Origin of the sequence: Rathayibacter sp. AY1C4, from assembly GCF_002932195.1 — a bacterium.
In the GTDB taxonomy this organism is placed as follows: Bacteria; Actinomycetota; Actinomycetes; order Actinomycetales; family Microbacteriaceae; genus Rathayibacter.
This window is the reverse complement of sequence record NZ_PSWE01000005.1, coordinates 44,266-153,875: the sequence shown is the minus strand read 5'-3', so window position 1 is coordinate 153,875 and position 109,610 is coordinate 44,266. Positions and strand designations below refer to the sequence as shown.

Genomic DNA, 109,610 nt, shown 5'->3' with positions numbered 1-109,610 from the left:
CCCGGAGGGCTTCCGGCGCCTCACCGGCAACGAGGTCGGAGCGCTGCTCGGCTGGCGCGCCGCCGAGCAGGCCCGCCGCGAGGGCCGCGCGGGAGACCGCGATGCCGTCGAGGACTGCGAGGAGAAGCGCCGCGTCGTCGGCGCCGAGCGACGCCGCGGGATGCGCGGCGCGCAGCAGCTCCAGGACGACGTCCTCCGTTCGCGACCAGCCGGCGGTGTGGATCGCGCGGATCTCCGGATCGGTGCCGGCGCGGGAGGCGAAGGCGGTCCACACGATCGCGTCGGGCACGTCCTCGTCCGCGACGCACGCGATCTCGTCGCAGAAGACGCGCAGCCGCACCTCGGCCGAGGGTTCGGCCTCCAGGCGGCTCCGCATCCGCTCGCGGAAGCGCTCCTCGACCCGGGCCATCGCGCCGGCCAGCAGCGCCTGCTTCGTCGGGAAGTGGTGCTGGACGGCCCCCACCGAGACGCCGGCCTCGGCCGCGACGGTGCGGATGCTGAGGTGCTCCGCCCCGCGGGTCGAGAGGACGGCGACGACCGCCGAGAGGATGTCGCTCCTGCTCTCGCGCCGATCCGGCATGGCGTCCCTCTCGTTCGACTGCTCGAGCAGGCTACGCTCTCGGACATGACCAATACGACCGTATTGCCGCCCCGTGCCGGAGCCGGCCGCCGCATCGCGACCTTGGACGTCGTCCGCGGTGTCGCGATCATCGGGACCCTCGGCACGAACATCTGGATCTTCTCCCACCCCTGGGGGATGCTCGGACTGCTCTCCGTCCCGGTGACGCCGGAGACCTCCTCCTCCGCCGGGACTGCGCAGCTCCTGCTGATGGCGCTGGCGCAGGGCAAGTTCCTCGCCCTCCTCTCCCTCGCCTTCGGGGTGGGCCTCGCGATCCAGCACGCGTCCGCGGTCCGGCGCGGGACGCGCTGGCCGGGCCGCTACCTCTGGCGCGCGACGCTCCTCCTCCTGGACGGCGCGGTCAACTACGTGCTGATCGCGGAGTTCGACGTCCTCATGGGATACGCCGTCACCGGAGCGGTCGTCGCCTGGCTGCTGCTCACCCGGCCGACGACGCAGCGCCGCGTGATCCTCGTCTGCGGCGCTCTGCACGTCGTCCTGATCTCGGCGCTCGTGGCGCTCGTGGCGGCGAGCCCGGACGGTGCCGGACAGGGGCCGACCGGCCGGAGCCCCTACGCGGACGCGTCGTTCCTCGGTCTCGCCGCCTTCCGGTTGCAGAACGCGGGCGTCTTCCGTGCGGAGCCGGTGCTCATCGGGCTCCTCAGCCTCGCGATGTTCCTCCTCGGCGCGCGCCTCCATCGGGCGGGGGTCCTCGCCGCCGAGGGCGCGTCACTCCGCCGTCGCCTGATGGTCCTCGGCGCCCTCGCCCTCCCCGTCGACCTCGCGCTGGGCGTCGGGGGGAGCGCCGCCGGTCTGCTCGCCGAGCGCTACCTCGTCGCGCCCCTGGTCGGGCTCGGCCTGCTCGCGGCCCTCGCCGAGGCATGCCTCCGCCGGGGCGGCGAGGGCTGGGCGGCACGCCGGGCGCGGGAGGTCGGCCGGGTCGCCCTGAGCGCCTACCTCCTGCAGAACCTGCTCGGCGGCGCCCTCTTCTACGGCTGGGGACTCGGGCTGGCGGTGACCGCCGCGCAGTGGCGCGTCCCGGCGACCGTCGGAGCGTTCCTGCTCATCGCGGCGGTCGTCGTGCTCGCGGCGCACCTGTGGCTGCGCCGGTTCGAGCTCGGTCCGGTGGAGTGGCTCTGGAAGCGGGGCGAGCGGATCGGTGTCCGCGCGCCCCGCTGACCGGAGGGGGACCTACGCGAGGAGCTCCGCGGCGCCGGTGCGCAGGGCGGCGAGGCGGGACGAGACGGCCGACCGGCGGGCGTCGGCGTCGGAGTCGTGCGACCAGGCGTCGAGGTAGAGCTTGACCTTCGGCTCCGTGCCGCTCGGGCGCGCGATGAGACGGGCACCGTCCAGGGAGAAGCGGAGCGCGTCGGTCGGGGGCAGCGCGCCGCCCTCGGCGAGCAGGTCCTCGCTCCGCTCGACGGCGAGCCCGCCGATCGCGGTCGGAGGCGTCGCGCGCAGTCCGGCCATGATCCGGCCGATCTCGGAGAGGTCGGTGACGCGGAGCGAGATCTGCTCCGATCCGAAGAGCCCGAACCGCTCGGCGAACGACTCCAGCTCGTCGTCGATCGTGCGCTCCTCGGCGGCGAGCGCGCTCGCGAGGGAGAGGAAGGCGAGCGCGGCCGAGACGCCGTCCTTGTCGCGGACCGTCCCGGGGTTCACCAGGTAGCCGAGTGCCTCCTCGTAGCCGAAAACGAGGTCGGGGACGCGCGAGATCCACTTGAAGCCCGTGAGCGTCTCGGCGAAGTCGAGGCCGTAGTCGGCCGCCACGGCACCGAGGGCGGGGGAGGACACGATCGAGCAGGCGAGCGCTCCTCCGGTGCGGCCCTCGCGGCGGGCCTGCTCGGCGGCGCGCCAGCCGAGCAGCGCTCCGACCTCGTTGCCGGTGAGGCGCCGGAAGCCCTCCGGGGCGGAGGCGTCGGGCACGGCGGCGGCGAAGCGGTCGGCGTCCGGGTCGTTGGCCACGATCAGCTGCGCGCGACCGGAGCGCGCGGTCGAGAAAGCGAGGTCGAGGGCGCCCGCCTCCTCCGGGTTGGGGAACGCGACGGTGGGGAACGCCGCGTCGGGCTCGATCTGCTCGACCACGACGGCAGGCTCGTCGAATCCCGCCGCGGAGAGCACCCGGTGCGCCGTCTCCCAGCCGACCCCGTGCATCGCCGTGTAGACGACGCGCAGCGGAGCGGACTGGCGGCCGACGGCGGCCGTCGCCTCGATGTAGGCGGCGACCACGGACTCGTCCGCGAGCCGGTACTCGCCGCGCGGCAGCTCCGGAACGCGCCGGTCCCGCGCGACCGCGAGGATCCGCTCGGCGATCTCGGAGTCGACCGGCGGCACGATCTGCGAGCCCTCGTCGGCGCCGCCGAGGTACACCTTGTAGCCGTTGTCCTGCGGCGGGTTGTGGCTCGCCGTGACCATCACTCCGGCGTCGGCGCCGAGGTGGCGCACGGCGAAGGCCAGCACGGGGGTGGGCAGGAGCCGGGGCAGCAGCACCGCGTCCACGCCGGCGCCCGCCATCAGCGCGGCGGAGTCCTCGGCGAAGACGCGCGAGTTCTTCCGGCCGTCGTAGCCGATCACGACCACGGGCCGCTGGACGCCCTGAGCCAGCAGGAAGTCGGCCAGGCCGACGGCGGCCTGCGAGACCAGCACGCGGTTCATCCGGTTGGATCCCGCCGCGATGGCGCCGCGCAGGCCCGCGGTGCCGAACGCCAGGCGGGCGCCGAAGCGGTCCTCGAGCTCGGCGCGGGCGGAAGCGTCCCCCGAGTCGGAGGCGGTCAGCAGGCCGACCAGCTCCTCCCGCGTCTCCGGGTCGGGGTCCTGGGCGAGCCAGGCCTCGGCGAGCTCCCGGACGTCGGCGCTCACAGGGCGCCCGTGATCCCGGCGAGCAGGCGGGCGAGGTCGTCCTCGGCGTCGCGGCCGGCCTCGAGCACCTCCTCGTGGCTGAGGGGGGTCTTCTGGATGCCGGCGGCGAGGTTCGTGATGAGCGACATGCCCAGCACCTCCATGCCCGCCTCGCGCGCGGCGATGGCCTCGAGGGCGGTCGACATGCCGACGATGTGGCCGCCGATGATCCTCGCCATCTGCACCTCGGCCGGGCTCTCGTAGTGCGGCCCGCGGAACTGCACGTACACGCCCTCGTCCAGCTCAGGACGCGTCCCCCGGGCGAGGTCGCGCAGGCGCGAGGAGTAGAGGTCGGTGAGGTCGACGAAGGTCGCGCCCTCGAGCGGCGAGTCGGCGGTGAGGTTGATGTGGTCGCTGATCAGCACGGGGGTCCCGGGCGTCCAGTGCTCCTTGATGCCGCCCGCGCCGTTGGTGAGGATCATCACCGTCGCGCCCGTCGCGGCGGCGGTGCGGACGCTGTGCGCGACGCGGCGCACGCCGTAGCCCTCGTAGTAGTGGGTGCGGGCGCCGATGATCAGCGCGCGCCTGCCGGTGGGGAGCAGGACGGAGCGCAGGGTGCCGCCGTGCCCGTGCACGGCCGGCTTGGAGAAGCCGAGGATCTCGGTGGCCTCCACCGTCGCGGTCGTCTCGCCGATCGCGTCGGCGGCCTTGCCCCAGCCGCTGCCGAGGGTGAGGGCGATGTCGTGCTTCTCGACCCCTGTCGCCTCGGCGATCTGAGCGGCCGCGCGGGCCGCGATCTCGAAGGGATCGGCGTCGGGGGCGTCGAGCGGGTGCAGGGTCTGGTCGGACATCCTCCCACCCTACCGACGGGCTGCGCGGCGGCGGAGGGCGACTCCCGCGGCCGATCCGACACCCCGCGATTGGGCGAACACTCAGTGAGAGAGGACAATGGGAAGCATGGCTTACGAGTTCGAGCGCGCGCAGAGGATCGCTGTACTCGGAGGGGGGCCGGGCGGCTACGAAGCCGCCATCGCGGGAGCGCAGCTCGGCGCCGAGGTCACCCTGGTCGAGCGGGTCGGAGTGGGCGGCTCGGCCGTCATCACCGACGTCGTCCCGTCGAAGTCGCTCATCGCGACGGCGGAGGCCACCAACGCCATCGGCGAGGCCGCCGACCTGGGCGTGCAGTTCTTCACCCGCTCGGAGCAGAACAAGCCGGTGCGCCCGGACGTGGCGGTCAACCTGACGACGGTGAACAAGCGCCTGCTCGGGCTCGCGCGCCAGCAGTCCGAGGACATGCGCGCGAACCTGGTGCACCACGGCGTGCGCATCGTCCAGGGGGACGGGCGCCTGGACGGCTCGAACGCCTTGATCGTCTCCACGGCGGCCGGCGGCGAGGGCATGGACTTCGACCGCATCGAGGCGGACACGATCGTGGTCTCGGTGGGCGCCAGCCCCCGTGTGCTCCCGACCGCGGCTCCCGACGGCGAGCGCATCCTCAGCTGGACCCAGCTCTACAACCTCAAGTCCGTCCCCGAGCACCTGATCGTGGTGGGCTCCGGCGTGACCGGCGCGGAGTTCGCCTCCGCCTACCGTGCGCTCGGCGCCCGCGTGACCCTCATCTCCTCCCGCGACCAGGTGCTGCCCGGCGAGGACGCCGACGCGGCCGCCGTGATCGAGAACGTCTTCAAGCGCAACGGCATGGTCGTGCTCTCGAAGTCGCGCGCCGACCGCGTCGAGCGGACCGAGAAGGGCGTGCAGGCCGTGCTCTCGGACGGACGCGTCGTCGAGGGCTCGCACTGCCTGATGGCCGTCGGCTCCGTGCCGAACACGGCGGGCATCGGCCTCGAGGACGCGGGGGTGCAGCTGACGGAGTCGGGGCACATCCGCGTCAACCGCGTCGCCCGCACCAGCGTCCCCTCGATCTACGCGGCCGGGGACTGCACCACGTTCCTCCCGCTCGCCTCCGTCGCCGCCATGCAGGGCCGCACCGGCGTGTTCCACGCCATGGGCGACGCCGTGAACCCGACCGAGGTGCGCAACGTCGCGGCGAACATCTTCACGCAGCCCGAGATCGCGACCGTCGGGTGGAGCCAGCGCGAGATCGAGGAGGGCATCGCGCAGGGCGAGATCTACAAGCTCCCGCTCGCCGCGAACCCGCGGGCGAAGATGATGGGCATCCGCGACGGCTTCGTCAAGCTGTTCGCGCGCACCGGCTCCGGCACCGTCATCGGAGGCGTCATCGTCGCTCCGAAGGCGAGCGAGCTGATCTTCCCGCTCGCCCTCGCCGTGGAGCACCGCCTGACCGTCGACCAGGTCGCGCGGGCCTTCACCGTCTACCCGAGCCTCACCGGCTCGATCTCGGACGCCGCGCGCGCCATGCACATCGTCACCTGACGCGCCACTCCGCCGGGCCGCGCGGGGTGCGGCCCTTCATCGGCAGAGCGCACGACCGGGAATCGCGTGCGAAGCGATTGACGGCAGCGCGACGCGACCCGCTCGGCGGTACCCCTCACGTCGAGGAGCCGACCGCGCCGGGCCGCGCGGGGAGCGGCCCGGAACGGGCTCAGACGATCTGGAGGAGCACGTGTCCCGCGGGGACGGTCGCTCCGGCCGTCGCGTCGAGGCCCTTCACGACGCCGTCCTTGTGGGCGGTGAGCGGCTGCTCCATCTTCATCGCCTCGAGGACGACGACCAGGTCGCCGGTGACGACCGTGTCGCCCTCGGCGACGGCGACCTTGACGATGGTGGCCTGCATGGGCGAGGCGACGGAGTCGCCCGTGACGGTGCTGACGGAGGAGGAGCCGCGGCGCTTCGGGGAGGCGGCAGCGGCCCCGCGGGCGGGTCCCGAGCCGACCAGATCGCCGGGGAGAGTGACCTCGACGCGGCGCCCGTCGACCTCGACGACCACGTTCCGGCGGGCCGCCGGCTCGTCGGTCGCTCCGGGCTCGCCGCTCCAGGCCGGGATCGTGTTCTCGAACTCGGTCTCGATCCAGCGGGTGTAGATCGTGAAGGGCGCGCCACCCTCGGGGGCGAAGGCCGGGTCCTCGACGATCGCGCGGTGGAAGGGGAGGACGGTCGGCAGTCCGGTGACCTCGAACTCGGCGAGGGCGCGGCGCGAGCGCTCCAGCGCCTGCTCGCGGCTGTCGCCGGTGACGATCAGCTTCGCGAGGAGCGAGTCGAAGGAGCCGGAGATCACGTCGCCGGCGACGACGCCGGAGTCGACGCGGACGCCGGGTCCGCCGGGGGCCTTGAAGACGTGCACCGGGCCCGGAGCGGGGAGGAAGCCGCGGCCCGCGTCCTCGCCGTTGATGCGGAACTCGAAGGAGTGGCCGCGGGGCTCCGGGTCGTCGTAGTCGAGCACGCCGCCCTCGGCGAGGCGGAACTGCTCGCGCACGAGGTCGATGCCGGTGATCTCCTCCGACACGGGGTGCTCGACCTGGAGGCGGGTGTTCACCTCGAGGAAGGACACCGTGCCGTCCTTGCCGATCAGGAACTCGCAGGTCCCGGCGCCGAGGTAGCCGACCTCCTGCAGGATCGCCTTCGAGGCGCGGTAGAGCTCGGTGTTCTGCGCGTCCGTCAGGAACGGCGCGGGCGCCTCCTCGACGAGCTTCTGGTGGCGGCGCTGGAGGGAGCAGTCGCGGGTGGAGACCACGACGACGTTGCCGTGCGCGTCGGCCAGGCACTGGGTCTCGACGTGGCGCGGCTGGTCGAGGTACTTCTCGACGAAGCACTCGCCGCGGCCGAAGGCGGCGACGGCCTCGCGCGTGGCGGAGGCGAACAGCTCCTCGACCTCGTCGCGCTCGCGGGCGACCTTGAGGCCGCGACCGCCGCCGCCGAAGGCCGCCTTGATCGCGACGGGGAGGCCGTACTGGTCCACGAACTCGAGCACCTCGGCGGCACCGGAGACGGGGTTGAGGGTTCCCGGGGCCAGCGGCGCGCCGACCTTCTCGGCGACGTGGCGGGCCGAGACCTTGTCGCCGAGGCGCTCGATGGCCTCGGGGCCGGGGCCGATCCAGATCAGGCCGGCGTCGATGACGGCGCGGGCGAAGTCGGCGTTCTCGGCGAGGAAGCCGTAGCCGGGGTGCACGGCGTCGGCACCGGAGCGGCGCGCCACCGAGAGCAGCTTGTCGATGACGAGGTAGGTCTCGGCGCTGGTCGTCCCGCCGAGGGCGTAGGCCTCGTCGGCGAGGCGGCTGTGCACGGCGTCGCGGTCCTGGTCGGCGTAGACGGCCACGGAGGCGATCCCGCTGTCGCGGGCGGCGCGGATGACTCGGACGGCGATCTCGCCCCGGTTGGCGACGAGCACCTTCGTAATCTTCGGCATGGTCCTCAACCCTAGGGGGCGGCTCCGCCCGGCCCGGCGCGGCTCACCACAAAGAAGCGGAGGGCCTTCGTCGGTTCCTCACAAGGGCGGGACGGGCCTCAGCGGTTCCAGAGCGCGGTCCAGTCGACCCCGAGGCTCCGCACCAGAGTGCGGAGGGTCGGCACCGACATCCCGATCACCGTCGAGGGGTCGCCCTCGATCGCGGTGATGAAGCCGGCGCCGCGGCCGTCGATGGTGAAGGCGCCGGCCACCTCGAGGGGCTCGCCGGTGGCGACGTAGGCGTCGATCTCGGCGTCGTCGATGTCGTCGGCGAACGTGACGGCGGCGGAGGTGACCGCTCCGGCCTCGGCGACGATCCTCCCGCCGCGGTGGTCGACGAGCCAGTGGCCGGAGTGGAGGCGGCCGGTGCGTCCGCGCTGGGCGCGCCAGCGCTCCCGGGCCCGCTCGGGCTCGTGCGGCTTGCCGTGGACGACGCCGTCGAGGACGAACGCGGAGTCGCCGCCGAGCACCAGACCGTCGATGTCCGGGCGCAGGACGGCGTGCGCCTTGGCGCGGGCGAGCAGCGAGACGGTGGCGTCCGCGTCCAGCGCCGCGCCCCGCTCCTGCTCGGCCCGGGCGACGGCCGCGGGCTCGTCCACCTCGGAGGGGACGACGACGGGCTCGATCCCGGAGGCCCGCAGCAGCGCGAGGCGCGCGGGGGAGGTGGAGGCGAGGTAGAGGCGCACGAGGGCTCCCTGCGGCCGGGCCCACGCTGTGGGATGCTCGACGGATGGCACAGACCCCGTCCCGAGCATCCGCCCGCCCCGACGGGGCCGACGACGCACTCGGGACCGAGATCGAGCTCGACATTAGCAACGTCGCCCACGGCGGCGTGTTCGTCGCCCGGCACGAGGGCCGCGTCGTCTTCGTCCCGGACGTCCTCCCCGGCGAGCGCGTGCGGGCGCGGATCAGCGAGGTCCGGCACGACAGCTTCTGGCGTGCCGAGGCGCTCGAGGTGCTCGAGGCGTCCGAGCACCGGGTGGAGCACGTCTGGCCCGAGGCCGCCCTCGACCGCCGCCCGGAGGAGCGCGTCGGCGGCGCCGAGCTCGGCCACGCCGACCTGGCCTACCAGCGCGAGCTGAAGCGCCTCGTGCTCGTCGACTCCTTCTCCCGCTTCGCCCGTCGCGAGATCGAGGTGGAGGTCGCGCCGATCGGCGGGGACGACGCGTCCGGCGGCCTCGGCTGGCGCACGCGGAACCGCCTCCACGTCGACGACGACGGACGGGTCGGCCCCTACGCGGCACGCAGCCACCACGTCGTCACCGTGGAGTCGCTGCCCCTCGCGACCGCCGATTCCTCCCTGGCCGCACCGCTCGGCGAGCGCCTCGCTCCCGGCTCGGTGGTCGACCTCGTCGACGCGGCCGGGTCCGAGGGGGCCGCGGTGCTCGTGCACGACCCCTCCGACAAGCGCGCCCGCCGCGACCGCACGGTGGTGAGCGAGTTCGTCGCCGACCGCACCTTCCGGGTCGACCGCACCGGCTTCTGGCAGGTGCACCGCGGAGCCGCCGCCGCGCTCTTCGAGGCCGTGCAGGCCGCCGTCGACGCGGACGCGGCGGACCCGTCGGCCGCCAACCACGACCTCTACGGCGGGGTGGGCCTGCTCGCCGCGGCGCTGGCCGACCGCCTCGGCGCCGGAGTGCGCGTGACCAGCGTCGAGAGCGACTCCCGCGCCACCGAGCACGCGCTCGAGAACCTGGCCGACCAGGTCGGCGCCCGCGCGGTGACCGCCCGCGTCGACCGCTACCTCCGCGACGTCGTCGCCCAGGCCGATATGCGCGAGCGGGCGCGGTGGCGCGCGGCGACCGTGGTCCTCGACCCGCCGCGCTCGGGCGCCGGCCGAGCGGTCACCGACGCTCTGGCGGAGCTGCGGCCGGCGCAGCTCGTCTACGTCGCCTGCGACCCGGTCGCGCTCGCCCGCGACGTGGGCGCCCTGACCGGGGCGGGCTACGAGCTGGAGCGCCTCGAGGGCTTCGACCTCTTCCCGCACACCTCCCACGTGGAGGCCGTTGCGCGACTGGTCCGCCGAGAGGACTGACCGCGGGCCCGCGTCTGCGTACCATGGGCGGGATGGAGCCCCACGTCGACGCAGCCGAGGCCCCGCGCGTGCGCGTGGCGATCGTGGACGACCACGAGTCGGTGCGCCTGGGCGTGGCCGCCGCCGTCGAGAGCGCGGGAATGCAGGTGGTCGCCGCCGCCGAGACCGTCCAGGCCCTCGAGAGCACGATCGGCGGCGCCGAGATCGAGGTGCTCGTCCTCGACCTGTCCCTGAACGACGGCTCGAGCATCACCAGCAACGTCAAGTGGGGGCAGGTGCGCGGCTCCGCCGTCCTCGTCCACAGCATCGCGGACCGCGTCGTGGCCGTGCGGGAGGCGCTCGCCGCGGGAGCGGCCGGCGTCATCCCGAAGTCCTCGCCTATGTCGACGGTCGTCGCCGCCATCCGCACGGTCGCCCGCGGCGAGGTCCTCAACAATCTGGAGTGGGCCTCGGCCATCGACGCCGACGACGACTTCGCGCGGGCCGTGCTCGGCCGTCGCGAGCGCGACGTCCTGCACCTCTACGCCTCGGGGCTGCCGCTGAAGCTGGTGGCCGAGCGGCTGCAGATCTCGGTGTCGACGGCGAAGGAGTACCTCGACCGGATCCGCGACAAGTACGTCGAGATCGGCCGTCCCGCCCCGACGAAGGTCGATCTGCTGCGGCGCGCGGTGGAGGACGGCATCCTGCCGGGCATCGACCCGGACGACGGCGATGGCGGGCGCTGAGGCGCCGATCGCCCGCCGCAACGCCGGGCGCGAGCGCATCGACCGGATCATCAGCACGGTCGTGTCGTTCTTCGGCTTCGGCTTCGGCGTGCAGACCGTCCCGCCGATCCTCGCGCAGCTGCCCCTCCTGCGCCCCGAGGTGGCCTGGCCGGTGCTGGTGCTGGTCTTCGGATCGCTCACCGCCGCCGTGGTCACCGCCGTGCTGCGGCGGGGCACGCGGATCACGGCGGTCCTGGTCGCCGTCGGTGTCCTCATCGCCCTCCTGACCTGGCCGGCCGCCGTCTCCACCGGGGGCGCGGACCGCGAGACCCCGTGGATCTGGTACCTGCTGACCATCGGCACCGCCTTCTGCACGATCGCGGCTCCCCTCCGGATCGCGATCGCGTACGTGTCGGTGACGACCGTGCTGTTCGGGCTGCTGCGCGTCCTCCCCTCCGGCGGCGGGGCGGAGCCGACCCGCGCGATCCTCGACGCCGCCTACGTGGGCATCGTCGGCTTCGTGATGCTGGTGCTGATCACCGTGCTCCGGCAGTCGGCCGACGAGATCGACCGTGCGCAGACGACGGCCATGGAGCAGTACGAGGCGGCGATGCGCCAGCACGCCGGCGAGGTGGAGCGGGTCGAGGTCGACGCCCTGGTGCACGACAACGTGCTCGCGACGCTGCTCTCCGCCGCCTCCGCCGAGTCGCCGGCCGAGCGCGCGCTGGTCTCCTCGATGGCGCAGCGCACCCTCGCCGTGCTGTTGCCCGACCACGAGCCGGAGCCGCCCGAGGGGCTGGTCCCGCTCGAGCTCCTGCAGCGCCAGCTCGCCCACGCGGCGTCCACCTTCGGGACCGAGATCGCGGTCGCGACGGCCGACGGAGTGGATCCGCGCGCGACGACGCTGCCGCGCCCGGTGGCCGAGGCGCTGCTCGGGGCGGTCTGGCAGGCGCTCGCCAACAGCGTCCAGCACGCGGGTCCGAGCGGCAGCGTCCACCGCGCCGTGCACGGGCTGCTGGGCGACGGCGCGGTGGAGGTCGTGGTGGAGGACGACGGCCGCGGCTTCCGGCTCGCCGACGTCCCGCGCGAGCGGCTGGGCATCCGGCTCTCCATCCTCGAGCGGGTGCACAACGCGCGGGGATCGGCGCGGGTCGACTCGACTCCGGGCGAGGGCACCCGAGTCGTCCTCTCCTGGCGGGCGGACGCGGGAGGAGGGCCGTGATCGCCTACCCGCGCCCCCTGCTCCAGGCGCTCGGCGCCGGCTTCTCGCTCTACCACGTGGTACTCGCCTTCTTCTCCTTCCGCATCTCCCCGGCCACGCCGGCCGACCTCGTCGCGGTCGCGCTGTACGTCGCGGCGACCGTCGTCGCCCTCTGGCCCGGAGCGACGACCCGGCTCGCCCTGCCCGTCGCGGTCGGGATGACCGCGGTCGCCGTCGCTCTGCCGCTGCTGGTCGCGCCGTCGCTCGATCCGGGCGCCTCCAACGGCTACTCCACCTGGTACATCGCCGCGGTCGGCACCCTCATGACGATCGTGTGCGCCCGCCGGCGCGCGGCCTGCGCCTGGGTCGGCGTCGGCTTCCTGATCGTGCACACCGTGTTCTGGGCCGGCCCGGCCGCGCTGGCCACTCTCGGCGTCGTCGGGGGGATCGCCTGGGTCGCGATCGCGCAGCTGCTCATCGTCGAGCTCGGGCGCGCGGGCTCCGAGGCGCGCGTGCTCGAGGCGGCCGAGCGCGCGGCCGCGTCGTGGCGGGCCGCGGAGGAGGCGCACCTCACGGAGCGCGAGGTCCGGCTGGAGCAGACCCGTGCCCTCGCCGCCGACATGCTGCTGCGCATCGCCGAGCCGGGACCGGGCCTCACCGACGAGGAGCGGCGCGAGTGCCGGCTGCTCGAGGCGGCCGTGCGCGACGAGATCCGCGGCCGGCGGCTGCTGGACGACGAGGTGCGGCGTCTCGTGCTCGACGCGCGGCGGCGGGGGGTGACCGTCTCGGTGCTCGACGACGGCGGCCTCGACCGCACCTCCGAGGGCGAGAGCCGACGGGTGCTGGGGGAGCTCGCCCAGGCTCTGAGCGGGATCCGCGAGGAGGTCGACCGCGTGGTGGTGCGCACCGCGTCGGCCGACTCGGCGTCAGCCGTCACGGTCGTGGGCCTGCGGACGGCCGGCGACGGCAGCGCGGGCGCCCTCGGCTCCGACGACGCGGGGGACGAGGTCGACGCCTGGGTCGAAATCCGGCGCGACGGCGTCGGCGGACGGGACGTCTGAGCGGCGGAGAGCGCGCGGGACGGCGCGGCCGTCCGCATGCGCAGCGACCGGCGGCGACCCGCCCCGGAGGGCGTGCGTATCTCGGATCGGTGCCGCGGGCGGTACGCTCCGGCTCTCAGCACAGCTCAGGTCTCGGCGCGCCCGGTCTCTCGGAGCGGACCGATCGTCGGCGCGGCGCGGCACGGCGCGGCACGAGCGTGAGCAGAGCCGTCATGGGCAGAGCCCGTTGAGCGCAGAGCGCGTCAGGACGAAAGCCCGTTAACGGAGTGCGGCGGGCCGTCCACTCCTCCGAAGAGGGGGCCCGGCCCGCCGTCAAACCCCGAGTGAGGGTAACAACCCGAATATTACCCTCACTCGCCCCCAACACACCCGCCTGCTTACCCTGGTCGGCGAGTGATTGGCGGTGCCCCTTCCGAAGGAGGAGCACCGTACGTCCACTAGTGTGCTCGCTCCGCCAGGAGGCGCATAGTCAGCACTTTAGGGGACTAATCGGGGGACAAATTTCACGTTCCGCGTCGCGGATCGCTCGTTCCCCGACGGGCTGCGTCTGCGAGTCCGCTCAGCCGGAGAAGGAGCGCCACGCTCCGGGTGCCGGCCGGAGCGGCCTGCGGACCGCCGCGGCGCGGTCGTTCCAGCCCCCGCTGAGCTCCTGCGGGGTCTCCGGCTCGGCCTCGGTGCGCGAGGTCAGTGCGGTGACGACGGCCGTGACGGCGGCGATCTCGGCGGCGTCGAGGCCGGGGGTGGAGATGACGACGGCGGGTGCGGAGTCGGAGGCGGTCATCCCGTGACGCTATCGCATGCCGTTCACGGCGCCGGTCGGCGGGGCATGGCTATGCTGACGCCGGATGCCGCCGGAGCGTCGTCCGTCCGTTGCGAACAGGAGCGTCCCCGCATGCCGACGTGGTTCCCGAGGAGCGGTGCCGCGGCGCTGCGCCCCCTGCGTCTGCTGGTCCGGAGGTCGCCCGCGGCCGTCTCGGTCGTCCTGGTCCTCCTGGCCGCGAGCGCGATCACGGGGACGCTCGTCGCCCCCGCGGGAGCCGAGACGACGTCCTGGTGGGCGGCGGGCCCGATGACGACTCTCGACGGCCGTCCGTGGACAGCGGTGACCGCCCTCCTGATCGCGGCGGACCCGCTGCAGCTGCTCCTGGACGTCGTGCTGGTGCTCCCGATGCTCCTCGCCGCGGAGCGCCGCCTCGGCTCGGCCCGCACCCTCCTCGCCTTCCTCGTGACCGGCGCCGCCGGGATCGTCGTCGGGTCCTCCGTGCAGTCGATCGGCGCTCTCGCCGGCGAGTGGTGGGCGGGCGACACCGTCGGCGACCACACCTTCGACCCGCTGATCGGCGCGGTCGGCGCCCTCATCGCCTCGACCGCCTTCATGGGCGCTCTGTGGCGTCGCCGGCTCCGGGTGACCGTCTTCGCCGTCGTGCTGATGTTCGTTCTCTACGCGGGCGACTCCGCCGACGCGTACCGGCTCCTCGCGGGCGGCGCGGGGCTCGTGCTCGGCGCGGTGCTCGCGCGGGGAGCGTCGGGACTGCGTCCGCAGCGTCCGGCCCCGAGCTCGCACCGCGAGTCCCGGGGGCTGCTGGCGGCGGTCGTCGTCGTCACCGCCATCGGTCCGCTCGTCGCCGTCCTCTCGGACTCGGGCTACGGTCCGTTCTCGTTCCTCGGCCGACTGCTGCAGAGTGCCTTCACGGGGACGACGGACCTCGAGGACCCGTGCAGCCGCGCCCTCCGGCACTGCGCGCACCACGTGAAGCTGAGCCTGGTCGCCCCCGGGCCGATCCTGCTGACGTTCGTCCCGCTCCTCCTCCTGCTCGTCGCCGCCTACGGCCTGCGCTCCGGGCGCCGCCTGGGCCTGCTGCTGGCGGTCGGGGTGAACATCGCGATCGCGATCCTGGAGGTCTTCTCCCTCCAGCGCGCCGCCCGTCACCCCGAGTTCCTGTACTACGCCGAGTACCTGCTCTGGGTGGCGACGACGGTGCTGGTGCCGCTGGCCGTCGTGGCGATGCTCGTGATCGGGAGGAGGCACTTCCGCATCCGCGCGCCCCGTGCCGCTGCGAGACTCTGGACGCGGGTCGTCGCCATCGCCTTCGTCGTGTCCCTCGGCGGCTACCTGGCGCTCTCGGCCGGCGTGCGCACGAGCTTCGAGCCGCTCCTGGGCCTCGGGAGACTCCTCCTGGACGGGCTGCTGCGCTTCGTCCCGGTGAGCTTCCTCGGCGGCGCCGGACTGCTCGCCGTGCCGCGGGAGCCCGTCGCGCGGATCGTCTTCGAGTGGGTCGGCCCGGTGTTCTGGCTCGTGGTCGTCGTCGCGGTGGTCGCCCTGCTCCGGGCCACCGACGTGCAGCGGAACCGCGGCGACGAGGCGCGGTACCGCGCGCTCCTGTCCCTGCACGGCGCCGGCAGCCTCGGCCATCAGGGGACCTGGGAGGGCAACGCGCACTGGATCTCGGCCGACGGGACCGGCGGAGTCGCCTACCGGGTGATCGGCGGCGTGGCGATCACCCTCTCCGACCCGGCCTGCGCTCCCGAGCGGCGGGAGGACGTCGTGGCCGAGTTCGTGCGTTTCTGCGACGAGCGCAGCTGGACGCCCGTCTTCTACAGCATCCACGACGAGCTGCTCCCCGTCTTCGACCGGCTCGGCTGGTCGCGCCTCTCGGTCGGCGAGGAGACGATCATCGAGCTCTCCTCCTTCGAGCTCACCGGCAAGCGGTGGCAGAAGGTGCGCTACCCGCTCACGCGCGGCATCAAGCTGGGCATCGAGGCGCAGTGGACCAGCTGGCCCGAGCTCTCCCTCGGCATGGCCAACCAGATCGTCGACCTGTCGGAGCGCTGGGTCGCCGAGAAGGCGCTGCCCGAGATGGGCTTCACCCTCGGCGGCATCGACGAGGTCCGCGATCCCGACGTCGCCCTCCTGCTCGCGGTCGGACCGGACGGCGTGCTGCAGGGAGTGACGAGCTGGCTGCGCGTGCACAGGGAGGGTCGCGTGGTCGGCTGGACCCTCGACTTCATGCGCCGCTCCGACGACTCGATGCCCGGCATCATGGAGTTCCTCATCGCCTCCGCGGCGCTGCGCGTCAAGGAGGAGGGTGCCGAGTTCCTCTCGCTCTCGGGCGCACCGCTCGCCACCGCACCGGTCGAGGAGGGGGAGGAGCCTCCGGAGCCGACGGTCCTCTCGCGCCTGCTCGAGTTCCTCTCGCGGACGCTCGAGCCGGCCTACGGCTTCACGTCGCTGTTCCGCTTCAAGGCCAAGTTCCACCCGCGCTACGCGGGCCTCTGGATGACCTACCCCGACGCGCTGCAGCTGCCCCGGATCGGAGCCGCGCTGGGTCGCGCCTATCTGCCCGACCTCTCCGCCGCGCAGGCGCTGGCGTTCGCGCGGGTGGTCGGGGCGAAGCCGGAGGAGAAGCCGTCCGAGGCGTCCGCGGCGAAGCCGGATGCTCCGGCCGCCAGGGCAGGCGCTCCTGCGGCGAAGGCGGGTGCTCCGACAGCCGAGCCGGACGGTCCTGGGGTGAAGGCGGGTGGTCCTGCGGTGAAGGCGGGTGCTCCGGCTGCGAGGGCGGATGCCCGGGAAGCGGAGGCCGATTCCGCGACAGGGGAGCCGGGTGCTCCGGCCGCGGAGCCGAGTGCTCCGGCCGCGGAGCCGGCCGCTCCCGTCGTGCGGCCCGATGCTCCCGCGGAGTCCGCTGCCCGACGGACCGGCCCCGGCTCCTCCGACTGATCGTTCCGCCCCTCCGCCCCGTGAGGAGGTGGGCGCAGCGGAACGCCGCGGCACGGACGGTCTCCCGTCTCCTGCCGCGTCGTCCGAGCGAGCCGGGTCAGAGCGGGATGTTGCCGTGCTTCTTCGCGGGCAGGTTGGCGCGCTTGGTGCGCAGCGCACGCAGCGCCTTGATGACGGAGACACGCGTCGCCGAGGGCTCGATCACGCCGTCGAGCTCGCCGCGCTCGGCCGCGAGGAACGGGCTCGCGACGTTGTAGGTGTACTCGTTCGCCAGGCGCGTCCGGACGGCTGCGACGTCCTCGCCGGCCTCCTCCGCCTTGCGGATCTCGTTGCGGTAGAGGATGTTCACCGCGCCCTGGCCGCCCATGACGGCGATCTCGGCGGTCGGCCACGCGAGGTTGATGTCGGCTCCCAGCTGCTTGGACCCCATCACGATGTACGCGCCGCCGTACGCCTTGCGCAGGATGATCGTGACCAGCGGCACGGTCGCCTCGGCGTAGGCGTAGAGCAGCTTCGCGCCGCGGCGGATGACGCCGGTCCACTCCTGGTCGGTGCCGGGCAGGTAGCCCGGGACGTCGACCAGGGTCAGGATCGGCAGCGAGAACGCGTCGCAGAAGCGGACGAAGCGGGACGCCTTCTCGCCCGCCTCGATGTTCAGCGTGCCCGCCATGGCGCTCGGCTGGTTCGCGATGATGCCGACGGAGCGGCCCTCGACGCGGCCGAAGCCGATCACGATGTTCGGCGCGAACAGCGGCTGCACCTCGAGGAAGTCGCCCTCGTCGACGATGTGCTCGATGACGGCGCGCATGTCGTACGGCTGGTTCGGGCTGTCCGGGATGACCGTGTCGAGGAAGCGGTCCGCGTCGGTCGTCTCGAGGTCGACCTCGGTCTCGAAGACGGGGACAGGCGACAGGTTGTTGTCCGGGAGGAAGGAGAGGAGCGTCCGCGCGTAGTCGAGAGCGTCGTTCTCGTCGCTCGCGAGGTAGTGCGAGACGCCCGAGATCTTGTTGTGGGTCAGCGCACCGCCGAGCTCCTCCATGCCGACGTCCTCGCCGGTGACGGTCTTGATCACGTCGGGCCCGGTGACGAACATCTGGCTGGTCTTGTCGACCATGATCACGAAGTCGGTCAGGGCGGGGGAGTAGACCGCGCCTCCCGCGGCCGGGCCGCAGATGATCGAGATCTGGGGGATCACGCCGCTCGCCGCGGTGTTGCGGCGGAAGATCTCGCCGTACTTGCCGAGGGCGACCACGCCCTCCTGGATCCGTGCTCCGCCGGAGTCGAGGATGCCGATGATCGGGACGCCGGTCTTCAGGGCGAGGTCCATCACCTTGATGATCTTCTCGCCGGCCACCTCGCCGAGCGAGCCGCCGAAGATCGTGAAGTCCTGCGAGTACACGGCGACCTGGCGGCCGTGGATGGTGCCGGTCCCGGTGACGACGGCGTCGCCGTAGGGGCGCTTCTTCTCCATGCCGAAGGCGTGGGTGCGGTGGCGCACGAACTCGTCCAGCTCGACGAACGAGCCCGGGTCGAGGAGGGTGTCGATCCGCTCCCGTGCGGTCATCTTGCCCTTGGCGTGCTGCTTCTCGATCGCCGCCTCGCCACTGGCCGTGACGGCCTCGTGGTAGCGGTTCCTGAGGTCCGCGATCTTCCCCGCGGTCGTGTACAGATCGGGCGCGGGACGTTCGGTGTTCGCGGTCACCCGCTCACCCTACCGGCGGGGCGGACGCCTCCTCTTGTCGCACTCGCACAGGGAGGGCCGCTCCGAACGGGAGGATCCGGACAAGGTCGGGCCGTCGCGAGCGGCGCTCGGAGCGGCCTCGCGGGAGCCGCCGCTACCGTGGCGGCATGCTCCTCCCGCTCGCCTCCGCCGTCTCCCCCCGCGTCCTCGCGCTCGAGTCGGCGGGGTCGACGAACGACGAGCTCCGCGAGCGGGCGGCCGCCGACCCCGCCGTGTGGCCGCACCTCTCCGTCGTCGCCACCGGCGACCAGCGCGCCGGGCGCGGCCGGCTGGGGCGCGTCTGGCAGGCGCCCGCGGGCCGCACGCTCGCGGCCTCGACTCTGGTCGACGCCTCCGCCCTCGGCGCCGAGGCCTCCGGCTGGCTGCCGCTCGTGGCCGGCGCCGCTCTCGCCCGGGCCCTCGCACCCCTCGTCGACGGGGACGTCGCCGTCAAGTGGCCCAACGACGTCCTGATCGACGGCCGGAAGGTCGCGGGGATCCTCGCCGAGCGCCTGCCGGACGGACGGGTCGTCGTCGGCACCGGTGTGAACCTGCTGCTGACGGAGGCGGAGCTGCCGGTCCCGACCGCCACCTCGCTCGCCCTCGCCGGAGCACGGACGACGAGCGCCGACGAGGTGCTCGCCGCGTTCCTGACCGGATTCCAGGGGCTGCTGGCTCCGCTGCTCGCCCAGGGCGACGCCGAGGCCTCCGGAGCGGCCGCCGCCGTCCGCGCCTCCTGCGGCACCCTCGGAACGCTCGTCCGGCTCGAGCTGCCCGACGGCACGCAGGAGGAGGGGACCGCCGCCGCACTCGCCCCGGACGGCTCGCTCCTGCTCGAGCAGGGCGGCGCGCTGCGCTCGTTCACGGCCGGCGACGTCACGCACCTGCGCTCCTGATGGCCAGGACCGACCCCGCCGACCGCGAGCTGGCGCGGCTGACCCCGCGCGCCCGCCGGGCGGTCGCACCGGTCGTCGGCCTCCTCCTGCTCACCTGGACGGGCTTCTACTTCGCCGCGCAGTTCGAGCTCGCCCTGCAGCGCTGGATCATCGGGCTCGGCACCGCACTTCTGGTGCTGCTCCTCTGCGCTCCCGGGATCGCGGGCTGGGCGAGCGTGCGCTACCGCGTCACCGCCTCCGGCCTCAGCGCGCGCCGGGGCGTGGCGTCGATCCGGCGGGCCGAGGTGGTCTTCGATCGGAGGATGGAGGTCGTGGTCGAGCGCTCCCTCGGCCAGCGCCTCGCCCGGTGCGGGGACGTCCGGATCCTGCAGGCGGGAGCCGAGGTGTTCGTGCTGCGGGACCTGCCGGATCCGGAGCTCACGGCCGACCTGCTGCGGGAGGCGATCGGCGCGGCTCCCGCTCTCGAGCAGGAGTGGCCGCCGCCCGCGTGAGCGCGTCGGGGCCTCGGTAGCATGGAGCCGCCCCGCGCCAGCGGGCGGAGACGGAGGAGCGCCATGCGCGTCGGCGTGATCGGGGGCGGCCAGCTCGCTCGGATGATGATCCCCGCGGCGGTGGAGCTCGGCATCGAGATCGCCGTGCTCGCCGAGAGCGAGGGCGCCCCGGCGGGGCTCGCCGCGACACGGGTCGGCGACCACCGCGACGAGGCGACCGTGCTCGCCTTCGCCGAGACCGTGGACGTGGTCACGTTCGACCACGAGCACGTTCCCCAGCCGATCCTCCGCGAGCTCGTCGCCCGCGGCGTCGCCGTGCACCCCGGCCCCGACGCCCTGCTGTTCGCCCAGGACAAGCTGATGATGCGGCGCCGCCTGACCGAGCTCGGCGTGCCCGTGCCCGAGTGGGCCGAGGTCTCCTCCGCCGAGGAGCTGGGGGAGTTCCTGGCCGAGCACGGCGGCAGCGCCGTGGTGAAGACCGCGCGCGGCGGCTACGACGGCAAGGGCGTGCGCGTGGTGCGCGGCGTCCACGAGGCGGACGACTGGTTCACCGCCCTCGCCGAGGACGGCCGGGGCGGCTCGCTCCTGGTCGAGGAGCTGGTGGGCTTCCGCCGCGAGCTCGCGCAGCTCGTCGCCCGGCGTCCCTCCGGCGAGAGCATCCTCTGGCCGGTGGTGGAGTCGGTGCAGCGCGACGGCGTCTGCGCCGAGGTGATCGCTCCGGCCCCCGCGTCCGCCGGCCGGCTCGCAGCCGCCGCGGCCGAGATCGCGCAGACGATCGCCGACAGCCTCGGGGTCACCGGCGTCCTGGCCGTCGAGCTGTTCGAGACGACGGACGACCGGATCCTGGTCAACGAGCTGGCCATGCGCCCGCACAACAGCGGCCACTGGACGATGGACGGATCGACCACGTCGCAGTTCGAGCAGCACCTGCGCGCGGTCCTCGACCTGCCGCTCGGCGCGACGGGCTGCCGCGATCCGTGGACCGTGATGGTCAACGTGCTCGGCGGCCCGGTGGGGGAGTCGCTGACCGACCGCTATCCGCGGATGCTCGCCGATCACCCGGGCGTGAAGGTGCACAACTACGGCAAGGAGCCGCGACCGGGCCGCAAGGTCGGGCACGTGAACGCCACCGGCGACGACCTCGACCTCGTGGTCTACGAGGCTCGCGCGGCGGCGGCCGTTCTCACGGACTGACCCGTACGATGGTCGCCGTGACGAGCCTGCCGACCTCCCCGACCCCTGCCGGAGCCCTCTCGTGAGCGCGGACGCGCTCGTGAACGGGCCCGCGCCGCTCGTCGGCGTCGTGATGGGCTCGGACTCGGACTGGTCCGTCATGCAGGCGGCGTCCGCCGTCCTCGCCGAGTTCGGCGTGGCGCACGAGGTCCGCGTCGTCTCCGCGCACCGCACCCCGGAGGCGATGATCGCGTACGGACGCGAGGCCCGCGGCCGCGGCCTGAAGGTCGTCATCGCCGGGGCGGGCGGAGCCGCCCACCTCCCCGGCATGCTCGCCGCCGTGACCTCGCTCCCCGTCGTCGGAGTGCCGGTCCCGCTCGCCCGACTCGACGGGCTCGACTCCCTCCTCTCGATCGTGCAGATGCCCGCGGGCGTCCCCGTCGCCACCGTCTCCATCGGCGGAGCGCGGAACGCCGGACTGCTCGCGGTGAAGATCCTCGCGACCGCGGACGACGCCCTCTCCGCAGCGCTCGACGCCTTCGCCGCTGACCTCGAGGTGCAGGTCGCCGCGAAGAACGACGCCCTGGTGGCGGGCCTGTGACGGCCGTCGCCCTGCCGCTGCGGCACCCGGACGTCGCCTCCCGCGCCTTCATGACGCGGCGGGCGTGGTGGCTGCTGATCGTCAACCTGCTGGTGCCCGGGTCCGCTCAGGTCCTCGCGGGCAACCGCCGGCTCGGGCGCCTGGGGCTCGGCTTCACCCTCGGGCTCTGGGTCGCCCTCCTGGTCGCGGTGCTCCTCTACTTCGTCTTCCCGACCGGCCTCTACACGCTCGCGACCTTCGACCTCTCGATGCTCGCGCTCCAGGCCGCGCTCGTCGTCTACGGGGTGGTCTGGGCCGTGCTGACGCTCGACACCCTCCGCCTGATCCGCGTCGTCCGGGTGCGCCCGCGGATGCGCGGCGTGCTCGCGTTCGCGACGATCGCGCTGATGGCGGTCTCGGTCGGCACCACCGCCTACGGCACCTACCTGCTCGGCGTGACCCGGGGGACGCTGTCGTCGATCTTCGGCGGCGGAGCGATCGAGCAGCCGATCGACGGCCGCTACAACGTGATGCTCCTCGGCGGCGACGCGGGGGAGGACCGCGACGGTCTGCGCCCCGACAGCATCTCGGTGGTCAGCATCGACGCGTCGAGCGGCAAGGCCTCGATCATCGGCGTCTCGCGCGAGTTCGTCGACTTCCCGTTCCCCGAGACCAGCCCGATGCACGAGCTCTACCCCGACGGCTACGACACCGACAACTGCGCCGTCGACGTCTGCAAGCTCAACTCGGTCTACACCGAGGTCGAGCTGAAGCACCCGGAGCTCTACCCCGACGCCGTCGACCACGGCAGCGAGCCCGGCATCGAGGCGATGCGCGACGCCGTCGAGGGCATCCTCGATCTGAGGATCCAGTACTACGCGCTGATCGACATGGAGGGCTTCGCCCAGCTGATCGACGCGCTCGGCGGCATCGACATCGACTACGTGGCCGACGAGCCGCTGCCCCTGGGCGGGCTGCCCGACTCCGACGGCGTGATGCAGGGCGTGAACCAGTGGATCGATCCCGGGCACTGGCACTTCAACGGAGAGCAGGCGCTCGCCTACGCCCGCTCGCGCTACACCACGAGCGACTACGACCGGATGGCGCGCCAGCGGCAGGTGCAGGAGGCGCTGCTCGCCCAGTTCGAGCCGGGCAACGTCCTCGCCAAGTTCCAGGACGTCGCGTCCGCCGGGTCCCAGGTCATCAAGACGGACGTCCCGCAGGGGATGCTCGGCTACTTCGTGCAGCTGGGGCTCAAGACGAAGTCGCAGCCAGTGGATCCGATCGAGCTGGTCCCGCCGGCCGTCGACCCGGAGGACCCGGACTACGACGTCGTGCACTCGCTGGTGAGCGCCGGACTGTCGGGCGACTCCGCGCCGTAGACGGCCGGGTGCCGCACGCCTCAGAGGTCGGCGTGCAGCGCCCAGACGCGCTCGGCGGAGTCGCGCCAGCTGAAGGCGCGGGAGCGGTCGCGGCCGGCCACCGACATCCGCTCGCGCAGCCCGGTGTCGGCGAGCACGCTGCTCATGGCGAGGGCGAGGCGGTCCGGGTAGTCCTTCGCGTCGCCGCGCTCGACGGCGACGCCGGCGTCCGCGGCGACCTCCATCAGCGCGGGGTCGTCGGAGTGCACCACCGGCACTCCGAAGTGCATCGCCTCGAGCACGGGCAGGCCGAAGCCCTCGGCGATGCTCGGGTAGACGAAGAGGGTGGCCCGGGAGAGGACGACGGCGAGGTCGGCGTCGCTGAGGACTCCCAGGGCGCGCACGCGCGTCTCGTCGAGGCCCTGCTCGTCGGCGACGGAGGCCACGTCGAGGTCGCCCCAGCCGGTCGGGCCGACCAGGAGCAGCGGGATCGCCGGCGCGGACGCTCCTCCGAAGGCCGCGATCAGCGAGACCAGGCCCTTGCGCGGCTCCAGCGTGCCGACGCTCAGCACGTACTCCGGGGGGAGGCCCAGCGCCGTGGCGCGCTCGTCGGCGTCCTCCGGGACGACCAGGCCGGAGCCGACGGCTCCGCCGATCACGCGCAGTCGATCGCCGAAGTCCATCAGCTGGGAGAGCTGGTGGGCGACCGCGTGAGTGGGGACGACGACGGCGTCCGCGTGCTTGCGGGCGCGCTTGGCCATCGCCCGGTGCCACTTCGCGCCGTGCGGGGTGAGGGTCTCGGGATGCGTCCACGGCACCGTGTCGTGGATCGTGACGGCGATCTGCTCGCCCTCGCTCCCGTCGTGGCTGCGCAGCGGGGCGAAGAGGCTCGGGGCGTGGATCATGCCGCCGCCGGCCGGGATGGCGATCCCGTACTGCCAGGCGCGCGAGAGCTCGCGGCGCCCGAGCGGCAGCCGGTGGATGCGCGCGAGGCCGGGCAGGCGCAGGCGCAGCTCCTCCTCCTTCTCGGGCGGGTGGGCGGAGACGACGGCCTCCACCTCGCAGTCGCGGGGAGCCGTCGCGATCAGCTCGCGGGTGAGCTCCTCGGTGTAGCGGCCGATGCCGCCGGGCACGCGGGCGAGCATCTGGTCGACGACGACGCGGAGAGTGGTGGTCACGGGGTCACCGCCTCGAGGGGTGCGGCGGCGAGCGCGTCCTGCCAGGAGCGCAGCGGCGGCAGGCCCGCCCGGCTCCAGCCGTCGTGTCCGAGGACCGAGTAGGCCGGACGCGGAGCGGGGCGGACGAACGAGCCGCTGTCGGTCGGGCGCAGGCGCTCGGGATCCAGGCCCGCCTTGGCGAAGACGGCACGGGCGAAGCCGAGCCAGGTCGTCTCGCCGGAGCTGGTGCCGTGGTAGACGCCGGCCGGGGCCTCCGCGTCGACCAGCTCGATCAGGCGCGCGGCGAGGTCGGCGGTCCAGGTGGGCTGGCCGTGCTGGTCGTCGACCACGGTCAGCGTCTCGTGCGCGCCCGCCAGTCGCACCATCGTCTTAGCGAAGTTGCCGCCGTGCTCGCCGTAGAGCCAGGCCGTGCGGACGACGTACCCGCGGTCCGGGTTGACCTCGAGCACCAGGCGCTCGCCCTCGGCCTTCGTGCGGCCGTAGGCCGAGATCGGGTTCCGGGGGTGGTCCTCGGAGTAGGGGGTCGTCGCGGAGCCGTCGAAGACGTAGTCGGTGGAGACCTGCACGAGTGCGGCTCCCGTCTCGGCGGTGGCGAGGGCGAGGTTGCGCGCTCCGACGGCGTTGACGCGGTGCGCCTCCTCCTCGTCGGTCTCGGCGTCGTCGACGCAGGTGTACGCGGCGCAGTTCACCACGGCGTCGTGTCCCGCGACGGCGGCGCGCACGGCGTCGAGGTCGGTCACGTCGAGGTCGGAGCGGCCGAGGGCGGTGCTGGGGCGGGAGCCGAGGGCCGCGCGCAGGTCGGTGCCGAGCATGCCGGAGGCGCCCGTGATGAGGAAGGTCACCTCCTCATCATGCCCGAGCGGTCCGTCGGCCGACGGTCGGCGCTCCGGCACGCCGCCGGGTGGCGCAGAGAGGCGTCGCGGGCCCGTGACACGCCGTCGTTAAACTGGCGACCGTGCAGATCCGAGAGCTCGACATCCCCGACGTCTACGAAGTGACTCCGCGCCAGTTCCCCGACGATCGCGGGGTCTTCTACGAGTTCTACCGCTTCGACCGCCTGGCCGAGAAGGTCGGGCACCCGCTCTCGCTGCGGCAGGGCAACACCTCCGTCTCGCGGCGCGGCACCGTCCGCGGCATCCACTTCGCGCAGATCCCGCCGTCGCAGGCCAAGTACGTCTCGTGCTTCTCCGGCGCGGTCCTCGACTACGTGATCGACGTGCGCGTCGGGTCGCCGACCTTCGGGCGCTGGGAGTCGATCCTGCTCGACGACGTCGACCGCCGCTCCGTCTACATCGCCGAGGGCGTCGCGCACGCCTTCGTGGCGTTGACCGAGGGCGCCGTGGTCTCGTACCTCGTGAACGCCACCTTCGACCCGGTGCGGGAGAAGGGGATCGACCCGCTCGACGAGCAGATCGGCCTGCGCTTCCCGGAGGAGGCCGGCGAGCTGCTCCTCTCACCGAAGGACACCGACGCACCGACGCTGGCCGAGGCCGAGGCGCAGGGCCTGCTGCCGACCTGGGACGAGGCGCGGGCCTTCTACGCGGAGCTCGACTCCGCGTCCTGACCGCCGATCCGGCGGACGGGCCGCCCGGCGCCGGCCAGGCGGCACGCCCGACCGGACCGGATCAGCTCTTCGAGCGCAGGCGCATCAGCGCGACCCGGGCGCCCAGCCCGGCGCGCACCGCCGCACGGATCGGCGCCTGGTACCAGGCCCCGTACTTCTGCGCGAGGTAGAGGTAGGCGCTGCGGTGGTGGACCGCGAGCATCCGCGCCGAGGCCAGGCGGGTGGAGTGCCCGCCGAGGTGGGAGACGACCGCGTCGGCGAGGTAGACGTTGGTCCACCCGCGCTGTCCGAGCGAGTCGCCCAGCTGGACGTCCTCGAAGTACATGAAGTAGCGGTCGTCGAACCCGCCGATCTCCTCGAAGGCCGTGCGGCGCACCATCACGCAGGCGCCGGAGAGCCAGCCCGCCTCCATCCGGCCGTGGCGGAGGGTCTCGACCGCGCGCGAGCGCCGGTAGGTCGCCGACCACGGGTTGCCGGGCCAGACGTGGGCGAAGACGGCGTGCCCGACGCCCGTGCCGAGCGAGGGCAGAGCGCGGGCGGAGGGGTAGATCGTGCCGTCGGAGTCGAGGATCCGCGGCCCGATCGAGCCGATCCGGTCGTCCGCCGTCGCGGCGTCGTAGAGGGCGTCGATCGAGCCGGGGAGGAAGACCGTGTCCGGGTTGGTCACCAGGATCCACTCCACTTCGGGCCCGAGGCGGTCGACCGCGTAGTTGACGGCCCGGCCGTAGCCGAGGTTCTGCCCGGTCTCGTGGAACTCGACGTGGGGCAGGCGCTCGACGACGCTGCGGACGGAGTCGTCCGTGGTCAGGTTGTCGACCACCACGATGCGCACGTCGTGCTCCGTCGCCTCCGGCACGGACTCGAGGCACGCGCGGAGGACCTCACCCGAGAAGTGGGTGACGACGACGACCGCGATGGGCAACGTCGAGCGGGCGATGGGAGCCTCCGGGTGGTGCGGCGTCGACGGGAGGAGTGCCCCGTCGGAAGAACTCGACGAGGCTAGCACGCGGCTCGAGCGGGGCCCGGGAGCCTACGGCCCTCAGCGGACGATGTCGACGGGCTCGGTGCTGACGGCCACGGCGGCGGGGGAGACCGTCTCGATCGCGGGCAGCGCATCGTGCGCCGGACGGCGGAAGACGACGAACTTGTACATGCAGAAGTTCCACACCAGTCCCACGAGGACGGCGACGGCCTTGGCGATGTTGATCGCGAGGAAGGCGTTCTCGCCGGAGCTGGGGAGGAAGAGCAGCGAGTTGCCGAAGCGGGTGTCGAAGAAGACCTCGAAGCCGTAGATGATCGCCGACTGCAGGACCAGCGAGCTGAACCCGGTGACGAGGAAGAACTTCGCGAACGTGGCGACCGAGACCCTGCCCGGGTGGCGGAAGACGAAGAAGTGGTTCAGCGCGTACGAGATCGTGATGCCGACCAGGACGGAGAAGACGTTGGCGACGAGGGTCGGCAGACCGAGCAGGAGCACGAGCGTGTTGAGGATGAGGAAGTCGATCGCCGTGTTGGTGCAGCCCGCGATGAGGAAGCGGACCTTCTGCGATTCGAGGAGTCTCTTCATCTGCGGTGCTCTTTCCCGTCCCCCTCTGGCGTCGATGCCCGACCGTCGGGCTCCGACGGGCGTCCATCGGGGCAGGCGAACAAGGGGTGAACCGCCGTGCACTGTCGTCCATCGTAACCGTGGACCCCTGCCGGGCGGTCGAACAGCCGGTGCCATGTTCCTGAGAGAGTGCGCGGACGGGGCGGCGGGCCGCGGGGCGCGCTCGGAGGCTCGCGAGCACCGCCTCGTTATACTCGCAGGGCTCTCACCGGTCAGCCGGTGCACCGGAAGAACGGATCCTCCCCGCCTCATGCGCTCCCTCGCCGTCGTCGTCCCCACCTACAACGAAGTCGCGAACATCGCGACGGCGCTGCCGCGGGTCGCGCTCGCGGCGTCCCGCAACCCCGACTTCCACGTGACCGTCGCCGTCATCGACGACAGCTCCCCCGACGGCACCGCGGACCGCGCGCGCGAGCTCGCGGCCGAGCTCGGGTCCGACACCTTCGAGGTCCTCGTGCTCTCGCGCGAGAAGAAGGAGGGGCTCGGCGCGGCGTACATCTGGGCCTTCCAGCACCTCCTCGCGGCCGAGCGCCGCTACGACTACCTGCTGCAGATGGACGCCGACCTCTCGCACGACCCGGACTACATCGACGCCTTCCTCCGCGAGGTGCGCGCGGGCGCCGACTTCGTGGTCGCCTCCCGCTACATCGCCGGCGGGGGCACTCCCGACTGGACGCTCGACCGCAAGCTGCTGAGCGGTGGCGGCAACCTCTACACGCGCCTCTTCCTCGGCTCGAAGATCACCGACTGGACCGGCGGCTTCAACCTCTTCAGCGCGGACCTCCTGCGCACCCTCCACCTCGAGACGATCCGCGCAGCCGGCTACGGCTTCCAGATCGTGCTCAAGTACCGGGCGCTGCGCCGGGCCCGCGGAGTGAAGGAGATCCCGATCGTCTTCCTCGACCGCACGGTCGGCAACTCCAAGATCCCGAGCGACACCCTCCTGAAGAACCTCCTGCTCGTCCTGGCCATCCGGTTCGGCGGGAAGCACCGGTGACGGCGGGTCCGACGGGATCCCCTCGGACCCGGAGGGCCCTCCTCGAGCTCGCCGCCCTCGCCGTCGTCGTCAGCGGGACCCTGCTCGTGCTCGGATTCATGGTCGGCAGGCCGTGGCGGCCGCTGCTCTTCCGCGACGGCGACTCGCTGGCGCTGCCGCTGATCCTGCAGTCCTTCGCCGAGGGCCGCCCCGCGGCGTGGGTGATGACGAGCCAGCTCTTCCTCTTCCCCGAGCTCCCCGTCTTCGGCGTCGCGTGGCTGCTGACCGGTGGCGATCCCGCGGCGGCGCTCGCGGTCAACGCCGTGCTCAACGTCGTCCTCCTCTACGGCGTGCTCCGGATGCTCGCGCGACGGCTCGTCGCGGACCGGCACCGCCGGCTGCGGCCCGCCGCCGCGCTCGCCGGCATCGCCGTGCTGCTGGTTCTCTGCCTGACGGAGGGCCGCGCGCTCAACAACGAGGGGGCCCTGGCGACCACCTTCCTCCTCACGACCTACTACTACGGCGCGGTGCTCACAGGCCTCGCCGGGCTCGCCGTCGCCCTGGGCGCGCTGCGCGAGCGCCGTCCGGCGGCGCGTCCGCTGCTCCTGGTCGGAGCGGCCGTCGCCGCGACGACCCTCTCCGATCCGCTCCTTCTCGTGCAGTTCGTCGGCCCCCTGCTGGTGGTCCTCGTCGTGCTGCTGGTGCTCGCTCTCGCTGCTCCCCGAGCGGTGCTGATCGTCGCGGGAACGGTCCTCGGGGCCGCCGCGCTCGGGGCCGCGCTGCGGATACCGCTCGGCTTCCTGATCGGGACCGACGCCGGCGGGTACCTCCGGCTGCCGCTCGCCGGGACGGCCCTGGACGACCTGATCGTGCAGTTCCTGGTGCTGAAGGCGCCGCTGATCGGCAAGCTCGAGGTGGCGCTGCTGGGTCTGCTGCTGCTGGCGGCCCTCGCCGTCGTCGTGGCCGGTGTCGCCCGACTGGCGCGGGGAGCCGCCCTCGACGAGGCGGCCCGTGCGCGCTTCGCGGTATGCGCGTTCCTGCCGGCGCAGACGGCGGTGCTCCTGGTGGTGCAGGTCTTCACCGGCAGCTCGGTCAGCCGCTACCTGATGCCGATCCCGGTGACCGCGACCGTGGTCGTGATCGCCCTGATCGGCCCCGCGGCGGCGCACCGGCGTGCTGCGGGCGCGCGGCTGGCACCGGTCGTCCGCGTCGTCGCTCCGCTGGCCGCCGCAGGCCTCGTCGTCGCCGCCGTGCCGGCCACAACGGCGGTCGCCTCCGCGGCGGCCGAGGCGCGATCGGACCCGGACGCCGACTGCCTGGAGCGCTGGATCGACGGCCGCGAGCTCGCGGGCGTCGGCTCGTTCTGGTCCACGCGGCCGCTGGACCTCTACGGGCCGGCCTCGCTGCACGTCCAGCAGGTCAACTTCGACTTCACGGTGCAGCTGTGGATGAACAACCTGAGCGACTACCGCGACCGGCAGTACAGCTTCGTCCTGGCCGACCGCTCGCCCGACTGGGCGGGGCTCGCGCGCGGGACGCTCGGCGCTCCCTCCGATATCGTCGCCTGCGGGGGGTTCGACATCTACGACTACGCGGGCACCGACGGCGAGACCGAGCTGAACCGGATCGTCCAGACCAGCGTGGAGGAGCAGCGCCGTGAGCGCGGCTACTGACGTGCGCGGCCCGCGGACGGCGAGTCGGCGGCGCCGGACGCTCGTCGAGCTCGGATGGGCCCTCGTCGCCGCCCTCGTCTCGGTCGTCGCCGCCGTGCTCGCGCTCGGGATCGGGCCGCAGGACCTGACGGCCCGCTGGACCGTGGGCGGCGACGACCAGATCCTGCACTACACGCTCTTCACCAGCGCCACGCAGGCGTTCCCGTTCGACGGCAACGCAGCGCTCGGCTTCCCCGACGGGTTCAACGCCTTCTTCAGCGCGCAGTTCGACGTCGCCTCCGCCCTCGCCGTGTCGGTCCTGGCCCTCGTGGTGCGCGACGGGACGACGCTCCTGAACGTCTTCTACCTGGGCACGTTCGCGACGGTCGCCGTCACCGGCTACGTGTTCTTCCGCGCCCTCCGCACGCGGCCCTGGGTCGCGGCGTTCTCCGCGGTCCTGCTGTCGCTGCTGCCGTACCACTTCCTCCGGATCGGATTCGGCCACGCGTTCCTCGCCAACTACTGGGCGATCCCGCTCCTGGGCGTGATGGTGCTGATGGTCGCCGGACCGCGCACCGATCCTCTCCGAGCCTGGGCCGAGCGGGGCGCGACGCGGAGGAGCCGCGTACTGCGCTCCGTCGTCCCGGGAGTCGTGCTCGGGCTCCTGGTGGCGAGCACGGGCGGCTACTACTACGTCTTCGCGGTCCTGGTCCTCGGAGCGACCTGGGCGGTGAGCACGGCCGCCGGGCTCCTCTCCCGCGAGCGGCTGCGCGTGCTCGCGGTCTCGTCGGTGCCGATCCTCGCGCTCGGCGTGTTCGTCGGGCTCTCGCTGCTGCTGCTCTCGCTCGACTTCGGGGAGCGCTACAGCCCGTACTTCACGTCGCGGACCGTGGGGGAGTCGGAGGCCTACGCCGGCAAGCTCGTGCTGCTGGGCCTGCCCTGGTCGGGGACCGGGCTGCCGCAGGGGTACGGCCTGCTCAACACCTACGCGGGCCAGTCCGGCGTGGCGCCGACGACGGAGCCGCCCGGGTTCTCGATCCTCGCCAGCGTCGCGCTCCTGATCACGCTCGTGGCGCTCCCGATCTCCGCGCTCGGCGGCGGACGGGCGCTCCGTGCGACCGCGGTCGGCCGGTTCTTCTCGGACGCCCGCGTGCGCGTCCTCGCCGTGGCGACACTGGCCGCGCTCCTCTTCTACACGGTGACGGGCCTGGGCGTCGTGGTCTCGCTGGTGGCGGGGCCGACGATCCGTGCGTGGGCGCGGATGTCGATCGTCATCGCGGTCCTCGTCCTCGGCGTGCTCGCGCTCCTGCTCGATCGGATCACGGCCCGTGGCGGTGTCCGGATCCTCGTGGCGGCGCTGCTCGCCGCCGTCGCCGTCATCGATCAGCTGGCCGGAGTATCGGCCGCGGTGCCGATCGCTCCGACCGACGACTCCGAGATGCGCTCGTTCGTGTCGGAGGCCGACGCGCAGCTGGACGACGGCTGCGGAGTAGTGGAGCTCCCCCTGAAGAGCTTCCCCGACAGCGGGCGGATCGGAGCGCTCTCCGACTACGACGAGGCGCTGCCCTACCTCGCGACCGAGGAGGGACGCCTCCGCTGGAGCTACGGGGCGGTGGAGGGCACCTACGGCTGGGACGTCTGGGGCGACGTCGACGACCCCGCGGAGTTCGCCGACGCCGTGGCGGGCAGCGGCGCCTGCGCCGTCTACGTGGACACCGCCGGCTACACCGACGACCCCGACGGCTGGCGGGCCTACGTCGAGGCGGCGACGGGGGACGTCGAGCCCGAGGTCGCCTCCGTCTCCGGGCGCTGGCTGCTGTTCACGACCCGGCGCTGATCAGCGGTCGTCGAAGGCCAGCTCGAGCAGGCGCCGGGCGGTGCGGTCCCACCCCGGGATGGGCTCCGGTGCGAGTCGCCGGGGACGGCGCAGCGCCTCTCCGATCGCGGCCGACCACCCGGTGCGGTCCGCCGGGTCGATGAAGACGGCGGTGGACTCCCGCCCGGCGAGCGCGTCGCGGAGGCCGGGGATGTCTGCCGCGAGCACCGGAGTGCCGCAGGCGACGGCCTCGAGGGCGGGCAGGCCAAAGCCCTCGTGCCAGGAGGGCATGGCGACGGCGTCGGCCCCCGTGAGCAGGGCCGGCAGATCCTCGTCGGCGACGTAGGAGGAGGCGAAGCGCACGTCGGCTCCTGCGGCCACCGCGCGGGCGACGGCGGAGTGGACGTCCTCGTTGTCCCAGCCGTCCCCGCCCACCAGGAGCAGGGTGTGGTTCTCCGGCCGCTCGGCCTGCCGGTACGCGTCCACCAGGGTGACGAGGTTCTTGCGGCGCTCGATCGATCCGACGAAGAGCAGGTAGGACCCGAGCCCGTGCTGCGCGCGGACCCGCGACACCTCCTCCTCCCCACGGGCATGGAAGAGGTCGGCGTCGATCGTGGTCGGCAGCACGCGGACGCGCGCCGGATCGACGCCCAGAGCGCTCTCGACCTCGGCCGCGGAGGACGGGGTGCCGGTCAGGACCAGGTCGCTGCGCCGGATCCACCGGGGCACGGACCGCGACAGCAGCTCTCGGCGCTCGCGCGGAACGAGCTCGGGCATCACAGCGAAGCAGACGTCGTGCACGAAGGTGAGCGAGCGGGAGCGGGCGAGCGGCCAGCTCCGGAAGTTCGGGAAGAAGTAGGCGCCGCGGCCGAGCAGGAGGTCGATCCCCGGCGCGGGCACTCGGGTCAGTGCGCTCCACACCGGCCGGGGCAGCGGCACCGGTCGGACGCGCAGCGTACGGAAGCCGAAGCGCTCGATCGAGCCCGCCTCGCTCGCCGGCACGACGAGGAGCACCTCGACCTCTGCGGCGGTCGCGTCGGTGTCCAGCGCGTGCAGCAGGCCGAGCAGGACGCGGCCGACCCCGGTCAGGCGCGGCGCCGCGAGGGCGGTCGCGTCGACCAGGAGGCGGCGGCGCCGCGCGGTCACGGCCTGCTGAGGCGGACGGTGGAGTCGATGTCGACGACGCCGTCGTGCACGGAGGCCCGCTCGACCGTGAAGGTCGCGGCGACCGGGATCCGCATGGTCTCGCCCTGCGAGAAGGTGGCCGAGGAGGCGTGCACGGCGTAGTTGCCGGCGCCGAGGTGCAGGTCGGGGAGGGTGAACGTGACCGTCATCTCTCCGTCGACCGCGCTCAGCGGCGTGCCGATGCGCTCGGTGTTCGTCCCGAAGACGCGCTGGCCGAGGGGGGTGTCGATGCCCATGCCGATGTTCCAGTCGTCGACCGGGCGGCTGGTGCGCACCGTGACGTCGAACTCGAGGGTCTCGCCGCTGCGGACGACCGTGCCGCCGTGCTCGATCGATCCGCCGCGCAGTCGGCAGCCCAGGATCTCGATGAGCTGGGGGGCGGGCTCGTCCGCGGCCTCGGCGGCCTCGGCCTCGCGCTCCTGGCGGGCGGCCCGACGGTCCTCGAAGCTCTCGCGGAGGACCTGGAGTCCCTCGGAGGTCTCGCCGTCGAAGACGACGGTGCCCTTCTCGAGGACGATGGTGCGGTCGCAGAGCTCGCCGACCTGCTCGAGCGAGTGGGTGACCAGCACGATGGTCTTCCCCGCGCGCTGGAAGGCGCGGATGCGGTCCATGCACTTGCGCTGGAACGGCTCGTCGCCGACGGCGAGCACCTCGTCGACCAGCAGCAGGTCGGGATCGGTGTGGATCGCGATAGCGAAGGCGAGCCGCACGTACATGCCCGACGAGTAGAACTTGACCTGGGTGTCGATGAACTCGGCGATCTCGGAGAAGTCGACGATCGAGTCGAACTTGCTGTCCAGCTCGCTGCGCGAGAGTCCGAGGATCGCGCCGTTGAGGTAGACGTTCTCGCGCCCGGTGAGGTCGGGGTGGAAGCCCGCTCCGAGCTCGAGGAGCGCGGCGAGGCGTCCGCGGCGCTCCACGGTGCCGGTCGTCGGCTGCACGATGCCGCCGATGAGCTTGAGGAGCGTGCTCTTGCCCGATCCGTTCGCGCCGATGAGGCCGACGGTCGAGCCCAGTGGGATCTCGAGGTCGACGTCGCGGAGTGCCCAGAACTCGTCGCGGTGCTTGCGCCCGCGGCCGAAGTTGACGATCCGCTCCTTGAACGACTTGTCCTTGCGGATGACGAAGCGCTTGGAGGCGTTGCGCACCCGGACGACGGTCGGGGTGCCGGAGGAGGCGGGCACGGACTCCTGCTTGCTGGTGAGGGTCACGATCAGATCTCCTGGGCGAAGTTGCCCTCGAGGCGGCGGAAGATCCGGTGGCCGATCCACACGAACACCAGCCCGACGACGAGGACGATGAGAAGGCGCAGCTCCATGTCCGGCGGCCACACCTGGGGGGCGATCTCCTTGCCGTCGATGATGCTGACGCGCGAGCCGTCTCCCCAGATCGCGCGCTGGAAGGCGAGGATCGCGTTAGAGATCGGGTTGATGAGGTAGAGCTGCTCGGCCCAGCCGTGGCCCGCTCCGGTCGAGGCGGCGACGACGAAGTTCCACGCGTAGACGATGGGGGAGAGCCAGAAGAAGATCTGCAGCCCGACCTCGACGAGGAACTGGACGTCGCGGAGGTAGACGTTGAGGGCCGAGAGGGCCAGGGCCAGCGCGAGGCCGTACACGAGCACGATCGCCAGCGCGGGCACGATGTAGAGGAGCTGGACGCCGAAGATCAGCGAGCCCGTGAGGACGGCTCCCGCGATCAGGACGACGAACTGCACACCGAAGTTGAAGAGGGCCGAGCCGATGGCCGCCACCGGGAAGATCTCCCGCGGCAGGTACACCTTCTTGATCAGTCCGCCGTTGCCGAGGATCGACGTGGTGCCCGCGGTCACGATCTCGCTGAACAGGCCCCAGAGGGTGAGCCCCGAGAAGACGAAGATCGCGAAGTTCGGGACGCCGCGAGAGGCCCCGAGGATCTGGCCGATCGCCACGTAGTAGATGAGGAGCATGATCAGCGGCCGGACGAGGCTCCAGACGAAGCCCAGGCTGCTGTCCTTGTAGCGCGACTTCAGCTCGCGCCCCACGAGCAGGCGGAGCAGCTCGCGGTGCCGCAGGATCTCGGCGAGGGAGGCGACGAAGCCGCCCGAGCCGCCGCCGACGGCCGACGTGGTGCCGGCGATCTGGAACGGCTCGTCGGCGATCGCGCGCGCGCGATCCACAGCTTTGCTGGGCATGGAACTCCAAGCTCTCGGCCTCCGCCGGGCGACGGACCGCATCATTATACGTGCGGCCCACCCTGGAGCCCCCTGGCTGGCGTGCCGGTGCGCGGCGCATGGCGGGTAGTCTTGCTCCCGCTCGCCGACTGAACGACACGAACGAGGTGTTCGCCATGCCCACGCAGCCTTCCGACGTCCCCCTGGACCCGGCGCCGCAGAGCGCTGGGGACCCCGCCCCCGTCCTCGGCGGCACGGGCGAGGACGCTCCTCCCGCTCCCGACCCGAGCCTCGAGTCGGCCGTCGGCGACGCCGCTCCCGCAGCCGTCCCGGCGGAGCCCGCGCGCACGTCCGGGGTTCCGGTGGAGCCCCGTCTCGCCGAGCCCGAGTCCCCGGACGAGGAGCTCGCCCGCCTGCGCGCGCAGGTCGACTCCCTCCTCAACGACCCCTTCGACGAGTGGGTCGAGCGGATCCAGGTGGGCGGAGTGACCGCCTCCGGCTTCGAGCGCACCCTCTCCTGGCGGGTGACGAAGCCGCTCCGCCTGGTGCGCACCTTCCAGATCCGCGTCGAGCAGCTCGGGCTGTCGGGCGCCGTCGGCCACAGCGCGCGCTTCGTGAAGCGGCGCCTGTCCGGTCGGGCGCGATGAGCGACCGGTCGCAGGTCTCGGCCGCCGGCGCGGCCGCCGCGCGCGCCCACCGCACGGAGGCGATGCTGCAGCGCCTGGAGCAGATCGGCGCGCTCCTCTTCGACGAGGAGCGCCGCGCCTCGCTGCGCACCCGCGGGCCCGGCCCGTACCTCGACGAGGTGGCCCGCGAGATCCGCTCGCGCCAGGACGACGAGCTGACCTGGGTCGCGCTGGTGTCGTTCACGGCCGCGTACCCGACGAGCGAGCTGTTCGACTGGTTCCGCCGCGCCCTCGAGCTCGCCCCCGAGGAGGCGGCGCTGCGCATCTTCCTCGAGGCCGGCTCCCGCACCGCGACCGGGTTCGCCGATCTGGACGCCCGCGTCGAGGTCGTCACCGGGGCCGTCCTGATCGACGTCGACTTCCCCGCCCGCCACGGGCACAACACCGGCGTCCAGCGGGTCGTGCGCCAGACCGTGTCCCGCTGGGACGCCGAGCACGAGATCGTCCCGATCGCCTGGGTTCACGGATCGATGTCCTTCCGGCGCCTGAGCGCGATCGAGCACGAGCGCGTCGTCGACTGGTCCTCCGCCGGGCGGCGCGACTGGGAGCACGGCGATCCGGAGCGCATCGAGTTCGTCGTGCCCTACCGCAGCGTCGTCGTCATCCCCTCGGTGCCCGACTACAACCAGTGCGGGCCGCTCGCGGCCCTCGCCGAGTACTCCGGCAACGAGGTCGTCGTCCTCGGCCACGACGCCATCCCCGTCGTCAGCGCCGACACGGTGCCGCCGGAGGAGACGGTGCGCTTCGTCAACTTCCTCTCCGTGGTCAAGCACGCCGAGCGCGTCGCCACGGTGAGCGCCGCGGCTGCGCTGGAGTTCGAGGGCTTCGTGCGAGCGCTCCCCGCTCAGGGCCTCACCGGCCCGACCGTCGTCCCGGTCCCGCTGCCCGTGGAGCTCCCGGACGGCCTGCGCTCCGAGGGCCGGAGCGCGTCCGGCCTGCCGCTCGTGCTCTGCGTCGGCAGCCAGGAGCCACGCAAGAACCATCTCGCGGTGCTGCACGCCGCCGAGGTCCTCTGGCGCGAGGGCCTGCGCTTCCGCGTCCGCTTCATCGGCGGGGCCAACCCCTGGGCGCACCAGGTCTTCGATCCCCGCGTGCGCGAGCTGGTCGCCGCCGGACGCCCGGTCGAGGTGCTCCGCGGAGCCGACGACGACGTCCTGATCGCGAGCTACCGGGAGGCGCTGTTCCTGGCGTTCCCGTCGCTGCACGAGGGGTACGGCCTGCCGGTCGCCGAGGCGCTGTCGATCGGGCTCCCCGTGCTGACCTCGCGCTACGGCAGTACGGCGCAGATCGCCGAGCACGGCGGATGCGTCCTGATCGACCCGGAGTCCGACGAGGAGATCACCGACGGCATGCGCCGCCTGCTGACGTCGCCGGAGCTCGTCGACGAGCTCCGCCTCGAGGCGGCAGAGCGGCCCGAGCGCACCTGGGACGACTACGCCCGGGAGCTGTGGGCCGCCCTGATCGGCCCCTCGGCCCTCATCGAGCACGAGGAGGCGCCCCGTGCGCTCTAAGCAGTACCTGGTCGACCGTCTCGCCACCCTGGTGCGCACCCTGGCCCCCACTGTGGAGCCGCTGGGCAGCGTCGACGCCCTCACCGGACAGCTGAGCGTTCTGCTGCCCGCCCCCACCGACCGCGAGGTCTGGCTGGTGCTCGCCGTCCTCCGCGGCACGCTCCCGCGCCGGGAGGACGTCGTCGACGGCCGCCGCCGGGCCCGGCTGGACGGCACCGCCGGTCTGCTCACCCACGCCGCGTCCACCATCGCCTCGAACCGGGTCTTCGCCCGCTTCCACCACCCCGAGGTCGAGGTGGTCGTCGGCGCGGTCGTCGTCGACGTTCACCACACCGCGCGCACGGGACTGGCCACGGGCATCCAGCGCGTGGTGCGCCAGAGCCTCGTCCGCTGGACGCGCGACCACGAGATCCTGCTCGCCGGCTGGGACTCGACCCACGAGTCGCTCGTCATGCTCACCCCGGAGCAGAGCCGGAACGCCGTCTCGGGCGACGTGCCCGACGCCGCGGAGGACCGCTCCCGCGTGATCGTCCCGTGGCAGGGCACCTACCTCCTGCCCGAGCTCGCCGTGGAGGACGAGCGGACGTCGCGCGTCTCCGCCCTCGCCGAGTTCAGCGGCAACCGCACGGGCACCATCGGCTTCGACTGCGTGCCGGTCACCACCGCCGAGACGGCGAGCACCGGCATCAGCGCCGCCTTCTCGCGCACGCTCGTCGCTGTGTCGCACATGGACCGCATCGCGACCATCTCCGAGGCGGCCGCTACCGAGTACTCCGGCTGGCGCCACATGCTCGGCAGCGTCGGGATGCAGGGGCCGGACATCCGGCCGATCCTGCTGCCCTCGCAGCCGGAGAGCGTCTCGGACGAGGAACTGGCCACCGCCGCGCGCTCGCTGGTGACCGGTGACCTCCCGCTCGTCGTCTGCGTCGGCAGCCACGAGCCGCGGAAGAACCACCTGGCGGTGCTCCAGGCCGCCGAGCTGCTCTGGCGCCGGGGCGTGCGCTTCAGCCTGGTCTTCATCGGCGGCAACGCCTGGAGCAGCGCCGAGTTCGAGTACCGACTCGAGGTCCTCGAGGGCCAGGGCCGTCCGGTCCGCTCGCTCTCCAAGATCACCGACGCGCTGCTCTGGAGCGCTTACCGCCTGGCCCGGTGCACCGTGTTCCCCTCGATCAACGAGGGCTACGGTCTCCCGATCGTGGAGTCGATCTCGGTCGGCACCCCGGTCGTGACCTCCGGATTCGGCAGCATGCACGAGGTCTCCGCCTCGGGCGGCGCACTGTTCGTCGATCCGCACGACGACCACGACATCGCCGCGGCCCTCGAGCGGCTGCTGACCGACGACGAGCTGCACGCGCGGCTCTCGGCGGAGGCGCTCGCGATCGACGGCGGCACCTGGGACGAGTACGCCGCCCGCGTCTGGTCGTACCTCGTCGAGGGCAAGGGCGTCGACGAGCGGGCCCGGGCCGAGCAGTCGGACGCGACCGCCTAGGCGTCCTCGATCCACCGCGTGCAGAAGGCCCCCGCTCCAGGAGCGGGGGCCTTCTGCACGCGGTGCGCGCGGCTCAGCGGGAGCGGCGCGCCAGCTCGAGGTCGTTCTCGACCATGCGGGCGACGATCTCCTCGAAGCCGACGGTCGGCGCCCAGCCGAGCACCTCGCGGGCCCGGGAGGCGTCCCCGCGCATCTCGGGGGCGTCCACGGGGCGCGCGAACCGCGGGTCGATCGTGACCCGCTGCTCCCAGTCGTCGATGCCGGCCGCGGTGAAGGCGGCACGGACGAAGTCGCGGACCGAGTGCGCGACTCCGGTCGCCACGACGTAGTCGCCCGCCTCCTCGGCACGCGAGGCGCGCACGAGGGCGTCCACGTAGTCGGGGGCCCAGCCCCAGTCGCGGCGCGCGTCGAGATTGCCGAGCGAGAGCTCCGACTCGGCGCCCGTCGCGATCGCCGCGACTCCGGCGGTGATCTTGCGGGTGACGAAGCCGAGCGGCCGACGCGGCGACTCGTGGTTGTAGAGGATGCCGGACGAGGCGTGGAGCCCTCGGCCGCGGTAGACCGCGACGAGGTGGTGCGCGAACGCCTTCGCGGCTCCGTAAGGGGAGACGGGGCGGATCGGGGTCCGCTCGGTCTGCGGGTTCTCGGTCGCGGCCCCGAAGATCTCGGAGGAGGAGGCCTGGACGAAGCGGACCTCCCGGCCCGCCGACTCCTGGAGCGCCAGCGAGGCCTCCAGGAGCGCGGCGACCGCGGTGCCGGTCACCTCGGCCGTGAGCACGGGCTCCTTCCACGAGAGCGCGACGGAGGAGAGGCCGGCGAGGTGGAAGACCGTGTCCGGCTGCGCCTCCGCGACGATACGGCCGAGGCCGGAGGCGTCGCGGAGATCGCCCTCGAAGGCGCGGACGGCGGCGGGAAGAGCGGCGTCGTCGGTCCCGCGCACGAGCGCGGAGACCTCCCAGCCGTCGGCGAGCAGGCGCTCGACGAGGTAGCCCCCGTCCTGACCGCTCGCTCCGGTGACGAGAGCGGCAGGCATGACTACTTGATCAGCGCGGACTGCTCGGCGAGGTCGTTCTCGACCATCATCGCCACGAGCTCGGGGAACGAGACCTTCGGCTCCCAGCCGAGGACGTCGCGCGCCTTCGCCGGGTCGCCGATCAGCAGGTCCACCTCGGCGGGACGCATGAACGCGGGGTTCTGGGTCACGTACGGGGTCCAGTCCTCGATGCCGACGTGGTTGAAGGCGATGTCGAGGTACTCGCGGATCTCGTGGGTCTCGCCGGTCGCGACCACGTAATCGTCGCCCTCGGGCTGCTGCAGCATGCGCCACATCGCGTCGACGTAGTCGCCGGCGAAGCCCCAGTCGCGCTTCGCGTCGAGGTTGCCGAGCTCCAGCGTCTCCTGGAGGCCAAGCTTGATGCGGGCGACCGCGAGGCTGATCTTGCGGGTGACGAACTCCGGGCCGCGGCGGGGCGACTCGTGGTTGAAGAGGATGCCGGAGGAGGCGTGCATGCCGTACGACTCGCGGTAGTTGATGGTCATGTAGTGGCCGAAGACCTTGGCCACTCCGTAGGGCGAGCGCGGCCAGAGCAGCGTCTCCTCGCTCTGCGGGACCTGCTGGACCTTGCCGAACATCTCGGAGGAGGAGGCCTGGTAGAACTTCACGCGCGACATGTCGGAGCCGGCGTAGAGGCGGGTCGCCTCGAGGATGTTGAGGACGCCCTTGCCGGTCACGTCGGTGGTGAGCGACGCGTTCTCCCACGAGTAGGCGACGAATGAGATCGCACCGAGGTTGTAGACCTCGTCGGGCTGGGCGGCGGCGAGCACGCGCACCAGGCTCGACACGTCGGTCAGGTCGCCGGTGAGCAGGGTCACCTCGGGCACGGTGCGGCGGACCAGCTCGTACTTGGGGTTGTTCTGCCCGCGGACGAGCCCGAAGACCTCGTAGCCCTTCGAGAGGAGGAGCTCGGCGAGGTAGAGGCCGTCCTGGCCGGTGATTCCGGTGATCAAAGCGCGGGGCACGTGGTGGTCCAATTCGTCGGGGTCGATGACAGCGGGACACATACTACCCACGGGCACGGCCGGGCGCCGGGAGCGGTGCGGCCCGCCGGTATCCTGGCCGGGCTTCGGACCGATTGGACGCCATGCCGGAACTCCGCCCCGTCACGCTCGCCGTGCTCACCGTCGACCCGGGCGGGATGGGCGGCGGCGAGACCTACGCGCGCGCGCTCACGCGCCTCCTGGCGCCGCGGCCGGGGGAGGAGGGACCCGCCGTGCAGGTGCTCGTCCCGGAGAACGCCCGCGGCTTCAGCGAGGGCGTGCCCGAGGTCGTGGCCGAGGGGGTCGTCAGCGGGGCGGGCCACCGCCGCCGGGCCGTGGGGATGCTCCAGGCGCTCCTGCGCACGCCGCGCCTGCGCCGGCGCCTCGGCCGGGACGCGGTGCTCTACTTCCCGTTCACGGTCCCGCTCCCGTGGCCGTCGCGGCGGCAGGGGCACGTGCAGATGCTGTTCGACCTGCAGCACCGCGACCTCCCGCACCTCTTCCCCCGCGTCGAGCGCGTCTTCCGCCGGCTCGCCTACGAGGCGACCGCTCGCCGCGCCGACGCGGTCATCACCATCAGCGCCTTCACCAAGGGGCGGATCGTCGAGCTGCTGGGCATCCCGGAGGAGCGGATCCACGTGTCGCATCTCGGCGTGGACACCCGGCGCTTCGTCGCGAATCTGGGCACACGCGAGGACTTCGTCTTCTACCCGGCGCGCGCCTGGCCGCACAAGAACCACGCCCGCCTGTTCGAGGCGGTGCGCCTCCTGCGGGAGCAGGGGCACGCCCTCCGGCTCGTGCTGACCGGAGGGGATCTGGACCGCCTCGGCCCGCTGCCGGACTTCGTCGAGTGGCGCGGCCACGTCACTCCGGAGGAGCTCGCCGACCTCTACCGCCGAGCCGCGGTGCTGGCGTTCCCGAGCCTCTACGAGGGCTTCGGCCTCCCTCCCATCGAGGCGATGGCGTCGGGATGCCCGGTCGCCGCGTCCGACGCGGGCTCGCTCCCGGAGATCTGCGGGGACGCCGCGGTCTACGTCGATCCGCTCGAGCCGCGCTCGATCGCGGACGGGATCCTCGAGGCGATCGAGCGGACCGGCGAGCTCGGCCCGCTCGGCGTCGAGCGTGCCCGGTCCTTCAGCTGGGAGCGCTGCCGGGAGGAGCACCTCGCCGTGCTCCGCCAGGTGGCGCGGCGGCGCGGGCGCTGAGGAGTCCGGTCAGTCCCGCGGGTGCAGGAGCCGACGCCAGCTCAGTCCCTGGGCCGCGCGCATCGCGCAGAGCACCACGAGCAGCCAGCCGGCGTCGAGCAGGATCGAGCTCTCGGCCAGCGCGGTGACCATCAGCACGGTCAGCACCAGCACCGGCCAGACGTGCACGACCGCCTTGCGCTCGGAGGCGATCAGCCAGGAGCGCCAGAGCGCGAGGCCGATCAGCACGACGAAGAGGACCACCCCGACCGCGCCGACCTGCAGGGCCACGTCGAAGAGCGCGTTGAGGCTCGACGAGTGCGGGCGGCCCGAGAGGTAGTCGATGGCGGTGAAGGGGTAGAGGTCGGGCCGCCAGTAGCCCACCCAGCCCCAGCCGACGATCGGAGCGAGGTCCGTGAAGCGCCAGACCTGCTGCCAGAGCCGCAGCCGGAACTCGAACTCGCTGCCCGCGTTCAGCAGCTCGATCACCCGGTAGCGCAGGAGCCACACGGTGAGGGAGGCCGCGGCGGCGACGCCGAGCACCGTGAGCTGCCGCCGACGGCGGTGGGTGCCGTCGCCGTGGCGCACCCAGCGCAGAGCGAGGGCGACGACGACGGCCACGGCGAGCACGCCCGCGCTCACGGCGGAGCGCGTGAAGAGGAGGGTGACCGCGGCGAGGGCGATCGAGGCGACGGCCGGCCCGCGGGCGACGGAGCGGGTCATCAGCTCCACCGAGAACGTCACGATCGCCAGCAGGCAGACCAGCCCGAGCTGGTTGCGCGTGCCGACGAGTCCCTGGATCGGCCCGCCGACCGCGAGCAGGCCCTCCACGCCGAGGAAGCGCAGCGGCTGGTCGATCAGCACCCCCGAGAGCACCTCCACGGCCAGCGAGGCGATCAGCACGACCCGCAGCACGTCGCCGACCGAGCGGATGATCTGGATGATGTCGCGCGTGAGGCCGATCGCGATCGCCAGGAACGCCAGGGCGAACTGGTAGACGACGCTCGAGACCGTGGCCCAGGTGTAGTCGCTCCACAGCACGCTGAGCGCGATCCAGCCGAGGAACACCAGGATGCTCGTGGGCAGCAGGCCCTCCCAGTCGAGCCGCCCGCGCCGCAGGACGAGCATGACCGCGGCGAGGGCGGTGAGCGTGGCGACGGCGGCGATGTAGCCGGGCCAGCCGAGGAGTCCGCGGACCGCCGGAGCGCAGAGGACGGTGACGAGAGTGGTCTGCGCGAGGGCCGCCGCGAACTGCGGGGACGCCGTCGCGTCGGCGACGGAGGCGGGGAGCGAGGGGCGGCGGGGCCTCATCGCCTCGGGGAGGCGTCGGCGAGGGGGAGCGGGGTCGCGGCGAGGACCTCGGGCGTCTCGCTCGCCGGCCGCTTGGTCTGCACCGCGAAGAGGACGAGGAGCAGCCAGCCTCCCTCGATCAGGATCCGGCTCTCGAACAGCGACTGCGCCAGGAGGGCGACCACGATCAGCAGCGGAGCGAGGCTGACGGCCGTGTAGGGGAGGGTCGAGGTCGCGTCGCGCCGCGGGCGGTCGACCGCGCGGAACCAGGAGCGCCACAGCGTCGAGACGGCGAGCGCCGCGAAGAGGACGAGGCCGACCGCTCCCAGCTGGAGGGCGACGTCGAGCCAGGCGTCGTGGGCCTGCAGGTAGAGCACGCCCTTGCGCTCGGCGAGGGTGTCGAACGGGGCGGCCCAGGGAGCCCAGTAGCTGACCCAGCCCCAGCCGAGGACCGGGCGCTGCAGCGTGAGCGCGATCACCGAGTCCCAGATGTCGAGGCGGCCCGTGGCGTCCTCGCTCTTGCCGAGCAGGCCGAGGAGGGCGCCCCAGCCCGCGGCGCCTCCGGCGACGGCCGCCACCGCCAGCCCCGCGGCGGTCAGGTAGACGGGACGCCGGCGGGACTCGCCCCTCCGGCGAGCCCAGAGCGCGAACGCGGCCGCGAGGACGACGGCGACGAGGCAGAGCAGGACGGTCGCCGAGCGGGTGAGCAGGAGGGTCGCGACGAACAGGGCGACCCAGACCGCTCCCCACCGGCGCCGGATCGAGTGGGCCGCCAGCTCGATCGCGATCACGATCAGGCCGAGCAGGGCGAGGAAGCCGAGGAGGTTGCGGTTGCCGACGATCCCCTGGACGGGCTCGCCGGTGAAGAGGGCGGCCTGCGACCAGTAGAAGGCGTCGGGCGTCGGTCCGTCGGCGGGAGGCTCGACGCCGAACGGCAGGACGGGCTGCCGCACGACGACCGCGACCACGAGCTCGAAGAGGAGCGACAGGCCGACGGAGAGGCGCAGGGCCCGTCCGAGAGCCGTGAGCAGCTCCCGGCTGCTCAGCGTGACGGCGAGGACGACGCCGCCGAGCGTCGTCGCGAGCTGCGCCGTGACTCCGATCGCGCTCGCTCCCGGATAGGCGGACCACAGCAGCGAGAGCACCGCGAGCCCGAGGAAGAGGACCAGCGACTTCGGCGTGCGGGCCCAGCGCAGGCGGGGGCGGGCGCGGACGAGCACGGCGATCGAGGCGCCCAGGAGCACCGCGACGACGACGCCCCAGCCCCACCATCCGGCGAGGTTCCGCAGCGACTGGCCGGCCAGCAGCACGGCCAGCACCGCCACCGCGAGCGCTCGGGGAGCGGCGGGGGCGGCGCGTCGGATCATGGCGACCAGTCTAGGGAGCGGGGGCGGCGCGGCGGCGTGCCGGGCGCGCCGCCGCACCCTCCCCGGCCGGGGAGGCTCAGACGAACGCAGCGGTGCCGGTGATCGAGCGGCCGACGATCAGCGTGTTCATCTCGCGGGTGCCCTCGTAGGAGTAGAGGGCCTCCGCGTCGGCGAAGAAGCGGGCGACGCCGTAGTCGAGGACGATGCCGTTGCCGCCCATCACCTCGCGGCACCAGGCGACGGTCTCGCGCATCCGGGCCGTCGCGTAGGCCTTCGCGAGGGCGGAGTGCTCGTCGCGCTGCTCGCCTGCGTCGAGCATCTCGGACACGCGGGTCGCCAGGGCGATGCTGGCCGTGATGTTGCCGATGCTCTTGACCAGGAGGTCCTGCACCAGCTGGTGCCCGACGAGCGGCTTGCCGAACTGCACGCGCTCCTTCGCGTAGCGCAGCGCCGCGTCGTAGGCGCCGATCGCGACGCCGATGGCCTGCCAGGCGACTTCGGCACGGGTGAGCCGGAGCACCTTCGCGGTGTCGCGGAACGAGTTCGCGCCCTGCAGGCGCAGCGACTCCGGGACGCGGACGCCCTCGAGCACGATGTCGGCGTTCTGCACCGTGCGCAGGCTCTGCTTGCGCGCGATGGCGGTGGCGCGGTAGCCCGGCGTCGAGGTGGGGACGAGGAAGCCCTTCACCTGGCCGTCCTCCGCGTCCTTCGCCCAGATCACGGTCACGTCGCTGAAGGTCGCGTTGCCGATCCAGCGCTTCTCGCCGTCGAGTATCCAGTCGTCGCCGTCCCGGCGGGCGGTGGTGCGCAGGCCCTGGGCGGAGTCGGAGCCGGAGTGCGGCTCGGTGAGGCCGAAGGCGCCGACGACCTCGCCCGAGGCGAGCTTCGGCAGCCACTCGGCGCGCTGCTCCTCGGAGCCGGCGACGCCGACCGTGCCCATCACCAGGCCGTTCTGCACGCCGACGTAGGTCGCGATGCCAGCGTCCACCCGGCCCAGCTCGAGCGCCACCCAGCCGCGGAACACGGCGGAGTTCTCGATCGCGCGGGTCTCGGGCCAGGAGAGGCCGATGACGCCGGTGGCGTGGATCCCGGGGATCAGCTGCCGCGGGAACTCCGCGCGCTCCCAGTACTCGTCGGCGATCGGCCGCACCTGCTCCTCGAGGAACGCGCGGACGCCGACCAGCAGCTCCTTCTCGGCGGGCGTGAGCGCCGCCTCGAACCCGTAGAAGTCGGCCCCCAGGGTCTCGAAGGTCGTGCTGTCCATGCTCTGTGCTCCCTCGCTCGTCGGATGCGGCACGGCGACCGCTCCGACGGCGACAGTGCTGCGACTCCCAGCGTACGAAGCGCGCCTGCGAGTGCCGCGTCCTCTGGCGGAGAGCACCAACAGGCGGGCCCTCCTCCCGGGCCCGCGTTGTGGATCCTGCTAGCGTCGCAGCGGAGCGGCCCCGGCGCGTCCGGCTGAGCGGCTCGGACCCACCCCTCGGACGGAAGGCCAGCGCTCCCGTGTTCATCCCGATCGGCAACACCCCCCGCGACTACGCCTGGGGCTCGCTCACCGGCATCTCGGAGGCCCTCGGCACCGCGCCCTCCGGCGCCCCCGAGGCCGAGCTCTGGCTCGGCGCGCACCCGGGCTCGCCCGCGCGCATCCTCGACCCCGCCTCGGTCGGCGCCGGCACGCTCGCCGAGTGGATCGCCGAGCACCCCGAGGCGGCGCTCGCCGGAGTGGAGGGGTCGGTCGATCCGGTCTCGGGCGCTCCCCGTCTGCCGTTCCTGCTCAAGATCCTCGCGGCGGGCGGGCCGCTGTCGCTCCAGGCCCACCCCTCGTCCGAGCGGGCCCGGCGCCGGTTCGTCGAGGAGGAGGAGGCCGGCATCCCCCGCGACGCCGCCGATCGCAACTACAAGGACCCGTTCCACAAGCCCGAGCTGATCTACGCGCTCAGCGAGAGCTTCGACGCGCTCTGCGGCTTCCGCGAGCCGGCGGACGCCCGGGCGCTGCTCGCCGAGCTGGCCGGGCGCGCCCCGGCGGAGGAGGCGGCCGCGATCGCGCGGTTCGCCCGGACGCTCGAGGGCGAGCCCTCGGAGGTCCTCCGCGGCGCCGTGTCGTGGCTGCTCGCCGACGGCGACCGCGCCGAGGTCGCCGCGCTGGTGTCCGCGGTCGTCGCGGCGTCCGCGGGCGACGACCGCCTCGAGACGACCACGGTCCGGGACCTGGCCGAGAGCTACCCGGGCGACCCCGGCATCGTGCTCTCGCTCCTGCTCAACCGCGTCCGCCTCGCCCGTGGCGAGGTGCTCTACCTCCCCGCCGGCAACATCCACGCCTACCTCGCGGGCACGGGCGTGGAGCTGATGGCCGCCTCCGACAACGTGCTGCGCGGGGGCCTCACGCCCAAGCACATCGACGTGCCCGAGCTGGTGAGCGTGCTCGAGTTCTCGCCGCTGCCCGTGCCCTACCTCCCGGCCGAGCAGGCCGGACCGGGCGTGCGCGTCTACCGTCCGGACGTCCCCGACTTCGTGCTCGCCGTCGTGGAGCCGGAGTCGGAGACGCCGGCCCGCGTCGCCCTGCACGGACCCGCCATCGCGATCGCGACCGAGGGCTCGTTCTCGCTCGAGGGCGCCGAGGGCTCGGTCCACGTCGAGCGCGGCGGCAGCGTGTTCGTGACCCCGTCGGAGGGCACTCTCGCCGTCACCGGACGGGGCACGCTCTTCGTCGCGACGGTCTGATCCCTCCAGCGATCCCGGTGCCGGCCGCTCAGGCGGCGAACGTGCGGCGGTAGGCCGCCGGCGTGGTCCGCAGGACGCGCGTGAAGTGGTGGCGCATCACCGCGGCCGTGCCGAAGCCGACCCGCGCGGCGACCGCCTCGAGGGTCAGCTCCGTCTCCTCCAGCAGCACCTGCGCCCGGAGGAGGCGCTGGCGGGTGAGCCAGGCGAGCGGAGTCGTGCCGAGGTCGGCCCGGAAGCGGCGCGCGAAGGTGCGGGGGGCCATCACGGCGCGACGGGCCAGCGCCTCGATCGAGAGGTCCTCGTCGAGGTGCTCCAGCATCCACTCGGTGACCTCGGCCAGCGAGTCCGCGCGCGCCTCGGGAACGGGGGTCCGCAGGTACTGCGCCTGCCCGCCGTGGCGCTGCGGGGGCACGACCATCCGCCGGGCGACGACGCTCGCCGCCGTCGCGCCCAGCTCCTCGCGCACCACGTGCAGCGCCGCGTCGATGCCGGCCGCGGTGCCCGCGCTCGTCACGATGCGCCCCTCCTGCACGTAGAGGACCTCGGGGTCCACCGTGACGGAGGGGAAGCGCCGGGCGAGCTCGGCGGCGTGCATCCAGTGGGTGGTCGCGCGCCGGCCGTCGAGTAGGCCCGCCTGCGCCAGGGTGAAGGCCCCGCTGCAGACGCTGAGGATCCACGCGCCGCGCTCGTGAGCCTCGCGTAGGAGGTCGAGCACCTGCTCGTCGGCGGGCCCGCGGCCGTGGGCGGGGACGGCGATCAGGTCCGCGTCCCGGGCCGCGTGGAGACCATCGGCGATCAGCAGGTCGAATCCGAGGCTCGTGCGGACGGGGCCCGGATCGGGAGTGGCGATCCGGAAGTCGAGGGCGGGACCTCCGTCGGCGCCGCGGTCGATCCCGAACACCTCGCAGACGACCCCGAACTCGAACGGCGCGAGGCCGGGCAGGGCGAGGAGGGCGACGGAGCGGAGCACGACGGCAGGATATCGCCACCCGTCGTCATCCGGCCGATCCGCGCCGTCGATCCCCGCCGCTAGGGTGTCTTCCGGCGCGCGGAGTCGCGGGCCCGCACCGAGGAGGATCCACATGGCATGGCTGGTCACCGGGGGAGCCGGGTACATCGGGGCGCACGTGGTGCGCGCGTTCTCGGAGCAGGGCATCGACCCCGTCGTCCTCGACGACCTCTCCTCGGGGCACGCGTCGTTCGTGCCCGAGGGCGTCCCGTTCCACCAGGGCTCGATCCTCGACGAGGCCCTGCTCGACCGCGTGCTCGCCGAGCACGACATCGAGGGCGTCGTCCACGTCGCCGGGTTCAAGTACGCCGGAGTCTCGGTGCAGCGCCCCCTGCACACGTACGAGCAGAACGTCACCGGCACCATGCGCGTGCTGGCGGCGATGGAGCGCGCCGGGGTCTCCTCGATCGTCTTCTCCTCGAGCGCTGCCGTCTACGGCGCGGTCGACGTCGAGATCGTCACCGAGGACACCCCCAAGAGCCCGGAGTCGCCCTACGGCGAGTCGAAGCTGATCGGCGAGTGGCTGCTCGCGGACGCGGGGCGGGCGCACGGCGTCCGGCACGCCTCCCTGCGCTACTTCAACGTCGTCGGGTCCGGCTACCCGGACGTCTACGACACCAGCCCCCACAACCTCTTCCCCCTCGTCTTCGAGGCTCTGTTGGACGGCCGCACGCCCCGGATCAACGGCGACGACTACCCGACGCCGGACGGCACCTGCGTCCGCGACTACATCCACGTCGCCGACCTGGCGCTCGCGCACGTCGCCGCGGCGCGCCGCCTGGCCACGAGCGAGCCGATCGACCCGGTCTACAACCTGGGCAGCGGATCCGGGGCCTCCGTCGGGGAGATCATGCGCGCGATCGCCGACAGCACCGGCATCGCCTTCACGCCCGAGGTCGCCCCGCGGCGGCCGGGCGATCCGCCCCGCATCGTCGCCTCCGGTGAGACGGCGGCCCGCGACCTGGGCTGGGAGATGCGGCACACCGTCGCCGAGATGGTGGAGAGCGCATGGCGCGCACGGAGCGCCGCGACGGCCTGATCGGATCTCACGTTCGCGACACGCCGGTGTGTCGTGAACCCTCCACGGCGGGTTGAGGGTTTATGGTCCGCGACTTGACCTGAGCGAATGACACCGCTGTAATTACCTAGGCAGCGGCTCCGGGAGGAGCGGCCGCCGATCATCGGTTCGCAGGCGGGGCAGGAGACGGCATGACGCTTCCGGAACAGCACTCCGGAGTCCCTGAGGACTGGTTCGTCGATCCGGTCCGTCTGGGCGTGCCCGGGGTCCGACCCGGTATCGACACCGCGACCGAGGCGCCGGGGGGCGCGCTCTCCTGGCAGGTCGACTCGCTGTGCGCGCAGACCGACCCCGAGGCCTTCTTCCCCGAGAAGGGCGGCTCGACCCGCGACGCCAAGAAGATCTGCACCTCGTGCGAGGTCCGGGCGCAGTGCCTCGAGTACGCGCTCGAGAACGACGAGCGCTTCGGCATCTGGGGCGGCCTCTCCGAGCGCGAGCGCCGGAAGCTGCGCCGCCGGGCCTAGTCCCCTCCTCGCCGCGACCCGACCGACGGGGCGGCGAGCCGCAGGCGGGCGGCGCGGCGGCATCGCTTAGGGTGGTCCGCGATGTATCCACGAGTCACCGCCGTCCTCGTCGCGCGCAACGGCGCGGCCTATCTGGAACGAACCCTCGCGGCACTGCGGGCGCAGACCCGTCAGCCCGACGCGACGGTGTTCGTCGACGGAGGCTCGAAGGACACGACCGACGAGCTCCTCGCGTCCTGGGGTCCGACGCAGCTCGTGCAGGTCGCCGAGCACCTCCCCTTCGGCCAGGCCGTGGCCCGCGCTGTCCGCGTGATGCAGCCGCCGGCCGGAGAGGACGAGTGGCTGTGGCTGCTCGCGCAGGACTCCGCCCCCGAGCCCGGCGCCCTCGCGGCGCTGCTGGGAGCCGTCGAGGTCGCCCCCTCCGTCGCGGTCGCCGGCCCCAAGATCATGGACTGGACGCGCTCCGGCTACATCCGCAGCTACGGCGAGTCGATCACCAAGCACGGCACGACCGTCCACCTCGTCGAGGACGAGCTCGACCAGGGCCAGCACGACTCCACGCCCGACGTCCTGGCCGTCGCCGCCGGCGGCATGCTCGTGCGCCACTCCCTCTGGGAGGAGCTCGGCGGATTCGACCCCGGCCTGCCGGTCGTCGACGACGCGCTCGACTTCTCGATCCGCACCCGGCTCGCCGGACACCGGGTCAGCCGCGTGCCGGACGCCCGCGTCACCACCGCCCGCATCGGGCTGCAGCGCCCCGACGGCCGCCGCATCGACAGCGGCGAGCGGCGCCGGGCGCGCCAGCACCGCACCGCGCAGCTGCACCGCCGGCTCGCCTACGCGCCCGTCGCGCTCCTCCTCCTGCACTGGCTCTCGCTCGTCCCCCTGGCGATCGGCCGCGCGGTCGTGCGCCTGCTGCGCAAGCAGCCCGGGCTGGTCGGAGGGGAGCTGCTGGCGGCCCTCGTCGTCGCCTTCGGGGGGACGAAGGTGCTGCGGGCCCGCACCGTTCTCCGCTCGTCGAAGAACGTGGGCTGGAAGGCGATCGCGCCGCTGCGCATCCCGCTGGACGTGGTGCGGCAGCTGCGCTCGGTGCGCCACGACGCCGTGCGCGTGCAGGCCGGGCGGGACCGCCATCCGCTGCACTTCTTCCAGGGCGGGGGAGTGTGGGTCGTCCTCGTCGCCGCGCTCGCCGGCCTGGTGATCTACACGCCGCTCCTCGCTGCTCCCGCGCTCAGCGGCGGTGGTCTGCTGACGCTCTCGCCGACCGTCGGCGAGCTGTGGCGCAACGCGGCCTACGGCTGGCGCGACCTCGGCTCGGGGTTCATCGGCGCGGCGGACCCGTTCGCCGCCGTCCTCGCCGTGCTCGGCTCGCTGACCTTCTGGTCGCCCAGCTACTCGATGGTGCTGCTCTACCTCGTCGCGCTCCCCGCTGCCGCCCTCGGCGCCTGGCTGATGATCGCCCGGCTCACCCCGCGCGCGACCGCCCGCGCCGCCGGAGCCCTCGTCTACATCCTCGCTCCCGCCTTCTTCGCCGCGCAGGCCGACGGGCGCCCCGCCCCGCTGCTGGTGCACGTGCTGCTTCCCTGGCTCTTCTTCGCCGGGTTCGGCGCGTACCGCTCCTGGTCCGCCTCCGCGAGCGCCTCGATCCTGGCTGCGGCCGTCGTCGCGTGCGCGCCGGTGCTGGCCGTGCCGCTCCTGGTGATCTGGCTCGTCGTCGTCGCCACCTCGGGGCGGCGGATCGGCCGCTTCCTCGGCCTGCCGATCCCCGCGGCCGTCCTCCTCTTCCCGCTGGTGGTCGCCCGCGCACCGCGGGGCGACTGGCTCGGCGTCCTCGCGGATCCGGGCGTCCCGCTGCCCTCCGCGCAGTCGGACCTCGTCGCGCTGCTCGCCGGCTTCCCGGCCGGTCTGCCCGACGGATGGCTCGCGTTCCTCGGCGGTCTGGGGATCGGCGCCTCCGCCGCCCCGCTGGTCACGGCCGTGCTCGTCGTGCCGCTGATCGTCGCGGCGCTGGCCGCCCTCCTCCTCCCGAACAACCTCTCGGCCCTCGGCGGAGTCGGCGTGGCGGCGGCGGGTCTCGTGACCGCCTCGCTCGCCCAGGGCGTGCAGGTCGCGACCACCGGCTCCGAGGCGGTCTCCGTCTGGAGCGGCACCGGTCTCAGCCTCTACTGGCTCGGCCTGGTGATCGGCGCGTCGCTCTCGCTCGCCGCCGTGCGCTCGGTGCGCGTGGTGCCGGCGCTCGTCGTCACGGCCGCGGCGGCAGCACTGGTCGGTCCGCTCGCGGTGGCCTTCCCGACCGGCGCCGGCACGTCCGTGTCGACCACGTCGGACCGCTCGCTCCCCGCCTACGTGGCGGCCGAGGCCCGGAACGACCCGCGGGTGGGCACGATCGTGCTCGTCCCGCAGGCGGACGGCGGCGTCCTCGCCCGACTGGAGCGCGGAGCGGGCGCGACCCTCGACCAGCAGTCGACCCTCGCGAACACCGGCGCCGAGAGCACGGACGCGATCGACGAGCTGGCGGGCAACCTCGTCTCGCGGACGGGCTACGACGTCCCCTCCGCGCTCGAGAGCCTCGGCGTGCGCTTCGTCGTGCTGACCGAGCCGGCCGGCACCCAGGTCGGCGACGCGGCCGCCGCCGTGCGCGCGCGGGCGGCCGTCTCCCTCGACGGCAACGCGGCGTTCTCGGCCGTCGGCGACACCCGCTACGGGCTCCTCTGGACGGCCGTCGACACCGAGGGGACCCGCACCGAGGCCGCTCCGTCCGGCGTGGTCGGGCCCTTCGGGATCGCCTACACGATCGCCCTCCTCCTCGTCTTCGTCGTCGCCCTCCTGCTGGCGGTGCCCACCGGGCTCTCGCTCGAGCGGGGCCGCTCCAGCGGCGCGGTCGCCGGGATCGACGACGAGCCGGGCGAGGCCACCGGCCAGTTCGACGACGGGAACGACGATGTCTGACCCCGCCGACCAGGAGAAGCAGATGCCCGAGTCCTCCGCCCGCCGCTCCCGCGCGGAGCGCCGCGCCGATCGCGCCGCGGCCTCGACGCCCGATCGCGCACCCTCGGCCGCCCGTCGGCGCCGGACGGCCCTGCGCGGTGCGGTGGGCGCGGCCGGAGTCGTGATCGCCGCGGCCGCCGTGGTCGTGCCCCAGCTCCTCCCGTCCCCCCTGGTCTCGAGCGCCGCGGAGGGCGTCGTCGTGACGCCCGTCGCGGCCGACAGCTCGCTGGTCTGCGGCGGCGATCTGATCGACGCCGGAGAGCCGGAGCAGCTGCGTGCCCTCGACGGCGCGGCGACCGCGGTCCGGCCCGAGGGCTCCACCTCGGACCCCACGGTCCTCGACGAGGACGACGTCGCCGCACCGGGCACCGGCATCACCGGCCTGAGCGTGCCCGCGGGCTCCGACCCCGCTCCCGGCGGAGCCACCGTCCAGGGCATCGGCACGGACACCCTCTCCGGACTGTCGGCCCGCGCCTGCGCCGAGCCCTCGGCCGACAGCTGGCTCGTGGCCGGCTCGACCGACGTCGGGCGCACCTCCGTGCTGATCCTGGCGAACCCGAGCGAGGTCGCCTCCACCGTCGACCTCACGCTCTTCTCCGAGACCGGCACCGTCCAGGCCACCGGCGCCACGGGCATCGTCGTTCCGGCCGGAGCGGTCCGCGCGCTCCCGCTCGCGGGGCTCGCCCCCGGGGTCGTCCAGCCCGTCGTGCACGTGACCGCCCGGGGCGGCGAGGTCGCCGCGAGCATGCAGAGCAGCGCCATCTCCGGCCTCACCCCGGAGGGCGTCGAGACCACCGGCCCCTCCGCCGGCCCGGACACGCTCGCCGTGATCGCCGGCTTCACCGTCACGTCGCCTCCGGCCGAGACCGCGAGCGACGACGGCAGCGGCGGCGCGGGCAGCCCCGTGCTGCGCATCCTCACCCCCGGCGACGCCGACAGCACGGTCTCGGTCGAGGTCACCAACGAGGATCCGAGCGGGTCGGGCGCCTCCAGCCAGGTCGTCGTCCCCGCCGGCCTCGTCGGCGAGGTCCCGCTCACGGGCCTGGCGGACGGCTCCTACCGCATCGTCCTGCGGGCCGATCAGCCGATCGTCGCGGCGGGGCGGACGACCTCGACCGGCTCGGCCGGCACGGACTTCGCCTGGTTCGCCTCCGGCACCGCGACCACGACGCCCTTCGGCGTCGCCGGCACGGGCGAGGGCGACGCGCGGCTGCACCTGGTCAACGGCAGCGACTCGACCGCCTCGGTCGAGATCGAGGCCCCGGGCGGCACCCGCACGCTCGAGCTCGGCCCGTTCGCGGCTCTCGCGACCCCGCTGGACGGCGACGGCGCGGTCGTCAGCAGCACCCAGCCCGTGCAGGCCTCGGTCTCGATCGCGCGCGACGGGCGGATCGCCTCGTACACGATCGTCCCGCCGGGACCGCTCTCCTCGCCGATCACGGTCTACTCGCACTGAGACGCGGGGCGGCGGCGCCTCGGCGGTGCCGGCGCCTCAGAGCTGCCGGCGCCTCAGAGCTGCCGGCGCCTCAGGGGTGCCGGTAGCGGTCCGGGGAGATGTCCCACGGGTCGCGGCCGAGCAGCTCCGCGACGGCGCGGAACACGTAGCTCTCGATCAGCATGCGCTGGTGCCACTCGTCGCGGCGGTGCAGCTTCGCCAGGCGCTCGATCGGCACACGGTAGAGCGTGATGCGGCGCGCGGCGTGGTCGACGCGCCACCGCGCGATGCCCGTGCCCTGCAGCCGGTCGGGGTCGACGTCGGGAGTCGCCGCGACGTCGACGCGGATGCCGGCGAGCTCCTCCGGCCAGGTGCCGCGGAGGTAGTCGAAGGCCGAGCCGATCGTCGCCTCGAAGAAGTCGGAGCGGGTCTGCAGCAGGGGGAGGTGCGGACCGGTGATCGGCCCTCGTGCGCCGCGGCCGTGCCGGTCGCGGGAGCCTCCGCGCGACCCGCTCGTCGGGCGAGCGGCGGAACGACGAGCACGGGGCATGGCTCCAGCCTATTGCTACTGTGGGCGGCGATGACCGGACGGCACTGCTCGCGGACGGGCTGCCGCGCGCAGGCCGTCGTCACGCTGACCTACGACTACCGCGACTCGCTGGTGGCGGTCGGGCCGCTGAGTCCTGCGCCGGATCCGCACGGTTACGACCTCTGCGCCGAGCACGACCGGCGGCTCCTCGTCCCGCGCGGCTGGGAGACCGTCCGCTACGGCGCGGGGCCCGCCTAGGCCGCTGCCGCGCGCGTCAGGGCCGCTCGGGGAAGCCGCGCGGCGTGCTCGAGAGCACCGGGGCCAGCCGCTCGAGGCGCTGGTCGGACAGGAGAAGGGCGCGCTCCTCCCGCGTCCGGCGGAGGGCCGCCACGGCGAGGAGGAAGTCCTCCGCGGGCGCGGCGGGCAGCGGGGAGACGTGGACCGCGGTCTCGTCGGCCAGCGCGGCGGCGAGCTGCGAGCGCGAGGGCTCCGTCATGCCGTGGCGCTGACGGAGGAACTGCGCCAGTCGGCGCGCCAGTGCGTCGGGGAGGCGCGCGGTGTCCGCCGTGACGGCCCAGCCCCGCAGCGGCTCCGGGATCTCGACGACCAGCGGCTCCGCGCGGGGAACGCGCTCGAGCTGGCTGTGCGTGCCCGCGAGGACGTCGCCGAGACGGCGCGATCGGCGCGAGAGGAGGCCGACGACCGCGGCGAGCCCGCCGAAGGTCATCAGGATCTCGAGGACGCCGGTGAGGCCGCGCACGAGGGCGTGCCGGAAGCCGATGGAACCGCCGTCGTCGCGGACGACGCGAGCGCCGACGGTGAGCTTCCCGAGCGAGCGGCCGCGACTGGCCGTCTCGACGGTGACCGGCACGATCACCACGGCGATGACGAGGGCCGCGATCGCCACGGCGGCCGAGGCGGCGGGGTCCAGGCCGCCGTCCCCGGAGAGGGAGGAGACCAGCAGGAACAGGCCCAGCGCGAGCAGGAGCTCCGCGATCAGGTCGATGATCGCGCCGACCGCGCGGAGCGCGAACGAGGTGACGGGCACCTCGAGCGCGATCGCCTCGCCGGTGATCAGGTCGGCGTCGTCGAACTCGGTGCGCTGCTCCTCCACGGTGCTCCTCCCGGATGCTCGGCCTCGGCGGCGTGCCTGGCTATCCTGTCAGGAGATGGACATCGACGCTCTCTCGGCCGCCCGCGCTGCGCAGTGGACCCGCCTCGACGAGCTCTCGCGCAGGCGCCGCCTGACCGGAGCCGAGGCGGACGAGCTGATCGAGCGCTACCAGGCGGCATCCGCGGACCTCGCCACGATCTCCTCCACCGCCGGATCGACAGCCGTCGGCACTCGGCTCGCCGTCTCGCTCTCGCGGGCTCGGGGACGCCTGACCGGCACGCGAGACGAGCCGCTCGCCGCGGTCTCCCGCTTCGTCGTCCTCTCGCTCCCGGCCGCTCTGCACCGGCTGCGCTGGCTGACGCTCGCCGTCGCCCTCGCGACCGCGGTGGTGGCGACGCTCTACGCGCTCTGGATCCTCGGCGACCCGCGCCTGCTCGCCGCGCTGGGCGACGACGAGGAGCTGCGGCGCTTCGCCCGAGGCGACTTCATCGACTACTACTCCGAGAACCCCGCCGCCTCGTTCGCCGGGCAGGTCTGGACCAACAACGCCTGGATCGCGGCGCAGTGCGTGGCCTTCGGGATCGTCGGCGTCTACGTGCCGTACATCCTGCTGCAGAACGCGCAGAACCTCGGCACGTCGATCGCGGTGATGTTCCATGTGGGGGAGGGCGACACGTTCTTCCTCTACATCGCGCCGCACGGACAGCTCGAGCTGACGGCCGTGTTCGTCGCCGCGGCCGCGGGCCTGCGGATCTTCTGGGCCTGGATCGCTCCCGGCGCGCGCACCCGCGGCCAGGCGCTCGCCGAGGACGCGCGGAGCCTGTTCACGGTGGCGATCGGCCTGGTCTTCGTGCTGCTCGTCTCGGGCGTGATCGAGGGGTTCGTCACTCCGGCACCCTGGCCCTGGTGGCTCAAGATCGGGATCGGGGCGCTCGCCCTCGGCGCGTTCCTCTTCTACATGATCGTCGTCGGCGGGCGCGCGGTGCGGGCGGGGGAGACGGGCGACCTCGACCGGTTCGAGGCCGGGTCGCGGAGCATCGCGGCCGGCTGAGCCGAGCCGGACGAGCACGGCCGTCGAGTCGCGCTCCCGGGAGCGGCGACGGCCCCTCTCGCAGGTCAGAGCCGTCCGGCCGCCTTGAGGGCGAGGTAGCGGTCCGCGAGCGCCGGCGGGAGAGCGGAGGGGCTGCCGAGCACGACGTCCCCGCCGAGACGGCGGACGGCGGCCGAGAGCCGGTCGACGTCCGCGAGCGAGCGCTCCGCGGCGGCGGCGGAGTAGACCGCGGCCCGGTCGCTCCGGTCCTCCGCCATCCGCTGCAGCTCGGGGTCGAGCGCGCAGGCGACCACGACCGTGTGCACGCGGGTGAGCTGCGGGAGCACCGCGAGGAGCCCCTCCGCCGAGCCGACCGAGTCGAGCGCGGTGAGGAGCACCACCAGCGAGCGCTGGGAGGCCAGGGTGCGCACCTGCGCGGGCACCGCCGCCCAGTCGGTCTCGATGAGCTGGGGCTGCACGGGGGCGAGGGCGTCCACGACGCGGGTCAGCACCTCCGTGCCGGTGGCGCCGTGCACGCGGGCTCGCCGGGTGCGGTCGAACGCGAGCACGTCGACCCGGTCGCCGGCCGAGGCCGCGAGGGCCGCCAGGAGGAGCGACGCCTCGATCGCCGTGTCCAGGCGCGGCTCGTCCTCGATCCGTGCGGCGGACGTGCGGCCCGTGTCGAGCACGACGATCACGCGCCGGTCGCGCTCCGGGCGCCAGGTGCGGACGACCGGCTCCCGGCGCCGCGCGGTCGCCCGCCAGTCGAGCGAGCGGACGTCGTCGCCGCGGACGTACTCGCGCAGGCTGTCGAACTCCGTTCCCTGCCCGCGGATCATCACGCTGGTCCGCCCCTCCAGCTCGCGTAGCCGCGCCAGGCGCGAGGGCAGGTGGCGACGGGAGCGGAAGGCGGGCAGCACCCGGACGACGGCCGGCGCGGCCCGCGTCGCCTGGCGGCCGGCCAGCCCGAGCGGCCCGCGGGAGCGGATGGTGACGTGGAGTGCCCGGCGCTCGCCGCGGCGGAGCGGCTCCAGGACCGTGGTCACCGCGCGGCGCTCGCCCGGCGGCAGACGCAGGGGCGACCGGGTCTCGAGGGCACCGGCCGAGGGCTCCCAGGCGTCGCGGAGGACCCCCGTGATCCTCCTGCGACCGGTGCTCGTGACCAGGAGGGTCGCCTCGGCCCTCTCGCCGAGCCGCACCCGGTCCGGCACCCGCCGCTCGAGCACCACGGCCCGGGGCGAGCCCGCGACCGCGACGTCGATCCCGACGAGGACCGCCCAGGCCAGGAGCCAGAGGCCGAGCACGGCGAAGGCGACCTCGGGGCGGCCGCCCAGGAGGACGACCGGCACCAGGCCGACGAGGAGGACAAGGACACTGCGTCCGGTGAGGTGCACGGCTCAGACCGGGACGCGGACCTGCTGCAGGATCCCGCCCAGGACGGCCTCGGTGCGGACGCCCTCGAGCTCCGCCTCCGGCTCCAGCTGGATGCGGTGGCGCAGCACGGGCAGGACCATCGCCTGCACGTGGTCGGGGGTGATCGAGCCGTAGCCGTTGAGCCAGGCCCAGGCGCGGGACGCCGCGAGCAGGGCGGTCGAGCCGCGGGGGCTGGTGCCGAGCTTGACGCTCGGGCTCTCGCGGGTGGCGCGGGCGAGGTCGACGATGTAGCCGAGGACGTCGGGACCGGCTCCGACTCGCCGGGCCGAGGCCTGGGCGGCGCGCAGACGGGCGGCGTCGAGCACGGGTCGCACGCCCGCGGCGTCGAGGTCGCGCGGGTCGAAGCCCGCGGCGTGGCGCGAGAGCACCTCCACCTCGACGTCGCGCGGCGGGATGTCGAGCACGAGCTTGAGCAGGAACCGGTCCAGCTGGGCCTCCGGGAGCACGTAGGTCCCCTCGTACTCGACCGGGTTCTGGGTGGCGGCGACGAGGAACGGGTCCGGCAGAGGCAGGGTGCGCCCGTCGACGCTGACCTGGCGCTCCTCCATCGCCTCGAGGAGCGCGGCCTGGGTCTTCGGCGGCGTGCGGTTGATCTCGTCCGCCAGCAGGAGGTTCGTGAAGACCGGGCCCTCGCGGAAGGCGAAGCCGGAGGTGGAGGCGTCGTAGACGAGGGAGCCGGTGATGTCGCCGGGCATCAGGTCCGGCGTGAACTGCACCCGGCGGGTGTCGAGGCCGAGCGAGACGGACAGGGCGCGCACGAGCAGCGTCTTCGCGACTCCGGGGACGCCCTCGAGCAGGACGTGGCCGCCCGCGAGGAGGGCGATCAGGAGCCCGGAGACGGCGCCGTCCTGGCCGACGACCGCGCGGCCGACCTCGGAGCGGACCCGGTCGAGCTCGGCGCGCAGGTCGTCGTCGGAGACCGGCGCTCCGTCGCGGGCGGAGGGGGTGGTGTCGCTCATCGGGAGGGGCCTTCCGGTCGTCGGGCGGTCGTCGGGGAGAGGGCGGCGCGGAGCGCGCTCTCGAAGCGGAGGAGCTCGTCGGAGGCGGCGACGAGGGCGGCGTCGTCGCCCGGCAGGTCGTCGACGAGCAGACGGCGCAGCGCGGCCTGATCGCGGCCGAGGCGCTCGGCGGCGACGGCGACGATCTCGTCGACCCCGGTCGCCGGAGCGAGTCCCAGGAGCGCGGCCGTCCGCCGGAGGGTGCCGATGCGCAGTGCGTCGAGGGCGCGGGGCCGGAGGGCTCCGCGCGCGTAGAGCCGCGCGCGGCCGCGGGCCGTCTCGCTCGCATGCACGACGACCGGCAGCGGCTCGACCGCGAGCGGGCCGAGCCGGCGGCCGCGCCAGACGGCGGAGGCGACGAACACGGCCACCAGCAGCAGGAGAGCCGGAGTCACCCAGCCGGGGGCGAGATCGGCGGGTGCAGGGGTGGTGCTCGCCGAGTCGGCGGCTCCGGCGCGGTACCAGACCAGCCGGTCCTCACCGCCGAGCAGTCCGAGTGCGAGAGCGGCGCGGCCGTCCTGGCCGATGGTGCCGTTGCGGAGGAGGTCGGCGTCGCCGATCGCGGTGACGTCGGCGCCCTGCGGGAACCCGGTGCTCACGAGCAGGAAGCCGTCGTCGCCTGAGGGGAAGCAGCCGACCGCGTCGCCGTCGTCGAGGATCCGGTACGTGCTCCCTCCCGCGGGGAGCGTCCCGGCGCGCTCGGCCGCCGGGAGCGGGCACTCGGCGCGGAAGGGGCCGTCGCCGGCCGGGGAGCCGGCGAAGCGGACGTCCGGCAGCAGGGCGTCGAGCGCGGCTCCTCCCGGGGTCACCAGGACGAGCGAGGCCGAGGCGCGGGCGAGCCGGCGGTACTGGGCCTCGTCGAGGGCCACGTCCGGGTCGTCGACGAGCAGTGTCGCGTCCGGGGAGGAGGCGGCGAGAGCGGAGTCCAGGTCGTCGGCGCGGACGACCTCGACGCCCTGATCGCGCAGCACCTGGGCGAGCGCGCGGGCGCCGTCCGGGGTCGCGCTGTCGACGTCGAGGTCCGGGGCGGCCACCCGGGTCCCGGTCGCGACGGTGAGCAGCAGAGTGCCGACCGCGACGATCACGAGCAGGAGCACCCACACCCGTCCGCGGCGCAGCAGCGCGCCGAGGGTCGGGCTGGAGACCGTGTCGGCGCTCACCGGGGCGCCGCCAGGGCGTCCAGGACCGGCGAGGCCGCGGCGAGCTCGCGGTCCAGAGCCGCGACCCGCTCGTACTCGGCCGGGCCGCAGGGCTGCCCGAGGTAGCGCACGCGGTCGAAGTCGTCGGCCGTGCGGCGCAGCGCGGCGGCGGAGGAGGGGAAGGCCGCAGAGGCGCGCGACGCCAGGCCGAGCGCGGTCGTGCCGGGCGAGACCCGCAGGACGGTCCGCTCGTCGAGGGAGCGCACCAGGGCGCGGAAGCGCTCGACGAGCGCCTCGTCCCAGTCCCCGCGGGCGGCCGCGGCCTCGGCGAGCGAGCGGAGGGTCGCGGCCGAGCGGGTGTCGTCGTCGGCGAGCACCGCTCCCGTGACGGTGCTGCGGCGACCGGCGCGGGGCCGTCCCGCGATGACGAGCGCGGCGACCACGAGCGCCACCAGCACCAGCACGCCGATCACGGCGGCGATCGGAACCGGCGGGCCGTCGCCCTGCAGCGTGAGGGAGGCGAACCAGTCGCGCACCGCCTGCACCACCCGGTCGAAGAGGGTCGGCTCGGCCGCCCGGTAGCGCGGGTCGGCGAGCTCCTCGAGGAGGAGTCGGCGCGCCTGCACCGCGTCGGGCTCGAGAGGGGCCGCGGCGAGGATCACGGGCGCTCCGGCACGGGGAAGGGATCGGGGGAGGGGCGGCCCGCCGCGCGCTCCTCGACGTGGCGCATCAGCACCAGGTCGAAGCCCTCGCGGCGCATCCGTCGGTCGAGGTAGACCAGGCCCGTCACGGCCGACTGGAGCACGGTGCCGACGGCGCCGATCACGAAGCCCACGGCGACGGAGGCGATCGTCACCACGAGCGAGGTGACGAGCTGCGCGTCCGGGTCGGTCGGGGCGATCAGGGCGCCGGCGATCGGGATGAGCAGGCTGAACGGCGTGGCCACGATCTGGCCGGCGACCTGGATGATCACGGTCATCAGCGCGAGCGCGCCGAAGGTGCGCCAGAAGCCGCCCGCCACCAGCCGCCAGGAGCGCGCCACCGCACGGCGCAGCGGCAGCCGCTCGACGACGATCAGGCTCGGAACCAGGGCGAGCTTCGTCGACAGCCAGACCCCCAGCGCGAGGGCGACCAGGCCGGAGCCGACGAGCACCAGGATCCCGCCGACGATCGCGCTCGACGTCCCGTCCATCGCTCCGATGACGAACAGCGGCACGGCGAGCGCCACGGCGAGGAGCACCAGGAGGAGGTAGCCGACGCCCTGCAGGACCGTCCAGCCGATCAGCGCCCAGAAGCGGCCCCGCAGCCGGGCGAGCAGCTGTCGGAAGGTCGCCCGCTCGCCGAGGACGCCGCGGGTGACCTCGAGCACGACCACGCCCTGCACGAGAGCGCCGCTGGCGAGCGAGACGGCGAGGGGGATGAGGGCGGCCAGGACCACGACCGCGAGGGAGCCCGCGCCGACGGCGTCGCGGTCGGCGGACTCCGCCTGTGCGATGCGCCCGACGGCGAGCACCGCGATCAGGCCGTAGACCGCCAGGGCGAGCACCGACCCGAGGCCCTGCACCAGCAGGGCGACGCCCAGGGTCGTGCGGGGGCTGCGGCGGAGGACCTGGAACGGGGCGCCGAGCAGGGTGCCGAAGCCGAGCGGGCGCAGCGGCACGAGACCGGGCTTGGGCGGGGGAGTCCAGCCGGGCGCGGGGCGACCGGGCGACCAGGGGCCGGCGCCGGAGGCGTGCGACCAGGAGCCCCCGGCGGGAGCGGGTGGTACGGGACCTGCGCTCGGCGGCGCGGGCGACCAGGAGCCCCCGGCGGGAGCGGGTGGTACGGGGCCTGCGCTCGGCGGCGCGGGCGACCAGGCCGGGGCGACGGGAGCGGGCAGCGGCCTGCGCCGGTCGCCGTCCTGCGCCGGGACGGCCGCGTCGTCCGGACGCCCTGCGGGCGGGGGCCACTGAGCTGCGTCGGTCATCCCCTCCATGCTGTCATAGGCGTGCGGGCGGGGTACTCCCCCGAGCGGACCCCCTTCGCCCGCAGAGCCCGCTCCCCGCCCACGGAGAGGTGCGTCGGTTAGCCTGGGTCGGGTCACCGTGCGCGCCGTGGGCGGGCGCGACCCGAGACGAGGAAGAGCAGACCGATGAGCGCGCGCATTCTGGTGGTCGACGACGACGCCGCCCTGGCCGAGATGATCGGCATCGTCCTGCGCGCCGACGGGTACGACGTCTCCTTCTGCGCGGACGGCTCCGGCGCCCTCGAGGCCTTCCGGCGGGCCCGGCCGGACCTGGTCCTGCTCGACCTGATGCTGCCCGGGATCGACGGGATCGAGGTGTGCCGCGCGATCCGCGCCGAGTCCGGAGTCCCCGTCATCATGCTGACGGCCAAGTCCGACACCTCCGACGTCGTGCAGGGCCTCGAGTCCGGCGCCGACGACTACATGGTCAAGCCGTTCGACCCCAAGGAGCTCGTCGCGCGGATCAGGACGCGCCTGCGTCCCGCCACCGCCGCCGCGAACGCGGTGCTGCAGGTCGGGGACCTGAGCCTCGACGTCGCCGGCCACGAGGTCCGCCGCGGCGAGACGCGCATCGGCCTGACCCCGCTCGAGTTCGACCTCCTCCTCGCCCTCGCCTCCAAGCCCCAGCAGGTCTTCACCCGCGAGATGCTGCTCGAGCAGGTCTGGGGCTACCACTACAAGGCCGACACCCGCCTCGTGAACGTGCACGTCCAGCGCCTGCGCGCCAAGGTCGAGAAGGACCCGGACGACCCCCGCATCGTGATGACCGTGCGCGGCGTCGGCTACCGCGCCGGCGCCGTCCTCCCGGGCTGACCGTGCCCCGCCTCGCCGCTCCCGACGTGCGCCGGTGGCCCCGCCGCGTGCTCGGGGTGTGGCGCACGTCGCTGCAGTTCCGCGCGGTCGCGATCACGGTCCTGCTCAGCGGCATCGCCATCGGCTCGACCGGCGTCTACCTCTCGTACAGCATCAGCGACAACCTGTTCCAGTCACGGCTGACGCAGGTCACGGGCGACACGTCGCGCGCGACCCGGGCCGCGCAGGGATACCTCGACGCCGCCACAGTCTCCACCCGCCAGGACATGGAGGAGGTGATGAGCTCGGTGCGCACCGCCGTCCGGGACGCCTCCTCCTCCGCGCTGATCGCCGTCGTGCGCTCGCCCGACCAGGAGGCGTCCTCGCTGGCGCCTCAGGACATCTACAACCGCGAGCTGCAGAACGGCGTGATCAGCGACGCGCTGCGCGAGCGGGTGCAGGCGGGCTCCGACGGGCAGTACTGGCAGTCGGTGACGCTCGACGCCTCCGGTCAGCAGCAGCCCGGCATCCTCGTCGGCTCGACCCTCGAGCTGCCGAGCTCGGCCGGGCGCTACGAGCTGTACATCGGCTACTCCCTCGCGGACGCGGAGCGCACGCTCCAGTTCGTGCAGCAGGTGCTCAACGTGGCGGGGATCCTGCTCATCCTGCTGATCGGAGCGGTCAGCTGGGTCGTCGTGCGGATCGTCGTCGCCCCGGTCCGGGTCGCGGCCGAGACGAGCCAGCGCCTCGCCGCCGGCGACTTCGACGTGCGGATCCCCGAGCGGGGCCAGGACGTGATCGCGACCCTCGCCCGGTCCTTCAACGGCATGGCCGACAGCCTGCAGGACCGGATCAGCGAGCTCGCGACGCTCAGCCAGGTCCAGCAGCGCTTCGTCTCGGACGTCTCGCACGAGCTCCGGACGCCGCTGACGACGATGAAGCTGGCCGGGGACGTGCTGTACGACCAGCGCGAGGACTTCGCCCCGGTCGCCGAGCGCACGGTCGAGCTGCTGCACAGCCAGATCGACCGCTTCGAGAGCCTCCTCGCCGACCTGCTCGAGATCTCCCGCCACGACGCGGGATCGGCCGAGCTCGAGCTCGAGCCGGTCAACCTGGTGAAGCTGGCCGGCGACGAGATCGAGGCGATGCGCGGGATCGCGGAGGCGAACGGCTCCCGGCTCACTCTCTCCGCCCCGGGCGGCTACTTCGACGCCGACCTCGATCCGCGCCGCATCCGCCGGATCGTCCGCAACCTGCTGGGCAACGCGATCGAGCACGGCGACGGCCGCGAGGTCGTCGTCACCGTCGACAGCAACGCCAGCGCGGTCGCCCTCGCGGTGCGCGACTACGGGCACGGCATGAGCAGCGAGGAGGTGGTGCGCGTCTTCGACCGCTTCTGGCGCGCCGACCCGTCCCGCCGCCGCACGCTCGGCGGCACCGGCCTCGGCCTCTCCATCGCGCAGGAGGACACCGCCCTGCACCACGGCTGGCTGCAGGTCTGGTCAGTGCCCGATCGCGGCGCCTGCTTCCGCCTGACCGTGCCCCGGCACCGCGGCGAGCGGATCGAGGCCTCGCCGCTCCCGCTGCCCCCGGTCGACGCGGGCGAGCAGGCCTACAGCGGCCCGATCGTCCTCCCGCCGCTGCAGGCTCCTCCGGTCGGGGCCGCGGGGGTGCTCCCGTGAGGCGCGGCGTCCTCCGCGCCGTCGCGGCCGCCGCGCTGCTCGCGCTCGGGCTGGCCGGGTGCGCCGGCATCCCGCGGGACGGCGACGTCGGAGTCGGACGGCCCGACACCGCGCCGCAGGACCTCCAGTACGACTTCCTCCCGTCGGGACCCGCCGTCGGTGCGTCGCAGCGCGACATCCTGACCGGCTTCATCGACGCCGCGTCGAGCCCGCAGAACAACTACAAGATCGCCCGCGAGTTCCTCTCCACCGGAGCCGACTGGACGCCGGGCGAGCACGTGACGGTCGACGAGGGCCAGCGCTCCGCCTCGCCGCAGTCGGGATCCACGCTCTCGCTGACGATCACGCCCGTCGCCGAGGTCGACGCGACCGGCGTCTACACCGACGTCGCCACCACGGCCGGCCTGACCCTCGACTACGGCTTCGTCCAGGAGAACGGCGAGTGGCGCATCAGCGCGCCGCCGAGCGGCGTGGTGATCGACCGCACCACCTTCGAGCAGGTCTTCTCGACGCACGCGCTCTACTTCTTCGACCCCGGATACCAGTACCTCGTGCCGGACCTGCGCTGGTTCGCCTCGCGCGCCGACAGCTCCACCAGCACCACGATCGTCACCGAGCTGTTGCGCGGCCCCACGCCGTGGCTGCGGGACTCCGCCGCCGTCGTGTCGGCCTTCCCGACCGGGACGACGCTGGCGGCCGAGACCGTGCCGGTCGAGTCGCAGCGCGCCGTGGTGGACCTGAACCCGGCCGCTCTCGAGGCCGATCCGGCGCAGTGGCGGCTGATGGCGCTGCAGCTGAACCGGAGCCTCGCGAACGTCTCGAACGTCACCGGAGTCGCGCTCTCCGTCGAGCAGAACCCGATCGACGTCCCCTCCGAGGTCACCGGGCTGCCGACCTCGCCCCGCGTCGACACCCGGCCGCTCGTGCTGACCGACGACGCTTTCGGATTCCTCGGCTCCTCCGGGCTGGCCGGCCTCGGGATCTCGGATCGGATCGAGGCGCTGCAGCCGCGGGCCGCGGTCCTCGGCGAGCAGCGCGGGGCCGACTCGGACGCGTCGGCCGCCGTGCTCACCGCCGCGGGCGTGAGCCTCGTGGAGCCCGACGGCGCCGACGTCCTCCTCGACGCGCGGTCGGGCCTCGTCGCGCCGACGATCGATCCGCTCGGGTACGTGTGGTCCGTGCCGTCGGCCTCGCCCGGGCAGCTGGTGGCGTACTCCGCGGACGGCTCGCGCTCGATGCAGGTCGCGACGGCCTGGAGCGAGGTCGAGTCGCTCGCCTCGATCGCCGTGTCGCGCGACGGCACCCGGATGCTGGCGCTCGCCCAGGACGGGCAGCAGGCGACGGTGCTGGTGGCCGGCATCACCCGCTCACGGGACGGCGACCCGGTGGCGGTCGGCGAGCCGGTCGTCCTCCGCTCGACTCCGGGGACCGCAGTCGCCGCGGCCTGGACGGACGAGCTCGACGTGGTGTCGGTCGTGCGCGGCTCGACGGGAGAGGACGCCGTCACGATGAACCTGCTCGGCGGAGGCGCCACGGCGCTCGGCACGACGACGGGCACGGTCCAGATCGCCGCGGGCAACACCTCGACCCAGGTCCGCATCCTCGCCGAGGGCGGGGAGCTCCGGCAGCAACGGGGCTCGGCCTGGCAGACGACCGCGACGGACATCCGGCTGCTCGCGACGCAGACCGGCATGGGGTCCTGACGGGTCCTGTCGGCGACGACGAGCCCTGTCGACGACGGCGCTCCCCGGATGCTCCTCCCCAGGCGCGTCGGGCGGGCGGATCGTCCCGATCCGACGGATCCACCCACCGCGCCGCGGCCCGGACGGCGAACGTGGAGGCATGCTCTCCGATCACCTGCTCGACGCCCTCGCCGTCCTCCTCCCGCTGGAGTGCCCCGCCTGCGGAGAGCCGACGAGCCGGGCGCCCTGTCCGGACTGCTCGGCCGACGCGGCCGCCTCGGCCTGCCTGCTGACCCGCGTCGTCGGACCGCCGGACGATCCGCTCCTCGTCGTCACCGGTGCCCCGTACGAGGGCACGGTGCGCCGCCTCGTCGTCGCGCTGAAGGAGGAGGGCCGCACGGCCTGCCTCGCCCCGCTCGGCGCGCTGCTGCGTCCGGCCCTCGGCGCGGCGCTCGCAGGCAGCCCCGCGATCCTGGTCGTCCCGCCCGGCTCCTGGCTCGGCCGCGTGCGGCGGGGCGCCGATCCCGTCGCGCAGCTGGTCGCCGCGGCGGGAGGGCGGGCGGCGCGTCCTCTCCGGCGGTCGCGGATGGTCCGCGACCAGGTCGGGCTCGGCCGCGTCGAGCGGCGCGGCAACCTCGACGGGGCGTTCCGCGCCCGCCGTCCGCTCTCGTCGTGGCCGCCGGTGGTCCTCGTCGACGACGTGGTCACCTCCGGCGCGACCCTGCTCGAGCTCCGGCGCGCCGTGCGTGCGGCCGGCGGGACGGTCCGGGCCGCGGCGGCCCTGGCCGGCACCGCGCAACGAGGAGGGAACGTAGCAGCAGAATCCGGACGAACTCCCGGTGACGATCCGGTGGCCGGGGTCTACGGTGGGGGCACGGCGTGAACGGTCCGCCCCGGAGAAAGGCGGCACGCCGTACTCGACTGGGAGGTTGTCATGGACATCGACATCACAGGACGCAACATCGACATCACCGATCGCTTCCGCGCGTACGCGACGGAGAAGTCGGACAAGGTGGCGCACCTCGCCGATCGTGCTCTCGCACTCGAGATCAAGGCGAGCAGGCACGCCGAGGGCAAGGGCTCGGCTGGCGGCGACCGCGTGGAGCTGACGCTGATCGGCAAGGGGCCCGTGGTCCGGGCCGAGGCGAGCGGAGCCGACAAGTACGCGGCGTTCGACGTCGCCATCGGCCGGCTGCTCGAACGGGTGAGACGCGCCAAGGACCGGAAGAAGGTCCATCGGGGCCAGCATCGGCCGACCTCGCTCCGCGACGCGGCCGCCGACGACTTCAGCGTCGTCGCCATCCAGCCGGCCGACGCGGCGGTGCTGGAGCAGCTGAGCACGGGCGTCATCCCCGTGCAGGAGGCGCCGGAGCCGGTGGAGGACGAGGTCGAGGAGCCGTACTGCCCCGTCGTCATCCGCAAGAAGGTCTTCGCCTCCGTCTCGATGACCGTCGACGACGCCGTCGACTACATGGAGCTGGTCGGACACGACTTCTACCTCTTCATCGACTCCGACACGAACCGCCCGAGCGTGGTCTACCGCCGCAAGGGCTGGGACTACGGCGTCATCGGCCTCGGCGACGAGGCCGACGAGCTCGCCGAGCAGGCCGCCGGCTGAGATCCGACCCCGGGCCCCGGAGCATCCGCTCCGGGGCCCTCCCCGTGCCCAGGCAGGGAGTCCGCCCAGGGCGGACGCGTCGCCCCGACCGCTCGCCGCCCGCCCCGGCTAGGCTGGTCGCGGTCCGCGCTCCGGCGCGCGACTCCTGTCTTCTACTTTTTTGGAGTACCCCGTGGCCTCTGTCCTCGAAAAGGTCCTTCGCGTCGGGGAGGGGCGGGTCATCCGCCGCCTCGAGAACTACGCGAAGGCCGTCAACGCCCTCGAAGAGGACTTCACGCACCTCAGCGACGAGGAGCTGAAGAACGAGACCGTCGAGCTGCGCGAGCGCTACTCGAACGGCGAGTCCCTCGACGACCTGCTGCCGGAGGCGTTCGCCGCCGTCCGCGAGGCCTCGCGCCGGACGCTCGGCCTCCGCCACTTCGACGTGCAGCTCATGGGCGGCGCCGCCCTGCACCTGGGCAACATCGCCGAGATGAAGACCGGAGAGGGCAAGACGCTGGTCGCGACCCTCCCGGCCTACCTCAACGCGATCGCCAGCCGCGGCGTGCACATCGTCACGGTCAACGACTTCCTCGCGTCGTACCAGTCCGAGCTGATGGGGCGCGTGTTCCGCGCCCTCGGCATGACGACCGGAGTGATCCTCTCGGGCCAGACCCCGGAGCAGCGCCGTGAGCAGTACTCGGCCGACATCACCTACGGCACGAACAACGAGTTCGGCTTCGACTACCTCCGCGACAACATGGCGTGGCAGGCGCAGGACATGGTCCAGCGCGGCCACTTCTACGCCATCGTCGACGAGGTCGACTCGATCCTCATCGACGAGGCCCGCACCCCGCTGATCATCTCCGGACCGGCGTCGGGCGAGGCGAACCGCTGGTTCGCGGAGTTCGCCAACCTCGCCAAGCGCCTCGACGAGGGCGAGGACTTCGAGGTCGACGAGAAGAAGCGCACCGTCGGCGTCCTCGAGCCCGGCATCGAGAAGGTCGAGGACTACCTCGGCATCGACAACCTCTACGAGTCGGCGAACACCCCGCTGATCTCGTTCCTCAACAACGCCATCAAGGCGCGCGCGCTGTTCAAGAAGGACAAGGACTACGTCGTGCTGAACGGCGAGGTCCTGATCGTCGACGAGCACACCGGCCGCATCCTGGCCGGACGCCGCTACAACGAGGGCATCCACCAGGCCATCGAGGCGAAGGAGGGCGTGCAGGTCAAGGCCGAGAACCAGACCCTGGCCACCGTCACGCTCCAGAACTACTTCCGCCTCTACGCGAAGCTCTCCGGCATGACCGGAACGGCCGAGACCGAGGCCGCCGAGTTCATGTCGACCTACAAGCTCGGCGTCGTCCCGATCCCGACGAACCGCAAGATGCAGCGGATCGACAACGCCGACCTCGTCTACAAGAACGAGCAGGTCAAGTTCGCCCAGGTCGTCGAGGACATCGCGGAGCGCCACGCGGCCGGGCAGCCGGTCCTCGTCGGCACGACCAGCGTCGAGAAGAGCGAGTACCTCTCGCGCCTGCTCGCCAAGAAGGGCGTGCGCCACGAGGTCCTGAACGCCAAGAACCACGCGCGGGAGGCGGCCATCGTCGCCCAGGCCGGCCGCCTCGGCGCCGTCACCGTCGCGACCAACATGGCCGGTCGAGGCACCGACATCATGCTCGGCGGCAACGCCGAGTTCCTCGCGGTCTCCGAGATGACGGCCAAGGGCCTGAACCCCTCCGAGACTCCGGAGGAGTACGAGGCCGCGTGGGACGAGGTCTTCGCCGCCGTCAAGGAGAAGGTGGGCGAGGAGGCCGAGAAGGTCCAGGCCGCCGGCGGCCTCTACGTGCTCGGCACCGAGCGCCACGAGTCGCGCCGCATCGACAACCAGCTCCGCGGACGCTCGGGGCGCCAGGGCGACCCGGGGGAGAGCCGCTTCTACCTCTCGCTCACCGACGACCTCATGCGCCTGTTCAACTCCGGCGCCGCCGAGGCGCTCATGGGCCGCGGCAACGTCCCGGACGACATCGCCATCGAGTCGAAGGTCGTCTCGCGCGCCATCCGCAGCGCCCAGTCGCAGGTCGAGGCCCGCAACGCCGAGATCCGCAAGAACGTCCTCAAGTACGACGACGTCCTCAACCGCCAGCGCGAGGCGATCTACTCGGACCGCCGCCACATCCTCGAGGGCGACGACCTGCACGAGCGCACCCAGAAGTTCCTCGTCGACGTGATCGACGAGATCCTCGAGGTGCACACCGGCGACGGCAACGGCGACGACTGGGACTTCGACGCCCTCTGGACCGAGCTGAAGACGCTGTACCCGATCAGCCTCACCATCGACGAGGTGGTGCAGGAGGCGGGCAGCCGCGGTCGCATCAACAAGGAGTTCATGCGCCGCGAGATCCTCTCGGACGCGCAGCTCGCCTACCAGCGCCGCGAGGAGCAGCTGGGCTCTCCCGCCATGCGCGAGCTCGAGCGCCGTGTCGTGCTCTCGGTGATCGACCGCCGCTGGCGCGACCACCTCTACGAGATGGACTACCTCAAGGACGGCATCGGCCTGCGCGCGATGGCCCAGCGCGACCCGCTGGTCGAGTACCAGCGCGAGGGCTTCGCCCTGTTCCAGCAGATGATGGGGCAGATCCGCGAGGAGACCGTCGGCTTCCTCTTCAACCTCGAGGTCGAGGTGACCCAGAAGCAGGGCGAGGTCGCCGGAGTCGCGGCCAAGGGCCTCGCTCAGCCGGTCGCTCCGGCCGAGAAGCTCAGCTACTCGGCCCCGAGCGACACCGGCGGCGTCGAGGTCCGCGACCAGCGCGGACAGGTGCAGCAGGCGGCCACCGCGAAGGCCCGCGCCGAGGAGGCCCGCAAGGCGCTTCCCGAGGGCGAGGCGGAGGAGACTCCGACGACCGGCGCCTTCGGCCAGAAGCCGGGCGGCTCGGACGCCCCCGCCAACCGCGAGGAGCGGCGCGCGCAGTCCAAGCGCCGCTGAGTCCTCCCCGGACGACGCCGACGGCCCCGGTCCCGCAGCAGCGGGTGTCCGGGGCCGTCGGCGTTCCTGCGGAGGCTCGGAGCCCGCCTCGCCCGCCGTCAGGACTCGCCGCGCGCGAGGGCCGAGACGAAGCCGCCGGCGAAGGTGTCGCCGAGGCCGATCGTCGTCGGCCGGTCCGTCTCGAGGACGAGCCCGGGGACGCAGCAGGCCTCGAGCGCCGACTCCACCGCTGCGCACACCGCTTGCGAGCCGGGCTGGGGAGGGAGTCCGCCGATGTGGTCGTAGTCGGCGGCGGTGAAGCCGTCCCCGAGGAGGTCGCGGAGCTCGATCGCGCGGATCATCTCGTCACCGCCGCCCCCGGAGTTCGAGGAGGCCCTGCGCGACAGGGGAGTGGAGATCGTGCTCCCGGCCGGTGCGGCCGTCCGGGAGCGCTGACCCGCTCCTCACAGCACGTTGATCGCGGTGGCACGCCAGCGCGCGTCCGTGCCCTCGAGCCGGATCGCGACGGCCCGGCTCCGTGCGCGGTGATGCACCAGGACCACTCCCTCGACGACGCCGTCCCGCGGCTCCGTGACGATCACCCGTCCGACCGTGAACGGGACGCGCTGCGCCGTCCGCTTCCGCAGGCTGCGGGCGCGGGCCGCGAGCACGACCCGCTTCTGCAGGTGGTGGTAGACCTCGTCGCTCAGCCACCGCGCGATCTGGTCGATCTCGCGCGAGCCCTCGAGGATCTCGATCACGAGGTGCGTGAGCCGGGCGAGCAGGGGCTCCGGTTCGGGCAGCTCCGCGCGGGTCGCAGGCTGCGGGGCGAAGAACTCCGCGAGGGTGAGCCGCTCCACGGCCGCCTCGGGGTCGAGGGGGAGGGTGCGGTAGTCGAAGGCGTGGAGGGGAAGGCTCATGCGGCGATCTCCTGGGGCAGGACGAGCTGTTCACGGGTCCGGGTCACCTCTCTGCTCGACGGGCGGGGCGCGCTGGGTCGGCACGCGAGGACGACCTCATCGAAGCAGTCGAGGGATGCTCATGGAAGGCAGAGGCGCAGACTGTGGATAATCGTCGGCCGTCCCGAGCTGTGGACAGCGAGCCCGGCGTGCACCGCCCGGCCGCGCCCTAGGCTTGTCGGGTGTCGACCCTCAGTGACCTCGTCCTCTCCCACGGCCGATCCGACGAAGCGGACGTCGAATGGCTGCACCTGCTCGTCGGCGACCTGCAGCTGCTCGCCGACCTGGCCTTCGCCGACATCGTGCTCTGGGTGCCCACGGCCGACGACAGCTTCGTCGCCGTCGCCCACGCGCGCCCCAGCAGCGCGGCGACGCTCTTCTACCGCGACTTCGTCGGGCAGAGGATCAAGTCGGAGTGGCGCGCCCAGGTCGTCGAGGCGTTCGAGACCGCGCGGATCGTCGACACCTCCGCCCCGGACTGGTTCGAGGAGACGCCCACCCGCGTGCGCGCGGTGCCCGTCCTGCGCCGCCTGGGGGCCTCCGACGGCGGCACGACGGACCGCCCCATCGCGGTCGTCACGCGCCACACCAACCTCAGCGAGACGCGCACGCCGAGCCGGCAGGAGCTGACGTTCAACGACTGCGCGAACGACCTCTTCTCGATGATCGCCTCGGGCGACTTCCCGGACCTGGGCGCGCCGACCGGTCCTCGTCGCGGGGCGCCGCGCGCGTCCGACGGACTGATCCGCCTGGACGTCGACGGCGTCACCACGTTCGCGAGCCCCAACGCCCTCTCGGCGTTCAACCGCATCGGCTTCGCCGACGAGCTCGAGGGGGAGTCGCTCGCCGAGGTCACCACGAAGCTGATCGCGGGGAAGGTCGTCATCGACGAGTCGCTCCCGCTGGTCGTGACCGGCCGGGCGCCGTGGCGCACCGACATCGAGGCCCGCGGAGTGACGGTGTCGCTGCGCGCGATCCCGATCCGCGACCGCGGCGAGCGGGTCGGCGCCGTCGTCCTGTGCCGCGACGTGACGGAGCTGCGCCACCAGGAGCGGGAGCTCATCACCAAGGACGCGACGATCCGCGAGATCCACCACCGCGTGAAGAACAACCTGCAGACCGTGGCCTCGCTGCTGCGGATCCAGGCCAGGCGCACCCACTCCGACCTCGCCCGGGAGGCGCTCACGCAGGCGATGCGCCGCGTCGCCGCCATCGCGGTCGTGCACGACACGCTCTCGGAGGGGCTGAACCAGAACGTCGACTTCGACGCGGTCTTCGACCGGGTGCTGCTGCTGATCGCCGAGGTCGCCTCGACCCACAACACCACGGTGCACCCGAAGCTGACGGGGAGCTTCGGCAACCTGCCCAGCGAGTACGCGACTCCGCTCGCGCTCGCCCTGACCGAGCTGGTCACCAACGCCGTCGAGCACGGCCTGGCCGGACGGGAGGGCGACGTGGAGATCGTCGCCTCGCGCAGCGACGACGAGCTCACGGTGAAGGTGCGCGACACGGGCGTCGGGCTGCCGGAGGGCAAGGTCGGATCGGGCCTGGGCACGCAGATCGTGCGCACGCTCATCCAGGGCGAGCTCGGCGGCACCATCGACTGGCACACGCTGGTCGGGCGCGGCACCGAGGTCACCATCGAGGTGCCGCTGCGGTGGCTGGAGCGCGCCCGCTCCTGAGCCCGGAGACGACGCGACCCCCGCTGCCGAGAGGCGACGGGGGTCGGGATCGTTCGTGCCGCCGAGCGGCTCGTGCGCCTAGGAGGCGCGGCGTGCGCGGGCGGCGCGGCGCTTCAGGGCGCGACGCTCGTCCTCGCTGAGGCCGCCCCACACGCCCGAGTCCTGGCCGGTCTCGAGGGCGTACTGGAGGCAGACCTCGGTGACGGTGCAGCGTGCGCACACCGACTTCGCCTTCTCGATCTGGTCTACGGCCGGGCCGGTGTTGCCGACCGGGAAGAAAAGCTCGGGGTCTGCGGTGAGGCAAGCGGCCTTGTCGCGCCAGTCCATGCGGGTGCTCCTTGTGTGAAGGCGTGCGTGGAGGAACCACGCAGTGTTCGGGTGGGATGATCGATCCACGCCGACGATCCCGACCAGTACTCGACCTCCGCGCCCTCACCGGCGCACGCCACGAGGCCCCGTGCTGGAGCGCGGGGTGGATCGGGGTGGTGGACGGGAGAACGCTCGGTTCTTGCCGGTGCACTCGACGCGATGCGCGAGCACTGCGTCGGCCACCCGGCTCCAGTGCTGGTCATCCGGCTCGCCCCCGTGCCTGACGGCGCGGCGGGATCGGATGTTCACATCGGCGGAAACCCACGACCCTGTGAGCGGTGAAACGAACTGGACTAGCCTGTCACGGGGATGAGCCCGAATCAAGAGTCCTGGATGGGATGTGCCTGTGACCGCTGACGCGAACGGGTCCCGCGGACCCCGCCCGATCGCCTCCCGGCCGCTCGGTCTGGTGGCGCTGATCGCGGTCCTGGCCCTCGAGACGCTCGCCGTCGCCGGGGTCGCGGCGTGGCTCGTGCTCGAGCTGCTGACGACCCGGGCCGACACGGTCGGCGGAGGGATCGCCATCGTCGTCCTCGCGCTGATCGCCGTGTGCTGGGCCGCCGCGACGACGCTCGGCGCCGTGCGACGGCGTGGCTGGATGCGCGCGTCGGCGCTGACGATCCAGCTGGTGATGATGGCCGTGGCGCTCGGCGCCTTCCAGGGCCAGTACGCCGTGCCCGACATCGGCTGGGCGCTGCTGGCGCCGGCCGTGGTGGCCGTCGTCGCGCTGTTCCTCCCGAGCGTGGTCGCCGCCACTCGTCGCGATCCGACCGTGTAGTCGGACGGCTGGCGCGCCGCCGCTCGCGGGTGCGACGCTGGAGGGACCCCCTCCTCGACACGGAAGCGACGCGCATGGACTCCACCCGACTCGGCTCCAGCGGCCTGCAGATCTCCTCGATCGTCCTCGGCTGCATGAGCTTCGGCGCTCCCGACCGCGGGGCCCACGGCTGGAGCATGGGTGAGGAGGAGTCGCGGACCTTCCTCCGGCGGGCGCTGGACCTGGGGATCACCACGTTCGACACGGCGGACGTCTACTCCGACGGCACGAGCGAGGAGTTCGTCGGCCGGGCGCTCGCGGACTTCGCGGTCCGCGAGGAGGTCGTGATCGCCACGAAGGTCCACGGGCGGATGCGCCCCGGCCCCAACGGCGGCGGCCTCTCGCGGCGGCACATCCTCAGCGCGATCGACGACAGCCTCCGGCGTCTCGGCACGGACTACGTCGACCTCTACCAGATCCACCGCTGGGACCCCGAGACGCCGATCGAGGAGACGATGGAGACGCTCCACGACGTCGTCCGCTCGGGCAGGGCGCGCTACATCGGCGCCTCGAGCATGTGGGCGTGGCAGTTCGCGAAGGCGCAGTACACCGCGGATCTGGGCGGCTGGACGCGGTTCGTCTCGATGCAGGACCAGTACAACCTGATCCAGCGCGAGGACGAGCGCGAGCTGCACCCCTTCTGCGTCGACCAGGGAGTCGGCGTGATCCCGTGGTCGCCGCTCGCCCGGGGCCGGCTCACCCGCGACTGGGACGAGACCACGGCGCGCACCGAGACCGACGTCTTCGGCGGCACCCTCTACCGCCAGCAGGAGGAGGCCGACCGGCGGACCGTCGCGACCGTCGCACGCATCGCCGAGCAGCGCGGCGTGCCCCGTGCGCAGGTGGCGCTCGCCTGGGTCCGGCAGCAGGAGGCGGTCACCGCTCCGATCGTCGGAGCCACGAAGCTCCACCACCTCGACGACGCGGTCGCGTCGCTGGACGTGGAGCTGACCGCCGACGAGCTGGAGGCGCTGGGCGCCGACTACGCTCCGCGCGCCAACGAGGGGTTCTGATCAGGCCGATGCGCCACCGCTGATCCGCCCGAGCGGTCTCCGCTATTCTTCCTCTCGAAGATGACGGAAGCTCGGATAAGGAGGCGGCGTGGCGAGGAGTGCCGGGGATCCGCTGGGGGCGCGCTACCGCCTGCTCGAGCGGATCGGCTCGGGCGCCGCGGGCGAGGTGTGGCGCGTCGCCGACGCGCAGGGGCCGGACCGCGCGGCGAAGCTCCTCCGCGGTGAGCACGTGCACGACGCGGGCCTGGTCGAGCGGTTCGTCCGTGAGAGGTCGGTGCTCACCCGTCTGCGACACCCGCACGTCGTGGAGGTGCTCGACCTCGTCGTGGAGGGGGAGATGCTCGGGATCGTGATGGAGCTCGTCGGCGGCGGATCGCTGCGGGAGCTGCTGCGGGACGAGGGCACGCTCCCGGCGGTCGATGCGCTGTCCGTGGCGGCCTCGATCCTCGACGCTCTCGCCGCCGCGCACGCGATCGGCACGGTCCACCGGGACGTGAAGCCCGACAACGTCCTGCTCGCGGAGGGTGCGGACGATGCGGGCTCCGCCGTCCGCGTCTCCGACTTCGGCATCGCTCACGTGGTCGCCGAGGGGCCGCGCGCGACGACGGGCGTCATCGGGACGCCGGAGTACCTCTCGCCCGAGATGCTCGCCACCGGAGCGGCCGGCCCGCCGAGCGACGTCTACTCGACGGGGATCCTGCTCTACGAGCTGCTGTGCGGCCGGACCCCGTTCGCGGGCCCCGGCGCCGACGTCGCGGTCGCCTACCGGCACGTCGCGATGCTCCCGCCGCCGCTGGAGCTGCCGCCGCGGCTCGCGTCGCTCCTGGACCGGATGCTCGCGAAGGATCCGGCGTCGCGGCCGACGGCTGCGGAGGCGGCGGGGATCCTGCGACGCCTCTCCCCGGCACTGGCCGGGCTGCCGGCGCTGCCGCTCGCGGCGGGCGTGGCAGAGTTCGAGGAGGCCGAGCGCCCGGGCACGGTCCTCCGCGGGATGGCGGTGGAGATGTCGTCGGAGCCGGTGGAGGAGGGGCCCGCTCCCGAGCTCGGCCCGTCATCGCAGGCGACCGTGCTCCGCCCGGTGCCGCGCCGGGAGCTGCGCCTGGCGGAACGGCCGTTCGAGGCTCCAGCTCGGCGGGGGCGCGGCGGACGTCTGCGGATGATCCTCGCCGCCCTCGGCGCCGGCGTCCTGCTCATCGGGGCGGTGCTCCTCGCCGTCCAGCCGCGCGGCGGCGGAGCACGGGCCTCGGCGCCGGATGCCGACCTGTCGGCCCGGCAGCAGGACCGGCCGCTGCCGACGGGCCTCGGAGTGACGCGATCGGCCACCTGGGACGCGGAGCGACGGGCCGTGGTCGTCGAGATCTCCTACTCCGCCCAGAGCGCGCCCCTCTCGGGGTCCTTCCTCGAGGTGCTGCCGGGCCCGGACGCCGCGGCGGCGTGCCCCGCGGCCAGCTGGTCCGGAGTGACGGCGGTGCGCAACCGGCCGAGCGTCACCGGAGTCGGGGTCGGCTGCGGTTGGAGCCTGACGGACCTGCACGTCCCGGCGCAGGGGATCGTCGACGTCACGGCGACCGTGCCGATCGCGGTGGCCGAGCAGAGCGCCCTGGACGGGTGGCTGGCGGCGGCAGCGTCTGCGACGGCACAGGCCGTGGCCGACCCTGCGGTCACCGGGACGGCGTATCCCGTGCAGCGGCTGCGGGATGTGCGGATCGAGACTCCCGCGCGGACGGTCGGCCGGACCCCGCTGCCGGTGACGCTGGTGCCGGTCTGGCCGAGCGGGGCCGACCCCGTGAACCCCCTGCTCGCGACGCCGTCGTCCGCGCCGGCGAGCAGCATGCTCGAGGCGACCGCGGGCGGAGTGGAGGGCGTTCGCTTCAGCGACGGCTGCAGCGGCGCGGTCGCCGTGTCGTCCGACGGGCTGACGGTGACCGCCCTCACGGTGACTCCGTCCTGCGAGCTGCGCGCCCGCGTGGGCGCGTTCTCGGACCTCTCGAGCAGTCCCTTCGCGATCACCACTCGCGAGTGAGTCGACCTCCCGCGCCAGTGTCGAGCCGTCGACGCCACGCGAGCCGTCTGTGCTGTCTTGCCTTCTACCATGACGAGACATCCTCATGAAACGTTGGTGGAGTGGGGAGCGGTCGGGACGGTCCCGTCCGCAGGGGTAGAAAGGTGTGATCCATGTCACGTGTTCTCTCGACCGACGAGGCGAAGTCCGCGATCCAGCAGATCCAGTCGATCGTCAACGGCGGCCTCGCCGATCAGATCAGCCGGCTCGACGCACAGGGGCGGACACTGTCCGATCCGAACGTCTGGGACGGTCCGCTGGCCTCGCAGTTCCGCTCGTCGACCTGGCCGGAGACGAAGTCGGCCCTCGAGAAGGCCAAGCAGGAGCTCGAGGAGCTGCGCGGCCAGCTGGCGACGATCTCGCAGAACATCTTCGCCGCCGGCGGAGGGAGCTGACCGGCCGTCCCGCCCCTGCGTGCTCCGGCGAGCGGGGGCGGGACGTGCTCGTCGTCTCCTCGCTCCTTCCTCCGCGCACCTCCATCGGTGCGTCTCGGAGTGATCGGAGCGCTCTCGAGGAGGACGCGCCGATCGACTCGGTGGCGGAGGCGCGATCACCCGCCCGAGGGCGCTGATCAGCCGCCGTCCGCCGGCGTCGGCGAGACCGACTGCACGAAGTGGATCTCGCCGTCGAGGCTGACGAAGCCCCGGCCCACCGTGGGCGGGACGGGGAAGCGCCGCGGGATCTGCGCGCCGAGGAGAGTGCCGTCGTTGTCGACGTCGGGCTGGAGCAGCAGCACGGAGCGGGAGGCCGCCGCCTTCTTCGTCCAGTTCCCGAAATGGCTGCGGAGCTCGCTCGACCGGCCGGCCAGCACGACGCAGAGTCCCGGGCGACCCGACGAGACCAGCCTCATCAGCGCCTGGTCGGTGTCGTCCCAGCGCTCGGCGTCGTCGAGGAGGAGCAGCACGGGGCCCTCCTCCGTCGACAGCGACGCGAGGAGGGTGCGGAGCTCCTCCGCGCCCACAGCGAGTCGGTCGAGGTCGGCGCGCCTCAGCGGGGAGCGTCGATCGCACACTCCCCAGACGGCGACCGAGCCGGCGGCCCGCGCCGCCTCGGCCAGGGCGAGCAGCACGGTCGACTTGCCCGATCGGGCGGGTCCGGCGATGACGACGTGCTCGCCCTCGAAGACCTGGAACGCCAGCGGGGCGAGGTCCGACTCGCCGAGGCCGATCGGGAGCAGCCACGGCTCGCGATCGAAGCGGGCCTCGATCCCGAGCGCGCTCACGGCGACCCTGTCGGGAAGCGTGCCGACCGTGCTCGTCCTGCCGCGCGCATCCGGCCAGGCGGCCGCGAGCTCGGCGATCGCGTCGTCGAGACCGGCCCTCGGAGTCGCGACCTGCGTCTGCAGGAGCGACGAGGTGAGAACGCAGCGCCCCGGCACCGCTGCCGGCGCCTGCACCGGCTTCACCCCGGCGGCGGCGTAGTCCTGCGGGTCGGCGAGGCGGAACAGCCACTTCTGCGTCGTGACCTCCTCCATCACCGAGGGGATCGCCCTCGCCCGGGTGCTCGTCACCGCGAAGTGCAGGCCGAGCTCCGGTCCGTCGGCGTAGGCGCGGGTGAACGCCTCCATCAGAGCCAGGCCCTCCCAGTCCTGGAACTCGTCCTTCAGAGTCGCGAGTCCGTCGATGAGCACCAGCGCACGCCGGTGGCCCCCGGGCGATGCTCGGCGCCGGCGCACCTCGTCGCCCAGGTGACGGAGGAACCGGGTCTGCTTCTCGTGGGATCCGCCACCTGCTCCGGCGTAGGAGACGGTGTGCGGGAGTCGCGCGAGCGGGGCGGAGTCGCGGGAACCGGCATCGAGGACGTAGAGGTCGAGCTCGTCCGGAGGGAAGTGGCGGGCGGCCGTCAGTGCGATCGACGCGAGCACCGTGCTGGTGCCGCTGCCGGGGATGCCGATGAGGAGCAGGTTCCCCTCGCCCAGATCCCAGCCGGTCGGCGTCCGGCGCTGCCGGTCGGGGTCGTCCGAGAGTGCGACGTGCAGGACGTCGCCGACGACGCGACCGAGGTCGGACTCCTCCGCGCCGAACCCGCTGAGGGCCACGGTGTCCTCGAGCGGCTCCGGCCAGATCGGGCGGGGAGGGCCGAAGCCTGAAGCGGCGTCCGCCTCGACCACCGCGTCGATCAGGAGGTCGAGATCGGTCGGGGCCGTCTCGTCGGCGGCGACAGGGGAGGGGCCCTCGACGGGGACGCCCGTGGGTCCGACCGGGCGGACCTCGATCGCCTCGACGGCCGCCGCCTCCGCTCGACCGGTGACCAGCGCCGTCTGGACGGGCGAGATGTCGTTCTGGCCACGCTTCACATACGCCCGGCCGGTCTGGGAGCGGGAGATCCCGGCCGCGCTCGCGACTCCGATCACGTCGGCGGAGTCGTCCCGGCTCTGCACCCGGAGGGCGACGCGGAGGTTGGTGTTGGCGAGGATGTCGTCGTTCACCACTCCGGCCGGACGCTGGGTGGCGAGGATCATGTGCACGCCGAGCGTCCGGCCGACCGCGGCGACGCTCACGAGGGACGTCAGGACGTCGGGATGCTCCTTCGCGAGAACGGCGAACTCGTCGACGACGAGCAGGAGCCGCGGCATCGGCTCCGGCGGCGAGGTGGCCCAGTACGCGTCGAGGTCGTCGACACCCTCGCCGGCGGCGGCGAAGAGCCGCTGACGACGCCGCATCTCGGCCTCGAGCGAGCGCAGCGCGCGGTCGGCGAGCTGGGCGTCGAGGTTGCTGATGGTGCCGATCGTGTGCGGGAGCCGCTCGCAGGACGCGAACGCTGCACCCCCCTTGAAGTCGATGAGCACGAAGGTGAGGCGCGTCGGATCGTTCCAGGCCGCGAGGCCGGCCACGAAGGAGCGCAGGAACTCGCTCTTGCCCGAGCCCGTGGTGCCGCCGACCAGGCCGTGCGGGCCGTCGGCGACGAGATCGAGCACGAGCGGACCGTGCTCGGACGAGCCGACGGGCGCGCGCACGCCCCGGGCGCTCGACCACCACCCCCGGACGTCCGCGGCGGTCGGACGATCGGCGCCCAGGAGCGGCGGCAGCCGCACGAGCGCGGGGAGAGCCGCCCCCGCGGTGACGAGCTCCGGGTCCTCGAAGCGCGCCAGGTCGCGCGCACAGCGCTCGGCCGTGGAGGAGGCGAGACCGGCGAGCACCACGTCCTCGACGGTGATCCGCTCGTCGGGCCGGGAGAGGACCGCTGAGGCGTCAGCTCCGACCCGGACGACGACCGTGCAGGAGGCTGGGAGCTGCTCCTCCGACGCCGCGAGCACGAGGCCGGAGATCCGGATCGCCGTCTCGCGCTCGCCGCGGCCGAGTCCGAGGAGCTCGCGCGCCGGAGCGGCGCGTCCCTCGGTCAGCACGTCGGAGTCGAGCACCAGGAGCATGCGCGGCGAGTCCTCCTCGCGGAGGGCGCGGAGGAGCTCGGAGCTGCGGTCGCGCCGGTCGGAGAGTCGGCGTCCGCCCCCGGGCAGACGCGTGTGGGGGAGCCAGGAGGCCCAGCTCCAGTCGGAGTCGCGTCGCCGGTCGCAGAACACCCCGATCGCCAGGTCGGCCGGACCGCAGTGGACCGCCGCCTGGCAGAGCAGGCTCCTCGCCAGAGCGAGGCCGCCCTCGCGGTCGCCGACGATCCCGACGACGCCCGAGTCCGCGAGATCGATGGACACGGGCGCGCTCGGGACGACGCTCACCGCGAGGATCGCGCGCACCTCCTCCTCGAGCCGCGGCACTCCGCGCTGATCGAGCGGGGGAGACCACGGGACGTCGCCGACGCCGATGTGCAGGCGGAGCACATCGGCGGAGGTCGCGCGCCGCTGCCACAGCGACGTGGCGGGCAGCGCCGCCCGGCGGATCGTCGTCGCCGGGTCGGGCGCGTCCTCCTCGAGGCGGGCCCGTTCGACACGCGCGGAACGGGCGATGTCGTCGCGGAGCGTCTGCAGCGCCTCGCCGTAGCGCTGCTCCTCGGACCGGGTCGCTCGGGCGTGCCGGTGCCGCTGCTCGAACCACAGGCCCACCCCGGCCACGGGGCTGAGCGCGGCGAAGAGGGCGTAGCGCGTATCGCCCATGATGAGGACCATCGCGAAGGCGAGGACGAGCGGCGCGGCGACGGTGATCACGCTGAAGGTCGTGGCGGAGGCGATCTCGAGGCGGGCCGGCGGGACGACCGCCTCGCCGGCCGCCGGACGTCCCGGTCGCGGCGGCCGGTTGAAGGGCACGGTCGCCGTCGCGGTGACGTTGTCCGTGCTCCCCGGCTCGGGCGCGAGGAGCTCGGGAGGCGCGGGGCGCAGTCGGAGAGCCGCCCCACCGGCGATCACGACCACGGCGTCGGAGACGAGGACCCCGTCCCCGGTCGCGGAGACGCCGTCGACCAGAGTGCCGTTGGTGCTGTCGGCGTCGCGCACCCGCAGGCCGTCGCCCTCGCGGGTCACCGAGAAGTGCTCCCAGGAGGCGCTCGCCGTGTCGAGGACGACGTCGGCGTGCGGGGAGCGGCCCACGATCAGCGCACGGCCCCGCGGGATCTCGACCACGGCTCCCGCGCCGAGACCGCCCGACAGCACGGCCGTCCACCCGCGGGCCGCGGCAGGTCGGGGCAGGGGGGAGCGGGCGATCCGCGTTCCCTCGAGCAGCAGCAGATCGGCCAGCCGGGTCTCCACAGGATGCAGGGCGGTGTCGACGGCGAGGGCCGTCCCGGGCGGGAGGCGGTGCCCGGTGGCGGTGGCGATCAGCTCGCCGAGTGTCGCGGAGTCGCGGTGGCGGCCGAGGTCGATGTCGGAGCGGGTGCCGTCGAGATCGAGGAGGAGTCGCACCGGGGGCTCACGGTCGGGGCTGTCCGGCGAACCAGAGCAGCGGCGGGTCGGCGGGCCGCAGGCCGAGGCGCTGCGGCGAGGTGTGGAGGGGGAGTGCCGGGGCGTCCAGAGCGTGCGCGGCGCCGAAGTCGAGCGGCGGACCGGCGAGCCCGTCCGTCGGTCCGATCGTGGATCCCCGGAGTGCGGCGGCGACCGCCGAGGGTTCCCTGCTGCCTGCGACGGCCGCGGCTCGCACGAGCGCCACGACGGCGTCGTGGCTGGGGGCGTCCGCGACCGCGGCGAGATCGCGGAACGAACGGTCGCCGAGGAGGGTCGCCCGCGCGGCATCGTCGGCGGTCATCCGCACGGCCCCCAGGAACGCGGAGGCCGCGCGTCCGCGCTCGTCGCCGCGGAGGGCGACCGCGTCGCCGGAATCCGTGCCGATCGTCGTCAGATCTCCCGAGAGGGTGCCTCCGGCCGCGGCCAGGGCGGGAGCGAAGGCGGGGCTCAGCGCGTCGGGCGTGAGCAGGATCGGGACGGACGCCCCCGCCGCCTGCAGAGCGGCGACCGCCGTCGCCTGCGCCGCGGCGGGGCCGGACACGACGACGCGCTCGACCGCCAGCTCGCCCTCGAGGTGCGGGCGGGCGGCGGTGATGATCACGTCCGCGGTGGCGCCGGGATCGGCGGTCACCGTCGCGGCGGGCGAGAGACCGGTCGGGGTGCCTCCACCGGTGTCGACGAGGAGTACCCGGGCGCCGCCGCCGGCCTCCTCCACGAGTGCCGCGTCGGTCGAGGCGGTGTCGGGTCCGAGGGACCAGACGCCGTCGCCGGGCAGGGCGGGGTCGCCTCCGTACGGGAGGACGGCCGCTGTCCCCGCTGCCCGAGCGGCGTCCACGGCCGCAGCGGTGTGCATGCCGTAGGTCGCGAGGACGAGGCCGGACACGCCCTGGCCCGTCAGCTCCTCGACGGCGGCGCGGGCACCCTCGGGCGTCCCGTGGTCGTCGACGGCGACGAGACCGATCTCGCAGTCGCCCATCGCTGACCGGTGCGCTGCGACGACGGCACCGTTCGCCGCGTCCTTCCACTCCGCGCCCTCGCCCGGAGCCGAGCTGAGCGAGACCACCACCCCGAGCGTCAGCTGCTCGGGCACCCGGGCGCACGAGAAGCCGACCGGGAGAGCGGCGACCTCCGTCATCGGGGCGGACTGCGGGGGCAGGAGGGAGACGAGGGCACCGCTGACGCCGAGGAGGGCGACGGCGCCGCCGATCAGCATCGGGCTCCGTCGGGCGGTGCGGGGGTGCTGCGCCGCGCGCCTGCCCAGGCGGGTCATCGCTCGTCCCCGATCCGGAAGGAGTAGACCGTCCGGGTCCGCGTGCCCTCGGGCAGGTCGAGGTGGAACGCGGGAAGCTCATCCCCGGCGCGGAGGGAGGCCCGCTCCTGGGCCTGCGCCAGCAGGATGCCCGAGACGTCCTCGGATCGCACCGCGGCGTAGCCCCGTGCGCTCTGCGAGGCGAGGGCGAGCTGCACGTCGGCGGTGCCGACCTTCGCGGCACTCGTGGTCATCGATCCGAGCAGGCCGGAGCCGCCGACCGTCCGGTCGCCGAGGTCCAGGAGCACCTTGTGCAGATCGGCGGCGAGGAGCGCGGCGGCCGCGTCGGTGTCGCGGGTCGAGGCGTCGATCGTCGTCGCGATGCCGGCCAGGGAGGCGCGCGTCCGCTCGGAGACGGCCCCGCCAATCCGGGCCTCCGCGGTGCGGAGAGCCCGGTGCCCGGCGTCCACCGTCGCTGCACCGTCGGAGCGGATGCCGGAGGAGGCCGTGCGCAGGCTCGAGACCGACCGGTCGAACATCGCGACGACCGCGTCGGCGTCGGCGCCGGAGCGCGTCGAGATCCGCCGCACCTGCTCGTCGAGGAGTGCGGTTACCGCGGAGGCGGCGGCCGTGTCCGTCTCGGCGAACGCCTTCTGGATCGCCGGTGCGAGAGCGTCCTGCTGGGCGCCGAGAGCGTCGATGCGGGTGCCGAGGGCGTCGCGCTGAGCGGTCAGCGCGTCGACGCCGGTGCGGAGGGAGGCGAGCAGGCCGGTGAGGCGTGCGTCGTCCGAGCCGGCCGTCGCGCCGGCCTCGGCCATGCCGCTGCGGACCGTGGCGAGCGCGGCGCGCAGGGCGGCGAGGTCGGCACTCGCGCCGGTGCTGCCGACGGTGGAGGCGACGGCGGTCCACGCGTGGACCTGGTCGCTCAGCCGGTCGGCCAGGGGGGCCGGATAGCCGTCGGGAGCGTCGAGGCGGCCCGCGCCGGAGCAGGGCGTCGCGGTCAGGTAGGCGCGGAGCTCCTCGACGGAGCCCCGGGTCACCTCCACGGGTGCGCGCGTCGGGCGCCCGGTCGGCGTGGGTGCGGCAGCAGGGGACTGTGTCGCCGGCGACAGCTCGCAGAGCCGATCGGCCAGCTCCTGGTTCTGCGCCGACAGCGACCCCGTGCTGGTCGGCGTGCCGAGCTCGTCCAGGGCGGTCGTGGCGGCGGCGCCGACCGAGGCGACCGTCGTCTCCAGGCCCGCGGTGTCCGCGTCGAGCTCGTCCAGCGTCGCCGACAGGGCGGCGAGCGCCCGGGTGACGGATCCCTCCGGGTCGGCCAGGGTGTCCACCGAGGCCGACGCGGCGTCCACCCTGCTCGCGAGGGCGGCGAACCCGGCCTGCACGCCGTCCATCAGCTCCGGCTGCAGGGAGTCGACGAGGTCCTGCCCGCGATCGAGCATCCCGAGCAGCACGGTGTCGACGGCGGCTGCGGAGGCGGCGAGGGAGCATGTCATCGAGGGTGCCGTGCAGGTCTCGGCGGAGGGCTGTGCCGGCCCCGCGGCAGCACGGAGAGCCGCGACGACCTCGTCGCGGCAGGACTCGGCCGCGGTCCCGTACGCGTCGAGCTCGGCCGTGAGCCGTAGCAGCTCCGAGTGGATCGAGCCGGTGCGGCCGCCGTCGACGGCGAGTCCGCATCCGCTGCCCGAGACCGTCGGCGGCGGCACCGCGGCCGATGTGTCGCCCAGCAGGGCGTCCACCGCGTCGATCGCCTCGGACAGCTGCGCCAGCAGGCCGGACTCGGTGCCCGAGACCGTCGACGACAGCTGCGCCCGGAGCGCGCCGAGCTGCCCGGAGAGGCTCTGCATCGAGGCCGCCGTCGAGGCGGCGCCGGCCCGCAGCTCCTCGGCCGTGCGGACACCGAGAGTCTCGGAGGTCGCGTCGAGCGAGGCCCGCACCTCGGCGACGGTGGTGCCGGCCTGCGTCAGCAGGTCGTCCACCGCGGTGACGACCTCGATCGTGCGGCGCTCGAGGGCGAGCGGCGAGGCGTCGGAGGAGTCGAACGCGGCGCCCAGCGCCCCCTCGGTGGTCGGGTCGGTGCTCAGGCCGGGCTGGACCGCCAGGTCGAAGGCGGGGACGGCGAAGTCGGCGACGTCGGCGACGAGGGTCAGCGTCGCCGTCGCGCCACCGCCCGGGGGAGCGAGGAGAGCGGCCCACTGCACGACGGCGTCTCCGTGCTCGTCACGGCTGAGCACGCCGTTGGTGACGGCACCCGACTCGCTCTCGGTGACGACGCGACTCGGCGAGACGCCCGGCAGGACCGCGGAGGCTGCGATCGTCAGCGGAGCGCCGACGAGTGCACTGCGGCGGGCTGCACGACCGGCCGCGTCGAACGCGACCTCCTCGGGCCGGACCGTCAGGTTCTCCACCGCGAGCGAGATCTCGATCCGACCCGAGCGCCCGGCGAGGTCGGCCGGATCGGTGCCCGAGGCGTCGGCGGTGCGCCACGAGGGCCGGACACGGACCGGCAGGTCGGCGGCGACCTCGGGGGGATCGTAGACGGTGGTGGTCGCCGAGGTGTCGGACGGGTCGTCGCCGACGGCGAGGGCCGTCCCCTCGATCGCACGGACACCCCCGTCGGACGAGACGGCGACGGACACCGCCTGCAGCACCCTGGCGGCGGTGAGCGCCGGCTCCGGTGGCGTGCAGCCCGCCAGTACAGCTGCCACGACCGCGATCGCCGCTGCGGCCGTCGTCCTGCGAGCATTCGAGCGCACCCTGACCACCCCTCGTCCCGACGGGGCACCGGACGGTGCCGCTCACGTCGACATGAGAGATGCTCGCAGATGAGCGGAACCCCGAGAGCCGGTGGCGCACGATGACCTGCACCGCGCGCCCCGGGGTCAGACGAGCTTCAGCTTCTTGCGGAGCGCCTGCACGTGCCCGGTCGCCCGGACGCCGTACTGCGCGAACTCGAGCGCTCCCTCGGCTCCGACGACGAACGTCGAGCGCAGCACGCCGACGACGGTCTTGCCGTAGAGGCTCTTCTCGCCCCACACCGCGTACGCGCGGTGCACGGTCATGTCGGGGTCGCTCAGCAGCGGGTACGCGATGCCCTGGGCGTCGGCCCAGCGGCGCAGCGCCTCCGGGGCGTCCCGCGAGATCCCGAGGACCTCGTAGCCGGAGTCGCGGAGGGACGCCGCGTTGTCGCGGAAGTCGCAGGCCTCCGTGGTGCAGCCGGGGGTGTCGGCCTCGGGGTAGAAGAACAGAATGACGCGCCGTCCGCGGTAGTCCGCGAGCGAGACGGGCTCGCCGTCCTGGTTCGGCAGCGTGAACTCCGGAGCGGAGTCGCCGGCGGCGAGGCGCGCCTCGGCGGGGAGGGGGGAGAGGTCGGTCATCGTCTGCTTCCGTCGGTCGTGGCGAAGGTGGTCAGGAGGCGCTGGAGCGAGTCGAGGCGCTCCGGTCCGCTGGCGCCCAGCAGTCCGCCCTCGACCGCCTCGATGATGGCGCAGTCGGGGGAGTCGGGCAGGTGCGTGCAGCCGCGCGGGCAGTCCCGGGCGATCACGGCGAGGGTCGTGAACGCTCCGAGGATGTTGTCGGTGTTCACGTGGCCGAGTCCGAACGAGCGGACGCCGGGGGTGTCGATGACCCAGCCGTGCCGGTCGCCGCGCTCCACGCGGAGCGAGACGGTGGAGGACGAGGTGTGCCGACCGCGGCCCGTCACGGTGTTCACGCGCCCGATGGCCCGGTGCGCGTCCGGGACGAGCTTGTTCACGAGGGTGGACTTGCCGACTCCGGAGTGCCCGACGACCACGGTCTCGTGGCCGAGGAGGGCGTCGGCGATCTCGTCGACCGGCGGCTCGTCCTGGCTCGAGAGGAACACGCGGAGGTCGAGCCCCTCGAAGTTGCGGAGGAACGGGGCCGGGTCCGCGAGGTCGGTCTTGGTGATGCAGAGCATCGGAGTGATCCCGGCGTCGAAGGCGGCGACCAGGTAGCGGTCGACCAGCCGGGTCCGGGGCTCGGGGTCGGCGGCGGCCACCACGCAGAGCATCTGGTCGGCGTTGGCGACGATCACGCGCTCGATCGCGTCGGTGTCGTCGGCGCTGCGGCGGAGGAGGGTCGACCGCTCGCGGATGCGGACGATGCGGGCGAGCGTCCCCTCGTCGCCGCTGGAGTCCCCGACCACGTCGACGCGGTCGCCGGCCACGATCGCCTGGCGCCGCAGCTCGCGGGCCCGGGCCGCCGTGAACTCGTGCTCCTCGGGCGTCCCGTCGCCGATCATCACCGTGTAGCGACCCCGGTCGACGCCGAGCACCATCGCGATCTCGGCGTCCTCGTAGGCGGGCCTGTTCTTGGTCCGGGGCTTCGTGCCCTTCGGGTTCGGGCGAACCCGCGCGTCCGACTCGTCGTACCCGTCGAAGTCGTCGAGAGCACCGTCGGCGTCGAGGCCGCTGTCCGTCCACCACGACACGGGTCAGACCGATCCGGCGAGGGTCGTCCACAGCTCCGGGAACTGCGGGAGGGTCTTCGCTGTCGTCGCGACGTCCTCGATCACCACGCCGGGGACCACGAGGCCGATCAGAGCGCCGGCGTGGGCCATGCGGTGGTCGGAGTAGGTGCGCCAGCGGCCGCCGTGGAGCTCGGCGGGCTCGATGCGCAGACCGTCCTCGAGCTCCGTGACCCGGCCGCCGAGACCGGTGATCTCGGCGGCGAGGGCGGCGAGGCGGTCCGTCTCGTGGTGGCGGATGTGGCCGATCCCGGTCAGGGTGCTGGGAGTGGAGGCCAGCGCGGCGAGGGCGGCGAGGGCGGGGGCGAGCTCGCCTCCCTCCGACAGGTCGAGGTCCACGCCCAGGATCTCGTCGCCGCCGGTGACCACGAGGTCCTCGCCGTCGCGCTCGACGCGGGCGCCGAACAGCGGCAGGATCCGCTCGAGGTGCGCCCCGACCTGCGTGGTGACGGCCGGCCAGTGGCGAAGCCGGACGCGGCCGCCCGTGACGAGGGCCGCAGCGAGGAACGGCGCGGCGTTCGAGAGGTCGGGCTCGATCAGCACGTCGGCGCCGGCGATGGGCTGCGGCGCGACGGTCCACTCGCCGTCGGCGGGCGTGCCGACCTCGACGCCCCGTGCCGCCAGCGCGGCGACGGTCATGTCGATGTGGGGCCGGGAGGGGACGGCGCTGCCCTCGTGGCGCAGGTGCAGTCCCTCCTCGAAGCGGGCGCCGGCCAGCAGGAGCGCCGAGACGAACTGGCTCGACCGCGAGGCGTCGACGACGACGTCGCCGCCCCGGACGGCCCCGGACCCGTGGACGGTGAAGGGGAGCGCGCCGCGGCCGTCGTCGGCGACGTCGACGCCGAGCGCGCGGAGGGAGGCGATCGTCGCCCCCATCGGCCGCTTCGCCGCGTACGCGTCGCCGTCGAAGGTGGTGGGGCCGAGCGCGAGGCCGGCCAGCGGCGGGACGAAGCGCATCACGGTGCCCGCGAGCCCGCAGTCGATCGTCGTCGAGCCGAGCAGCTCCTCCGCGGGCTCCACGACCAGGTCGGCGCCGAAGCCGCCGGTCGAGCCGGACTCCCGGATCGTGGTGCCGAGCGAGCGCAGCGCCTCGACCATCAGGGCGCTGTCGCGGGAGTGCAGCGGCGCCCGCAGCGTGGAGGGCCCGTCGGCCAGAGCAGCGAGCACCAGCTCCCGGTTGGTCAGCGACTTGGAGCCGGGCAGGCCGACCTCGGCGTCGAGAGCGCCGGCCGCGAGGGGTGCGGGCCAGGCATCGTCGCCGGGGAGCGCACGGGCGTCGCCGTACGCATCGAACTCGGGGGCGGAATAACGCGAGAAGACCATCGGTTGTCAGAATAGTCGGCGCGCAGGGCGTCGTCAGGAGCGTGACGGAGGCGGAGCATGACGGCACCACCCCCGGTCCTCCGGAGCAGCAGGCCCGTCGCCCGGAGGCGCCCTCGCGCCGCAACCCCGGTCGTCCGCCGCGCCGCCGCTCTAGAATCGCTCGTGATGACTCGCGACGACGAACCCCGCACCACCCCCGCCGACGAGGCTCCCGAGCCCGCCGACGCGGAGCAGACGATCGTGGAGACCGTCGAGGAGTCGCTGGACGACGCCCCGGTCGAGGCTCCCGTCGATCTCCGCTCCCTCTTCGAGCAGCAGGCGCTGCCCTTCATCGACCAGCTCTACGCGGCCGGTCTGCGGATGACGAAGAACCCCTCCGACGCGCAGGACCTCGTACAGGAGACGTTCGCGAAGGCGTTCGGCGCGTTCCGCCAGTTCGAGCAGGGCACCAACCTGAAGGCCTGGCTCTACCGCATCCTCACGAACACGTTCATCAACTCGTACCGCAAGAAGCAGCGCGAGCCCTACCAGAGCGCGATCGACGAGCTCGAGGACTGGCAGCTGGGCGGCGCCGAGTCGACCACGGCCACCTCCAGCCGCTCGGCCGAGGCGGAGGCGATCGACCACCTCCCCGACACCGCGGTGAAGGAGGCGCTCCAGGCGATCCCGGAGGACTTCCGGCTCGCCGTCTACTTCGCCGATGTCGAAGGCTTCTCCTACCAGGAGATCGCGGACATCATGAAGACCCCCGTCGGGACCGTCATGAGCCGGCTGCACCGCGGCCGGCGCATGCTGCGCGAACGACTCACCGACTACGCACGCGAGCGCGGATTCCGCGCCGCATTCACTTCCGGGAGCACGAAATGACCGACAGCGGCTGCACGAAGGCGAAGGCCGAGCTCGAGGAGTACCTCCACAACGAGCTGTGCAAGGAGGACGCCGCCGACATCCGCGAGCACATGGCGGGATGCGTCGACTGCGCCGACGAGGCGAAGGTCGGCGTGGTTCTGACGGTCGCCGTGCAGCGTGCGTGCAAGGAGACGGCGCCGGAGGACCTCCGCGCCCAGGTGCTCGGCATGCTCCGCGACGAGCACGCCGCGCACTCCCAGGCGCCCGCCCGCCTCTAGGCGCAGCACGACCCGGGGAGCCCCGGCCGTTCGAGACCTCCCGCGCACCGCGGGCCCTCGAGGGGCCGGGGCTCCGTCGTGTCCGGCGGCCTCCGGTCGCCGCGGCACCCGCATGTCGCGAGCGCTTCTGCCGGTCTCTGCGGGCCTGCGGTCAGGCACGGTCCGCCCGCAACGCGACGGGCCCGCCGGAACACGAGGTTCCGACGGGCCCGACCGCGTCGTGCGGACCGCGGGTCAGCGGGTGAGCGCCCGTGACAGCAGGTCGGCCTGCTCGGAGGCGTGCCGCTTGGCCGAGCCGGCCGCGGGGGAGGCCGCGGACGGGCGCGAGACCACGCGCATGGACCGGCCCAGCTTCGGAGCGACCTCGAGGGCCATGAACGGCCAGGCGCCCTGGTTCTCGGGCTCGTCCTGCACCCAGACGAGCTCCGCGTCCGGGTAGCGCTCGGCGATGCCGCGCAGCTCCTCGATCGGCGCCGGGTAGTACTGCTCGACCCGGACCAGCGCGATGCCGTCGTCGGGCTTCTTCTCGAGCTCCGCCTTGAGGTCGTAGTGGACCTTGCCGGCGTGGAGCAGGACGCGCTTCACGGCGGAGGCGTCGTGGATCCGCGCGTCGTCGATCACCGGCTGGAAGCGGCCCGAGGTGAAGTCCTCGACCGGGCTCGAGGCTCCGCGCAGGCGCAGCATCGCCTTCGGGGTGAAGACGATCAGCGGGCGGCGGGGCCGGGAGTAGGCCTGGCGGCGCAGCAGGTGGAAGTAGGACGCCGGCGTCGACGGGCGCGCGACGGTCATGTTCCGCTCCGCGCACATCTGCAGGTAGCGCTCGATCCGGGCCGACGAGTGGTCGGGGCCCTGGCCCTCGTAGCCGTGCGGAAGCAGGAGCACGAGCGACGAGCGCTGGCCCCACTTCTGCTCGGCCGAGGAGATGAACTCGTCGATCACGATCTGGGCGCCGTTCGCGAAGTCGCCGAACTGCGCCTCCCACAGCACGAGCGAGTCGGGCCGCTCCACCGAGTAGCCGTACTCGAACGCCATCGCCGCGTACTCCGAGAGCAGCGAGTCGTAGATCCAGAGCCGGGCCTGCTGGTCGGACAGGTTCATCAGCGGCAGCCACTCCTGGCCGTTCTCGCGGTCGTGGAGGACAGCGTGGCGCTGGACGAAGGTCCCGCGGCGCGTGTCCTGGCCGACGAGGCGCACCGGGGTGTCCTCGAGCAGCAGCGAGCCGAGCGCGAGCAGCTCGCCGAAGGCCCAGTCGATGGAGCCGGAGCGGCTCATCTCCTGGCGCTTCGCCAGCAGCTGCTGGAGCTTGGGGTGCACGGTGAAGCCCTCAGGGGGCGTCGTGAACGCGTCGCCGATGCGGGTGACGACCTCGGTCTTCACGCCGGTGACCTCGGGCTCGCCCGGGTAGTCCTCGCCCTGCTGCGCGTCGGGCAGCTCGAGGTCGGCCACGGAGTCGCCGTCGGCGGTGATCACGGGGATCGCGCCGGTCTGCGCGGCGTGGGTCTCGGCGAACGCGCGCTCCAGGCGATCCTGGAAGTCCTGGTGGGCGCGGTCGTACTCCTCCTCGGTGATGTCGCCGCGGCCGACGAGCGCCTCGGTGTACAGCTTGCGGACCGAGCGCTTGGCCTCGATCAGGCTGTACATCAGCGGCTGGGTCATCGAGGGGTCGTCGCCCTCGTTGTGCCCGCGCCGGCGGTAGCAGATCAGGTCGATGACCACGTCGCGGTGGAACCGCTGGCGGTACTCGAACGCGAGCTGCCCGACATGGACGACCGCCTCGGGGTCGTCGCCGTTCACGTGGAAGATCGGCGCCTGGATCGTCTTCGCGCCGTCGGTCGAGTAGATCGAGGTGCGGGCCTCGTGAGGGGGAGTCGTGAACCCGACCTGGTTGTTGATGTTGATGTGGATCGTGCCGCCGGTGCGGTACGCGCGCAGCTGCGACATCTGCAGGGTCTCGACCACCACGCCCTGGCCCGCCATCGCGGCGTCGCCGTGCACGAGGATCGGCAGCGTGGTGAAGCTGCCGATGGGCTTGCGGTCCTGCTTGGCGCGGACGATGCCCTCGAGCACGCCGTTCACGGCCTCGAGGTGCGAGGGGTTCGCCGCCAGGTAGACCGGGATCTCCTCGCCCGCCGCGCCGCGGAAGGTGCCCTCGGTGCCGAGGTGGTACTTCACGTCTCCGGACCCCTGGACCGTGCGCGGGTCCTGGGTGCCCTCGAACTCGCGGAAGATCTGGCCGTAGGTCTTGCCGGCGATGTTGGTCAGCACGTTCAGGCGGCCGCGGTGGGCCATGCCGATCGCGACCTCGTCGAGGTGCTCGTCGGCCGCGCCCTGCAGGACGGCGTCGAGCAGCGCGATGAGCGACTCCCCGCCCTCGAGCGAGAAGCGCTTCTGGCCCACGTACTTGGTCTGCAGGAAGGTCTCGAAGGCCTCGGCCTCGTTGAGCTTGCCCAGGATGCGCAGCTGCTCGTCGTGGCCCGGCTTCTCGTAGCCGCGCTCGAGCTTCTGCTGCATCCAGGCGCGCTGCTCCGGGTCCTGGATGTGCATGTACTCGACGCCGACGGTGCGGCAGTACGAGTCGCGGAGGATCCCGAGGATGTCGCGCAGCTTGAGCTGGCGCTTGCCGCCGAAGCCGTCCGTGACGAACTCGCGATCGAGGTCCCAGAAGGTGAGGCCGTGGCTCTCGATGGCGAGGTCGGGGTGCGAGCGCTGCACGTACTCCAGCGGGTCGACGTCGGCCATCAGATGCCCGCGGACGCGGAACGAGTTGATGAGCTCCTGCACGCGGGCGGTCTTGGAGACGCGCTCGGCGAGGTCGACGGCGATGTCCGTGGACCAGTGGATCGGGTCGTAGGGGATGCGCAGCGCGGCGAAGATGTCCTCGTAGAAGCCGCGGCCGCCGAGCAGGAGCTCGTGCACGATCTTGAGGAACTCGCCCGAGCCGGCGCCCTGGATGACGCGGTGGTCGTAGGTCGAGGTCAGGGTGATGGTCTTGCCGATGCCCAGCTCGACCAGCGTCTTCTCGGACGCGCCCTGGAACTCCGCCGGGTACTCGAGGGCGCCGGCTCCGATGATGCAGCCCTGGCCCTTCATCAGGCGGGGGACGGAGTGGACCGTGCCGATGCCGCCGGGGTTCGTCAGCGAGAGCGTGGTGCCCGCGAAGTCGCCGGCGACGAGCTTGTTGCCGCGCGCGCGCTTGACCAGGTCCTCGTAGGCCGAGAGGTAGGCGGTGAAGCTCAGCGTGTCGGCGCGCTTGATGCTCGGCACGAGCAGGGCGCGCGTGCCGTCGGGCTTCGGCATGTCGATCGCGATGCCGAGGTTGACGTGCGCCGGGGCGACGACCGCGGGCTTGCCGTCGACCTCGTCGTAGAACACGTTCTGGCTCGGGAAGTCCTTGAGCGCGCGGATGAGCGCCCAGCCGATCAGGTGCGTGAACGAGACCTTGCCGCCGCGGGTGCGGCGCAGGTGGTTGTTGATGACGATGCGGTTGTCGATCATCAGCTTCGCCGGGATCGTGCGGACGCTCGTCGCGGTGGGGATGCTGAGGCTGGCGTCCATGTTGGTCGCGAGGCTCTTCGCCATGCCGCGGAGCGGGGTGACGACGTCCTCGTCCGGCGTCGAGTCCTCGGCGGAGGGCTTGCTCACCGGAGCGTCGGCCGGGATCGGCTGCGCCTTCGGCTGCTTCGACGTGGTGCGGGAGGCGGGGGTCGACTCGGAGGAGGAGGCCGCGGCGGGATGGGTCACGGCGCCTCCGCCGCTCGACGAGACGCGCTCGGCGGCAGCGGCGGGCTTCGAGGCGGCGGGCGCGGGGGCCGCGGCGGGAGCCGGAGCCGGAGCGTCCTTGCCGGAGTTCGCGAGCTGGGCGCCGTAGCGCTCCAGGATGGGCCACCAGGACTCGTCCACCGAGGCGCGGTCGGCGCTGTACTGCTCGTACAGCTCCTCCACGAGCCACTCGTTGGCTCCGAAGTCCTCCGCGCCCTGCTCTGTTCCTGCTCCGGTCAACTGGCTCGACACAGCCGATCGCCCACTCTCTCCGTTGATTCGTCCTCGATCATCCGGACGGGCCCGTCGCATCCCTCGGCGCCTGCCACCGCGGCGGAGGAGGTCGTCCTCGCACCAGCGGGAACCGGTGCCGTCGCCTGGTCCCGTCCCGGTCGCCAAGCCTAGCCCCGTTCCCTGCACGGCCGACCCGGGGCCGCGCCGGAGTAGCGTTTCCCCCATGCGTTTCTCCGGCGGAACACCCTCAGGCGACCTCACCTACTCGGACGTCTTCCTCGTCCCCGGCCGCTCGTCGGTGACGAGCCGCCTCGACGTCTCGCTCGCCCCGGGCGACGGCACCGGGGCGACGATCCCCGTCGTCTCCTCCAACATGAACTCGGTCACCGGTCAGCGCCTCGCAGCGACGCTCGCGCGCCGGGGCGGGCTCGGCGTCCTCCCGCAGGACATGCCCCTGCAGGCGCTGGACGCCGCGATCCGCTGGGTGAAGCGCCAGCCGGTCGCTTTCTCCGGCGCCCTCACCGCCTCGCCGGCGACGACCGTGGAGGAGGCGCTGCGCATCCTGCCGGCCGTCGCCGGCCACGGCTTCGTGGTGCAGGAGGAGGGCGGCGCGATCCTCGGCTGCGTCCCGGCCGCGCGCCTGGCGACCGCGCTGCCGGACGCGCGTCTGGGCGACCTGGTGCACTCCGCCACGCCCTCGATCGACGCCGACGACGTGCCCACCGCGCGGGCCGCCTTCGACCTCATGGTGGCCGCCGACCTCGACTTCGCCCCGGTGCTGCACCACGGCGCCCTGGTCGGCACGCTGTCGCGCACCGGCGCCCTCCGCTCCACCGTCTACGACCCGGCGCTCGACGCGGACGGGCGTCTGCGCGTCGCGGCGGCGATCGGCATCAACGGCGACGTCGAGGCGAAGGCGCGCGCGCTCGTCTCCGCGGGCGTCGACGTCCTCGTCCTCGACACCGCGCACGGCCACCAGGAGGGGATGCTCCGGGCGCTCCGGACGGTCTCCGCGCTCGATCTCGGAGTGCCGATCGCGGCGGGCAACGTCGTCACGGCCGACGCGGTGCACGACCTCGTCGACGCGGGAGCGGACATCCTCAAGGTCGGCGTCGGCCCCGGCGCGATGTGCACCACCCGGATGATGACCGCGGTCGGCCGCCCGCAGTTCTCGGCCGTCCTCGAGACGGCCGAGCGCGCGCACGAGCTGGGCGCCCACGTCTGGGCGGACGGCGGGGTGCGCTACCCGCGCGACGTCGCCCTCGCGCTGGCCGCGGGCGCCGCCTCCGTGATGATCGGCTCCTGGTTCGCCGGCACGATCGAGGCTCCGGGGGAGCTGCGCAGCGACGCGGCCGGCCGGGTCTACAAGGAGAGCTGGGGCATGGCCTCGGCCAAGGCGGTGCAGGAGCGCTTCGACCGCCTCGACGCATACGAGCTCGCCCGCAAGCGCCTCTTCGCCGAGGGCATCTCCTCCTCCACCATCTACCTCGATCCGCTGCGGCCCTCGGTCGAGGACCTGCTCGACATGATCACGTCGGGGGTCCGCTCGTCCTTCACCTACGCCGGAGCCCGGAGCGTGGCCGACTTCCACGAGCGGGCGCACGTGGGCCTGCAGTCGGCCGCGGGCTACGAGGAGGGCAAGGCGCTGCCGGTCAGCTGGTGAGCGGGCGCCGCGTGCTAGAACCGAGCCCATGACCATCGTCGACAACGCCGTGTACGTCGACGGCCGCCGCATCCGGAACCCCGACTCGCTCGAGGACACCTTCGAGCTGATGCGCGACGAGCACGGCATGGCCTGGATCGGCCTCTACCGCCCGACGCGCGAGGAGGTCGAGGCGGTCGCCGAGGAGTTCGGGCTGCACCCGCTCGCCGTCGAGGACGCGCTGAGCGGGCACCAGCGGGCCAAGCTCGAGCGCTACGACGACGGGCTCTTCGTCGTGCTGCGGCCGGCGCGCTACGCGGACGCCGCCGAGACGGTCGTATTCGGCGAGCTGCACGTCTTCGTCGGCCCCGACTTCGTGGTCACCATCCGGCACGCCGATTCCCCGGACCTCGCCCGCGTGCGCCGCCGCCTGGAGGAGGATCCGGCCCTCCTCGCCCGCGGGCCCGAAGCGGTGCTCTACGCGATCCTCGACCAGGTCGTCGACGAGTACGCGCCGGTGGTGTTCGGCGTCCAGGGCGACGTGGACGAGATCGAGGACCAGCTCTTCGGCGACGACTCGGACGACGGGCTCTCGGAGCGCATCTACCGGCTCTCGCGCGAGGTCATCCACTTCCAGCGCTCGGTGCAGCCGCTGACCGCCCTGCTGCACGAGCTGCTGCAGGAGTCGACGCCCGTGGAGGGGGAGCCCTCGCCCTCGCCGGAGCGGATCGAGCTGCGCCGCTCCCTCCGCGACGTGCTCGACCACACCATCCGCGTGACGGAGGCGGTCGACTCCCTGCGCGCGATCCTCGACAAGGCGCTCACGGTGCACTCGACGCTCGTCTCGCGCCGGCAGACCGAGACCGGGCTCGCCCAGAACGACGTGGTCCGCAAGATCTCCTCGTGGGCGGCGATCCTCTTCGCCCCGACGCTGGTGGCCGGCATCTACGGGATGAACTTCGACGACATGCCGGAGCTGCACTGGCGCCTCGGCTACCCCTGGGCGCTGGGCCTGATGGTGCTGTTCGGCTTCGCGCTCTACGCGGTGTTCAAGCGGAAGAAGTGGCTCTGAGCCGCCGCGTCGGAGCACGCCCGGCAGCGCTCCGCGGCGGGTAGACTCGGCGCCACAATGGACGACCCTCCCTCTGCGCATCCGGCCCGTTCCGCTCGCCGCCGTGCTCCTCGGACTCCCGCCCGCCTCTCCGGTGCCGCCGCTCCGCCGGCCCGCACTGTCCGGCCCTCCTCGCACCTCCCTCTCGTGACCGGGGGCGACCACCGTGGGAACTGAGTGGCTCCTCCTCGGCGTCGGCCTGCTGCTGACTCTGGGCACCGGCGTCTTCGTCGCCAGCGAGTTCGCGCTGGTGAACCTCGACCGGGCCGATCTCGAAGCCCGTCGCGACCGCGGCGAGACACGCCTGGGCATGACCATCGCGGCCCTGCGCGTCACCTCCACGCACCTCTCGAGCGCGCAGCTGGGCATCACCCTCACGACGCTGCTCACCGGCTACACGATGGAGCCCGCCCTCTCGACGCTGCTCCAGGAGCCGTTCAGCGGATTCGGCATCCCGGAGGAGGCGCTCGCGCCGGTCATGACGGTGGTCGCCATCGTCATCGCGACCCTGCTGTCGATGATCCTCGGCGAGCTGGTCCCCAAGAACTTCGCCCTCGCCCTGCCGCGGGCGACCGCGAAGCTCGTCGTGCCGCTGCAGACCGCGTTCACGACGGTGTTCCGCCCGGCCGTCGCCCTGCTGAACGGCAGCGCAAACGCCCTGCTGCGCCTGGTCGGCATCGAGCCGAAGGAGGAGCTCTCGGGCGCCCGCAGCGCCGAGGAGCTCTCGAGCCTCGTGCGCCACTCCGCCAGTGCCGGACTGCTCGAGGAGGACACGGCTGACCTGCTCGGGCGCACCCTCCGCTTCTCCGCCCTCACCGCGGGCGACGTGATGACGCCGCGCCTGCGCCTGTCGACGGTCGAGCGCGCGAGCACCGCGCAGGACGTGCTCGACCTCGCCCGCACCACCGGGTTCTCGCGCTTCCCGATCACGGACGACGACATCGACGACATCGTCGGAGTCGTGCACGTCAAGCAGGCCGTCGCCGTGCCCCGCGGCAAGAGGTCCGACGTCCCGGTCACGGCGCTGCGCTCCGAGCCGCTCCGCGTCCCCGAGACCATGAAGCTCGACGTGCTGCTCACGGAGCTGCGCGGACGCGGCTTCCAGCTCGCGGTCGTCGTCGACGAGTACGGCGGGACGGCGGGCGTCGCCACGCTCGAGGACCTGGTCGAGGAGCTGGTCGGCGAGGTCGCCGACGAGCACGACCGCTCCCGGGCCGACGTCGTCAAGCTCCCCGGCTCCACCACCTTCCCCGGCATGCTCCGCCCCGACGAGGTCCTCGACCGCGCCGGCGTGCACATCCCCGAGGAGGGGCCCTACGAGACGGTCGCCGGATTCGTGATGAGCGAGCTCGGCCGCCTCCCCGCCGTCGGCGACCGGGTCGACGTCGAGGGCGGATCTCTGCGCGTCGAGCGCCTGGACGGCCGCCGCATCGACCGCCTCCGCTTCACGCCCGATCCCGACGCGGATCCCGACGGGATCCCCGACCCGCTCGCCGACGTCGCCCGCGGACACCGCGGACGGAAGGAGTCCGACGATGAGTGACTGGGCCGGAATCGCCTGGCTCGTGGTGCTCCTCGCCGCGAACGCCTTCTTCGTCGGAGCGGAGTTCGCGGTCATCTCCGCGCGCCGCTCCCAGATCGAGCCCCTCGCGGAGAGCGGACGCCGCAGCGCGATCACCGCGCTCGCCGCGATGGAGCACGCCACACTGATGCTCGCGACCACGCAGCTGGGCATCACCGTCTGCTCGCTGCTGATCCTCAACGTGAGCGAGCCGGCGATCCACCACCTGCTCGAGGTGCCGCTGCACGCCGTCGGCATCCCCGACGAGCTCTCCGGCACCGTCGCCTTCGTCATCACGCTGCTGATCGTGTCGTTCCTGCACGTGGTGCTCGGCGAGATGGTCCCCAAGAACATCTCGTTCTCGATGCCCGACCGCGCCGTGCTCCTCCTGGCGCCGCCGCTCGTCGCCATCGCCCGGGTCCTCCGCCCGATCATCGTCGCCCTCAACGCGGTCTCGAACGGAGTGCTCCGCCTCTTCAAGGTGGAGCCCAAGGACGAGGCGAACAGCACCTTCACGCTCGAGGAGGTGCAGACGATCGTCGACCAGTCCACCCGCGAGGGCACGCTCCGCGACTCGACCGGGACCCTCCTCGCCGCGTTCGAGTTCACCGAGAAGAAGGTCCACGACGTCGCCCTGCCCCTCGACGGGATCGTCAGCCTCCCCAGCGGAGCGACCCCCGCCGACGTCGAGCGCGCCGTCGCCAAGCACGGCTTCTCGCGCTACGTGATCCTCGGGGAGGACGGCACCCCCGAGGGCTACATCCACCTCAAGGACGTCCTCGACCTCGACGGCGACACGGAGGGCGCCAAGTTCCGCCTCCCCGTCCCCGCCAAGCGCATCCGCCAGCTCGCCTCGATCTTCGAGGCCACCGACCTCGAGGACGCCCTCGCGATCATGCGGCGCACCGGCGCCCACCTCGCCCGCGCGTTCGACGAGCAGGGCCGCGCCACCGGAGTGCTGTTCCTCGAGGACATCATCGAGGAGCTCGTCGGCGAAGTCGACGACGCCACCCGCCGCTAGGCGCGGGCCGCGGAGGGGCCGTCTGCGGCGTTGTCGTCGGGCGCGATACCGCCGGTATCGCTTCCTCCTCCGCCTTGCATCCGACCCCTCCGCGGCCCGCGCCCGCGGGTGCTGGAGGCGGCGTTGTCGTCGGGCGCGATACCGCCGGTATCGCTTCCTCCTCCGCCTTGCATCCGACCCCTCCGCGGCCCGCGCCCGCGGGTGCTGGAGGGGGCGTTGTCGTCGGGCGCGATACCGCCGGTATCGCTTCCTCCTCCGCCTTGCATCCGACCCCTCCTCGGCCCGCGCCCACGGGTGCTGGAGGGGGCGTTCGCGGCGTTGTCGTCGGGCGCGGTACCGCCGGTACCGCTTCCTCCTCCGCCTTGCGACTGCCCCCTCCAGCACCTGCGCCCCTCTGGAGCAAGGGGAGAGGGGTGCGGCTGCGCCGGCACCAGTGCGCTGCGCCGGCACCAGTGCGGCTGCGGCGGCACCGGGCGGCTCCGCCGCAGGGCGACGTAGGGTGGCGGGATGGGTGAGCGGGTCGGGACGGCGGAGGCGGCGCGGAGCATCAGGGTGCCGCGGGAGGACGACGACAAGTACACGCGCGGGGTGCTGGGGATCGCGACCGGGTCGGAGCGGTACCCGGGAGCGGCGGTGCTCGGCGTCGAGGCGGCGGTGCGGACGGGAGTCGGCATGGTCCGCTACCTCGGACCGGAGCGGCCCGCGGGACTGGTGCTCGCCCGGCGGCCGGAGGTCGTGACCGCGGTGGGACGCGTGCAGGCCTGGCTCGTCGGCTCCGGCACCAGCGCCGAGGACCGCAGCGACGAGGAGCGGCGCACCCTGATCGAGCAGCTGCACTCGGGAGTCCCGGTGGTGCTCGACGCGGGCGCGCTCGACCTGATCGACGAGGCCGCAGGCCCGGTCGTCATCACGCCGCACTACCGCGAGCTCGCCGGAGTGCTCGGCCGAGCGGGTCTGGACGCGGACGCCGCGACGATCGCCGAGGCCCCGGGGGAGTGGGCGCGCCGGGCGGCGGACCGCCTCGGAGTCTGCGTGCTCGTCAAGGGCGGCACCACCCACGTCGTCGCGGGCGACGTCGAGCTCGAGGTCTCCGGATCCACGCCCTGGCTGGCGACCGCGGGCAGCGGCGACGTCCTCGGCGGCGTGCTCGGCGCACTCCTCGCCGGTCGGGCCGCGGACGCCGAGGCGGCCGGGGCGACTCTGACCGCGGAGGACCTCGCCCCCGTGGCCGCCGCGGCCGCCGTCCTGCACGCGGAGGCCGGACGGAGCGCCTCCGCCGGCGGCCCGATCGCCGCGCTCGACATCGCGGAGCACCTGCCCGGAGTGGTCGCCGCACTCCTGCGCTGACACGCCCGTCGGACGAGCGCTGAACCGAACCGGGACCGCCGCCGTTGTCCTGGAGGAAGCGACGCCCGCGGCCCGGCTCACCGGCTCCGCACCGCCGCCTCATCGGGTGCTCGAAGCGAGCACCTCTACCGTCGGATCCGCCGCGTCCGCCTTGACCAGGAGAACAGACATGACCGCGAAGACCACGACTCCCGCCCGCTACGCCCTGACCCTCCTCGCCGGCGCCGGCACCCTCGCCGCGCTCGCCGCCTGCTCCAGCACCACCACGACCGGGAGCGACGCCGCCGACGCGGCGACCACCACCGCTCCGAGCACCGCCACCAGCTCCGCCCCCGAGGCCACCGGCGCCGCGTCCTCCGCCGCGAGCGGCAGCAGCTACGCCGACGGCACCTACGAGGCCGAGGGCGCCTACACCTCGCCCGGAGGGAACGAGAAGGTGGGCGTCTCGCTGACCCTCGCCGACGGCGTCGTCACCGACGTGACCGTGACCCCGGAGTCGGAGAACCCCACCGGCCAGCAGTACCAGTCGCGCTTCGCGGGCGGCATCGCGGGCGAGGTCGTCGGCAAGCAGCTCGACGAGCTGAAGGTCTCCAAGGTGTCGGGGTCCTCCCTCACCTCCGGCGGCTTCAACGACGCCGTCGAGACCATCAAGGCCGATGCCACGGCCTGACGCCCCGACGGTCCTGGGCCACGCGTGGCGGTTCGACGCGATCGGCACCGGCTGGCAGATCGACACCGCCGAGCCGCTCGGGCCCTCCCACCGCTCGCGGGTCGAGGCGCGCATCGCGGAGTACGACCGCACCTGGTCGCGGTTCCGTGACGACTCCGCCGTCTCGCAGCTGCGGGCCGGAGGCGAGCACGTCTTCCCCGACGAGGCGGTCGACCTCTTCGCACTGTACGACGTGCTCGACGAGCTGACCGGCGGGGCGGTCACCCCCTTCGTCGGCGGCTCTCTCGAGCAGCTCGGCTACGACTCCGCGTACACCCTCGTCCCGCGCGGACCCGCCGTCCCCGCTCCCTCCTGGGCCGCCGCCCGACGCGGGGCGGCGGGCCTGCGGATCGAGCCCGGGACCGTCGTCGACGTCGGCGCCGCGGGCAAGGGCCAGCTCGTCGACCTCGTCCTCGAGGAGCTCGACAGCGCCGGGCCCGCCGTCGTCGACGCGAGCGGCGACCTTCGGGGCATCGGAGCCGGACCCGTCCGGGTCGGCCTCGAGCACCCGTGGGACCCGAGCAAGGCACTGGGAGTGGCGGTGCCCGGCGACCGCGCGCTCTGCGGCTCGGCGAGCAACCGCCGCGCCTGGGGCAGCGGCCTCCACCACGTCCTCGACGGGCGGACCGGAGCTCCGGTCGAGAGCATCGTCGCTACCTGGGCGGTGGCCGACACGGCCCTCGTCGCCGACGGGCTCGCGACCGCGCTGTTCGTCTGCCCGCCCGAGACCCTCGCCGAGCGCTTCGACTTCGAGTTCGTCCGCGTCCGCAGCGACGGCACCCTCCACTACTCGCCTTCCTTCCCCGGAGAGGTCTTCCGATGATCGGCACCTTCGACCGCGCCCTCGGCCGCGTCACCACCTACCGGCTGGTCTGGATGACGCTCGCCGCGCTCCTGCTCGTCGCCGTCGGCTACGCCGCAGCCGGCCTGATCTTCTCGACGCCGCTCGAGATCCTCGGCACGACGCTCGTCGCCGTCGCCTCGACGGCCCTGGTCAGCGCGGTCCTCGCGAGGCTGTTCCGGAGCCGCGCGCACCTGGAGTCCTCGCTCGTCACCGGTCTGCTGATCGCCTGCCTCCTCTTCCCGACGGCCGATCCCCGCGGGCTCGCCGTGATCGCGCTCGTCGGCGCGATCGCCGCCGCGTCCAAGTACGTCCTCGCCTGGCGGGGCCGCCACCTCTTCAACCCGGCCGCGGTCGCCGTGCTGATCATCGGCTTCACCGGGCTCAACGCCGGAGCCTGGTGGATCGCCAGTGGCGCGATCTGGCCGTTCGTCGTCGTGGGTTCCCTCCTGATCGTCGCGCGGGTCCGCCGCTGGGCCGTCTTCGCCGTCTTCGTCGTCGTCGCCGGCGGGGTTTCCGTGCAGCAGGCGGTGCAGAACGGCCAGGACCTCGGCGCCGCGGCGGCTCTGGTCCTCACGGCCTACCCCTTCGTCTTCGCCGGCGCCTTCATGCTGACGGAGCCGCTCACGCTCGCGCCGCGCCGCTCGCAGCAGCTGATCATCGCGGTCGTCGCAGCGCTCGTGGCGAGCGTCCCCTTCCACATCGGCGTCGTCTCCGCCACTCCGGAGCTGGGCCTCGTGGTCGGCAACGCCCTCGCGTTCGCCTTCGCATTCCGCCAGCGTCGGCGGCACACGCTCGAGCTCGCCTCTACCCGCGTGCTGGCGCAGGGCATCGCGGAGTACCGCTTCCGCTCCCGCTCGCCGCTGACCTTCGAGCCGGGCCAGTGGCTCGAGCTCGACCTGCCGCACCGCGCCGACAGCCGGGGCAGCCGGCGCACCTTCTCGGTCTCCTCCGCTCCGTCCGACGGCGAGATCGCGATCGCCCTGCGGATGCCGGAGAAGGCGAGCAGCTTCAAGCGCGCCCTCGCCGCGCTGGAGCCCGGCGACTCGCTCCGGGCGACGAGCGTCGGCGGTGACTTCGTCCTGCCGGCCGATCCCACCGTGCCGCTGCTGCTTGTGGCGGGCGGCATCGGGATCACCCCGTTCGCCAGTCAGCTCCGCTCGCTCGCGGACGGTCCGCGGCGGGACGTCGTCGTCGTGGTCGCCGCGCCGAGCCTCGCCGAGGTCGCGTACCGCGACCTGCTGCAGGAGTCGGGGGCCCGGGTCGTGCTCTGCTCGAAGGAGACGCCGACCGACCTGCCCGCACGGTGGTCGCACGTCACAGGCCGACTGACCGCCGAGCTGCTCGCGGACGCGGTGCCGGACGCCGGCCGCCGCGTGGGCTACGTCTCCGGGTCGCCGTCGTTCGTCGACTCGGTCCGCGGCGCCCTGCGCGGTGCCGGGGCGAAGCGGATCCGCACCGACGCGTTCGCCGGCTACTGAGTTCGTCGGGTCGCGACGCCGTCTGCTGACGCCCGGCGGCGACCGACGCCGCCGGGCAACCGATGCCCGGCGGGAGCGGCGCTCCCAGGCGGGCTCAGGTGCTGCCAGGGTCCCGTTCAGCGGCCCCTCTACAATGACGCGGTGCCGTCCTCCCCTCCTCGAGCGTCCTCCCGCCCCCTCGCCCGGCTGCGCGAGAACCGCGACTCCGTCGCCGTGCTCTGGGGCGCCTTCGCGCTGGTGCACGTGGTGCTCTCCCTCCTGGCGCTGTTCGCTCCGGGTCTGCCGATGGGCGACGTCAGCATCGTCTACAAGGAGTGGATGAGGACCGCCGTCGAGGGCGGCGGCATCGCCGGGATCGACACGGGCTGGGTCTACCCGATCCTCGCCTGGGGCCCGATCGCCGCCTCCTGGCTCTTCGGCTCGGCGGGCTACGACCTGATGTGGCTCGTCCTCGTCGCGCTCGCCGACGCCGCCGCCTTCGCCCTGCTGCTGCGCGGCCGGTCGGCACCGCGCCTCGCGGCGGCGCGCTGGTGGCTGCTGTTCCTCGTCCTCCTCGGGCCGATCGCCATCGGCCGCATCGACGCCTTCACCGCGCCGCCGGCCATCGCCGGGATGCTCTGGGCGGCGACCCGTCCGGGCGTCGCGGCGCTGCTGCTGACCGTGGCCACCTGGATCAAGGTGTGGCCGGCCGCGATCCTCGCCGCTGCCGTGCTGGTCCTGCGCGGACGGCTGCGGATGGTCCTCGTCCCCGCGGTCGCCTCCGTGATCATCGTGCTCGCGGTCGTCCTCGTCGGCGGCGGGGACCAGGTCTTCAGCTTCGTCACCGACCAGACCGATCGGGGCCTCCAGATCGAGGCCGTCGTGAGCACTCCCTGGATGTGGCTGTCGGTACTCCCGGGATCGGGGAGCTACGTCTACTACGCCGCCGACATCAACACCTTCGAGATGCACGGGCCCGGCACCGAGTTCGCGGCGAGCCTGATGACCCCGCTGCTCGCTCTGGCCATGCTCGGCGTGGCCCTGCTGGGTGCCCGTGCTCTCGCCCGCCGGGCCGACCCCGCCAGGTTGTTCCCGCTGCTCGCGCTGACCTTCGTGGTCGTGTTCATCGACACCAACAAGGTGCTCTCGCCGCAGTACATCGTCTGGCTCGCGCCGCCGGTGATCGCCGGGCTGATCGCGTGCCGCGACGGCGCGTTCGACCGGCCCGCGAAGCTGACGCTCGTCACTGCGGCTCTGACCCAGGTGGTCTACCCGTACCTCTACCTCTTCCTCCTCTGGTCGCACTGGTGGATGGTGCTCGTGCTGACCGTGCGGAACATCCTCCTCGTGGTGCTGCTCGGCTGGCTGCTGCGCGAGCTGTGGAGGATGGGGACGGCGCGGGTCGTCGCACTCGGCGCCACGACTTCCGCGTCGTCGCTGACCGGCGAGACCCGCTTGGCGCCCCAGGGCTCGTAGGCTCGGAGGGCGCGGGGCCGGCACGCGGTGCGCGCAGTCAAGGAGGCTCCCATGCTCGTCGCATTCTCGGTCGCACCGTCCGGGGGCGAGGCGCCCGACGCGTCCGTCCACGACGCCGTCGCCGCCGCCGTCCGCATCGTCCGCGAGAGCGGCCTGCCGTCGCGGACGACCTCGATGTTCACCGAGATCGAGGGGGAGTGGGACGAGGTCTTCGACGTCGTCAAGCGCGCGACGGAGGCCGTCGGAGCGTTCGGGACGCGCGTGTCGCTCGTCCTGAAGGCGGACATCCGCCCCGGCTACTCGGGCGAGATCGACGGCAAGATCGCCCGGCTGAACGACGCGCTGGGGGAGTAGCGGGTCCGCGCCGAGACCTCTCGTGTCCGGGCTTTCTCGAATCGATTCGACATCCGCCCGATCCTGAGTAGCCTTGACCGGTGACGCTTTCGCCCGCTCGGACCCGCCTCGCCCTGCTCGCCCTCGCGATGGGGGGCTTCGGCATCGGCTCGACCGAGTTCGTCGCGATGGGGCTCCTCCCGCAGCTCGCCGCCGACCTCCTCCCCGGGGTCTGGGCCGCGAGCCAGGAGCAGGCCGTCTCGCAGGCGGGGATGCTGATCTCGGCCTACGCGCTCGGTGTCGTGGTCGGCGCCCCCACCATCGCCGCCGCAGCGGCGCGCTGGCCGCGCAAGAGGCTCCTCCTGACCCTCCTCGTCGCCTTCACCGTCGGGACGATCGGCTCGGCGCTGCTCCCGAGCTTCCCGCTCGTCCTCGCCGCGCGCTTCGTCGCCGCGCTCCCGCACGGCGCCTACTTCGGCATCGCCTCCCTGGTCGCCGCCGACCTGATGGGTCCCGGCAAGCGCGGCAAGGGAGTCGCGTTCGTCCTCTCCGGGCTCACGATCGCGAACGTCGTCGGCGTGCCCGCGATCACCTGGGTCGGGCAGGTGGCCGGCTGGCGCACCGCCTACCTCGTGGTCGCGGTGCTCTTCGCGCTGACCGTCGTGGCCGTCCAGCTTCTGGTGCCCGCGCAGCCCGGGAATCCGGCGGCGACCGTCCGCAACGAGCTGCGGGCGTTCGGGCGCCTGCAGGTCTGGATGACCCTGCTCGTCGGCGCCATCGGCTTCGGCGGACTCTTCGCGATGTACAGCTACATCTCGCCGCTCGCGACCGAGGTGACGGGCCTGCCGCTCGGCGCGGTCCCGTGGATCCTGGTCGTCATCGGCCTCGGGATGACCGTCGGCAACCTCGTCGGCGGCTGGGCCGCCGACCGCGACGTGCGGCGGGCGCTGGTGGTGTTCTTCGCCGGCGTCGGCGTCTCGCTGATCGGACTCGCGCTGTCGGCCTCGTCGGTCGTCGGCCTGGTGGTGTTCGCGTTCCTCTCGGCGGGCTTCTCGGCCGCCGCGTCGCCCGCGATCCAGACCCGGCTGATGGACGTGGCGCGCGACAGCCAGACGATCGCGGCAGCGCTCAACCACTCCGCGCTCAACATCGGCAACTCGGTGGGTGCCGCGCTCGGCGGCCTGACGATCGCCGCCGGACTGGGCTACCTGTCTCCCATCTGGGTCGGCGTGGGCCTGACCGCGGCCGGAATCGTGCTCGCTCTCGGCAGCATCGCGATCGACCGCGCCCGAGGCACGGTCTACCCGGTCCACCGCGAGCCCGCCCAGCCGGGCACCGGCGGCATCCCGGTCGACGCACTGTAGGCAGAGCGCCGCCCGGGCCTCTGGAAGACTCTCGGCATGCGCGCCGTGAGCTACTCGTCCTTCTCCGCCCTCCCCGCGATCGTCGAGGTCCCGGAGCCCGTCTGCCCCGTCGACGGCGTCGTCGTCCGCGTCGCGGCGACCGGGGTGTGCCGGAGCGACTGGCACGCGTGGAAGGGGCACGACGCCTCGGTCGTCCTGCCGCAGATCCCCGGGCACGAGTTCGCCGGGACGGTGATCGCGACGGGAGCCCAGGTGTCGCTCTTCGCGGTCGGCGACCGGGTCACGGCGCCGTTCGTGTTCGCCTGCGGCGACTGCGAGCAGTGCCGGGAGGGGGCGACGCAGGTGTGCCTCCGGCAGCAGCAGCCGGGGTTCACCCTCGACGGGTCGTTCGCCGAGGCGGTGGTCGTGCCGGGCGCGGACCTGAACCTGGTGCGACTGCCCGACACCGTCGGCTTCGTCGAGGCGGCCGGTCTCGGCTGCCGCTTCGGGACCGCGTACCACGCCCTGCACGAGCGCGGCCGGGTCGCCCCGGGGGAGTGGGTCGCGGTGCTGGGCTGCGGCGGAGTCGGCCTCTCCGCGGTGATCGTCGCGCTCGCGGCCGGGGCCCGCGTGGTGGCGTCGGACGTCTCCGCCCCGGCGCGGGAGGCCGCGGCCGCGATCGGGGCGGTGACCGTCCCCGGAGGCGAGGGTGCCGCCGAGGCGATCCGGGCGGCGACCGGAGGAGGGGCGCATCTGGCGGTCGACGCCGTCGGCAGCAGGGTCACCGCGGAGGCGTCGATCGCCGCCCTGCGTCCGCGCGGCCGGCACGTGCAGGTGGGTCTGCTGCTCGGGCCCGACGCGGCACCGGCGATCCCGCTCGGCCGGGTCATCGCCCAGGAGCTGGAGCTGCTGGGCAGCCACGGCATCGCCCGGAGCGGCTACACGGCCCTCCTCGACGACATCGTCGCCGGCCGTCTGCGCCCCGCCGACTCCGTCGGCCGCACCATCGCCAACGAGGACCTGCCCGCCGCTCTCGCCGCGATGGACGCCCCCGCCGCGACGCCCGGCATGACGGTCGCCGTCCTGGCCCCCTGACGCGGGCCCGCAGGAGCACTCGCAGTCCCGGTCCGGTGGGTCTCGATGCCCAGCGTCCCGCGGCATCTCGACCAGCATCGACCCGTTGTCCGTGCCTGGCGGGTCTCGATACGCCGCGTCCCGCGGCGACTCGACCGGCACGACTCGGGTACGCCCGCCCGGCTCGACTGCAGGAGCAGGTGGCCGCCGCTCGACGAGGTGGAGCCCGCCGACAGCGATCCGTGTACCTTGGATCGATGCCTGGCGACGCACCCCGCTCCGCGGAACGCACCACGTCGTGAAGCCGACCGCGCCGCGGCGGGCGGGGACCGCCACGCCTTCGTGGAGCCCGCCGACAGTGATCCGCGTGCCGGCGGATCGATGCCGGGCGTCGCACCCCGCTCTGCGGAGCGCACCACGTCGTGAAGCCGACCGCGCCGCGGCGGGCGGGGACCGCCGCGCCTTCGTGGAGCCCGCCGACAGTGATCCGCGTGCCGGCGGATCGATGCCGGGCGACGCACCTCGCTCCGCGGAACGCACCACGTCGTGAAGCCGACCGCGCCGTGGCGGGCAGGGACCGCCGCGCCCTCGTGGAGCCCGCCGACAGCGATCCGCGTGCCAGCGGATCGATGCCGGGCGACGCACCTCGCTCCGCGGAACGCACCACGTCGT

89 protein-coding genes are annotated in these 109,610 nt (G+C 73.5%); 52 read left to right on the top strand and 37 right to left on the bottom strand.

The genetic code is table 11. The features are described 5' to 3' along the window. Window positions 1–580 (bottom strand): TetR/AcrR family transcriptional regulator (locus C5C99_RS04290; protein ID WP_104339643.1); only part of this gene is annotated, 580 nt, incomplete at its 3' end. Window positions 581–625: 45 nt separating this feature from the next. On the opposite strand from C5C99_RS04290, the gene C5C99_RS04285 reads away from it, so the two are divergent. After that, window positions 626–1,798: a DUF418 domain-containing protein gene (locus C5C99_RS04285; RefSeq protein WP_104339642.1), complete on the top strand. Its 1,173-nt coding sequence runs from the start codon at window positions 626–628 to the stop codon at window positions 1,796–1,798. Window positions 1,799–1,810: 12 nt separating this feature from the next. On the opposite strand, the gene C5C99_RS04280 is transcribed toward C5C99_RS04285, so the two are convergent. Both C5C99_RS04280 and C5C99_RS04275 read right to left on the bottom strand, forming a co-directional pair. Then, window positions 1,811–3,478: a phospho-sugar mutase gene (locus tag C5C99_RS04280; RefSeq protein WP_104329176.1), complete on the bottom strand. Its 1,668-nt coding sequence runs from the start codon at window positions 3,476–3,478 to the stop codon at window positions 1,811–1,813. Beyond that, entirely contained in the window at window positions 3,475–4,308 is an 834-nt protein-coding gene (locus tag C5C99_RS04275; RefSeq protein WP_104232831.1) for a purine-nucleoside phosphorylase, read from the bottom strand. The genes C5C99_RS04280 and C5C99_RS04275 overlap by 4 nt, the downstream gene beginning before the upstream one ends. A gap of 106 nt (window positions 4,309–4,414) precedes the next feature. On the opposite strand from C5C99_RS04275, the gene C5C99_RS04270 reads away from it, so the two are divergent. Next, entirely contained in the window at window positions 4,415–5,851 is a 1,437-nt protein-coding gene (locus tag C5C99_RS04270; protein ID WP_104287659.1) for an NAD(P)H-quinone dehydrogenase, read from the top strand. A 169-nt stretch (window positions 5,852–6,020) separates the two neighbouring features. Here the strand turns inward: C5C99_RS04270 and C5C99_RS04265 are convergent, their stop codons facing one another. Together C5C99_RS04265 and C5C99_RS04260 are read right to left on the bottom strand one after the other, a co-directional pair. After that, on the bottom strand, window positions 6,021–7,781 hold the full coding sequence (locus tag C5C99_RS04265) for a biotin carboxylase N-terminal domain-containing protein (RefSeq protein WP_104262420.1): 1,761 nt from the start codon (window positions 7,779–7,781) through the stop codon (window positions 6,021–6,023). A 98-nt stretch (window positions 7,782–7,879) separates the two neighbouring features. Continuing rightward, on the bottom strand, window positions 7,880–8,506 hold the full coding sequence (locus C5C99_RS04260; RefSeq protein ID WP_181027094.1) for a nucleoside triphosphate pyrophosphatase: 627 nt from the start codon (window positions 8,504–8,506) through the stop codon (window positions 7,880–7,882). A 44-nt stretch (window positions 8,507–8,550) separates the two neighbouring features. Between C5C99_RS04260 and C5C99_RS04255 the strand changes: the two genes are divergently transcribed. The 4 genes from C5C99_RS04255 to C5C99_RS04240 are packed head-to-tail and all read left to right on the top strand — an operon-like array spanning window position 8,551 to window position 12,821. Next, window positions 8,551–9,855 carry a class I SAM-dependent RNA methyltransferase gene (locus tag C5C99_RS04255; protein ID WP_146085463.1) on the top strand — a complete coding sequence of 435 codons (1,305 nt, stop codon included), beginning with the start codon at window positions 8,551–8,553 and terminating at the stop codon, window positions 9,853–9,855. A gap of 23 nt (window positions 9,856–9,878) precedes the next feature. Then, window positions 9,879–10,580: a response regulator transcription factor gene (locus C5C99_RS04250; RefSeq protein ID WP_104223169.1), complete on the top strand. Its 702-nt coding sequence runs from the start codon at window positions 9,879–9,881 to the stop codon at window positions 10,578–10,580. After that, window positions 10,567–11,781 (top strand): sensor histidine kinase, encoded by a 1,215-nt coding sequence (locus C5C99_RS04245; protein ID WP_104249486.1) that lies wholly within the window; start codon window positions 10,567–10,569, stop codon window positions 11,779–11,781. Before C5C99_RS04250 ends, C5C99_RS04245 begins: the two co-directional genes overlap by 14 nt. After that, the gene (locus C5C99_RS04240) at window positions 11,778–12,821 is read left to right on the top strand and encodes a hypothetical protein (RefSeq protein WP_104225461.1); all 1,044 of its coding nucleotides are present in this window, start codon (window positions 11,778–11,780) and stop codon (window positions 12,819–12,821) included. The genes C5C99_RS04245 and C5C99_RS04240 overlap by 4 nt, the downstream gene beginning before the upstream one ends. Before the next feature lie 559 nt (window positions 12,822–13,380). Here the strand turns inward: C5C99_RS04240 and C5C99_RS04235 are convergent. Next, on the bottom strand, window positions 13,381–13,602 hold the full coding sequence (locus tag C5C99_RS04235; RefSeq protein WP_104225462.1) for an acyl-CoA carboxylase subunit epsilon: 222 nt from the start codon (window positions 13,600–13,602) through the stop codon (window positions 13,381–13,383). A 111-nt stretch (window positions 13,603–13,713) separates the two neighbouring features. On the opposite strand from C5C99_RS04235, the gene C5C99_RS04230 reads away from it, so the two are divergent. Beyond that, window positions 13,714–16,539, top strand: coding sequence for a bifunctional lysylphosphatidylglycerol flippase/synthetase MprF (locus C5C99_RS04230; protein WP_181074535.1), 2,826 nt, complete (start codon window positions 13,714–13,716; stop codon window positions 16,537–16,539). A gap of 97 nt (window positions 16,540–16,636) precedes the next feature. Here C5C99_RS04230 and C5C99_RS04225 read toward each other — a convergent pair whose 3' ends face one another. Continuing rightward, window positions 16,637–18,241, bottom strand: coding sequence for an acyl-CoA carboxylase subunit beta (locus C5C99_RS04225; RefSeq protein ID WP_104339640.1), 1,605 nt, complete (start codon window positions 18,239–18,241; stop codon window positions 16,637–16,639). Between the two features lie 146 nt (window positions 18,242–18,387). Between C5C99_RS04225 and C5C99_RS04220 the strand changes: the two genes are divergently transcribed. From C5C99_RS04220 to C5C99_RS04200, 5 genes are all read left to right on the top strand, one after another. Further along, window positions 18,388–19,155 carry a biotin--[acetyl-CoA-carboxylase] ligase gene (locus C5C99_RS04220; protein WP_104339639.1) on the top strand — a complete coding sequence of 256 codons (768 nt, stop codon included), beginning with the start codon at window positions 18,388–18,390 and terminating at the stop codon, window positions 19,153–19,155. Next, window positions 19,155–19,646: a PH domain-containing protein gene (locus tag C5C99_RS04215; protein ID WP_104339638.1), complete on the top strand. Its 492-nt coding sequence runs from the start codon at window positions 19,155–19,157 to the stop codon at window positions 19,644–19,646. The genes C5C99_RS04220 and C5C99_RS04215 overlap by 1 nt, the downstream gene beginning before the upstream one ends. Window positions 19,647–19,709: 63 nt before the next feature. Continuing rightward, on the top strand, window positions 19,710–20,840 hold the full coding sequence (locus C5C99_RS04210; protein ID WP_104339637.1) for a 5-(carboxyamino)imidazole ribonucleotide synthase: 1,131 nt from the start codon (window positions 19,710–19,712) through the stop codon (window positions 20,838–20,840). Window positions 20,841–20,952: 112 nt separating this feature from the next. Continuing rightward, the gene (gene purE, locus C5C99_RS04205) at window positions 20,953–21,420 is read left to right on the top strand and encodes a 5-(carboxyamino)imidazole ribonucleotide mutase (RefSeq protein WP_104249647.1); all 468 of its coding nucleotides are present in this window, start codon (window positions 20,953–20,955) and stop codon (window positions 21,418–21,420) included. After that, window positions 21,417–22,781 (top strand): LCP family protein, encoded by a 1,365-nt coding sequence (locus C5C99_RS04200; RefSeq protein ID WP_258062765.1) that lies wholly within the window; start codon window positions 21,417–21,419, stop codon window positions 22,779–22,781. Before purE ends, C5C99_RS04200 begins: the two co-directional genes overlap by 4 nt. 20 nt (window positions 22,782–22,801) lie before the next feature. On the opposite strand, the gene C5C99_RS04195 is transcribed toward C5C99_RS04200, so the two are convergent. Continuing rightward, window positions 22,802–23,938, bottom strand: a complete 1,137-nt coding sequence (locus C5C99_RS04195; RefSeq protein ID WP_244229467.1) for a glycosyltransferase family 1 protein — start codon at window positions 23,936–23,938, stop codon at window positions 22,802–22,804. After that, window positions 23,935–24,780 (bottom strand): dTDP-4-dehydrorhamnose reductase, encoded by an 846-nt coding sequence (gene rfbD / locus C5C99_RS04190; RefSeq protein ID WP_104339636.1) that lies wholly within the window; start codon window positions 24,778–24,780, stop codon window positions 23,935–23,937. Before rfbD ends, C5C99_RS04195 begins: the two co-directional genes overlap by 4 nt. Before the next feature lie 113 nt (window positions 24,781–24,893). Between rfbD and C5C99_RS04185 the strand changes: the two genes are divergently transcribed. After that, on the top strand, window positions 24,894–25,502 hold the full coding sequence (locus tag C5C99_RS04185; protein WP_104225468.1) for a dTDP-4-dehydrorhamnose 3,5-epimerase family protein: 609 nt from the start codon (window positions 24,894–24,896) through the stop codon (window positions 25,500–25,502). A gap of 61 nt (window positions 25,503–25,563) precedes the next feature. Here the strand turns inward: C5C99_RS04185 and C5C99_RS04180 are convergent, their stop codons facing one another. Next, complete coding sequence (locus C5C99_RS04180) at window positions 25,564–26,424, bottom strand: glycosyltransferase family 2 protein (RefSeq protein WP_258063627.1); 861 nt, start codon at window positions 26,422–26,424, stop codon at window positions 25,564–25,566. A gap of 117 nt (window positions 26,425–26,541) precedes the next feature. Next, window positions 26,542–27,069, bottom strand: coding sequence for a GtrA family protein (locus C5C99_RS04175; protein WP_104223158.1), 528 nt, complete (start codon window positions 27,067–27,069; stop codon window positions 26,542–26,544). A 289-nt stretch (window positions 27,070–27,358) separates the two neighbouring features. On the opposite strand from C5C99_RS04175, the gene C5C99_RS04170 reads away from it, so the two are divergent. From C5C99_RS04170 to C5C99_RS04160, 3 genes are read left to right on the top strand one after another with little or no spacing between them, the layout of a single operon-like run. Next, window positions 27,359–28,105: a polyprenol monophosphomannose synthase gene (locus tag C5C99_RS04170; RefSeq protein WP_104223157.1), complete on the top strand. Its 747-nt coding sequence runs from the start codon at window positions 27,359–27,361 to the stop codon at window positions 28,103–28,105. Beyond that, on the top strand, window positions 28,102–29,757 hold the full coding sequence (locus C5C99_RS04165; RefSeq protein WP_104339635.1) for a hypothetical protein: 1,656 nt from the start codon (window positions 28,102–28,104) through the stop codon (window positions 29,755–29,757). Before C5C99_RS04170 ends, C5C99_RS04165 begins: the two co-directional genes overlap by 4 nt. Then, window positions 29,741–31,573 carry a hypothetical protein gene (locus tag C5C99_RS04160; RefSeq protein ID WP_146082230.1) on the top strand — a complete coding sequence of 611 codons (1,833 nt, stop codon included), beginning with the start codon at window positions 29,741–29,743 and terminating at the stop codon, window positions 31,571–31,573. Before C5C99_RS04165 ends, C5C99_RS04160 begins: the two co-directional genes overlap by 17 nt. Here C5C99_RS04160 and C5C99_RS04155 read toward each other — a convergent pair whose 3' ends face one another. From C5C99_RS04155 to C5C99_RS04145, 3 genes are read right to left on the bottom strand one after another with little or no spacing between them, the layout of a single operon-like run. Beyond that, window positions 31,574–32,698, bottom strand: a complete 1,125-nt coding sequence (locus tag C5C99_RS04155; RefSeq protein WP_104324137.1) for a glycosyltransferase family 1 protein — start codon at window positions 32,696–32,698, stop codon at window positions 31,574–31,576. Further along, a complete protein-coding gene (locus C5C99_RS04150; protein ID WP_244229465.1) occupies window positions 32,695–33,948 on the bottom strand; it encodes an ABC transporter ATP-binding protein in 1,254 nt (417 codons plus the stop codon). The genes C5C99_RS04155 and C5C99_RS04150 overlap by 4 nt, the downstream gene beginning before the upstream one ends. Window positions 33,949–33,950: 2 nt before the next feature. Then, complete coding sequence (locus C5C99_RS04145; RefSeq protein ID WP_104262429.1) at window positions 33,951–34,907, bottom strand: ABC transporter permease; 957 nt, start codon at window positions 34,905–34,907, stop codon at window positions 33,951–33,953. Window positions 34,908–35,062: 155 nt separating this feature from the next. Between C5C99_RS04145 and C5C99_RS04140 the strand changes: the two genes are divergently transcribed. From C5C99_RS04140 to C5C99_RS04130, 3 genes are read left to right on the top strand one after another with little or no spacing between them, the layout of a single operon-like run. Then, entirely contained in the window at window positions 35,063–35,533 is a 471-nt protein-coding gene (locus tag C5C99_RS04140; protein ID WP_104283350.1) for a hypothetical protein, read from the top strand. Beyond that, complete coding sequence (locus tag C5C99_RS04135) at window positions 35,530–37,083, top strand: glycosyltransferase (RefSeq protein ID WP_104339634.1); 1,554 nt, start codon at window positions 35,530–35,532, stop codon at window positions 37,081–37,083. Before C5C99_RS04140 ends, C5C99_RS04135 begins: the two co-directional genes overlap by 4 nt. Further along, window positions 37,073–38,572 (top strand): glycosyltransferase family 1 protein, encoded by a 1,500-nt coding sequence (locus tag C5C99_RS04130; RefSeq protein ID WP_104339633.1) that lies wholly within the window; start codon window positions 37,073–37,075, stop codon window positions 38,570–38,572. The genes C5C99_RS04135 and C5C99_RS04130 overlap by 11 nt, the downstream gene beginning before the upstream one ends. Window positions 38,573–38,645: 73 nt before the next feature. Here C5C99_RS04130 and C5C99_RS04125 read toward each other — a convergent pair whose 3' ends face one another. Continuing rightward, the gene (locus C5C99_RS04125) at window positions 38,646–39,605 is read right to left on the bottom strand and encodes a GDP-mannose 4,6-dehydratase (RefSeq protein WP_104223149.1); all 960 of its coding nucleotides are present in this window, start codon (window positions 39,603–39,605) and stop codon (window positions 38,646–38,648) included. A gap of 2 nt (window positions 39,606–39,607) precedes the next feature. After that, entirely contained in the window at window positions 39,608–40,591 is a 984-nt protein-coding gene (locus C5C99_RS04120; protein WP_104275317.1) for a GDP-mannose 4,6-dehydratase, read from the bottom strand. Window positions 40,592–40,713: 122 nt separating this feature from the next. Between C5C99_RS04120 and C5C99_RS04115 the strand changes: the two genes are divergently transcribed. Next, window positions 40,714–41,814, top strand: a complete 1,101-nt coding sequence (locus tag C5C99_RS04115) for a glycosyltransferase family 1 protein (protein ID WP_104223147.1) — start codon at window positions 40,714–40,716, stop codon at window positions 41,812–41,814. Window positions 41,815–41,823: 9 nt separating this feature from the next. Here the strand turns inward: C5C99_RS04115 and C5C99_RS04110 are convergent, their stop codons facing one another. The 3 genes from C5C99_RS04110 to C5C99_RS04100 all read right to left on the bottom strand — a co-directional run bounded on the left by C5C99_RS04110 (window position 41,824) and on the right by C5C99_RS04100 (window position 45,714). Continuing rightward, a complete protein-coding gene (locus C5C99_RS04110; RefSeq protein ID WP_104249499.1) occupies window positions 41,824–43,104 on the bottom strand; it encodes an O-antigen ligase in 1,281 nt (426 codons plus the stop codon). Continuing rightward, window positions 43,101–44,450, bottom strand: coding sequence for an O-antigen ligase (locus tag C5C99_RS04105; protein ID WP_104339632.1), 1,350 nt, complete (start codon window positions 44,448–44,450; stop codon window positions 43,101–43,103). Before C5C99_RS04105 ends, C5C99_RS04110 begins: the two co-directional genes overlap by 4 nt. A gap of 76 nt (window positions 44,451–44,526) precedes the next feature. Then, a complete protein-coding gene (locus tag C5C99_RS04100; protein WP_104255244.1) occupies window positions 44,527–45,714 on the bottom strand; it encodes an acyl-CoA dehydrogenase family protein in 1,188 nt (395 codons plus the stop codon). 239 nt (window positions 45,715–45,953) lie between these two features. Here C5C99_RS04100 and manA point away from each other — a divergent pair, with 239 nt between their 5' ends. After that, window positions 45,954–47,171 (top strand): mannose-6-phosphate isomerase, class I, encoded by a 1,218-nt coding sequence (gene manA, locus C5C99_RS04095; RefSeq protein WP_104339631.1) that lies wholly within the window; start codon window positions 45,954–45,956, stop codon window positions 47,169–47,171. 28 nt (window positions 47,172–47,199) lie between these two features. On the opposite strand, the gene C5C99_RS04090 is transcribed toward manA, so the two are convergent. Then, window positions 47,200–48,141 (bottom strand): GlxA family transcriptional regulator, encoded by a 942-nt coding sequence (locus tag C5C99_RS04090; protein ID WP_104224147.1) that lies wholly within the window; start codon window positions 48,139–48,141, stop codon window positions 47,200–47,202. A gap of 112 nt (window positions 48,142–48,253) precedes the next feature. On the opposite strand from C5C99_RS04090, the gene galE reads away from it, so the two are divergent. The 4 genes from galE to C5C99_RS04070 all read left to right on the top strand — a co-directional run bounded on the left by galE (window position 48,254) and on the right by C5C99_RS04070 (window position 54,166). Continuing rightward, window positions 48,254–49,219: a UDP-glucose 4-epimerase GalE gene (gene galE, locus C5C99_RS04085; RefSeq protein WP_104224146.1), complete on the top strand. Its 966-nt coding sequence runs from the start codon at window positions 48,254–48,256 to the stop codon at window positions 49,217–49,219. Between the two features lie 170 nt (window positions 49,220–49,389). After that, the gene (locus tag C5C99_RS04080) at window positions 49,390–49,722 is read left to right on the top strand and encodes a WhiB family transcriptional regulator (RefSeq protein WP_104224145.1); all 333 of its coding nucleotides are present in this window, start codon (window positions 49,390–49,392) and stop codon (window positions 49,720–49,722) included. Between the two features lie 81 nt (window positions 49,723–49,803). Then, complete coding sequence (locus C5C99_RS04075; RefSeq protein ID WP_104339630.1) at window positions 49,804–52,671, top strand: glycosyltransferase family 2 protein; 2,868 nt, start codon at window positions 49,804–49,806, stop codon at window positions 52,669–52,671. Then, a complete protein-coding gene (locus C5C99_RS04070) occupies window positions 52,664–54,166 on the top strand; it encodes a DUF5719 family protein (protein ID WP_146085462.1) in 1,503 nt (500 codons plus the stop codon). Before C5C99_RS04075 ends, C5C99_RS04070 begins: the two co-directional genes overlap by 8 nt. Before the next feature lie 70 nt (window positions 54,167–54,236). On the opposite strand, the gene C5C99_RS04065 is transcribed toward C5C99_RS04070, so the two are convergent. Beyond that, on the bottom strand, window positions 54,237–54,695 hold the full coding sequence (locus C5C99_RS04065) for a metallopeptidase family protein (RefSeq protein WP_104224142.1): 459 nt from the start codon (window positions 54,693–54,695) through the stop codon (window positions 54,237–54,239). 30 nt (window positions 54,696–54,725) lie between these two features. Between C5C99_RS04065 and C5C99_RS04060 the strand changes: the two genes are divergently transcribed. Next, the gene (locus C5C99_RS04060; RefSeq protein WP_104224141.1) at window positions 54,726–54,932 is read left to right on the top strand and encodes a DUF3499 family protein; all 207 of its coding nucleotides are present in this window, start codon (window positions 54,726–54,728) and stop codon (window positions 54,930–54,932) included. A 16-nt stretch (window positions 54,933–54,948) separates the two neighbouring features. On the opposite strand, the gene C5C99_RS04055 is transcribed toward C5C99_RS04060, so the two are convergent. After that, window positions 54,949–55,788, bottom strand: coding sequence for an RDD family protein (locus tag C5C99_RS04055; protein WP_258063626.1), 840 nt, complete (start codon window positions 55,786–55,788; stop codon window positions 54,949–54,951). Between the two features lie 55 nt (window positions 55,789–55,843). On the opposite strand from C5C99_RS04055, the gene C5C99_RS04050 reads away from it, so the two are divergent. Further along, a complete protein-coding gene (locus C5C99_RS04050) occupies window positions 55,844–56,839 on the top strand; it encodes a stage II sporulation protein M (RefSeq protein ID WP_104232803.1) in 996 nt (331 codons plus the stop codon). 65 nt (window positions 56,840–56,904) lie between these two features. On the opposite strand, the gene C5C99_RS04045 is transcribed toward C5C99_RS04050, so the two are convergent. Genes C5C99_RS04045 through C5C99_RS04025 form a run of 5 tightly spaced genes read right to left on the bottom strand, consistent with a single transcriptional unit; the run spans window position 56,905 to window position 62,355 of the window. Beyond that, on the bottom strand, window positions 56,905–58,212 hold the full coding sequence (locus C5C99_RS04045; protein ID WP_104294946.1) for a DUF58 domain-containing protein: 1,308 nt from the start codon (window positions 58,210–58,212) through the stop codon (window positions 56,905–56,907). Window positions 58,213–58,215: 3 nt separating this feature from the next. Then, window positions 58,216–59,211 (bottom strand): MoxR family ATPase, encoded by a 996-nt coding sequence (locus C5C99_RS04040; RefSeq protein ID WP_104224137.1) that lies wholly within the window; start codon window positions 59,209–59,211, stop codon window positions 58,216–58,218. Further along, on the bottom strand, window positions 59,208–60,410 hold the full coding sequence (locus tag C5C99_RS04035; RefSeq protein WP_104225485.1) for a DUF4350 domain-containing protein: 1,203 nt from the start codon (window positions 60,408–60,410) through the stop codon (window positions 59,208–59,210). Before C5C99_RS04035 ends, C5C99_RS04040 begins: the two co-directional genes overlap by 4 nt. Next, window positions 60,407–61,051 carry a DUF4129 domain-containing protein gene (locus C5C99_RS04030; RefSeq protein ID WP_104339628.1) on the bottom strand — a complete coding sequence of 215 codons (645 nt, stop codon included), beginning with the start codon at window positions 61,049–61,051 and terminating at the stop codon, window positions 60,407–60,409. Before C5C99_RS04030 ends, C5C99_RS04035 begins: the two co-directional genes overlap by 4 nt. Beyond that, the gene (locus tag C5C99_RS04025) at window positions 61,048–62,355 is read right to left on the bottom strand and encodes a hypothetical protein (RefSeq protein ID WP_146084551.1); all 1,308 of its coding nucleotides are present in this window, start codon (window positions 62,353–62,355) and stop codon (window positions 61,048–61,050) included. The genes C5C99_RS04030 and C5C99_RS04025 overlap by 4 nt, the downstream gene beginning before the upstream one ends. A 165-nt stretch (window positions 62,356–62,520) precedes the next feature. Here C5C99_RS04025 and mtrA point away from each other — a divergent pair, with 165 nt between their 5' ends. The 6 genes from mtrA to secA all read left to right on the top strand — a co-directional run bounded on the left by mtrA (window position 62,521) and on the right by secA (window position 71,136). Continuing rightward, window positions 62,521–63,207, top strand: a complete 687-nt coding sequence (mtrA, locus tag C5C99_RS04020) for an MtrAB system response regulator MtrA (protein ID WP_104224133.1) — start codon at window positions 62,521–62,523, stop codon at window positions 63,205–63,207. 2 nt (window positions 63,208–63,209) lie between these two features. After that, complete coding sequence (mtrB, locus tag C5C99_RS04015) at window positions 63,210–64,868, top strand: MtrAB system histidine kinase MtrB (RefSeq protein ID WP_244229464.1); 1,659 nt, start codon at window positions 63,210–63,212, stop codon at window positions 64,866–64,868. Beyond that, window positions 64,865–66,571, top strand: coding sequence for a GerMN domain-containing protein (locus C5C99_RS17020; protein ID WP_181074534.1), 1,707 nt, complete (start codon window positions 64,865–64,867; stop codon window positions 66,569–66,571). The genes mtrB and C5C99_RS17020 overlap by 4 nt, the downstream gene beginning before the upstream one ends. Before the next feature lie 139 nt (window positions 66,572–66,710). Next, window positions 66,711–67,433 (top strand): ComF family protein, encoded by a 723-nt coding sequence (locus C5C99_RS04005; RefSeq protein ID WP_104339627.1) that lies wholly within the window; start codon window positions 66,711–66,713, stop codon window positions 67,431–67,433. A 51-nt stretch (window positions 67,434–67,484) separates the two neighbouring features. Beyond that, window positions 67,485–68,168 carry a ribosome hibernation-promoting factor, HPF/YfiA family gene (gene hpf / locus C5C99_RS04000; protein WP_104224131.1) on the top strand — a complete coding sequence of 228 codons (684 nt, stop codon included), beginning with the start codon at window positions 67,485–67,487 and terminating at the stop codon, window positions 68,166–68,168. Window positions 68,169–68,340: 172 nt separating this feature from the next. Further along, window positions 68,341–71,136, top strand: coding sequence for a preprotein translocase subunit SecA (secA, locus tag C5C99_RS03995; protein ID WP_104225488.1), 2,796 nt, complete (start codon window positions 68,341–68,343; stop codon window positions 71,134–71,136). Between the two features lie 98 nt (window positions 71,137–71,234). Here the strand turns inward: secA and C5C99_RS03990 are convergent, their stop codons facing one another. Beyond that, the gene (locus C5C99_RS03990) at window positions 71,235–71,477 is read right to left on the bottom strand and encodes a hypothetical protein (RefSeq protein WP_104283367.1); all 243 of its coding nucleotides are present in this window, start codon (window positions 71,475–71,477) and stop codon (window positions 71,235–71,237) included. A gap of 102 nt (window positions 71,478–71,579) precedes the next feature. Continuing rightward, complete coding sequence (locus C5C99_RS03985; protein ID WP_219812255.1) at window positions 71,580–72,035, bottom strand: Rv3235 family protein; 456 nt, start codon at window positions 72,033–72,035, stop codon at window positions 71,580–71,582. A 221-nt stretch (window positions 72,036–72,256) separates the two neighbouring features. Between C5C99_RS03985 and C5C99_RS03980 the strand changes: the two genes are divergently transcribed. Further along, window positions 72,257–73,756, top strand: a complete 1,500-nt coding sequence (locus C5C99_RS03980) for a sensor histidine kinase (RefSeq protein ID WP_104224128.1) — start codon at window positions 72,257–72,259, stop codon at window positions 73,754–73,756. Window positions 73,757–73,834: 78 nt separating this feature from the next. On the opposite strand, the gene C5C99_RS03975 is transcribed toward C5C99_RS03980, so the two are convergent. Next, window positions 73,835–74,083 (bottom strand): WhiB family transcriptional regulator, encoded by a 249-nt coding sequence (locus C5C99_RS03975; RefSeq protein ID WP_055788231.1) that lies wholly within the window; start codon window positions 74,081–74,083, stop codon window positions 73,835–73,837. A 388-nt stretch (window positions 74,084–74,471) separates the two neighbouring features. On the opposite strand from C5C99_RS03975, the gene C5C99_RS03970 reads away from it, so the two are divergent. The 4 genes from C5C99_RS03970 (at window position 74,472) to C5C99_RS03955 (ending at window position 78,412) form a co-directional block, all read left to right on the top strand. Continuing rightward, window positions 74,472–74,903, top strand: a complete 432-nt coding sequence (locus C5C99_RS03970) for a hypothetical protein (RefSeq protein WP_258059261.1) — start codon at window positions 74,472–74,474, stop codon at window positions 74,901–74,903. Between the two features lie 74 nt (window positions 74,904–74,977). After that, the gene (locus C5C99_RS03965; protein ID WP_104325363.1) at window positions 74,978–75,955 is read left to right on the top strand and encodes an aldo/keto reductase; all 978 of its coding nucleotides are present in this window, start codon (window positions 74,978–74,980) and stop codon (window positions 75,953–75,955) included. An 88-nt stretch (window positions 75,956–76,043) separates the two neighbouring features. Then, complete coding sequence (locus tag C5C99_RS03960) at window positions 76,044–77,978, top strand: serine/threonine-protein kinase (RefSeq protein WP_104339626.1); 1,935 nt, start codon at window positions 76,044–76,046, stop codon at window positions 77,976–77,978. A gap of 152 nt (window positions 77,979–78,130) precedes the next feature. Then, the gene (locus C5C99_RS03955; protein ID WP_104291592.1) at window positions 78,131–78,412 is read left to right on the top strand and encodes a pyrophosphorylase; all 282 of its coding nucleotides are present in this window, start codon (window positions 78,131–78,133) and stop codon (window positions 78,410–78,412) included. 176 nt (window positions 78,413–78,588) lie between these two features. Here the strand turns inward: C5C99_RS03955 and C5C99_RS03950 are convergent, their stop codons facing one another. From C5C99_RS03950 to aroA, 6 genes are all read right to left on the bottom strand, one after another. Continuing rightward, window positions 78,589–82,806, bottom strand: a complete 4,218-nt coding sequence (locus tag C5C99_RS03950) for an FtsK/SpoIIIE domain-containing protein (protein WP_104339625.1) — start codon at window positions 82,804–82,806, stop codon at window positions 78,589–78,591. Window positions 82,807–82,813: 7 nt separating this feature from the next. Further along, window positions 82,814–84,115 (bottom strand): hypothetical protein, encoded by a 1,302-nt coding sequence (locus tag C5C99_RS03945; protein ID WP_146079408.1) that lies wholly within the window; start codon window positions 84,113–84,115, stop codon window positions 82,814–82,816. After that, complete coding sequence (locus C5C99_RS03940; RefSeq protein ID WP_146085461.1) at window positions 84,112–86,799, bottom strand: hypothetical protein; 2,688 nt, start codon at window positions 86,797–86,799, stop codon at window positions 84,112–84,114. The genes C5C99_RS03945 and C5C99_RS03940 overlap by 4 nt, the downstream gene beginning before the upstream one ends. Window positions 86,800–86,973: 174 nt before the next feature. Next, window positions 86,974–87,468, bottom strand: coding sequence for a thioredoxin-dependent thiol peroxidase (gene bcp / locus C5C99_RS03935; protein ID WP_104232788.1), 495 nt, complete (start codon window positions 87,466–87,468; stop codon window positions 86,974–86,976). Further along, window positions 87,465–88,541 carry a ribosome small subunit-dependent GTPase A gene (rsgA, locus tag C5C99_RS03930; protein ID WP_104224119.1) on the bottom strand — a complete coding sequence of 359 codons (1,077 nt, stop codon included), beginning with the start codon at window positions 88,539–88,541 and terminating at the stop codon, window positions 87,465–87,467. Before rsgA ends, bcp begins: the two co-directional genes overlap by 4 nt. A gap of 3 nt (window positions 88,542–88,544) precedes the next feature. Further along, a complete protein-coding gene (gene aroA / locus C5C99_RS03925) occupies window positions 88,545–89,900 on the bottom strand; it encodes a 3-phosphoshikimate 1-carboxyvinyltransferase (protein ID WP_104315125.1) in 1,356 nt (451 codons plus the stop codon). A 165-nt stretch (window positions 89,901–90,065) separates the two neighbouring features. Between aroA and C5C99_RS03920 the strand changes: the two genes are divergently transcribed. Then, window positions 90,066–90,767 carry a sigma-70 family RNA polymerase sigma factor gene (locus C5C99_RS03920; protein ID WP_104224117.1) on the top strand — a complete coding sequence of 234 codons (702 nt, stop codon included), beginning with the start codon at window positions 90,066–90,068 and terminating at the stop codon, window positions 90,765–90,767. Next, the gene (locus C5C99_RS03915; protein ID WP_104224116.1) at window positions 90,764–91,027 is read left to right on the top strand and encodes a zf-HC2 domain-containing protein; all 264 of its coding nucleotides are present in this window, start codon (window positions 90,764–90,766) and stop codon (window positions 91,025–91,027) included. Before C5C99_RS03920 ends, C5C99_RS03915 begins: the two co-directional genes overlap by 4 nt. Window positions 91,028–91,261: 234 nt before the next feature. Here the strand turns inward: C5C99_RS03915 and C5C99_RS03910 are convergent, their stop codons facing one another. Further along, window positions 91,262–95,038: a multifunctional oxoglutarate decarboxylase/oxoglutarate dehydrogenase thiamine pyrophosphate-binding subunit/dihydrolipoyllysine-residue succinyltransferase subunit gene (locus tag C5C99_RS03910; RefSeq protein ID WP_181074533.1), complete on the bottom strand. Its 3,777-nt coding sequence runs from the start codon at window positions 95,036–95,038 to the stop codon at window positions 91,262–91,264. Between the two features lie 205 nt (window positions 95,039–95,243). Here C5C99_RS03910 and C5C99_RS03905 point away from each other — a divergent pair, with 205 nt between their 5' ends. The 12 genes from C5C99_RS03905 (at window position 95,244) to C5C99_RS03850 (ending at window position 108,959) form a co-directional block, all read left to right on the top strand. Further along, window positions 95,244–96,683, top strand: coding sequence for a GuaB1 family IMP dehydrogenase-related protein (locus C5C99_RS03905; protein WP_104246650.1), 1,440 nt, complete (start codon window positions 95,244–95,246; stop codon window positions 96,681–96,683). A 28-nt stretch (window positions 96,684–96,711) separates the two neighbouring features. Next, window positions 96,712–97,734, top strand: coding sequence for a magnesium/cobalt transporter CorA (gene corA / locus C5C99_RS03900; RefSeq protein WP_104224113.1), 1,023 nt, complete (start codon window positions 96,712–96,714; stop codon window positions 97,732–97,734). Between the two features lie 205 nt (window positions 97,735–97,939). Continuing rightward, the gene (locus C5C99_RS03895; protein ID WP_104224112.1) at window positions 97,940–99,316 is read left to right on the top strand and encodes a hemolysin family protein; all 1,377 of its coding nucleotides are present in this window, start codon (window positions 97,940–97,942) and stop codon (window positions 99,314–99,316) included. Then, window positions 99,309–100,355, top strand: a complete 1,047-nt coding sequence (locus C5C99_RS03890; RefSeq protein ID WP_104224111.1) for a hemolysin family protein — start codon at window positions 99,309–99,311, stop codon at window positions 100,353–100,355. The genes C5C99_RS03895 and C5C99_RS03890 overlap by 8 nt, the downstream gene beginning before the upstream one ends. A 507-nt stretch (window positions 100,356–100,862) precedes the next feature. Continuing rightward, window positions 100,863–101,702, top strand: coding sequence for an ADP/ATP-dependent (S)-NAD(P)H-hydrate dehydratase (locus C5C99_RS03885; RefSeq protein ID WP_104339623.1), 840 nt, complete (start codon window positions 100,863–100,865; stop codon window positions 101,700–101,702). Between the two features lie 169 nt (window positions 101,703–101,871). Beyond that, window positions 101,872–102,372, top strand: coding sequence for an FMN-binding protein (locus C5C99_RS03880; RefSeq protein WP_104224453.1), 501 nt, complete (start codon window positions 101,872–101,874; stop codon window positions 102,370–102,372). Next, window positions 102,359–103,234: an FAD:protein FMN transferase gene (locus tag C5C99_RS03875; protein ID WP_104339622.1), complete on the top strand. Its 876-nt coding sequence runs from the start codon at window positions 102,359–102,361 to the stop codon at window positions 103,232–103,234. The genes C5C99_RS03880 and C5C99_RS03875 overlap by 14 nt, the downstream gene beginning before the upstream one ends. Further along, the gene (locus tag C5C99_RS03870; RefSeq protein WP_104339621.1) at window positions 103,231–104,733 is read left to right on the top strand and encodes an oxidoreductase; all 1,503 of its coding nucleotides are present in this window, start codon (window positions 103,231–103,233) and stop codon (window positions 104,731–104,733) included. Before C5C99_RS03875 ends, C5C99_RS03870 begins: the two co-directional genes overlap by 4 nt. Before the next feature lie 141 nt (window positions 104,734–104,874). Beyond that, a complete protein-coding gene (locus tag C5C99_RS03865) occupies window positions 104,875–106,188 on the top strand; it encodes a glycosyltransferase 87 family protein (protein WP_104224450.1) in 1,314 nt (437 codons plus the stop codon). A 51-nt stretch (window positions 106,189–106,239) separates the two neighbouring features. After that, window positions 106,240–106,542 carry a thiamine-binding protein gene (locus C5C99_RS03860; protein ID WP_104224449.1) on the top strand — a complete coding sequence of 101 codons (303 nt, stop codon included), beginning with the start codon at window positions 106,240–106,242 and terminating at the stop codon, window positions 106,540–106,542. Between the two features lie 128 nt (window positions 106,543–106,670). After that, window positions 106,671–107,885 (top strand): MFS transporter, encoded by a 1,215-nt coding sequence (locus tag C5C99_RS03855; protein ID WP_104327175.1) that lies wholly within the window; start codon window positions 106,671–106,673, stop codon window positions 107,883–107,885. Between the two features lie 36 nt (window positions 107,886–107,921). Further along, window positions 107,922–108,959 (top strand): alcohol dehydrogenase catalytic domain-containing protein, encoded by a 1,038-nt coding sequence (locus tag C5C99_RS03850; RefSeq protein ID WP_104339620.1) that lies wholly within the window; start codon window positions 107,922–107,924, stop codon window positions 108,957–108,959. Window positions 108,960–109,610 lie beyond the last annotated feature (651 nt).

Coding starts and splice junctions, on each gene's coding strand:
- C5C99_RS04270 (WP_104287659.1), top strand. CDS start 4,415: ATGGCTTACGAGTTCGAGCGCGCGCAGAGGATCGCTGTACTCGGAGGG.
- purE (WP_104249647.1), top strand. CDS start 20,953: ATGGGCTCGGACTCGGACTGGTCCGTCATGCAGGCGGCGTCCGCCGTC.
- C5C99_RS03855 (WP_104327175.1), top strand. CDS start 106,671: ATGGGGGGCTTCGGCATCGGCTCGACCGAGTTCGTCGCGATGGGGCTC.
- C5C99_RS03890 (WP_104224111.1), top strand. CDS start 99,309: ATGAGTGACTGGGCCGGAATCGCCTGGCTCGTGGTGCTCCTCGCCGCG.
- C5C99_RS04285 (WP_104339642.1), top strand. CDS start 626: ATGACCAATACGACCGTATTGCCGCCCCGTGCCGGAGCCGGCCGCCGC.
- C5C99_RS04215 (WP_104339638.1), top strand. CDS start 19,155: ATGGCCAGGACCGACCCCGCCGACCGCGAGCTGGCGCGGCTGACCCCG.
- C5C99_RS03985 (WP_219812255.1), bottom strand. CDS start 72,035: ATGAGCCTTCCCCTCCACGCCTTCGACTACCGCACCCTCCCCCTCGAC.
- bcp (WP_104232788.1), bottom strand. CDS start 87,468: ATGACCGACCTCTCCCCCCTCCCCGCCGAGGCGCGCCTCGCCGCCGGC.
- aroA (WP_104315125.1), bottom strand. CDS start 89,900: ATGGTCTTCTCGCGTTATTCCGCCCCCGAGTTCGATGCGTACGGCGAC.
- C5C99_RS04265 (WP_104262420.1), bottom strand. CDS start 7,781: ATGCCGAAGATTACGAAGGTGCTCGTCGCCAACCGGGGCGAGATCGCC.
- C5C99_RS03875 (WP_104339622.1), top strand. CDS start 102,359: ATGCCACGGCCTGACGCCCCGACGGTCCTGGGCCACGCGTGGCGGTTC.
- C5C99_RS03880 (WP_104224453.1), top strand. CDS start 101,872: ATGACCGCGAAGACCACGACTCCCGCCCGCTACGCCCTGACCCTCCTC.
- C5C99_RS03945 (WP_146079408.1), bottom strand. CDS start 84,115: ATGACCCGCCTGGGCAGGCGCGCGGCGCAGCACCCCCGCACCGCCCGA.
- C5C99_RS04115 (WP_104223147.1), top strand. CDS start 40,714: ATGCCGGAACTCCGCCCCGTCACGCTCGCCGTGCTCACCGTCGACCCG.
- C5C99_RS03870 (WP_104339621.1), top strand. CDS start 103,231: ATGATCGGCACCTTCGACCGCGCCCTCGGCCGCGTCACCACCTACCGG.
- C5C99_RS04065 (WP_104224142.1), bottom strand. CDS start 54,695: ATGCCCCGTGCTCGTCGTTCCGCCGCTCGCCCGACGAGCGGGTCGCGC.
- C5C99_RS03955 (WP_104291592.1), top strand. CDS start 78,131: ATGTCACGTGTTCTCTCGACCGACGAGGCGAAGTCCGCGATCCAGCAG.
- C5C99_RS04135 (WP_104339634.1), top strand. CDS start 35,530: ATGAGCGACCGGTCGCAGGTCTCGGCCGCCGGCGCGGCCGCCGCGCGC.
- C5C99_RS03965 (WP_104325363.1), top strand. CDS start 74,978: ATGGACTCCACCCGACTCGGCTCCAGCGGCCTGCAGATCTCCTCGATC.
- C5C99_RS04145 (WP_104262429.1), bottom strand. CDS start 34,907: ATGCCCAGCAAAGCTGTGGATCGCGCGCGCGCGATCGCCGACGAGCCG.
- C5C99_RS04070 (WP_146085462.1), top strand. CDS start 52,664: ATGTCTGACCCCGCCGACCAGGAGAAGCAGATGCCCGAGTCCTCCGCC.
- C5C99_RS04275 (WP_104232831.1), bottom strand. CDS start 4,308: ATGTCCGACCAGACCCTGCACCCGCTCGACGCCCCCGACGCCGATCCC.
- mtrA (WP_104224133.1), top strand. CDS start 62,521: ATGAGCGCGCGCATTCTGGTGGTCGACGACGACGCCGCCCTGGCCGAG.
- hpf (WP_104224131.1), top strand. CDS start 67,485: ATGGACATCGACATCACAGGACGCAACATCGACATCACCGATCGCTTC.
- C5C99_RS04230 (WP_181074535.1), top strand. CDS start 13,714: ATGCCGACGTGGTTCCCGAGGAGCGGTGCCGCGGCGCTGCGCCCCCTG.
- C5C99_RS04075 (WP_104339630.1), top strand. CDS start 49,804: ATGTATCCACGAGTCACCGCCGTCCTCGTCGCGCGCAACGGCGCGGCC.
- C5C99_RS04170 (WP_104223157.1), top strand. CDS start 27,359: ATGCGCTCCCTCGCCGTCGTCGTCCCCACCTACAACGAAGTCGCGAAC.
- C5C99_RS04105 (WP_104339632.1), bottom strand. CDS start 44,450: ATGATCCGACGCGCCGCCCCCGCCGCTCCCCGAGCGCTCGCGGTGGCG.
- C5C99_RS03915 (WP_104224116.1), top strand. CDS start 90,764: ATGACCGACAGCGGCTGCACGAAGGCGAAGGCCGAGCTCGAGGAGTAC.
- C5C99_RS03860 (WP_104224449.1), top strand. CDS start 106,240: ATGCTCGTCGCATTCTCGGTCGCACCGTCCGGGGGCGAGGCGCCCGAC.
- C5C99_RS03920 (WP_104224117.1), top strand. CDS start 90,066: ATGACTCGCGACGACGAACCCCGCACCACCCCCGCCGACGAGGCTCCC.
- C5C99_RS04080 (WP_104224145.1), top strand. CDS start 49,390: ATGACGCTTCCGGAACAGCACTCCGGAGTCCCTGAGGACTGGTTCGTC.
- C5C99_RS04110 (WP_104249499.1), bottom strand. CDS start 43,104: ATGAGGCCCCGCCGCCCCTCGCTCCCCGCCTCCGTCGCCGACGCGACG.
- galE (WP_104224146.1), top strand. CDS start 48,254: ATGGCATGGCTGGTCACCGGGGGAGCCGGGTACATCGGGGCGCACGTG.
- C5C99_RS03975 (WP_055788231.1), bottom strand. CDS start 74,083: ATGGACTGGCGCGACAAGGCCGCTTGCCTCACCGCAGACCCCGAGCTT.
- C5C99_RS04140 (WP_104283350.1), top strand. CDS start 35,063: ATGCCCACGCAGCCTTCCGACGTCCCCCTGGACCCGGCGCCGCAGAGC.
- C5C99_RS04255 (WP_146085463.1), top strand. CDS start 8,551: ATGGCACAGACCCCGTCCCGAGCATCCGCCCGCCCCGACGGGGCCGAC.
- C5C99_RS04175 (WP_104223158.1), bottom strand. CDS start 27,069: ATGAAGAGACTCCTCGAATCGCAGAAGGTCCGCTTCCTCATCGCGGGC.
- C5C99_RS04060 (WP_104224141.1), top strand. CDS start 54,726: ATGACCGGACGGCACTGCTCGCGGACGGGCTGCCGCGCGCAGGCCGTC.
- C5C99_RS04005 (WP_104339627.1), top strand. CDS start 66,711: ATGCTCTCCGATCACCTGCTCGACGCCCTCGCCGTCCTCCTCCCGCTG.
- C5C99_RS03990 (WP_104283367.1), bottom strand. CDS start 71,477: ATGATCCGCGCGATCGAGCTCCGCGACCTCCTCGGGGACGGCTTCACC.
- C5C99_RS04040 (WP_104224137.1), bottom strand. CDS start 59,211: ATGAGCGACACCACCCCCTCCGCCCGCGACGGAGCGCCGGTCTCCGAC.
- C5C99_RS03905 (WP_104246650.1), top strand. CDS start 95,244: ATGCGTTTCTCCGGCGGAACACCCTCAGGCGACCTCACCTACTCGGAC.
- C5C99_RS04220 (WP_104339639.1), top strand. CDS start 18,388: ATGCTCCTCCCGCTCGCCTCCGCCGTCTCCCCCCGCGTCCTCGCGCTC.
- C5C99_RS04245 (WP_104249486.1), top strand. CDS start 10,567: ATGGCGGGCGCTGAGGCGCCGATCGCCCGCCGCAACGCCGGGCGCGAG.
- C5C99_RS04025 (WP_146084551.1), bottom strand. CDS start 62,355: ATGACCGACGCAGCTCAGTGGCCCCCGCCCGCAGGGCGTCCGGACGAC.
- C5C99_RS03885 (WP_104339623.1), top strand. CDS start 100,863: ATGGGTGAGCGGGTCGGGACGGCGGAGGCGGCGCGGAGCATCAGGGTG.
- C5C99_RS04100 (WP_104255244.1), bottom strand. CDS start 45,714: ATGGACAGCACGACCTTCGAGACCCTGGGGGCCGACTTCTACGGGTTC.
- C5C99_RS03850 (WP_104339620.1), top strand. CDS start 107,922: ATGCGCGCCGTGAGCTACTCGTCCTTCTCCGCCCTCCCCGCGATCGTC.
- C5C99_RS04125 (WP_104223149.1), bottom strand. CDS start 39,605: ATGCCTGCCGCTCTCGTCACCGGAGCGAGCGGTCAGGACGGGGGCTAC.
- C5C99_RS04235 (WP_104225462.1), bottom strand. CDS start 13,602: ATGACCGCCTCCGACTCCGCACCCGCCGTCGTCATCTCCACCCCCGGC.
- C5C99_RS04050 (WP_104232803.1), top strand. CDS start 55,844: ATGGACATCGACGCTCTCTCGGCCGCCCGCGCTGCGCAGTGGACCCGC.
- C5C99_RS04250 (WP_104223169.1), top strand. CDS start 9,879: ATGGGCGGGATGGAGCCCCACGTCGACGCAGCCGAGGCCCCGCGCGTG.
- C5C99_RS04210 (WP_104339637.1), top strand. CDS start 19,710: ATGCGCGTCGGCGTGATCGGGGGCGGCCAGCTCGCTCGGATGATGATC.
- corA (WP_104224113.1), top strand. CDS start 96,712: ATGACCATCGTCGACAACGCCGTGTACGTCGACGGCCGCCGCATCCGG.